This is a genomic window from Rhizobium sp. 05L429 (assembly GCF_056397645.1).
In genome coordinates, this window is the sequence record NZ_JBFTNV010000014.1 from 57326 (window position 1) to 155144 (window position 97819).

General features: G+C 61.4%; 105 protein-coding genes and 3 pseudogenes (1 of these 108 only partly in view). 56 read left to right on the top strand and 52 right to left on the bottom strand.

The window, feature by feature from the left end; genetic code table 11:
- The 11 genes from AC1DNW_RS16645 to AC1DNW_RS16695 all read left to right on the top strand — a co-directional run.
- Positions 1–124: the 3' end of an ABC transporter substrate-binding protein gene (locus AC1DNW_RS16645; protein ID WP_477853661.1), read on the top strand. 1112 nt of this gene lie to the left of the window's left edge; only the last 124 of its 1236 coding nucleotides appear in the window; its start codon lies off the left edge, out of view; its stop codon occupies positions 122–124.
- Between the two features lie 207 nt (positions 125–331).
- Positions 332–1237, top strand: coding sequence for a carbohydrate ABC transporter permease (locus AC1DNW_RS16650; protein WP_113299333.1), 906 nt, complete (start codon positions 332–334; stop codon positions 1235–1237).
- A 4-nt stretch (positions 1238–1241) separates the two neighbouring features.
- Positions 1242–2174, top strand: coding sequence for a carbohydrate ABC transporter permease (locus AC1DNW_RS16655; protein WP_113311177.1), 933 nt, complete (start codon positions 1242–1244; stop codon positions 2172–2174).
- 4 nt (positions 2175–2178) lie between these two features.
- Positions 2179–3270, top strand: a complete 1092-nt coding sequence (locus AC1DNW_RS16660; protein WP_477853663.1) for an ABC transporter ATP-binding protein — start codon at positions 2179–2181, stop codon at positions 3268–3270.
- A 125-nt stretch (positions 3271–3395) separates the two neighbouring features.
- Positions 3396–5861, top strand: a complete 2466-nt coding sequence (locus AC1DNW_RS16665; RefSeq protein WP_477853665.1) for a beta-mannosidase — start codon at positions 3396–3398, stop codon at positions 5859–5861.
- Between the two features lie 39 nt (positions 5862–5900).
- Positions 5901–6665, top strand: a complete 765-nt coding sequence (locus AC1DNW_RS16670) for a sugar phosphate isomerase/epimerase family protein (protein ID WP_477853667.1) — start codon at positions 5901–5903, stop codon at positions 6663–6665.
- Between the two features lie 8 nt (positions 6666–6673).
- Positions 6674–7807 carry a Gfo/Idh/MocA family protein gene (locus AC1DNW_RS16675; RefSeq protein WP_113311108.1) on the top strand — a complete coding sequence of 378 codons (1134 nt, stop codon included), beginning with the start codon at positions 6674–6676 and terminating at the stop codon, positions 7805–7807.
- A gap of 295 nt (positions 7808–8102) precedes the next feature.
- The gene (mgrA, locus tag AC1DNW_RS16680; RefSeq protein ID WP_113299329.1) at positions 8103–9134 is read left to right on the top strand and encodes an L-glyceraldehyde 3-phosphate reductase; all 1032 of its coding nucleotides are present in this window, start codon (positions 8103–8105) and stop codon (positions 9132–9134) included.
- Between the two features lie 91 nt (positions 9135–9225).
- The gene (locus AC1DNW_RS16685; protein ID WP_113311107.1) at positions 9226–10839 is read left to right on the top strand and encodes a glycoside hydrolase family 43 protein; all 1614 of its coding nucleotides are present in this window, start codon (positions 9226–9228) and stop codon (positions 10837–10839) included.
- 9 nt (positions 10840–10848) lie between these two features.
- The gene (locus tag AC1DNW_RS16690; RefSeq protein ID WP_113311106.1) at positions 10849–11346 is read left to right on the top strand and encodes a GNAT family N-acetyltransferase; all 498 of its coding nucleotides are present in this window, start codon (positions 10849–10851) and stop codon (positions 11344–11346) included.
- 201 nt (positions 11347–11547) lie between these two features.
- Positions 11548–11880 carry an RcnB family protein gene (locus AC1DNW_RS16695; RefSeq protein WP_113311105.1) on the top strand — a complete coding sequence of 111 codons (333 nt, stop codon included), beginning with the start codon at positions 11548–11550 and terminating at the stop codon, positions 11878–11880.
- 75 nt (positions 11881–11955) lie between these two features.
- Here AC1DNW_RS16695 and AC1DNW_RS16700 read toward each other — a convergent pair whose 3' ends face one another.
- Positions 11956–12627: a 5-formyltetrahydrofolate cyclo-ligase gene (locus AC1DNW_RS16700; protein ID WP_113311104.1), complete on the bottom strand. Its 672-nt coding sequence runs from the start codon at positions 12625–12627 to the stop codon at positions 11956–11958.
- Positions 12628–12744: 117 nt separating this feature from the next.
- Here AC1DNW_RS16700 and AC1DNW_RS16705 point away from each other — a divergent pair, with 117 nt between their 5' ends.
- Together AC1DNW_RS16705 and AC1DNW_RS16710 are read left to right on the top strand one after the other, a co-directional pair.
- Positions 12745–13641 (top strand): LysR family transcriptional regulator, encoded by an 897-nt coding sequence (locus AC1DNW_RS16705; RefSeq protein ID WP_113311103.1) that lies wholly within the window; start codon positions 12745–12747, stop codon positions 13639–13641.
- A gap of 44 nt (positions 13642–13685) precedes the next feature.
- The gene (locus AC1DNW_RS16710; protein ID WP_113311102.1) at positions 13686–14834 is read left to right on the top strand and encodes a CBS domain-containing protein; all 1149 of its coding nucleotides are present in this window, start codon (positions 13686–13688) and stop codon (positions 14832–14834) included.
- On the opposite strand, the gene AC1DNW_RS16715 is transcribed toward AC1DNW_RS16710, so the two are convergent.
- The 4 genes from AC1DNW_RS16715 to AC1DNW_RS16730 all read right to left on the bottom strand — a co-directional run bounded on the left by AC1DNW_RS16715 (position 14816) and on the right by AC1DNW_RS16730 (position 17887).
- On the bottom strand, positions 14816–15115 hold the full coding sequence (locus tag AC1DNW_RS16715) for a hypothetical protein (protein WP_477853671.1): 300 nt from the start codon (positions 15113–15115) through the stop codon (positions 14816–14818). The two genes, AC1DNW_RS16710 and AC1DNW_RS16715, sit on opposite strands and share 19 nt — an antisense overlap.
- 232 nt (positions 15116–15347) lie before the next feature.
- Positions 15348–15527, bottom strand: coding sequence for a hypothetical protein (locus AC1DNW_RS16720; protein WP_113311101.1), 180 nt, complete (start codon positions 15525–15527; stop codon positions 15348–15350).
- The gene (gene zigA / locus AC1DNW_RS16725) at positions 15524–16729 is read right to left on the bottom strand and encodes a zinc metallochaperone GTPase ZigA (RefSeq protein ID WP_113311100.1); all 1206 of its coding nucleotides are present in this window, start codon (positions 16727–16729) and stop codon (positions 15524–15526) included. The genes AC1DNW_RS16720 and zigA overlap by 4 nt, the downstream gene beginning before the upstream one ends.
- A 174-nt stretch (positions 16730–16903) precedes the next feature.
- Positions 16904–17887, bottom strand: coding sequence for a zinc ABC transporter substrate-binding protein (locus AC1DNW_RS16730; RefSeq protein WP_477853673.1), 984 nt, complete (start codon positions 17885–17887; stop codon positions 16904–16906).
- Between the two features lie 102 nt (positions 17888–17989).
- Between AC1DNW_RS16730 and AC1DNW_RS16735 the strand changes: the two genes are divergently transcribed.
- The 3 genes from AC1DNW_RS16735 to AC1DNW_RS16745 are packed head-to-tail and all read left to right on the top strand — an operon-like array spanning position 17990 to position 20131.
- Positions 17990–18928, top strand: coding sequence for a metal ABC transporter ATP-binding protein (locus AC1DNW_RS16735; protein ID WP_113311098.1), 939 nt, complete (start codon positions 17990–17992; stop codon positions 18926–18928).
- Positions 18921–19736: a zinc ABC transporter permease subunit ZnuB gene (znuB, locus tag AC1DNW_RS16740; protein ID WP_113299317.1), complete on the top strand. Its 816-nt coding sequence runs from the start codon at positions 18921–18923 to the stop codon at positions 19734–19736. The genes AC1DNW_RS16735 and znuB overlap by 8 nt, the downstream gene beginning before the upstream one ends.
- On the top strand, positions 19733–20131 hold the full coding sequence (locus AC1DNW_RS16745; RefSeq protein ID WP_113299316.1) for a Fur family transcriptional regulator: 399 nt from the start codon (positions 19733–19735) through the stop codon (positions 20129–20131). The genes znuB and AC1DNW_RS16745 overlap by 4 nt, the downstream gene beginning before the upstream one ends.
- A 33-nt stretch (positions 20132–20164) precedes the next feature.
- Here the strand turns inward: AC1DNW_RS16745 and AC1DNW_RS16750 are convergent, their stop codons facing one another.
- Positions 20165–20407 (bottom strand): hypothetical protein, encoded by a 243-nt coding sequence (locus tag AC1DNW_RS16750; protein WP_113299315.1) that lies wholly within the window; start codon positions 20405–20407, stop codon positions 20165–20167.
- A 247-nt stretch (positions 20408–20654) separates the two neighbouring features.
- On the opposite strand from AC1DNW_RS16750, the gene AC1DNW_RS16755 reads away from it, so the two are divergent.
- Positions 20655–21185 carry an SMI1/KNR4 family protein gene (locus AC1DNW_RS16755; RefSeq protein ID WP_113311097.1) on the top strand — a complete coding sequence of 177 codons (531 nt, stop codon included), beginning with the start codon at positions 20655–20657 and terminating at the stop codon, positions 21183–21185.
- A gap of 12 nt (positions 21186–21197) precedes the next feature.
- Here the strand turns inward: AC1DNW_RS16755 and AC1DNW_RS16760 are convergent, their stop codons facing one another.
- Positions 21198–21944, bottom strand: a complete 747-nt coding sequence (locus tag AC1DNW_RS16760; protein ID WP_113311096.1) for an aminoglycoside phosphotransferase family protein — start codon at positions 21942–21944, stop codon at positions 21198–21200.
- A 201-nt stretch (positions 21945–22145) separates the two neighbouring features.
- Between AC1DNW_RS16760 and AC1DNW_RS16765 the strand changes: the two genes are divergently transcribed.
- Entirely contained in the window at positions 22146–22886 is a 741-nt protein-coding gene (locus AC1DNW_RS16765) for a gamma-glutamylcyclotransferase (protein ID WP_477853676.1), read from the top strand.
- Between the two features lie 60 nt (positions 22887–22946).
- On the opposite strand, the gene AC1DNW_RS16770 is transcribed toward AC1DNW_RS16765, so the two are convergent.
- Positions 22947–23978 (bottom strand): aldo/keto reductase, encoded by a 1032-nt coding sequence (locus AC1DNW_RS16770; RefSeq protein WP_477853677.1) that lies wholly within the window; start codon positions 23976–23978, stop codon positions 22947–22949.
- A 203-nt stretch (positions 23979–24181) separates the two neighbouring features.
- On the opposite strand from AC1DNW_RS16770, the gene AC1DNW_RS16775 reads away from it, so the two are divergent.
- Entirely contained in the window at positions 24182–24802 is a 621-nt protein-coding gene (locus AC1DNW_RS16775; RefSeq protein WP_113299384.1) for a TetR/AcrR family transcriptional regulator, read from the top strand.
- A gap of 19 nt (positions 24803–24821) precedes the next feature.
- Here the strand turns inward: AC1DNW_RS16775 and AC1DNW_RS16780 are convergent, their stop codons facing one another.
- The 4 genes from AC1DNW_RS16780 to AC1DNW_RS16795 form a co-directional block, all read right to left on the bottom strand.
- Positions 24822–25787, bottom strand: coding sequence for a DMT family transporter (locus tag AC1DNW_RS16780; protein WP_113311094.1), 966 nt, complete (start codon positions 25785–25787; stop codon positions 24822–24824).
- A 73-nt stretch (positions 25788–25860) separates the two neighbouring features.
- Positions 25861–26361, bottom strand: a complete 501-nt coding sequence (locus AC1DNW_RS16785) for a DUF4405 domain-containing protein (protein WP_162748604.1) — start codon at positions 26359–26361, stop codon at positions 25861–25863.
- A 248-nt stretch (positions 26362–26609) separates the two neighbouring features.
- Entirely contained in the window at positions 26610–28094 is a 1485-nt protein-coding gene (locus tag AC1DNW_RS16790; protein ID WP_113311092.1) for a L,D-transpeptidase family protein, read from the bottom strand.
- Between the two features lie 290 nt (positions 28095–28384).
- Complete coding sequence (locus AC1DNW_RS16795; protein ID WP_113311091.1) at positions 28385–29038, bottom strand: dihydrofolate reductase family protein; 654 nt, start codon at positions 29036–29038, stop codon at positions 28385–28387.
- A gap of 162 nt (positions 29039–29200) precedes the next feature.
- Here AC1DNW_RS16795 and AC1DNW_RS16800 point away from each other — a divergent pair, with 162 nt between their 5' ends.
- Positions 29201–29959, top strand: a complete 759-nt coding sequence (locus AC1DNW_RS16800) for an alpha/beta hydrolase family protein (RefSeq protein WP_477853680.1) — start codon at positions 29201–29203, stop codon at positions 29957–29959.
- Between the two features lie 17 nt (positions 29960–29976).
- Here AC1DNW_RS16800 and AC1DNW_RS16805 read toward each other — a convergent pair whose 3' ends face one another.
- Complete coding sequence (locus AC1DNW_RS16805) at positions 29977–30603, bottom strand: TetR/AcrR family transcriptional regulator (RefSeq protein WP_477853682.1); 627 nt, start codon at positions 30601–30603, stop codon at positions 29977–29979.
- Positions 30604–30695: 92 nt separating this feature from the next.
- Between AC1DNW_RS16805 and AC1DNW_RS16810 the strand changes: the two genes are divergently transcribed.
- Together AC1DNW_RS16810 and AC1DNW_RS16815 are read left to right on the top strand one after the other, a co-directional pair.
- Entirely contained in the window at positions 30696–31352 is a 657-nt protein-coding gene (locus AC1DNW_RS16810) for an O-methyltransferase (RefSeq protein WP_477853684.1), read from the top strand.
- A 77-nt stretch (positions 31353–31429) separates the two neighbouring features.
- Positions 31430–32296, top strand: coding sequence for an SDR family oxidoreductase (locus AC1DNW_RS16815; protein ID WP_477853685.1), 867 nt, complete (start codon positions 31430–31432; stop codon positions 32294–32296).
- A 116-nt stretch (positions 32297–32412) separates the two neighbouring features.
- Here AC1DNW_RS16815 and AC1DNW_RS16820 read toward each other — a convergent pair whose 3' ends face one another.
- From AC1DNW_RS16820 to AC1DNW_RS16835, 4 genes are all read right to left on the bottom strand, one after another.
- Positions 32413–33897 (bottom strand): DHA2 family efflux MFS transporter permease subunit, encoded by a 1485-nt coding sequence (locus AC1DNW_RS16820; protein ID WP_477853687.1) that lies wholly within the window; start codon positions 33895–33897, stop codon positions 32413–32415.
- A gap of 247 nt (positions 33898–34144) precedes the next feature.
- Complete coding sequence (locus tag AC1DNW_RS16825; RefSeq protein WP_477853689.1) at positions 34145–35284, bottom strand: hypothetical protein; 1140 nt, start codon at positions 35282–35284, stop codon at positions 34145–34147.
- Positions 35285–35407: 123 nt separating this feature from the next.
- Positions 35408–35671, bottom strand: coding sequence for a DUF982 domain-containing protein (locus tag AC1DNW_RS16830; protein ID WP_113299301.1), 264 nt, complete (start codon positions 35669–35671; stop codon positions 35408–35410).
- 672 nt (positions 35672–36343) lie between these two features.
- Entirely contained in the window at positions 36344–36544 is a 201-nt protein-coding gene (locus tag AC1DNW_RS16835) for a hypothetical protein (RefSeq protein WP_113311085.1), read from the bottom strand.
- Positions 36545–36749: 205 nt separating this feature from the next.
- Between AC1DNW_RS16835 and AC1DNW_RS16840 the strand changes: the two genes are divergently transcribed.
- A complete protein-coding gene (locus AC1DNW_RS16840; RefSeq protein ID WP_477853691.1) occupies positions 36750–36923 on the top strand; it encodes a hypothetical protein in 174 nt (57 codons plus the stop codon).
- A 134-nt stretch (positions 36924–37057) separates the two neighbouring features.
- Entirely contained in the window at positions 37058–37288 is a 231-nt protein-coding gene (locus AC1DNW_RS16845) for a hypothetical protein (protein ID WP_113299298.1), read from the top strand.
- Between the two features lie 234 nt (positions 37289–37522).
- Here AC1DNW_RS16845 and AC1DNW_RS16850 read toward each other — a convergent pair whose 3' ends face one another.
- The 6 genes from AC1DNW_RS16850 to AC1DNW_RS16875 all read right to left on the bottom strand — a co-directional run bounded on the left by AC1DNW_RS16850 (position 37523) and on the right by AC1DNW_RS16875 (position 41548).
- A complete protein-coding gene (locus tag AC1DNW_RS16850; protein ID WP_477853693.1) occupies positions 37523–38158 on the bottom strand; it encodes an NrsF family protein in 636 nt (211 codons plus the stop codon).
- On the bottom strand, positions 38145–38711 hold the full coding sequence (locus AC1DNW_RS16855; protein ID WP_113311083.1) for a sigma-70 family RNA polymerase sigma factor: 567 nt from the start codon (positions 38709–38711) through the stop codon (positions 38145–38147). The genes AC1DNW_RS16850 and AC1DNW_RS16855 overlap by 14 nt, the downstream gene beginning before the upstream one ends.
- Before the next feature lie 207 nt (positions 38712–38918).
- Entirely contained in the window at positions 38919–39458 is a 540-nt protein-coding gene (locus tag AC1DNW_RS16860; protein WP_477853695.1) for a DoxX family protein, read from the bottom strand.
- Positions 39451–40272: an HvfC/BufC N-terminal domain-containing protein gene (locus AC1DNW_RS16865; protein ID WP_113311082.1), complete on the bottom strand. Its 822-nt coding sequence runs from the start codon at positions 40270–40272 to the stop codon at positions 39451–39453. Before AC1DNW_RS16865 ends, AC1DNW_RS16860 begins: the two co-directional genes overlap by 8 nt.
- Positions 40259–41185, bottom strand: coding sequence for an MNIO family bufferin maturase (bufB, locus tag AC1DNW_RS16870; RefSeq protein WP_477853698.1), 927 nt, complete (start codon positions 41183–41185; stop codon positions 40259–40261). Before bufB ends, AC1DNW_RS16865 begins: the two co-directional genes overlap by 14 nt.
- A 48-nt stretch (positions 41186–41233) precedes the next feature.
- Positions 41234–41548: a BufA1 family periplasmic bufferin-type metallophore gene (locus AC1DNW_RS16875; RefSeq protein ID WP_113299292.1), complete on the bottom strand. Its 315-nt coding sequence runs from the start codon at positions 41546–41548 to the stop codon at positions 41234–41236.
- Between the two features lie 235 nt (positions 41549–41783).
- On the opposite strand from AC1DNW_RS16875, the gene AC1DNW_RS16880 reads away from it, so the two are divergent.
- Positions 41784–42116 carry a low molecular weight protein tyrosine phosphatase family protein gene (locus AC1DNW_RS16880; RefSeq protein WP_113299383.1) on the top strand — a complete coding sequence of 111 codons (333 nt, stop codon included), beginning with the start codon at positions 41784–41786 and terminating at the stop codon, positions 42114–42116.
- Between the two features lie 74 nt (positions 42117–42190).
- On the opposite strand, the gene AC1DNW_RS16885 is transcribed toward AC1DNW_RS16880, so the two are convergent.
- The gene (locus AC1DNW_RS16885; protein ID WP_477853700.1) at positions 42191–42931 is read right to left on the bottom strand and encodes a carbon-nitrogen hydrolase family protein; all 741 of its coding nucleotides are present in this window, start codon (positions 42929–42931) and stop codon (positions 42191–42193) included.
- Positions 42932–43178: 247 nt separating this feature from the next.
- On the opposite strand from AC1DNW_RS16885, the gene AC1DNW_RS16890 reads away from it, so the two are divergent.
- Positions 43179–44084 carry a LysR family transcriptional regulator gene (locus AC1DNW_RS16890; protein WP_113299382.1) on the top strand — a complete coding sequence of 302 codons (906 nt, stop codon included), beginning with the start codon at positions 43179–43181 and terminating at the stop codon, positions 44082–44084.
- Here the strand turns inward: AC1DNW_RS16890 and AC1DNW_RS16895 are convergent.
- Positions 44073–45023 (bottom strand): alpha/beta fold hydrolase, encoded by a 951-nt coding sequence (locus AC1DNW_RS16895; RefSeq protein ID WP_477853702.1) that lies wholly within the window; start codon positions 45021–45023, stop codon positions 44073–44075. The genes AC1DNW_RS16890 and AC1DNW_RS16895 overlap by 12 nt on opposite strands.
- Positions 45024–45284: 261 nt before the next feature.
- Here AC1DNW_RS16895 and AC1DNW_RS16900 point away from each other — a divergent pair, with 261 nt between their 5' ends.
- The 3 genes from AC1DNW_RS16900 to AC1DNW_RS16910 all read left to right on the top strand — a co-directional run bounded on the left by AC1DNW_RS16900 (position 45285) and on the right by AC1DNW_RS16910 (position 47964).
- Positions 45285–45725 (top strand): VOC family protein, encoded by a 441-nt coding sequence (locus tag AC1DNW_RS16900; protein WP_113311079.1) that lies wholly within the window; start codon positions 45285–45287, stop codon positions 45723–45725.
- A gap of 117 nt (positions 45726–45842) precedes the next feature.
- Positions 45843–47123 (top strand): epoxide hydrolase family protein, encoded by a 1281-nt coding sequence (locus AC1DNW_RS16905; protein ID WP_477853704.1) that lies wholly within the window; start codon positions 45843–45845, stop codon positions 47121–47123.
- Between the two features lie 85 nt (positions 47124–47208).
- Entirely contained in the window at positions 47209–47964 is a 756-nt protein-coding gene (locus AC1DNW_RS16910) for a hypothetical protein (RefSeq protein ID WP_477853706.1), read from the top strand.
- Positions 47965–48033: 69 nt separating this feature from the next.
- On the opposite strand, the gene AC1DNW_RS16915 is transcribed toward AC1DNW_RS16910, so the two are convergent.
- Genes AC1DNW_RS16915 through AC1DNW_RS16925 form a run of 3 tightly spaced genes read right to left on the bottom strand, consistent with a single transcriptional unit; the run spans position 48034 to position 50992 of the window.
- Positions 48034–48786 carry an ABC transporter ATP-binding protein gene (locus tag AC1DNW_RS16915; RefSeq protein ID WP_113311077.1) on the bottom strand — a complete coding sequence of 251 codons (753 nt, stop codon included), beginning with the start codon at positions 48784–48786 and terminating at the stop codon, positions 48034–48036.
- Entirely contained in the window at positions 48780–49850 is a 1071-nt protein-coding gene (locus AC1DNW_RS16920; protein ID WP_113299286.1) for a FecCD family ABC transporter permease, read from the bottom strand. The genes AC1DNW_RS16915 and AC1DNW_RS16920 overlap by 7 nt, the downstream gene beginning before the upstream one ends.
- A 5-nt stretch (positions 49851–49855) precedes the next feature.
- On the bottom strand, positions 49856–50992 hold the full coding sequence (locus AC1DNW_RS16925) for an ABC transporter substrate-binding protein (RefSeq protein WP_477834526.1): 1137 nt from the start codon (positions 50990–50992) through the stop codon (positions 49856–49858).
- Between the two features lie 115 nt (positions 50993–51107).
- Between AC1DNW_RS16925 and AC1DNW_RS16930 the strand changes: the two genes are divergently transcribed.
- The 3 genes and pseudogenes from AC1DNW_RS16930 to AC1DNW_RS16940 form a co-directional block, all read left to right on the top strand.
- A complete protein-coding gene (locus AC1DNW_RS16930; protein WP_113299284.1) occupies positions 51108–51896 on the top strand; it encodes a class I SAM-dependent methyltransferase in 789 nt (262 codons plus the stop codon).
- A 382-nt stretch (positions 51897–52278) separates the two neighbouring features.
- Positions 52279–53211, top strand: coding sequence for a hypothetical protein (locus AC1DNW_RS16935; protein WP_477853708.1), 933 nt, complete (start codon positions 52279–52281; stop codon positions 53209–53211).
- Between the two features lie 24 nt (positions 53212–53235).
- Positions 53236–53412, top strand: a pseudogene (locus AC1DNW_RS16940) (SAM-dependent methyltransferase); the annotation flags it as partial.
- A 23-nt stretch (positions 53413–53435) separates the two neighbouring features.
- Here AC1DNW_RS16940 and gstA read toward each other — a convergent pair.
- The gene (gene gstA / locus AC1DNW_RS16945) at positions 53436–54071 is read right to left on the bottom strand and encodes a glutathione transferase GstA (protein WP_113311075.1); all 636 of its coding nucleotides are present in this window, start codon (positions 54069–54071) and stop codon (positions 53436–53438) included.
- Positions 54072–54195: 124 nt separating this feature from the next.
- Here gstA and AC1DNW_RS16950 point away from each other — a divergent pair, with 124 nt between their 5' ends.
- A complete protein-coding gene (locus AC1DNW_RS16950; RefSeq protein ID WP_477853709.1) occupies positions 54196–54522 on the top strand; it encodes a winged helix-turn-helix transcriptional regulator in 327 nt (108 codons plus the stop codon).
- A gap of 218 nt (positions 54523–54740) precedes the next feature.
- Here AC1DNW_RS16950 and AC1DNW_RS16955 read toward each other — a convergent pair whose 3' ends face one another.
- The 4 genes from AC1DNW_RS16955 to AC1DNW_RS16970 all read right to left on the bottom strand — a co-directional run bounded on the left by AC1DNW_RS16955 (position 54741) and on the right by AC1DNW_RS16970 (position 58203).
- Positions 54741–56600, bottom strand: coding sequence for an ABC transporter ATP-binding protein (locus AC1DNW_RS16955; protein WP_477853711.1), 1860 nt, complete (start codon positions 56598–56600; stop codon positions 54741–54743).
- A gap of 153 nt (positions 56601–56753) precedes the next feature.
- Positions 56754–57170 (bottom strand): GFA family protein, encoded by a 417-nt coding sequence (locus AC1DNW_RS16960; RefSeq protein ID WP_113311073.1) that lies wholly within the window; start codon positions 57168–57170, stop codon positions 56754–56756.
- A gap of 254 nt (positions 57171–57424) precedes the next feature.
- The gene (locus tag AC1DNW_RS16965; RefSeq protein ID WP_113311072.1) at positions 57425–57898 is read right to left on the bottom strand and encodes a VOC family protein; all 474 of its coding nucleotides are present in this window, start codon (positions 57896–57898) and stop codon (positions 57425–57427) included.
- Positions 57899–57993: 95 nt separating this feature from the next.
- Positions 57994–58203 carry a YjiS-like domain-containing protein gene (locus AC1DNW_RS16970; protein WP_113299277.1) on the bottom strand — a complete coding sequence of 70 codons (210 nt, stop codon included), beginning with the start codon at positions 58201–58203 and terminating at the stop codon, positions 57994–57996.
- Between the two features lie 99 nt (positions 58204–58302).
- On the opposite strand from AC1DNW_RS16970, the gene AC1DNW_RS16975 reads away from it, so the two are divergent.
- The gene (locus tag AC1DNW_RS16975) at positions 58303–59175 is read left to right on the top strand and encodes a LysR family transcriptional regulator (RefSeq protein WP_477853713.1); all 873 of its coding nucleotides are present in this window, start codon (positions 58303–58305) and stop codon (positions 59173–59175) included.
- Positions 59176–59194: 19 nt separating this feature from the next.
- Here the strand turns inward: AC1DNW_RS16975 and AC1DNW_RS16980 are convergent, their stop codons facing one another.
- The 3 genes from AC1DNW_RS16980 to AC1DNW_RS16990 form a co-directional block, all read right to left on the bottom strand.
- Positions 59195–60187 (bottom strand): SDR family oxidoreductase, encoded by a 993-nt coding sequence (locus tag AC1DNW_RS16980; protein ID WP_477853715.1) that lies wholly within the window; start codon positions 60185–60187, stop codon positions 59195–59197.
- Between the two features lie 117 nt (positions 60188–60304).
- Entirely contained in the window at positions 60305–62377 is a 2073-nt protein-coding gene (locus AC1DNW_RS16985; protein ID WP_477853745.1) for an ATP-binding protein, read from the bottom strand.
- Complete coding sequence (locus AC1DNW_RS16990; protein ID WP_477853717.1) at positions 62346–63854, bottom strand: ATPase domain-containing protein; 1509 nt, start codon at positions 63852–63854, stop codon at positions 62346–62348. Before AC1DNW_RS16990 ends, AC1DNW_RS16985 begins: the two co-directional genes overlap by 32 nt.
- A 169-nt stretch (positions 63855–64023) precedes the next feature.
- On the opposite strand from AC1DNW_RS16990, the gene AC1DNW_RS16995 reads away from it, so the two are divergent.
- Positions 64024–64725 (top strand): class I SAM-dependent methyltransferase, encoded by a 702-nt coding sequence (locus AC1DNW_RS16995; protein ID WP_477853719.1) that lies wholly within the window; start codon positions 64024–64026, stop codon positions 64723–64725.
- Here the strand turns inward: AC1DNW_RS16995 and AC1DNW_RS17000 are convergent.
- From AC1DNW_RS17000 to AC1DNW_RS17025, 6 genes and pseudogenes are all read right to left on the bottom strand, one after another.
- Positions 64697–65494, bottom strand: a complete 798-nt coding sequence (locus AC1DNW_RS17000; RefSeq protein ID WP_113311067.1) for an ABC transporter ATP-binding protein — start codon at positions 65492–65494, stop codon at positions 64697–64699. The two genes, AC1DNW_RS16995 and AC1DNW_RS17000, sit on opposite strands and share 29 nt — an antisense overlap.
- A gap of 8 nt (positions 65495–65502) precedes the next feature.
- Positions 65503–66537 (bottom strand): iron ABC transporter permease, encoded by a 1035-nt coding sequence (locus AC1DNW_RS17005; protein WP_113311066.1) that lies wholly within the window; start codon positions 66535–66537, stop codon positions 65503–65505.
- On the bottom strand, positions 66534–67538 hold the full coding sequence (locus AC1DNW_RS17010) for an iron ABC transporter permease (RefSeq protein ID WP_113311172.1): 1005 nt from the start codon (positions 67536–67538) through the stop codon (positions 66534–66536). The genes AC1DNW_RS17005 and AC1DNW_RS17010 overlap by 4 nt, the downstream gene beginning before the upstream one ends.
- 19 nt (positions 67539–67557) lie before the next feature.
- Positions 67558–68475 carry an ABC transporter substrate-binding protein gene (locus AC1DNW_RS17015; RefSeq protein WP_477853747.1) on the bottom strand — a complete coding sequence of 306 codons (918 nt, stop codon included), beginning with the start codon at positions 68473–68475 and terminating at the stop codon, positions 67558–67560.
- Between the two features lie 138 nt (positions 68476–68613).
- Positions 68614–69777: a M20 aminoacylase family protein gene (locus tag AC1DNW_RS17020; RefSeq protein WP_113311064.1), complete on the bottom strand. Its 1164-nt coding sequence runs from the start codon at positions 69775–69777 to the stop codon at positions 68614–68616.
- Between the two features lie 3 nt (positions 69778–69780).
- A pseudogene (locus AC1DNW_RS17025) lies at positions 69781–70281 on the bottom strand (M20/M25/M40 family metallo-hydrolase); the annotation flags it as partial.
- Here AC1DNW_RS17025 and AC1DNW_RS17030 point away from each other — a divergent pair.
- Positions 70259–70756, top strand: coding sequence for a hypothetical protein (locus tag AC1DNW_RS17030; RefSeq protein ID WP_477853750.1), 498 nt, complete (start codon positions 70259–70261; stop codon positions 70754–70756). The pseudogene AC1DNW_RS17025 and the gene AC1DNW_RS17030 overlap by 23 nt on opposite strands.
- A 104-nt stretch (positions 70757–70860) precedes the next feature.
- Complete coding sequence (locus AC1DNW_RS17035; RefSeq protein WP_477853722.1) at positions 70861–71670, top strand: pirin family protein; 810 nt, start codon at positions 70861–70863, stop codon at positions 71668–71670.
- 11 nt (positions 71671–71681) lie between these two features.
- Here AC1DNW_RS17035 and AC1DNW_RS17040 read toward each other — a convergent pair whose 3' ends face one another.
- Positions 71682–72443 (bottom strand): sulfite exporter TauE/SafE family protein, encoded by a 762-nt coding sequence (locus AC1DNW_RS17040; RefSeq protein ID WP_477853724.1) that lies wholly within the window; start codon positions 72441–72443, stop codon positions 71682–71684.
- 237 nt (positions 72444–72680) lie between these two features.
- Here AC1DNW_RS17040 and AC1DNW_RS17045 point away from each other — a divergent pair, with 237 nt between their 5' ends.
- Both AC1DNW_RS17045 and AC1DNW_RS17050 read left to right on the top strand, forming a co-directional pair.
- The gene (locus AC1DNW_RS17045; protein ID WP_113311061.1) at positions 72681–73409 is read left to right on the top strand and encodes a carbonic anhydrase; all 729 of its coding nucleotides are present in this window, start codon (positions 72681–72683) and stop codon (positions 73407–73409) included.
- A 57-nt stretch (positions 73410–73466) separates the two neighbouring features.
- Positions 73467–74273, top strand: coding sequence for a class I SAM-dependent methyltransferase (locus tag AC1DNW_RS17050; protein ID WP_113311060.1), 807 nt, complete (start codon positions 73467–73469; stop codon positions 74271–74273).
- Between the two features lie 51 nt (positions 74274–74324).
- On the opposite strand, the gene AC1DNW_RS17055 is transcribed toward AC1DNW_RS17050, so the two are convergent.
- Positions 74325–75089, bottom strand: coding sequence for a hypothetical protein (locus AC1DNW_RS17055; protein WP_477853727.1), 765 nt, complete (start codon positions 75087–75089; stop codon positions 74325–74327).
- A 192-nt stretch (positions 75090–75281) separates the two neighbouring features.
- On the bottom strand, positions 75282–76625 hold the full coding sequence (locus AC1DNW_RS17060; RefSeq protein ID WP_113311058.1) for an NAD(P)/FAD-dependent oxidoreductase: 1344 nt from the start codon (positions 76623–76625) through the stop codon (positions 75282–75284).
- 278 nt (positions 76626–76903) lie between these two features.
- Here AC1DNW_RS17060 and AC1DNW_RS17065 point away from each other — a divergent pair, with 278 nt between their 5' ends.
- The 5 genes from AC1DNW_RS17065 to AC1DNW_RS17085 all read left to right on the top strand — a co-directional run bounded on the left by AC1DNW_RS17065 (position 76904) and on the right by AC1DNW_RS17085 (position 82307).
- The gene (locus tag AC1DNW_RS17065; RefSeq protein ID WP_113299378.1) at positions 76904–77638 is read left to right on the top strand and encodes a glycosyltransferase family 25 protein; all 735 of its coding nucleotides are present in this window, start codon (positions 76904–76906) and stop codon (positions 77636–77638) included.
- A 313-nt stretch (positions 77639–77951) separates the two neighbouring features.
- Complete coding sequence (locus AC1DNW_RS17070) at positions 77952–79094, top strand: glycosyltransferase (protein ID WP_477853729.1); 1143 nt, start codon at positions 77952–77954, stop codon at positions 79092–79094.
- The gene (locus AC1DNW_RS17075; RefSeq protein WP_113311057.1) at positions 79072–80004 is read left to right on the top strand and encodes a glucosamine inositolphosphorylceramide transferase family protein; all 933 of its coding nucleotides are present in this window, start codon (positions 79072–79074) and stop codon (positions 80002–80004) included. Before AC1DNW_RS17070 ends, AC1DNW_RS17075 begins: the two co-directional genes overlap by 23 nt.
- Positions 80005–80124: 120 nt before the next feature.
- Entirely contained in the window at positions 80125–80889 is a 765-nt protein-coding gene (locus AC1DNW_RS17080) for a sugar phosphate isomerase/epimerase family protein (RefSeq protein WP_113311056.1), read from the top strand.
- Between the two features lie 170 nt (positions 80890–81059).
- The gene (locus AC1DNW_RS17085; protein WP_477853731.1) at positions 81060–82307 is read left to right on the top strand and encodes a glycosyltransferase; all 1248 of its coding nucleotides are present in this window, start codon (positions 81060–81062) and stop codon (positions 82305–82307) included.
- A 14-nt stretch (positions 82308–82321) separates the two neighbouring features.
- On the opposite strand, the gene AC1DNW_RS17090 is transcribed toward AC1DNW_RS17085, so the two are convergent.
- Positions 82322–82588: a hypothetical protein gene (locus tag AC1DNW_RS17090; RefSeq protein WP_113311054.1), complete on the bottom strand. Its 267-nt coding sequence runs from the start codon at positions 82586–82588 to the stop codon at positions 82322–82324.
- The gene (locus AC1DNW_RS17095; RefSeq protein ID WP_113299376.1) at positions 82585–82824 is read right to left on the bottom strand and encodes a hypothetical protein; all 240 of its coding nucleotides are present in this window, start codon (positions 82822–82824) and stop codon (positions 82585–82587) included. The genes AC1DNW_RS17090 and AC1DNW_RS17095 overlap by 4 nt, the downstream gene beginning before the upstream one ends.
- Positions 82825–83041: 217 nt before the next feature.
- Here AC1DNW_RS17095 and AC1DNW_RS17100 point away from each other — a divergent pair, with 217 nt between their 5' ends.
- Complete coding sequence (locus AC1DNW_RS17100) at positions 83042–83443, top strand: GFA family protein (RefSeq protein WP_477853734.1); 402 nt, start codon at positions 83042–83044, stop codon at positions 83441–83443.
- A 191-nt stretch (positions 83444–83634) separates the two neighbouring features.
- Here AC1DNW_RS17100 and AC1DNW_RS17105 read toward each other — a convergent pair whose 3' ends face one another.
- Entirely contained in the window at positions 83635–83796 is a 162-nt protein-coding gene (locus AC1DNW_RS17105) for a RagB/SusD family nutrient uptake outer membrane protein (protein ID WP_162747189.1), read from the bottom strand.
- Between the two features lie 969 nt (positions 83797–84765).
- Between AC1DNW_RS17105 and AC1DNW_RS17110 the strand changes: the two genes are divergently transcribed.
- Both AC1DNW_RS17110 and AC1DNW_RS17115 read left to right on the top strand, forming a co-directional pair.
- Complete coding sequence (locus AC1DNW_RS17110; protein ID WP_477834585.1) at positions 84766–84921, top strand: hypothetical protein; 156 nt, start codon at positions 84766–84768, stop codon at positions 84919–84921.
- Between the two features lie 79 nt (positions 84922–85000).
- A complete protein-coding gene (locus AC1DNW_RS17115; protein WP_162747188.1) occupies positions 85001–85177 on the top strand; it encodes a hypothetical protein in 177 nt (58 codons plus the stop codon).
- 209 nt (positions 85178–85386) lie between these two features.
- On the opposite strand, the gene AC1DNW_RS17120 is transcribed toward AC1DNW_RS17115, so the two are convergent.
- A complete protein-coding gene (locus AC1DNW_RS17120; RefSeq protein WP_113311052.1) occupies positions 85387–86175 on the bottom strand; it encodes a class I SAM-dependent methyltransferase in 789 nt (262 codons plus the stop codon).
- A 454-nt stretch (positions 86176–86629) separates the two neighbouring features.
- Between AC1DNW_RS17120 and AC1DNW_RS17125 the strand changes: the two genes are divergently transcribed.
- From AC1DNW_RS17125 to AC1DNW_RS17135, 3 genes are all read left to right on the top strand, one after another.
- Positions 86630–88447: a methyl-accepting chemotaxis protein gene (locus AC1DNW_RS17125; RefSeq protein ID WP_477853748.1), complete on the top strand. Its 1818-nt coding sequence runs from the start codon at positions 86630–86632 to the stop codon at positions 88445–88447.
- 187 nt (positions 88448–88634) lie between these two features.
- Positions 88635–88937: a UBP-type zinc finger domain-containing protein gene (locus AC1DNW_RS17130; protein ID WP_113299248.1), complete on the top strand. Its 303-nt coding sequence runs from the start codon at positions 88635–88637 to the stop codon at positions 88935–88937.
- Between the two features lie 8 nt (positions 88938–88945).
- On the top strand, positions 88946–90640 hold the full coding sequence (locus tag AC1DNW_RS17135; RefSeq protein ID WP_113311051.1) for an FAD-dependent oxidoreductase: 1695 nt from the start codon (positions 88946–88948) through the stop codon (positions 90638–90640).
- On the opposite strand, the gene AC1DNW_RS17140 is transcribed toward AC1DNW_RS17135, so the two are convergent.
- Complete coding sequence (locus tag AC1DNW_RS17140; RefSeq protein ID WP_477853736.1) at positions 90630–91568, bottom strand: LysR family transcriptional regulator; 939 nt, start codon at positions 91566–91568, stop codon at positions 90630–90632. The genes AC1DNW_RS17135 and AC1DNW_RS17140 overlap by 11 nt on opposite strands.
- Positions 91569–91787: 219 nt before the next feature.
- Between AC1DNW_RS17140 and AC1DNW_RS17145 the strand changes: the two genes are divergently transcribed.
- Entirely contained in the window at positions 91788–92951 is a 1164-nt protein-coding gene (locus AC1DNW_RS17145; protein ID WP_477853737.1) for a mandelate racemase/muconate lactonizing enzyme family protein, read from the top strand.
- 29 nt (positions 92952–92980) lie between these two features.
- On the opposite strand, the gene AC1DNW_RS17150 is transcribed toward AC1DNW_RS17145, so the two are convergent.
- On the bottom strand, positions 92981–93568 hold the full coding sequence (locus AC1DNW_RS17150) for a TetR/AcrR family transcriptional regulator (protein ID WP_477853739.1): 588 nt from the start codon (positions 93566–93568) through the stop codon (positions 92981–92983).
- A 136-nt stretch (positions 93569–93704) separates the two neighbouring features.
- Here AC1DNW_RS17150 and AC1DNW_RS17155 point away from each other — a divergent pair, with 136 nt between their 5' ends.
- Complete coding sequence (locus AC1DNW_RS17155; RefSeq protein WP_113311047.1) at positions 93705–94439, top strand: SDR family oxidoreductase; 735 nt, start codon at positions 93705–93707, stop codon at positions 94437–94439.
- 180 nt (positions 94440–94619) lie between these two features.
- Positions 94620–95165, top strand: coding sequence for a P-loop nucleotide/nucleoside kinase family protein (locus AC1DNW_RS17160; protein ID WP_477853740.1), 546 nt, complete (start codon positions 94620–94622; stop codon positions 95163–95165).
- A gap of 51 nt (positions 95166–95216) precedes the next feature.
- Here the strand turns inward: AC1DNW_RS17160 and AC1DNW_RS17165 are convergent.
- Positions 95217–96133 (bottom strand): annotated as a pseudogene (locus AC1DNW_RS17165) (alpha/beta fold hydrolase).
- Positions 96134–96586: 453 nt separating this feature from the next.
- On the opposite strand from AC1DNW_RS17165, the gene AC1DNW_RS17170 reads away from it, so the two are divergent.
- The 3 genes from AC1DNW_RS17170 to AC1DNW_RS17180 form a co-directional block, all read left to right on the top strand.
- Complete coding sequence (locus AC1DNW_RS17170; protein WP_113311045.1) at positions 96587–96829, top strand: hypothetical protein; 243 nt, start codon at positions 96587–96589, stop codon at positions 96827–96829.
- Positions 96830–96905: 76 nt separating this feature from the next.
- Positions 96906–97496 (top strand): DUF1003 domain-containing protein, encoded by a 591-nt coding sequence (locus AC1DNW_RS17175; RefSeq protein ID WP_477853742.1) that lies wholly within the window; start codon positions 96906–96908, stop codon positions 97494–97496.
- 16 nt (positions 97497–97512) lie between these two features.
- Positions 97513–97819, top strand: a 307-nt coding sequence (locus AC1DNW_RS17180) for a pyridoxamine 5'-phosphate oxidase family protein (protein ID WP_477853744.1), incomplete at its 3' end; no start/stop codon positions are given.

The following is a 97819-nucleotide window of genomic DNA, read 5'->3' on the forward strand; positions in this document are numbered from 1 at the left end:
GCTCGTATCGCCCGATACGAMAAAGCAGATCGAAGACCTCTTCGCCGAGTTCTTCGCCAATACCACGATGACGCCCGACGCAGCGCAGAAGCGCTTCGCCGACATCATCGCCGCCGCCGACTGATCCTCGGTCCTCAAGCCCATCAGGTCCGGTCCTGCGTGTTGCAGGGCCGGATCGCGCCGCCGGATCTCTGATCCCCTGCGGCGACGGCACGTCACACCGGCTGCGGTCGCGCCAAGACCGCATGGCGGTTGCGGCAGAGACGGGAAGGGCGGTCGTCTTCGGATGGAGCCCCGGTCACCGAAGCGACTATGCTTCAGGAGGAACTCAATGACAGGTCAAGCGAAAGCAGGCCGACCGTTTAAATTGTTTCGCAATCTGAATTCGAAGATTGCCTCTATTCCCATGATCCTCACCGCCATGGTCATCTTTCTCGGTGGCACGATCTGGACGGTGTTTTATTCCTTCACCAATTCCAAGCTCCTGCCGCGATTGAACTTCGTCGGCATAGAGCAATATCAGCGTCTCTGGGCTGCCCCGCGCTGGGTCGTGTCCATCGAGAACCTGGCGATCTACGGCATTCTGTCGCTGATCTTCAGCCTGGTCATCGGTTTCATGCTGGCGGCTCTCATGGATCAGAAGATCCGTTTCGAGAACACGTTCCGCACGATCTTCCTCTATCCTTTCGCGCTATCCTTCATCGTTACCGGTCTGGTGTGGCAGTGGATCCTCAATCCGGAATTCGGTGTCCAGGCGGTCGTGCGGTCACTGGGATGGACGAGCTTCAGTTTCGATCCGCTCTATACGTCTGAAATCGTCATCTACGGCGTGCTGATCGCCGCCCTCTGGCAGGGCACCGGCCTCGTGATGTGCCTGATGCTCGCAGGGCTTCGCGGCATCGACGAGGATATCTGGAAGGCTTCCCGTGTCGACGGCATTCCCATGTGGCGGACCTATTTCTTCATCATCATTCCGATGATGCGGCCGGTCTTCATCACCACGCTCGTCATCATCGCCAGCGGCATCGTCAAGGTCTACGATCTCGTCGTCGCCCAGACCAGCGGCGGTCCGGGCATATCGTCGGAAGTGCCGGCAAAATACGTCTACGACTACATGTTCCAGGCGCAGAATCTCGGTCAGGGCTTTGCAGCTTCGACCATGATGCTGCTGACAGTGGCAATCATCGTCATTCCCTGGGCATATCTGGAATTTGGCGGAGGGCGCAAACGTGGCTGACAAGATCGCTCTCAAGGCCGTCGATGGCGGCGGCATTCCCTTCGAGAAGAAGGCGGTTTCCGGCTCGGCCGGACCAAAGCCGCGGCCGGTCGTTTCGGGCCGCAACATCATTGTCTACGGCACGCTTTTCGTGGCCGCGGTCTATTACATGATCCCGCTTTACGTGATGGTCGTCACCTCGCTAAAGGGGATGCCGGAGATCCGGCTCGGCAACATCTTTGCGCCGCCGATAGAAATCACCTTCGAACCCTGGGTCAAGGCCTGGGCGACGGCCTGCACCGGCCTCAACTGCGACGGTCTTTCGCGCGGTTTCTGGAACTCGGTCCGCATCACCGTTCCCTCGGTCATCGTCTCCATCGCGATCGCCTCGGTCAATGGCTATGCGCTGGCGAACTGGCGCTTCAAGGGATCGGAATTCTTCTTCTCTGTTCTCATCATCGGCGCCTTCATTCCCTATCAGGTGATGATCTATCCGATCGTCATCATCCTGCGCGAAATCGGCATCTACGGGTCGCTCACGGGGCTCGTCATCGTGCATTCGATCTTCGGCATGCCGATCCTGACACTGCTCTTCCGCAACTACTTCGTGTCTCTGCCGGAGGAACTCTTCAAGGCGGCGCGCGTCGACGGGGCGGGCTTCTGGCAGATCTTCCTGCAGATCATGTTGCCGATGTCGCTGCCGATCTTCGTCGTCGCGATGATCCTGCAGGTGACCGGCATCTGGAACGACTTCCTGTTCGGCGTGGTCTTCACCCGGCCGGATACCTATCCAATGACCGTGCAGCTCAACAACATCGTCAATTCCGTCCAGGGAGTGAAGGAATACAACGTCAACATGGCGGCAACGATCCTCACGGGACTTGTACCGCTCGTCGTCTATTTCGTGTCGGGACGGCTTTTCGTCCGTGGCATCGCCGCTGGCGCAGTGAAGGGTTGATCCCATGAACATGAATGCAAGTGTTTCCATCAAGGACCTGTCGCTGAACTTCGGTGCGGTCAGCGTGCTCAAGGATCTGAACCTCGACATCAACGACGGCGAATTCCTGGTGCTGCTCGGCTCGTCCGGCTGCGGCAAGTCGACCTTGCTGAACTGCATCGCCGGGTTGCTCGACGCCTCGGAAGGGCAGATCTTCATCAAKGGCAAAAATGTCACCTGGGAAGAGCCGAAGGACCGCGGCATCGGCATGGTCTTCCAGTCCTATGCGCTTTATCCGCAGATGACCGTTGAAAAGAACCTCTCCTTCGGCCTTCGCGTCGCCAAGGTGCCGCAGGTCGAGATCGACAAGCGGGTGGCGCGTGCCTCCGAGATCCTGCAGATCCAGCCGCTTCTAAAGCGCAAGCCGGCTGAGCTTTCCGGTGGTCAGCGTCAGCGTGTGGCGATCGGTCGTGCCCTGGTGCGCGATGTCRACGTCTTCCTCTTCGACGAGCCGCTGTCGAACCTCGACGCCAAGCTGCGATCGGAACTGCGCGTCGAAATCAAGCGCCTGCACCAGTCGCTCAAGAATACCATGATCTACGTCACGCACGACCAGATCGAGGCACTGACGCTCGCCGACCGTATCGCCATCATGAAGAGCGGTATTATCCAGCAGCTCGACGATCCGACGACGATCTACAACAGGCCGCGCAATCTCTTCGTTGCCGGCTTCATCGGCTCGCCGTCGATGAACTTCCTGCGCGGCGAACTGGTCAAATMAGGCGACGGTATCGCCTTTACCGCCAACGGCGTGAATTTCTCGCTTGCCGCTTATGATGGGTACGAGAAGCTGCAGCCGGGCCGCAAGGTGGTGCTCGGCGTTCGCCCCGAACACATCAAGGTCAACGAGAATGCCGGTGGCGAAGAGCATGACGCCACCGTCGATATCGAGGAACCGATGGGCGCGGACAATCTTCTGTGGCTGAAACATGCCGGTCACACGATGTCGGTACGCATCAACGGTGCGCGCCGCTTCAGCGTCGGCAGCAAGGTCAAGCTCAGCTTCGACATGTCGCTCGCCTCGGTCTTCGATGCCGAAAGCGAGTTGCGCCTCTAGAAAGTTCTGCGGGCGGTGCCGAAAACGGCGCCGCCCGGTCCTCCAATCGGCCGTCAGGCCAGCCAAATTCGGCCGCGGTCCGGCTTGTCCGGCATTCCCAGGAGCGGCCCGATCAGGATAAGACTATGACATCCTTGCCGAAGAACGGTTTCAACATCGAGCTTTCGGGTTCGTGGCAGCTTGCCTCCGCCGATGGCCAGATCCGCAGCGTCATCACGCTGCCGGGTGACGTACACACGGCGCTTCACAGCGCGGGGCTGATCCCCGATCCCTATTTCGGCCGCAACGAGGAGAAGGTGCAGTGGGTTGCCCAGCGCGAATGGGTGGTCGAGCGCAGCTTCACGCTTCCTGATGCCGAGGGCGACTGGTATCTCGACATCGACTATCTCGACACGGTCGCAAGCGTTCATGTCAACGGCTTCCTGGCGCTCGAGGCCGATAACAGCTTCCGGCGCTACCGGCCGGATGTTTCCAGCATGCTGAAGAAGGGCGAAAACACGATCCGCATCGTTTTTGCCTCCAACGTCGCTGTCGGTGCTGCGCGGCAGAAGCAGCAGCCCTTTTACATTCCCTATAGCACGGGCAACTCGCCGATTCCTGACGGCAACATGCTGCGCAAGCCGCAGTGCCATTTCGGCTGGGACTGGAATATCGCCATTGCTCCGCTCGGCCTTTACGGCACGATCGCACTGAAGAAGCTGGAGACGGCGCGCATCGAGCATGTGCTGACGCGCCAGACGCATAATGCCGATGGCTCCGTCGAGCTGCAGGTCACGGCGTCGCTGTTTGCCAGGGATCCGGGCATCGCTCAGATCTATTTCGATCTCGACGGCGAGCGCGTGCGGCTCGATGTCGGCGTCAATGCCGGTGAGACCCACGTCAACCATGTCTTCCAGATCGACAATCCGCGCCTCTGGTGGCCGTCCGGCAGCGGCGAGCAGGCGCTCTACACGCTTTCGGTCGAACTGCCCTCGGAGAGTGTGACGAAGCAGATCGGCCTTCGCACCATCGAGCTCATCACCACGCCTGATGCCGCCGGCAGCCGTTTCGCCTTCAAGGTCAATGGCCGTGAAATCTTCTGCCGCGGCGCCAACTGGATCCCGGCCGATGCGCTTTTCTCGCTGTCCTCTGAGGAGAAGACCGAGGACCTGCTGGTCTCGGCCAAGGCCGCCAACATGAACATGATCCGTGTCTGGGGCGGCGGCTTCTACGAGCACGACTGGTTCTATGACATCTGCGACCGGCTCGGCCTGATGGTCTGGCAGGACTTCATGTTTGCCTGCAACCTCTATCCCTCGACCGAGGATTTCCTCGAGAATGTCGCGGTCGAAGTGGATTACCAGGTCCGCCGGCTCTCCTCGCATGCTTCGATCGCACTCTGGTGCGGCGACAACGAGCTCGTCGGCGCGCTCACCTGGTTCGAGGAGTCCCGTAGGGATCGTGACCGCTATCTCGTCTCCTACGATCGCCTGAACCGCACGATCGAACAGGCGGTGAAGAAGGCGATGCCCGGCGCCCTCTGGTGGCCGTCGAGCCCGGCTTCCGGTTATCTCGATTTCGGCGATGCCTGGCATGCCGATGGTTCCGGCGACATGCATTACTGGTCGGTCTGGCACGAGAACAAGTCGTTCGATAATTACCGCTCGGTGCGGCCGCGCTTCTGCTCGGAATTCGGCTTCCAGTCCTATACGTCGCTGCCTGTCATCAAGACCTATGCTGATGCCAAGGACATGAACGTGGCGTCGCCCGTCATGGAGCTGCATCAGAAGAATGCCGGCGGCAACGAGCGCATTGCCGGCACGATGTTCCGCTACTTCCGCTTCCCCAAGGATTTCCCGAATTTCGTTTATCTCAGCCAGATCCAGCAGGGTCTGGCGATCAAGACGGCGGTGGAATACTGGCGCTCGCTGAAGCCCCATTGCATGGGCACGATCTACTGGCAGCTCAACGACACCTGGCCGGTCGCTTCCTGGTCGAGCCTCGATTACGGCGGCCGCTGGAAGGCGATGCACTATCTCGTCAAGCGCTTCTTCCAGCCGGTGGCAGTGGCGGCAATCCCCTCTGACGACGGCAAGTCGATCCGCTTCTCGCTGGTCAACGACACGCTTGCCGATGTCAGCGTCGATCTGTCGATCTCGATCCTGACGATGAAGGGCGAGCGCAAGAACCTTAGGAATGTGCAGGCCATGTGCGCGCCCGATGCGGCCTGCACTGCCGCGACGCTCGACATGTCCGAGATCCCCGAGGGCACGCTGCTCGCCTGGCGCTTCACCGCGTCCAACGGCATGGGCGGCGAGGGGCATCATGTCAACGGCACCTACAAGGCGCTGGAACTGGAGCCGGCGGGTCTTTCCGTCATCCGCGAATTCGTCGAGGAGAACGGCTCGATCGACCTTGACGTCACCGCCAATGGCCTGGCGCTCTTCGTGATGATCGAGACTGACACCGATGGCAAATATTCCGACAATGCCTTCGACCTTGCGGCCGGCGAAAGCCGCCGCATCACCTTTACCCCGGCCAAGCCGCTCGAAAAGGGCGAACTGCCGGAATTCCGCTTCTATGACCTGCATTCCTGCCAGTCGGCAGATTGATCTTACGTGAGAACGGGCACGAGGCCCGAGGAGGATGACATGACCAAGCTCAGCTATCAGCTTTATAGCGCCCGCAATTTCCCGCCGCTGTCGGCGATCTTTGAAAAGCTCGGCAAGGCCGGCTATGGCGAAGTCGAAGGCTTCGGCGGCATCTATGCCGAACTCGACGAGGCGGGCCTCAAGAGCCTGCGCGCCGATCTCGACAAGAACGACCTCGTGATGGCGACCGGCCATTTCAGCCCCGACTTCCTCGAAGGCAGCGTCGAGAAGTCGCTGCAGATCGCCAAGATCCTTGGCATGGATTCCATCTATGCGCCGCACCTGATGCCCGACCAGCGCCCGACGGATGCTGCCGGCTGGCTCGCCTTCGGCAAGCGCCTGCAGGCCATGAGCAAGCCCTACAAGGATGCGGGCTATGAATTCGGCTGGCACAATCACGACTTCGAATTCGTAAAGCTCTCCGACGGTTCGCTGCCGATCGAGCGCATTTTCGAAGGCGCGCCCGACATTTCCTGGGAAGCTGACATTGCCTGGGTCGTTCGCGGCGGTGCGGACCCCTACGCCTGGGTCGAAAAGCTCGGTTCGCGCATCAGCGCCGTCCACGTCAAGGACATCGCGCCGGCTGGTGAAGCCACTGACGAAGGCGGCTGGGCCGATGTCGGCCATGGCACGATCGGCTGGGCAAAGCTGCTTCCGGCCGTCAAGTCCGGCACCAAGGCCAAGCATTTCGTCGTCGAGCACGACAATCCCAATGATATCGACCGCAACATCACGCGCTCGATCGCTTCCTTCAAGACCTACTGAGGCAGACCATGACCAAGGAACTTGGCGTCGGCATCATCGGATGCGGCAATATCTCCACCACCTACTTCTCGCTGTCACCGCTCTTCAAGGGGCTGAAGGTGCTCGCCTGCGCCGATATCAACGTGCAGGCGGCAAAGCAGCGCGCCGAAGAATACAATGTGACGGCACAGACGATCGACGAGCTTCTCGCCAATGACGAGATCGACGTCGTCGTCAACCTGACGATCCCGGATGCGCATTATCCGGTATCGAAGGCGGCCCTTGAAGCCGGCAAGCATGTCTATTCGGAAAAGCCGCTCGTGCTCTCGCTGGAGCAGGGCGAAGAGCTTCGCCGCATCGCCAAGGAGAAGGGACTTTCCGTCGGCTGCGCGCCCGATACTTTCCTCGGCGGCGCACATCAGCTTGCCCGCAAGTTCATCGATGACGGCGGCGTTGGCCGTATCACGTCGGGCGCCTGCTACGTCATGGGCCCGGGCATGGAAATGTGGCACCCGAACCCGGACTTCTTCTTCCTGCCGGGCGGCGGTCCGATCCTCGACATGGGGCCGTATTATATCGCCAACCTGATCAACCTGATCGGACCGGTGAAGCGCGTCGCCGGCATGACCTCGATGGCATCGGAAACCCGCACCATCACCAGCCAGCCGCGCAATGGCGAGTCCATCCCGGTCAAGACACCAACGACGATCCAGGCGCTGCTCGAATTCGTCTCCGGCGCCACCGTGACGCTGACGGCAAGCTGGGATGTCTGGTCGCACCGCCACGCCAATATGGAGCTCTATGGCACTGATGGTTCGCTCTACGTGCCGGACCCGAACTTCTTCGGCGGTGTCGTCGAGGCAAGCGGCCGCGACAAGGAGATCAAGGCGCTGGATGCCTGGGATCATCCCTTCGGCAAGTTCAACCAGGAAAGCCCGAACGGCCCGCGCGCCAACTACCGCACGGCCGGCCTTGCCGACATGGCCATGTCGCTAATCGACGGCCGCGATGCGCGTTGCTCGCTCGACCGCACGCTGCACGGCGTCGATATCATGACCTCGATCCTGAAGTCGGGTGCGGAAGGCCGTTTCGTCGATCTGACGACGACCTGCACGCAGCCGGCGGCGCTGGGCATCGAGGAAGCACTGGCGCTGTTGAAGTAAGCCGAGAGAGCTTTCCGGGGTCGGTACGGTCGGCTCCGGATTGCCGTGAGGCACCACGCTAACGTCGTCATCCTCGGGACAAGCCCGAGGATGACGGTGTTTGAGGGCAGGGCCTATCAAGCAACGTCAGTATGTGAAGTTGTCGAGAACATGCGCCACGCGCTTGCCGTAACGGGGCGCTTGCTCCAATAGTGCCGGCGCGCCCGACACGAGGGCCGCGACGTTATTAGCTTTCGACCGCCGCTCGGTGCGGATACGAAAGAGAAGCACTTTTTACAGGTTGAGGAGACCTCAGATGAGCTGGCAACCGGCCGAAGACCGCTATTCGAAGATGAAGTATAACCGCACGGGCCGTTCCGGCCTGAAGCTGCCGGCCGTTTCCCTCGGCCTCTGGCACAATTTCGGCGGCGACACCCCGCATGACCGCAAGGTCGACATGTGCCGCACGGCCTTCGATCTCGGCATCACCCATTTCGACCTCGCCAACAATTACGGCCCGCCTCCCGGCAGCGCCGAGACCGCTTTCGGCGAAATCCTGCGCACCGATTTTGCGGGTCTGCGTGACGAGCTCATCATCTCCTCCAAGGCCGGATACGACATGTGGCCGGGTCCCTACGGCGAGTGGGGCAGCCGCAAGTACCTGATCGCTTCCTGCGACCAAAGCCTTGAGCGCATGGGTCTCGACTATGTCGATATCTTCTATTCGCACCGTTTCGATCCGGACACCCCGCTGGAAGAAACCTGCGGCGCGCTTGACTACATCGTGCGTTCCGGCCGCGCGCTCTATGTCGGTATCTCCTCCTATAATTCGCAGCGCACCCGCGAGGCTGCGGCCATTCTCAAGGATCTGGGCACGCCCTGCCTCATCCACCAGCCGAGCTATTCCATGCTCAACCGCTGGGTCGAGGACGACAAGCTGCTCGATGCGCTCGATGAGGTCGGCATGGGCTCGATCGTCTTCTCGCCGCTTGCCCAGGGCATGCTGACGACGAAATATCTCGGCGGCATTCCCGCTGACAGCCGTGCGGCGCAGAACCACTTCCTCAAGAAGGACTTCATCCGCCCGCAGATCATCGACAATATCAGGAAACTCAACGAGATCGCCGAAAAGCGTGGCCAGACGCTGGCGCAGATGGCGATCGCCTGGGTGCTGCGGGGCGATCGCGTAACCTCGGCGCTGATCGGCGCCAGCCGATCCTCGCAGATCGTCGATTGCGTCAATGCGCTCGACAATCTCGAGTTTACGGCCGAAGAGCTGAAGCAGATCGATGTCTATGCCAAGGAGGCCGACATCAATCTCTGGGCGAAGTCCGCAGAGCTGGAATAAGTTTCACCGCCCGGGGCAAAACCCCGGGCGTTTTTCTGATATAATCTGATGTACGTGCAGCAGAAATTGTTGCTCAAAAGGAGGAGCCGCCATGATCCGCAATCCAATCCTGCCCGGATTCAATCCCGACCCGTCCATCTGCCGCGTCGGCGACGATTATTACATCGCGACGTCCACCTTCGAATGGTATCCGGGCGTGCAGATCCACCATTCGCGCGATCTGGTGAACTGGACGCTGGTGCGCCGGCCTCTCGAGCGCGCCTCGCAGCTCGACATGCGGGGCAATCCTGACAGTTGCGGCATCTGGGCGCCATGTCTTTCCTATGCCGACGGCCAGTTCTGGCTCGTCTACACCGACGTGAAGCGCTTCGACGGCAACTTCAAGGATGCGCATAACTACATCGTGACCGCGCCCACCATCGAGGGTGAGTGGTCCGAGCCTGTTTACGTCAATTCCTCGGGCTTCGACCCGTCGCTCTTCCATGACGAGGACGGCCGCAAGTGGTTCGTCAACATGCAGTGGAACCACCGGACGGAAAGCTACGGCGGCTCGCCGAAATCGCCGGCCTTCGATGGCATCCTGCTGCAGGAATGGGATGCACAGACGAAATCGCTCAAGGGGCCGATCAAGAATATCTTCGCCGGCAGCCCGCTCGGCCTCGTCGAGGGACCGCATCTCTTCCGGAAGAACGGCTGGTATTATCTGACGACGGCGGAAGGCGGCACCGGCTACGACCATGCGGTGACGATGGCGCGTTCGCGCACTATCGATGGCCCCTATGAACTGCATCCCAACCGGCACCTGATCACTTCCAAGGACCATCCGGAAGCGGTGTTGCAGCGGGCAGGGCACGGGCAATATGTCGAAACGCCGGATGGCCAAGTCTATCACACCCATCTCTGCGGCCGGCCGCTGCCGCCGAAGCGCCGCTGCACGCTGGGGCGCGAGACGGCGCTGCAGAAATGCGTCTGGCGCGAGGATGGCTGGCTCTACCTCGAAAACGGCACGACGGTCCCCGATGTAGAGGTGCCCGGCCTTGGTGGTGCTACGCGGGCGGAAAAGCCTGTTCGTAGCGGGTATAATTTCGATGGCGGTAAACTGCCCGCCGATTTTCAGTGGCTGCGCACGCCACAGCCGGAACGCATCTTCAACCTGACTGACCGCCCCGGCCATCTCAGGCTGATCGGCCGTGAAAGCGTCGGTTCCTGGTTCGAGCAGGCACTCGTCGCCCGCCGGCAGGAGCATCACAGTTTCCGTGCCGAGACGGTCGTGGAGTTTACGCCGGACACCTATCAGCAGGTGGCCGGTCTGACCCACTACTATAACCGCCACAAGTTCCATGCCGTCGTCGTGACACTGCATGAAAAGCTTGGCCGTTGCGTCACGATCTTTTCCTGCAACGGCGATTATCCGAACGGCCGCATGAGTTTCCCCGCCGAGGCCGGCGTGGCGATCCCTGCCGATGGCCGTGTGCAGCTAGCCATGGAGATCCGCGATAACGACCTGCAGTTCTTCTGGCAGACGGAAGGCAAGGGCGCGTGGCAGCCGATCGGCCCGGTTCTCGATGCCGGTGTCGTCTCCGACGAGGGCGGGCGCGGCGAGCATGGCTCGTTTACCGGCGCTTTTGCCGGCGTCTTCGCCTTCGATACGTCGGGGCGGGCAAAGACGGCCGATTTCGACTGGTTCAACTACGACGAGCTGTGAGACGGGGCGATGGCTGATATCCGCATCGAGCCAATGGCCCCAGACCATATAGAAGCCTTCCACCTGGTGCTCGATACGGTGGCTCGCGAACGCAAATATCTCAGCCTTCTCGAAGCCCGGCCGCTTGAGGAGACGCGCCAGTTCGCGCTCTCTTCGATCGCATCAGGCAATGTAAATCTCGTCGCCCTCAATGGCGGCGAGGTGATTGGCTGGTGCGATATCCGCCGGCATTTCTTTCCCTCGCATGCCCATCGCGGCTCGCTCGGCATGGGCCTGCTTCCCGGCTTTCGCGGACAGGGGCTTGGCCGTCGGCTGATCGAGGCGGCGATATCGGCGGCGCGCGAGGCCGGCATGATCCGCATCGAATTCGGCGTACATGCCGATAACGCGCGGGCGATCGGGCTCTATGAGACGGTCGGTTTCGTGAAAGAGGGGGTTAGCCGTGATGCGTTCCATGTCGATGGCGATTACAAGGACGTGATCAATATGGCGCTGATCTTGCGGTAGGTGAATGCCGTCTTCATCACGACCGATTACGCAGACGTGATTGCCGCTGCCATGATCTTGCAACGTTGCGTTAGGTCCGGGTTAAGACATTAGGAATCTGGCATAAGTACCCGATTCCATTACAAATCTTTAATTTTATTTTCAGATTTCGTTCATTTTCGCGGACGTAGTTTCGGGGCGTGTTCAACACGAGGAAACCCCATGAAAAAGATTTTCGCAGCTCTTCTTTCCGCTTCTTTCCTGCTTTCGCCGATCGTTGCATCGCAAGCCAGCGCCGCCGATCATCGTCGTCCGCCGGTTGTCGTTAAGGAGAAGGTCGTCATCCACAAAAAGGTCGACCGTCAGCATCGCTGGTCCAGGGGCTATCGCATGTCGGCTGCCGAGCGCGGCCGCTACCGCGAAGTCCGCGACTACCGCCGCTATCGCCTCGCACCGCCGCCGCGTGGCTATCACTGGGTGAAGGCCGATAACGACTACCTTCTCGTCGGCGTCGCTTCCGGCCTGATTTCCAGCATCATTGCCGGTAATCGCTGAGTTCAGGTGCACCAGAAACAGGGCGGCTTCGGCCGCCCTTTTTGTTTGGGGAGTGTGGACATGATATCCTTGTCGTCAGGCGAAGAGGCCGGCTGAGCGCTTGATCACCCCATCCTCGGTGATGACAGCATCCATCGGGATATCATGCGGCTGCGGCTTGATCGTACGGATCTGCTGTTGCGAAAATCCGATGCCGACGGCGAGCGGCCTGGGGGAGAGCGCCGCCAGCGTCCTGTCGAAATAACCGCCGCCGACGCCGAGGCGATAACAGCCGCTGCTATAGCCGACGACAGGGGCAATCACGATATCGGGTTGTCGCTCTTCGCCCTCGGTGGGGATGAGAATGCCGAGCACGCCGCGTTCCAGCTTCACGCCCGGAGTCCAGACCCGGAATGTCAGGGGCTTTGCTTTCTCTGCCACGACCGGCAGCAGGCATGTCGCACGCCCGGCGATTGCGGCCATCCAGCCACGAAGATCCGGCTCTCCCTGAAATGGCCAGTAGATGCTGACAGTTTTTCCCGTGATGACGGGACCCAGGAGCCGGTCGAGATGCGATGAGATCAGCGCCGTCTTCCGCTCCCGCTCGGCCGATTCTATTCGTTTGCGGGCGTCGATCAGCCGCATGCGCTCGCCGCGGCGCCATTCCCGCACCAGCTCCCATGGCTCCTCCAAGCCCATATAGGCGGGATCGACTTCGTGCATCAGGCATGCCGGCGAGGCATAATCGTCTGGTTCGTCTTTCTGCATCTGGCGGTCCGATCGGAAGAAGTTTTCAGTTCATGCGACGATTTTGAACGCTTCGGCGATTGCGATCATTCTCTGATTTAGAATAATAGACAAGTTCGTTCATCAAGCGAGATCGATGTGGATCTGTCTTCTCTGGAAATTTTTCTCGTCGTTGCCGAAGAGGGCAGCGTCACCCGCGCAGCCAAGAGGCTTTCGCGCGCGCCGTCCAATGTCACGACCCGCATTCAGGCTTTGGAAGGGCAGATGGATGCTGCTCTGTTCAGCCGGGACGGCAAGCGCATGACGCTGACATCAGAGGGACAGCTCTTCGTCTCCTATGCGCGACGACTGACGGCGCTTGCCGGGGAGGCACAGCTTGCCCTGAAGGGCGTCCGCCCGCAGCCGAGCTTACGTCTCGGCACGATGGAGAGCACCGCGGCGAGCCGTCTTCCGCCGGTGCTGGCGCGCTTCAACGGCCAGAACCCCGATATTGCCCTGAAGCTGACGCTCGGCGCCACGCGTGAGTTGACCAGGGCCGTTTTATCCGGCGAGCTCGATTGCGCGCTGATMGCCACACCGCAGGGCGAGCCCGGCTGGTTGTCGTCTGCGGGTTTCGACGCCGATGATCTCCATTCCGCGCGTGTCTACGAGGAAGACCTGCTGCTCGTGCTGCCGCCTCATCATGCTTCAGTCACAGCACCTCAGGATATCCGCCTTCCGGCGCTTGCTGCGCTGGAGCCCGGCTGTACCTACCGCCAGATTGCCGAGCGCTGGATCCGCGGCGGCGCCAGTCTGCCGACAGTGGAGATGACGTCCTATCACGCTATCCTTGCGCAGGTCATCGCCGGCAATGCCGTCGGCGTCATGCCGCGCTCGGTGCTCGACATGCTGCCCTGGAGAGCCGAGGTCAATGTCCACCGGCTCGGAGCCGTCGATACGCTGCTGATTTCCAGGCGGCAGCAGCGCTCCGATCCGCTGCAGGCCTTCGAGCAGATCATGCTCCTGTCGGCCCATCCGCCCTCCATGCTGCAATAGCAGCGCCTCCAACATCGCTCACAGCCTTCTTCAAAGAGTATTCCATGCGCATGCCAAATCCCGACGAGACGCCCCGCCGGTCATCCATTTCGCGGCTGTTCCATCCCATTCTTGCCGGTGCGACGCTGCGCGACCGGATGCTTGCCTGTCTCGGCGCACTCGTCTCCATTGCGCTCACCGGCCTGCTCTGCGGCGCGCTCCTCGGTGAGGGGTCGCATCTGCCGCTGATCGTGGCGCCCATGGGGGCGTCGGCCGTGCTGCTTTTCGCGGTGCCGGCGAGCCCGCTTGCGCAGCCCTGGTCGATCATCGGCGGCAACACGATCTCGGCGATCATGGGTGTTGTGGCTGCAAGCCTGATCCGTGATCCGATCATCGCGACGGGTGTCGGCGTGTCGCTGGCGATCGCCGCCATGTCCTTTACCCGCTGCCTGCATCCGCCGGGTGGGGCGGCGGCACTGACGGCGGTGCTCGGCGGTCCTGTCGTTGCCAGCTGGGGCATGCTCTTTCCCTTCGTGCCCGTCGCCCTGAACTCCTGCCTGCTGGTGGCGCTCGGCCTCGTCTTTCACAAGCTGTCGCGGCACAATTACCCGCATGTGGTGGCCGCACCCGTCAATACGCACCTGACGGCAGACCGCCCCCCGGCGGAGCGCGCCGGTTTCCAGGAAGAGGATATCGATGCGGCACTCGCCAAGCTCAACGAGACTTTCGATATCGACCGCGCCGATCTGGCCCGGCTCCTGCGTCAGGTAGAGTTCGAGGCGGTAGCCCGCTCCAACGCGGAGATCCGCTGCGCCGATATAATGTCGCGCGATGTGATTGCGATCGATGCGGATGCTACGGTCGAGCAGGCGCGGTGGCTGCTGCTCAACCACAATATCCGGACATTGCCGGTGCGCGATGAGGCCGGAAAGCTGATCGGGACGGTGGGCCTTCGGGAGCTTGCGGTCGCCTCGGGTTCGGTGGAGCGGCTGGTCTCACCGGCAACGACGGCGCGTGCTGGCGATGTGGCGATGGCTTTGCTGCCGGATCTGACGGATGGGCGCGCCCATGCCGTCATTATCGTCGATGAGGCGAGGCGTATTGTCGGGCTGATTTCGCAGACGGATCTGCTGAGCGCTGTTGCGCGGGCATTACCCAAGGGGGCAAGCGGACCGATGACGCGGCCTGAAGACAATCAGCGCATGCCGAGATAGGCAAGCAGGCAGGCCGCCGCAGCGGTGATGGCGAGCTTCGGCCATCTGTCATCGAAGAAGAAGGCCATTAGCGCTCCGCCTGAAAGCGTGATGGTCGCGCTCCAGAATGTCTTGTCCGAGCAGGTGAGGGCGAGTGCGGCAAGAAACACGGCGCTGGCCACCATCGTCACCGGCGCTGAAGCCCGCAGGACGTCATCTTCCACAACATAAGGAAGAATGAAGCGCCGCAGGCTGAGGGAGAGGGTGACTGCGAGCAGAAGGTCAGTCAGGATAGGTGGCATGGTGGACCCGGTGGTTTCTGCTAAAGCCGGTGCAAGCCATGTGCCAGTTGGGGAATTGTCGCGGAGCTCTGTGGCTGCCGGGGATTGGGCGGCGAAGGGCCGAGCTTCGTGCCTCCGTGCCCATTTATTGCATTCAGGGTGATGAAAAAACAATCAGAAGATAGATCTGCATCATAATTCATCTTTAGCGCTGTGGCCCTCCGGCATGCCGAAGGGCCTATGTGCGACACACCTAGTCTCGCCGTCGCGACGGCATCACGCGTTCGGTGATGAAAGCAAGAATTCCTCTCGGTTTTCGCGTCTCACCGTCGGCCTGATCTCCATAGGTCAGCGGATGCAAGCCCTGGATTGGGGGCAGGGGCTCGCATTCGATGCACAGGCATCGATAGGGTCTGATTGCCGCCGCCTTCATGCCGCCTGCCGGTTCCAGCTGATGAAGGGATCAGGCAGGTTGCGCCAGCGCTCAGGCGTGAATGTTTTGCTTTCCACCAGACATGCGTCGAGCTCCCGCGTGATCCAGGCCTCGTCCATCGGGTTGGCGCCGATGAAGACGATTTCCTGGCGGCGGTCGCCCCAGATGGGGTCGAGATAGGGGCCGATGCCGCGCATGAAGGCCGGCTCCTCCGGCCATTGTTCGCGCGGCACGGCGGACCACCAGAGGCCCATCTTGCCGGTGCGGACGAGGGCGCCGGCCTGGCTGATTTCGCCGACATGGTGCGGGCGGGTCGCCAGCCAGAAGAAGCCTTTGGCGCGCACCACACCCGGCCAGGTGCGGTCGAGGAAGGCTTGCAATTTCCCAGGATGGAAGGGGCGCCTTTCGCGGTAGACGAAGGAGCGGATGCCGTATTCCTCGGTTTCCGGCACATGGTCTTTGAAGCCATGCAGTTCCTTGTACCAGAGCGGATGGGTCTCGGCCTTGTCGATATCGAAGCTGTTGGTGCCGAGCACATCCTTCAGCGCCACCTTGCCGAAGTCGGTTTCGATGATGCGGGCATCCGGGTTGAGGCCGGTGATGATCTTTCTGGCCGCATCGCGCTGGTCTTCGCTCGCCGTGCCGATCTTGTTCAACACGACGATATCGGCGAATTCGATCTGTTCGACCAGGAGGTCGACGATGGTTCTGTTGTCACCATCGCCTGATGTTTCGCCGCGATCGGCGAGGAAATCGACGGAGGCGTAATCGGCAAGCAGGTTGGCGGCGTCKACCACGGTCACCATCGTGTCGAGGCGGGCGACATCCGAGAGGCTTCTTCCATTTTCGTCGCGGAATTCGAAGGTGGTGGCAACGGGCAGGGGCTCGGCAATGCCTGTGGATTCGATCAGCAGGTAATCGAAGCGGCCCTGGTCGGCAAGCTGGCGCACCTCCTTGAGCAGGTCGTCACGCAGCGTGCAGCAGATGCAGCCGTTGGTCATTTCCACCAGTTGCTCGTCTGTGCGAGAGAGATTGGCGCCGCCATCGCGCACAAGTGCCGCGTCGATATTCACCTCGCTCATGTCGTTGACGATGACGGCGACGCGCATGCCCTCGCGATTCCCGAGCACATGATTGAGCAGCGTGGTCTTGCCGGCGCCGAGGAAGCCCGAGAGCACGGTGACGGGAAGTCTCTTGTCCATAATATCATCCTATTATGTTATAACGTAACAAATGCACTCACAAAAAAAGGCGGAACGGGGGTGTCGCCGCCTTCTTTCGCCGCAGACCTCGCGGGAGGGCTGCAAGTCCGACGGGATGCGCTGGTAACGCCCCGTGATTGTTCAAGCAGTGCCGACGCCTTGCCGATCCTCCGCTTATGCGCTGGCGAGGCAGTTCTTCATGCTGTCGGCGATGCCACGCATGWGGGTGAAGTAGAGATCGGGGCCGGCGGGCAGGGTGGCGGCTTCCGGGTCCAGCACGCCTGATTTCGCCCTGGTGCCTTCGATGACGACATCGACGAGGCGCGGTTCGAACTGCGGCTCTGCGAAGACGCAGGTTGCGCCGAGATCGCCGACCTTCTTGTGGATCTCCGAGACGCGCTCCGCACCCGGTATGGTCTCGGGACTGACGGTGATCGAGCCGGCGACGCGGATATGGTAGCGATGCTCGAAATATTGGTAGGCATCGTGGAAGACGATGAAGGGCTTGTCCTTCACCGGCGACACGGTTGCGGCGATTTCCTTGTCGAGCGCGTCGAGCTTGTCATCCAGCTCCTTGGCATTGGCCTCGTAGGTCAGCGCATTGGCGGGGTCGGCGGCAACCAGCGTGGTGGTGATMTCGGTGGCCATCGCCTTGGCGTTGACCGGATCGAGCCAGAGATGGGTGTCGAAGGCGCCGTGGTCGTGGTCATGATCTGCTTCGGCATKATCGTGACCAGCATCAGCATGTTCATCGGCGGAAGCACTATCCTGGTCGCCGTCATCATGCGCTTCAAAGGCGCCGCCTTCGCGGAAAGGCAGCTTCACCAGACCCGGCGCATTGTCGAGCCGGGCGACGATGGCGTCGGAACCCAGCGATTCCAGCGGCTTTTCGAGGAAGGCTTCGAGGCCGGGGCCGACCCAGAAGATCACCTTGGCTGCCTGCAAAGCGCGGGCATTGGAAGGCTTCAGATTATAGGTGTGCGGAGAGGCGGCGCCATCGACGATCAGTTCCGGTTTGCCGACGCCCTGCATGATGGCCGAAACCAGCGAATGGATCGGCTTGATCGAGGTGACGACGACGGGCGCCTCAGCAGCCTGGAGGGACCCGGCAAAAAGGAAAGCCGGGATTGCGAGGGTAAGGCCCATCGCCAGTTTCATCAGCATGCTCCGCTTGAATTGCAGTTGTAATGTTATTACATCAATTGCGTTATGCTATAACGTGTGCAATAGCAGGACGCAACAGCACTTTCGGAAAAATTGATGCTCTCTCCCGCAGATAACCCCGTTGGTAACGCCGCAAGTATCCGCGCCGAACCGCTGGTTTCGCTCGACAATGTCGGCATTCGTCGCGGCGGTCGCTGGCTGGTGCGCGGTGTGGATTTCTCCGTGTCGCGCGGCGAAATCGTTACGCTGATCGGCCCGAACGGCTCCGGCAAGTCGACCAGCGCCAAGGCTGCGATCGGCGTTTTGAAGCCGGATGAGGGCAGGGTGACGAAAAAGACCGGCCTCAAGGTCGGCTATGTACCGCAGAAGCTTGCGGTGGACTGGACGCTGCCGCTTTCGGTGCGCCGGCTGATGACGCTGACCGGGCCTCTGCCCGAGGCCGATATCATGGTGGCACTCGAAGCATCAGGCATGGCGCATATGCTGGATGCACAGGTACAGCATCTCTCGGGCGGCGAATTCCAGCGGGCGCTGATGGCACGCGCCATTGCCCGCAAGCCCGATCTTCTCGTTCTCGACGAGCCCGTGCAGGGTGTGGATTTCGCCGGCGAGATCGCGCTTTACGAACTTATCAAGTCGATCCGCAATACCACCGGCTGCGGTATCCTGCTGATCTCGCACGACCTGCATGTCGTCATGGCGGAGACGGATACCGTCATCTGCCTCAACGGCCATGTCTGCTGCCGCGGCACGCCGCAGGCGGTGAGCCAGAGCCCGGAATATGTGCGCCTCTTCGGCAGCCGCGCGGCGCCGACGCTTGCAGTCTACAGCCATCACCACGACCATACGCATCTGCCCGACGGGCGCGTTCTGCATGAGGACGGTTCGGTAACGGACCATTGCCACCCTGACGATGGCCATCATCATGAGCACGGGCATGACCATGCTCACGACCATCACGACGGGCATGCGCATGCCGAGGCCCATGCTCACGCCCATTCCCACTCCCAAAGCGGGGAGGGCCGCCATGCTTGACGATTTCTTCGTGCGCGCAATCCTGGCTGGCGTCGGTCTGGCGCTGACAACAGGGCCGCTGGGCTGCTTCATCATCTGGCGGCGCATGGCCTATTTTGGCGATACGATTGCCCATTCGGCGCTGCTTGGCGTCGCACTGTCGCTGCTCTTCGATTTCAACCTGACACTGGCCGTCTTCGTCGTCGCCGCTGCCGTCTCGATCCTGCTGCTCCTCCTGCAGAAGCGTCAGGCGCTGTCGGCCGATGCGCTGCTCGGCATTCTCTCACATGCGACGCTGGCGATCGGCCTCGTCATGGTCGCCTTCATGTCCTGGGTGCGCATCGATCTCATCGCCTTCCTGTTCGGCGATATCCTGGCAGTCTCGACCACGGATATCGCGATGATCTGGGGCGGCGGCATTCTGGTGCTAGTGGCGATCGCCTGGCTGTGGCGGCCGTTGCTTGCAGCCACCGTCAATCCGGAACTGGCGGAGGCCGAGGGCCTGCAGCCGGAGCGGGCGCGGCTGTTCTTCATGCTACTGATGGCCGTCGTCATCGCCATTGCCATGAAGATCGTCGGCATCATGCTGATCACCTCGCTGCTGATCATTCCGGCGGCAGCGGCGCGGCGCTTCTCCTCGACGCCAGAACGGATGGCGGTTCTCGCCTCGCTGATCGGCGCAGTCGCAGTCGTCGGCGGGCTCTTTGGCTCGCTGACTTATGACACGCCATCCGGGCCGTCGATTGTCGTCGCCGCTCTCATTCTCTTCATTCTGAGCCTGCTTCCCGCCTGGCGCGGGCGCAGGGACCTGCAAGGACAAGGCTCATGAACGCACCTCAACTCACCCGCAACCAGTCACTCGTTTTCGATGTGCTCGAAAAGGCCGAGGGACCGCTCAGCGCCTATACGATCCTCGACAAGCTGCGCGACCAGGGTTTCCGCGCGCCTCTGCAGGTTTACCGGGCGCTGGAAAAGCTGCTCGAATTCGGCGTGGTGCATCGGCTCGAGAGCATCAACTCCTTCGTCGCCTGCGCCCATCCCGGCGAGGACTGCCACAGCCATGGCATCGTCGCTTTCGCGATCTGCGAAAGCTGCGGCCAGGTGATCGAGTTCCACGACCATGAGGTGGATCACCGCCTGATGGGCTGGGTGCGCAGCCAAAAATTCAAGCCGGCGAAGACGACGATCGAAATCCGCGGCACCTGCGAGGCCTGTGCTGCGTGAACCGACAGCAACAGCAGGGCATTTGGCCTTTGCTTAGTGGACTGTCCCTTCGTCGGGGCGGCTAAATCGGGCCTGTCCGACCATCTTGATCGCTTCGGCGATGCGGTTTGCGACTTCGTCCGGATCGCCGGAAATGGTCTCGTAATTCTGCAGCAGGTCGGCAAGGTTTTCCATCGCCTGCGAGAGGCTGCCACCTTGCCGGCTGGCGAACGGTGAGGAAAGATGGAGCGTGTCGCTGAGCTTATGCAGCAGCTGCTCGATCTCGTCCCTCGTCATTTCATCGATTCCCTTTGTCTTGGACACGACCGCACCAACGATTCTAGAGGCCGACTGAAATGCAATTGCTAATCACTTGCATTAGCAAAGCATAATTGAGAATTATTCGCAACTGAATACGAATATTTCGAAACTGAAATCAGCAGTCCTGTCAGATCGGGCGTCTGAACGGGCAGGGGCTTTGCAACACGCCTTCCCGCCTTATCTCCCATGCCGTCTACAACGGCATGAGGAGGCCGGACGCGGAATGGATGTCGCCAATGCAGCAATCTACCGTTTTCTCGAAGCGCCGGATGAATGGGGAAGGCCGGAGGAGCCGGTAACACCGCAGGAGGTCGAGGGCTTCGAACATTCAGAGGGTGTGGCGTTGCCGGATGCGCTCAAACAATACTGGCAGCGCTACGGCGGGCGGCAGTTCAACAGCAAAACGGTCTTCAGCTTCCAGACGAAAGCCACGTTCCCGAACGGCAAGCGAAAGAGGGTGGATGTCGGCGTGGTTGCCGATCCACGCACCATGATCGAAGCGCGGCAGCGCTACATGGACCCGCTCTATGGAAATTCCGGTCCGCGGCTGCCCGCGGCACTCTACCCGCTCACCTTCGACGCCGGCTACGGGCATTGCCTGCTGGACCTCAATGCGCACAGCTATGGCCGCATTCTCTACATCGTCATAAAGGCGAAGACCTTCGGCGATCGGGGCTATGGGTGGGAACAGATCGGCCACGTCGCGGATGATTTCGAGACATTCCTCACCGGCCTGACTCCAAGTCGTCTGTGAGGGGCATCCAGCCTATGCTTCCGAGGGAGCGAGTGCTGCAAGATGTAGCAGATCCTCGTTTTCCTCGGGCACATCCTCCGCAAGTCGGGCGGCGGCGATGACCGGCAGCCAGGTGAAGATTTCGTCCGGTGTCAGTTCGGCCGCCTTCGCATAGGTGACGACATAGGCTTCGGCGATCGCCGGAAGCACACGACGCATCAGGAGATAGGTGCGGCAGACATCGGCGGCCGGATTGCCGCTGCAGGCGTCCAGCCAGTCGACGATCATGGCGTCGTCGCCGGAGCCCAGGATATTCCAGGGATGGAAGTCGCCGTGGCAGACCCTGTCGTCATCTGGCAGGGCGGCAAGCGCCAGAAGCAACCGGTCGCGCAGGTCCGGTGTTAGAGGTTCGGCGCGCTCGATATTTGCCGACAGTCTTGATTTCAATGAGGGAAGGCCGGTGCCGGGCTCGCGGTGCAGGCACTGGTGGAGTGCTGCCATCTCCTTGATGGCTGACAGCGGCGGCTCCGGCAACATCTCGTCGGCAAGGCTTCTGCCGATTGCGCGATCCATCAGCAGGCCCCAGCGCCCATGATAGTCGCCGACGACGTGGACCCTGGGCGCGGGCAGGGAGAGCCGTTCGACGATCGCCAGATTGGCGGCCTCGCGGAAGGCCGGGGCCTTCGGGCGGCCGGGCCTGTAGAGCTTCAGGGCCAGCCTGCCATGTTCATAGACTTCCGCTTCCTTACCGGCGCCGAGCAGACGGCCAATTTCGCTCATGTCGGGCTCCCATTTCCTAGGGTGTGTTTCAAACGATGTGGTGCTCATTTCCGTGGCGGAAAGAGGGATGATGATGCGTCGATTGTTGCGGCTGCGGAGACACTGTGTCTGCGCTGGCAGGCTTTATCCGGCGCGCTAGCCGTGGATGATGGCGGCGAAACAGGGCCATTGCTGATATGCATGGCCGAGAATGGGGGCGTCATGACCATCAACAATAGAAGCTCAGATGCGATCGCCTGCTGTGGCGAGGAAATCCTGTCGCGCGAGCTGCTGCTGAGCGGCACATTCGCAAACCTGATTGCCGGGGAGGCGCCGTCGCTCAAACTTCTCAGCGACGAGGAGCGACAGGCATCTCTCGCATCGATACTTGCGGAGCGGCCGGCGGGCGATGTCTGGATTTTCGCCTATGGTTCGCTGATCTGGAATCCGATCATTCTCAGCGTCGAAAGCCGGAAAGCCCGTATCGAAGGCTGGCGCCGCTCCTTTTGCCTTGCCACAACGTCCGGGCGGGGTTCGCCCGACAATCCAGGTCTCGTGCTCGGCCTTGATGCGGGCGGAKCCTGCGATGGCGTCGCGCTKCGGCTGCAGGAAGAGGATCTTCTGCACGAACTCGAGCTGCTGTGGCGGCGGGAGATGGTGGCCGAGGCCTATATTCCTCGGTGGGTCGACCTTCTCGATGAAGGGGGTATCCGCTTTGGAAGCGGCATCACTTTCACCATGAACCCGCTCGCAAATACCTATGCCGGCGGGCTTTCCCGCGAGGCGACTATTCAACGGCTTGCGACGGCTTCGGGCAGCATCGGCAGTTCGGCCGACTATCTGTTTCGCACGCGTGAGGGCTTGAGGGCGCTCGATATGTGGGACGAGTTTCTGGACGAGCTCGCCATCGAGGTGGAGGAAGCGCAGCGCAGGCTGCAGCAATTGCCTGCCGACGAGCGTTGATCCGCCGTCGTGCCGAAGGCTCCGCTGGCATAGCGGAGCCTTCGGAGGCTGCTTTGTCGATCAAGCGGCGGCGCGTTCGGCGGGCGGACGGCGGCGCAAGCTCGCGGTCTGGATCGCCGGGGTCTTGTAGTTGGCTTCCAGCGGACCGGTTTCGGTGCCGGATGGTACGATTGCGTCGATGGCATCGAGCAGTTCGTCGCTCAGACGGACTTGCGCGCCGGCCAGGAGATCATCGAGCTGTTCCATGGTGCGCGGCCCAAGGATCGCCGATGTGACACCCGGGTGGGCGATGACGAAGGCAAGCGCCATATGGGTGAGCGAGATGCCGGCACCTTCCGCGAGCGGGATGAGCTGCTCGACGGCATCGAGGCTGTTTTCATTCGACATCTGCTTGGGGAAATAGGCAACGCGGGTGCTGTCCGGCTGGGCAGCGCCACGGCGGTAACGGCCGGTGAGCATGCCCATGGCAAGCGGGCTCCAGACCAGCGCACCCATGCCGTAACGTTMGAGCGTCGGCAGGACCTCACGTTCGATGCCGCGATGCAGGATGGAGTAGGGCGGTTGCTCGGTGCGGAAGCGGGCGAGGCCACGCTTTTCGGCCACCCATTGTGCCTCGACGATATCGGAGGCGGGGAAGGTGGAGGAGCCGATGGCGCGGATCTTGCCTTCGCGCATCAGGTCGGTCAGGGCCGAAAGCGTTTCCTCTATATCGGTATCGGGGGCGGGGCGGTGCATCTGGAAGAGGTCGATATAATTGGTCTGCAGGCGGCGYAGCGAATCTTCGACGGCGCGGTAGATCCAGCGGCGCGAGCTGCCCTGCTGGTTCGGATCCTGGCCCATCGGGATGAAGCATTTGGTGGCGAGCACGATGTTGTCGCGCCGGCCTTTCAGCGCCTTGCCGACGATCTCCTCGGATTCGCCATGGCTATACATGTCGGCGGTATCGATGAAGTTGATGCCGGTATCGAGTGCCTTGTGAATGATGCGGATGGAATCGTCGTGATCGGCATTGCCGATGGCGCCGAACATCATGGCGCCAAGGCAATAGGGGCTGACCTTGATGCCGGTGCGGCCAAGGGGACGGTATTGCATCTTCGTTTCCTCTTTTAATCTGAGCTGCCCGTGAGGGCAGGCTTGAACCTGCGCTGCCCGCGAGGGCAGGTTTTGAATCTGTCAAAAGCCCTGACGGACAGGCTTTGCTGTTGGCAAAGTCCTGGCAAACAGGGTATAAGGGCGCATCCGGAACGCGGTTCCGTTTATACGGAACAATGTTCCGTTTTGCAAGAGGTGTTGATGTGACTGACGGGACGGACAGCCCGGGCGAGGCGCGCGAGGCTGATAGCGGCCATGAAAGGCCGGTGCGCGCGGATGCGCGGCGCAACCTCGATCTGCTGCTGAAAGCTGCCCTGGCGGTGTTTGCGACCTCGGGCGTGGATGCGCCGGTGCGTGAGATTGCGGAAAAGGCGGGCGTGGGCGTCGGCACTGTCTATCGCCATTTTCCGCAGCGCTCGGATCTCATCAAGGCGGTCATGCGCAACGAGGTGGATGCCTGCGCCGATGCGGCAGTGACGCTTGCCGCCGAGCATGAGCCCGGCGAGGCGCTCTCGCTGTGGATGCAGCGTTTTGCTGATTTCATCATGGCCAAGCGCGGCCTTGCTGCAGCACTGCATTCCGGCGACCCGGCCTATCAGGCGCTGCCGGTCTATTTCGATCAGCGCATGATCCCGGCATTGCAGGGCCTGCTGGATAGAGCCGTTGCAGCGGGAGCAGCGCGCGGCGATGTCGAGGCGAGCGAACTCATCCGCGCCGGCGCACAGCTTTCCAATCTCGGGCAGGGGGATGATCCGGCCAAGACCCGGCGGATGATTGCGCTGCTGGTGGATGGGCTGCGTTATGGGGCTGACGTGAAGGGCTGAGGTTTCTTTGCCCGCCGCGTTAGGCGGCTGCGGTCTTCGCCTTCGGTTTCAGCAGGATGATCAGCAACAGCCCGGCGATGATGAGGGCCGCACCTTCGAGGTGATAGGTCTGCAGCTTCTCGCCGAGGATCAGGTAGGCGAGTACGGCGATGAAGATCGTCTGGACGTAGAGGAGCACGCCGGCGCGGGCGGCTCCAAGAGCCTCGATGCTGCGATTGAAGAGATAATACATGAGCGCGCCGCCAGGGATCGCGACATAGGCGAGCGCTATGAGGCCGCTCGTATTCAGCGTCGTGCGTTCGTCGGAGGCGAGTTCGTAGAGATAGAAGGGCAGTGCGGTCAGCGCAGCGGCGCCGAGCAGCAGGACGAGCAGGGCAAGGCGGTTCAGATCGAATTTCGCCCGGCGCAGCAGCACGGTGTAGAGGCTGAAGCAGAAGGCGCCGGCGACGATCCAGAGTTCGCCGGGATTGAGGTCGAGGCGCAGAAGTGCTGCCGGACTGCCCTTGACGATGATGACGACGATACCGAGGAAGGCGAGGATCGAGCCGGCCACCTGCCAGCTTCCCATCGGCTCTGCCAGCATCAGGCGGGCGAGGATCATGGTGATGATCGGGATCAGCGCGATGATGATGCCGGCCGTGGTGGCATCGGCATGTTCGAGGCCGACAAAGATCAGGCCCTGACAGACGGCCAGTCCCATGCCGCCGATGAAAAGCAGTTCCAGGCCGCGCGCCCGGACCAGCGCTAGCATCTCGGAAAAATGGTGGCGCACGATCGGCAGCAGGATCGCGAAGGCGATGAGCACGCGCCAGAAGCAGAGCGCCCAGGGCGGCATTTCCGTCGAGACCCATTTGGCGGCGATATAGATGCCGGCCGACAGGAGCCAGCAGAGCACGCCCACGGAATAGGCCCCTGCAAGCGAACCGCCTGCCGCCTGTTCCGTCCCGACAGTATCACGATGGACTGCCAAGACATGTATCGCCATCGGCTAGTTATGCCACAGTTTCCGGGCGCCGCACAGGTGAGGTTACCGTCGCAATAAGCGGTAAGATCAAGGCCTATCCATCGACGCCGAAGATGATTGCGAGCGCGCGGTTCTCATCGATGTCGTGCAGGCGGGCGAGGTCTGCGACGGATTGATGTGCCTCGGCCTCTATGCCCTTTTCCCGGAGCTTTGCGATGAGCTCTGCATATGACTGCCCGGTGACATCAGCAAGAGCCGAGAGCGGGGCATAGATCAGCGCCTGTTCGATCGGCCGCTCCAGCTGCGGCCCGGTGATCTGCCCCCAGCTGAAGACGGAGGCGATAAGCACGATCATGAAAACGGCAATGCTGTAGCGGCCCCATCGTGCCTTCAGATGCGACTTGAAGGGCTTGATGTTCGCGACGATGTGACCGATGGCGCCTGCCACGAAGAACCAGGAAAACCATTGGTGAACGACGGTCATCAGGCCTCGTTCCCACTCGAAGAACATCATGACGCCCGTACCTGCCATTAGCAGGAAGGAGCCGATCGTCAGCGGTGTCGCCCAACTGCGTGTCGTGAGCCTAGCGGCCATCGGAGCCACTCCGGATGATCGTGTCGACCGGCCTGATCGCCAGGCGCGGTTCTGCCGCGCCGGCACCGCACATCCGTGCGCCGGTTGAGATTTCCTGTGCCATATCCGCTCCATTGTGTGTATAATGCACATATATCAGGAGCGGAAAACGCCGTCAACAAATATGTGTAAAGCGCACATATCTGGTGGCTGCGGAAGACCGATAGACAGGGCGATGGAGGATGCGGGGCTGCATAGCCCCGGCCGATTTACGATCGAGCGCGGCTTGCGGTCGTCGCCGAAATCGCCGTCAGCGTTTCCGCATCGCGGCCATAGATGTCGTCGAAATAGTGGATGACGCCATCGTCGGTCGGCCATGCGGTGAAATAGGAGACATAGACCGGAACCTGTTCCGGAACCGGCATATCCTTCTTGGCGCCGTCCGCGATCTGCTGATCGACGAACTCGACCGAGGTTTTCAGGACTGCGGCTGCCATCGCCTTCGGGTTTTCCAGGCGCACACAGCCATGGCTGAACATGCGGTCCTGCGAGGCGAATTTACCGCGGGCGGGGGTGTCGTGCATGTAGATGTCGTGCGAATTCGGGAAGAGGATCTTCAACTGGCCGAGCGCATTGTCCGCTCCGGGCGGCTGGACGACGCCGATATTTTCGAGCGGCTGCGACCAGTCGACCTTGGCGGACGGCATCGTCTTGCCCTTGACCGAGACCACATAGCCTTCCTTGTCCAGATAAGCGGGGTCGCGCTTCAGGTGCGGCAGCATCTCGTTGCGGATGATCGATTGCGGCACGCCCCAGTCGGGGTTGAATTGGACCGTCTTGATCGAGGCGTCGAAGAAATTCGTCTGGTGGTCCTGCTGGCCGATCACGGCCTTCATCGACAGCGTCAGCGTGCTGTTTTCATAATAGTAGGCCATGTAGGCCGGCTGGTTGATGAAAACATATCGCTCCGGGAATTCCTGCGGCAGCCAGCGCATTTCCTCCATTGCCACGATCACCTTGTTGATGTTGGCGGCGCTATCGCCGCCCTGGCCTGAGGTGCGCAGGTAGTGCAGCTCGGCGGCGAGCTGGGCGAATTTCGGGTTGCTCGGCAGCAGGCGGTCGAAGACCACCATCAGATCAGGCGTGGCCGAGAGCTGGGCGATCGTGCCCTTCAGATCGACCGGCTTGCGCTTGAAATCATAATAGTTCGACAGCTTGTTGGGATCGATGCGGCCCCGGAAATTGTCCTGAAGGAACATCAGCATCTTGGCCGAGAGGGAGACTTCGAACTCGGACAGCGACTTCGCATCCGATCTCTGAGGAGGGGCAACGGCATAGTCGCCGGCATTCAATCCCCAGTCGTCGGCCTGTTTCAGAAGGCTGAGCGCCTGTGCTGCCTTGGGGGTAGGCCCCCTGCCATCGATCCAGATGAGCTTTGCCTTCGGCTGGGCGTAATAGGCTTCGATCGCATCGGCGATGTCATTGTTCATCGAGACCGACAGTCCGCCCATTTCGTTCAACACCTTGGCCTGATTGCCGCTGGCGGAATCAAAGAGCGCAGACAGCGAGGAGCTCGTATCCTGCCTGGAAATATGGGCCGGCCGGCGGGCGGGGACCGTGTAGCCGATTCTTGGGCTGGCCTGTGTGACCGGCGGTGCCGGCTGCGGCTCGGCGCGCACGGCAATTGCACTTCCCGAGAGCACCAGCAGGCCGGCAAGCGGTGCGATCCAGCGGGAAGATGTTCTCAGTGGCATTCTGATGTCCTCGAAACCTGATAAAAAATACTGTCGCGGCGCGTATTCAGTCCGCATGGGCAGCCCGTCCAGGGTGAAGCCTGACTAGAACGCCAACATTCGGGCAGAAGATGGGCGTAGAGCGTTTCTGGCAAGCCCATAGAGAACAGAAGCCGTTGGAAGGAAATCACTTTTTCGGCAGCACCGAGCGGCCTGGATACCGGGCAGGCAGCGGCATCATTATGATGGCGGCGGAATCGGCATAAGCTTGGGTCCCGCCGCCGGAGGCCGCGGCGACCATGACAGCACGGCTATTGCCAGTTCCGGCGGCGTTCGAGCTCGGCCTCGGACGGTTGATCAGACACGAACGAGCCTGCCTGGACTTCGCCGTTCCGCTCATAGGTCGCGACGATGACGCCGGTGCTCGACACCGCCGATCTCGTGAGCTTGAGGGCGCCAGGTGCCGCGCCGCCGCCCTCGAACAGCCGTTTGCCCTTGCCGAGAAGCAGCGGGAAGGTCAGCACCGTCATTTCGTCGATCAGGTCGTTGGCAAGCAGGGTCTGGATGAGATTGCCCGATCCCTGGATCAGCAGGTCCGGCCCGTTCTCCTGCTTGATTTTTTGTAGTGCCGCGATGACGTCAGGTCCGAGCGCCTGCGAATTCTGCCAGGTGAGGGCTTCAGGCCGGTGCGTCGCGACATATTTGGTTGCGGGATTGAAGGCGTCGGCGATCGAATCTTTCTGATAGGGCCAGTAGGCGGCGAAGATGTCGTAGGTCTTGCGGCCGAGCAGCAGCGCAAAGGGCTTTGCGAAGAGCACGCCGATCACGCCGCCCAGCGCGTCGTCCCAGCAGTGGAATACCCAGCCGCCGAACCTGAAACCGTTGACGGGATCCTCTTCAGGGCCGCCGGGTGCCTGCATGACACCGTCGAGGCTGACGAATGTCGAGGCGATGATCTTTCTCATGGATGCTTCTCCTCTTGGTGATCCTGCTAGTAGGGCCGGATCTCGGCCTAAGGACGAAGAAGGGAACATCGCACCGACAAATTCCGCAGAAATTTATAGGAGACTTGCCTGTCCGCACATGCGAGTTTCATTGCGCGTTATTGCTGGAACTCGAGGGTGAAAATGCCTGATGTGACACGACATCTCATCGACAGAGGCGACGGGGCAAGTGTGGAGCTTTTTCAAGCTCAGCCTGACAGCAAAACGCCTGCAGGAGCCATCCTGTTCGTCCACGGCAATCAGGGCGGCCGTCTCATTGGCGCGAAAGAGGCCGTCGATACCGGTACGCTGCTCCGGTTCTGTGCCGGTTTGAATATCACCGCGGCGGCAGTCTCGCAGCCGGGCTTCGGGGCTTCTGATGGACCGGCGGATTTCTGTGGTCCGAACACCCAGCGGGCGATCATGGCCGCACTCTCCTTCCTGCGGGAGCAGCCTTGCGTCGACCCTGGCCGCATCCTTCTCTATGGCAACAGCCGGGGAGCGGTCGCCTCGGCCATGGTCGCAGCCCAGGTTCCCGATCTCAGAGCCGTCATTCTGCGCAGCGGTATCTACGATCTCAAAGCTGCCTATGAGGCCAGTTGGGAAGGTTTGCGGCGGGCGATCGAGCAGGAAGCGGGCCTGTCGAGCGAAGCCTTCCTGGCCCGCTCGGCCCTGCATCACGCACCGAAAATCCGGGCGGAAACCTTGCTGCTGCACGGAAGGCTCGATGAGCGTGCTCCCGTTGTCCAGGCCGAACGGTTCTCGGATGCGCTGTCGGATGCCGGAGTGCCGGTCATGCTCCACGTCTTCGAATGCGGGCACCACATTCCCCGGGAATATGCGCAGGCGGCGCAGCGCTCCTTTCTGCAAAGGATGTTCGATCCGGTTGTGACATATCATTAAGCCGGTGAGCGGCTCGCTCAGCMCAGGCTGCGGAGGTAGGCGCAGAACATGTCGGCCATGGCGTCTGCGAAGGCCGAGATCTCGCTCTCGTTGTGCGCTGTTTCCGAAAATTCCTTTCCGACCGTGCTCATCGTCGTCGTGACCAGGTCTCCGGCCATGGTGCGGATTGCGTCCGATGCATCGGGCAGCGCTTCCCGCATGAACTGCTCGACAATGGGGTCGCCGGCCTGCCGTGCCTCCTGGGCTTCGGGGGCGTCGCGATAGAGAGGTGCCGCGTCGTTCAGCGCCACACGGACGGCGGCTTCCTCGCATTCTGAGCGAATGAAGGTGTGGACGAGCGATCGTAGCCGGTCGAGGGGCGGGCGGGCGGTGTCGTTCAAGACTTCGCCCAGCAAATGGGAGGTCTGCCGCCATTCGTCGCTCTGGAGCCGGAACAGGATGGCCGCCTTGTTGGGGAAATATTGATAGAGCGAGCCGACGCTGACGCCGGCTCTTTCAGCCACCCTGGCGGTCGTGAAACGCTGTGCGCCTTCCTGCGCCAAAACCTGAACAGCAGCTTGCAGAATGGTGTTTACGAGCTCATTAGAGCGCGCCTGTCTGGGCGATTTTCTCGAAGAAATTCCGTGACTTGGGCGATCGGCCATCGAGGTGTTCCGCAAATGCGATTAGCGAATGCGACGGATTATTCGTATTTTCATTTCGAAAGCAAGCCATCTCGACATGAAGGATTTCTCTGATGAACACCCTCGCAAGCGCACCGCTCGCGCCGCTTCTCGATCAACTGTTTGCCGAGGCCGACAAAGCCACCAGCCCGGCCATGGCTGCGCTCTCCCGCGACGAGCGGGAACGGCTCATGCACAGCAAGACCGAATATCTCGATTTCTACGGACGCATGAAGGACCTGTGGCTGCCGGTTTCCCGCCAGACGGGAGAGCTGCTCTACATGCTGGCGCGCAGCACCGATGCCAGGACCATCGTGGAGTTCGGTACGTCCTTCGGCCTTTCGACGCTTTATCTTGCAGCGGCCCTCCGCGACAATGGCGGCGGGCGGCTGATCAGCAGCGAATTCGAGGTTTCGAAGGTTGCGCGGGCTCGCCAGAACCTCGTCGAAGGCGGCCTTGCCGATCTCGTCGAAATCCGGGAAGGCGATGCGCTCAAGACATTGAGCACCGATCTTCCTGACAATATCGACCTGCTTCTGCTTGACGGAGCGAAGTCGCTTTATCCTGAGGTTCTGGCATTGGTCGAAGGCCGGCTTCGGCCCGGTGCGCTCGTGATCGCCGACGATGCCGATTACTGCCCCCAATATCTGGATCATGTCCGTTCGCCCGCAGGTGGATACATGTCCACGCCGTTTGCCGACGACATCGAGCTGTCGATGCGCGTGGCCTGACTTCGACTACTTCCCGCACAACACCCTAACGTCAACACGGGCTGCCCGATGGGGTGCCCGCAATGGAGATCGCAGCAATGCACATATTMGTAACGGGCGCGACCGGCTGGGTCGGCACCGCCATCGTCGAGGAACTGGTCCGCGCCGGTCACAAGGTCAGCGGGCTTGTCCGTTCGATCGAAAAAGCCAAGGCCATTGCGGTCATCGGCGCAAGACTCGTTCCGGGATCGCTGGATGATCTCGACCTTCTCGGCGAGACGGCCGCCAAGGCTGATGCAGTGATCCATACCGCCTTCAACCATGACTTCTCGAAGTTTCTCGACAATGCCGCACAGGACGAGCGCGCGATCCATGCGCTCGGAAGCGCGCTTGCCGGATCGGATCGTCCGCTCATCGTCACATCAGGCCTGCTGGGCTTTCCGCTCGGTGCAACGGAAGCGGATCTGCCAAACCCGGCATCTCCTCGCAAATCGGAAGTTGCCGCCCGCACACTTGCCGGGCAGGGGATACGCGCGGCCACGGTGCGTCTTGCCCCGAGCGTACACGGTATCGGTGACTATGGTTTCGTCCCGATCCTCGTGCGCATCGCCCGAGAGACCGGCGTATCCGCCTATCCGGATGACGGAAGGAATTGCTGGTCGGGCGTGCACCGGCTGGATGCCGCACGCCTCTATCGGCTGGCGCTCGAAAGCGGGGTGACCGAAGCCGCCTATCATGCCGTCGCCGACGAGGCAGTGCCGTTCCGAGAGATCGCCGAGGTGATCGGACGCCAGCTCGGCCTGCCGGTGGAGTCTCGCCCCCGCGAACATTTCGGCTGGTTTGCCAATATGGCGGCGACGAACATGGCGGCCTCCAGCGCCCATACACGCTGGTTGCTCGGCTGGCAGCCGACGTGCCGAGGCCTGATCGATGATCTCGATCAGCCCGGCTATTACGCGCGCTAGAGGATTTCCGTTTTCTCCGAACTAAGGAAACCCTCTATCTGTTTGTTTTCACATAATTTCCGGCACAAATCCGCCGGACAATTTTGCCGGAATTGCTCCAGCTTCGGTGAATGATTTCAGTGGCCGCCCATCGGCTGCCCCTCAGGCTGGCCGGGCGGGCGGCGGACGTAAAAGGATGCCACCACGGCCGCCAGCGAAATCAGCGCGCCGACGAAGAAGGCGGATTGCATGCCGCCGACGGTTGCCGTAGCGGCATCTGTCTCACCTTGAGTCAGGATGCCGGCGCGCCAGGTCATGATGGCGACGTAGAGCGTGGTGCCGGCGGCACCGGCGACCTGCTGGGTGGTGCCGATGATGGCGCTGCCGTGGGAATAGAGTTTCGGCGGCAGGGAGCCGAGGCTGACGGTGAAGAGCGGCGTGAACATCAGGGCAAGGCCGATGCTGAGGACGATGTGGATGGCGAGCACCACCCAGACCGGGGTCGTCGTGGAGATGAAGGTCAGGCTCCACATCACGCCGCTAAACAGTATGGCGCCGGGGATGACGAGGCGGGCAGGCCCATAGCGGTCGAAAAGGCGGCCGACGAAGGGGGCACAGAGGCCCATGATCAGCCCGCCGGGCAGAAGCAGCAGACCGGTCGTGAGTGTCGTCTGGCCGAGCACCGAGAGCAGATAGATCGGCAGCAGGATAAAGACGCCGAACATCGACATCATCAGGATCGCCATCATGCCCGCGGCAATGGTGAAGGTCGTCGTCTGCAGGGTGCGCAGGTCGAGCAGCGCCTTTTCGTATTTCTGAAGATGGATCTGCCGCCAGATGAAGATGGCGATGACGGCGGCGCCAGCGACGAGCATCACGCGGGGATCGAGAGGTGTCACGCCGGCTTCGGGGGCACCGAGTTCGCTGACGCCGAAGACGAAACTGCCGAAGCCGATCGCCGAGAGCACGACAGAAAGGATATCGAGCGGCGCCTTTGATGGGACGGTAACGTTCTCGATTTTCGAGGCGCCGAGGGCAAGGGCGGCCAGCGCGATCGGCAGCACCAGCAGGAAGAGCCAGCGCCAGTCGAGCGAGGAGAGGATGAGGCCTGATATCGTCGGGCCGATCGCCGGCGCCACTGAAATGACGATCGAGATATTGCCCATCGTCTTGCCGCGCGAATGCGGTGGCACGAGGTTCATGATCGTGGTCATCAGGAGCGGCATCATGATCGCCGTGCCGGATGCCTGGACGATGCGGCCGATGAGCAGTACCTGGAAACCGGGCGCGAGAGCGGAAACCAGCGTGCCGGCGGAAAAGAGCGACATGGCGAGAATGAAGACCGGCCGCGTGTTCAGCCGCTGCAGCAGATAGCCGGTAACGGGGATGACGACGGCCATGGTCAGCATGAAGGCCGAGGTCAGCCACTGGGCGGAGCTCGCCGGAATCTTCAGATCCGTCATCAGATGCGGGATCGCCACACCCATGATGGTTTCGTTGAGGATGACCACGAAGGCGGAGACGAGCAGCAGGCCGATCACCAGCCTGTTGCGGGCGCTATGGTCCTCGACCGGCAATTCGGCCTGTTCTTCGATCTCTGAAAGCAAGGGTTCACTGGTCATGGCGTTCCTATATCCATATCTGAAAGAAGGAGTTCTGCCTTAAGACGAAAGTGCCGGGCTAATTGCGACACCGGGTATGCGTATTTCCTATGTCTTTATGCTGTCGCTGGGATGCAAGGCGATTTGTAGCGGGCGCATGGAAATTGGGTGTGTTTATGAGGGAAGAGGCTGCTTTGTTGGCTTTTTACAACGCAGCAATAGGGGATATCCCGCGGCACGACGTAAAAGACGACATCCCGCATCGGCATCACTGCGCCGCGGGCAATCCCCATTCTTCCAGCGAAAATGCTTCGGCTGGCAAGCGCATCTCCGAGAGAGCGACAGGGCGGCGGCGGAATGATGTGGCCGTGTAAGGGAAAGCCAGATTCATCCCGCTGATATCAAGCTTGAGCGGCAGCCCGTCGCCTGTGAGGCACTCGCTGTTTCCGGCATCGTCAACTCCCGGCATCAGATCAAACCATTCGCAGGTCTCGCCGAGGATGGTTTCGCTCTTGCCGAGCGAGACCTTTCCGGTTGTCTCATCGAATTTGAGAGAGGCAGAGCCATCGGCTGCCGGACGTCCGGCCGTGAGCCTGCGATAGCTGCCAGACTGCTGATAGGAAATGCCCTGAGCCTCGTCGAGTATGTTCCAGATCTTGATGCGAACAGAGCCTCCACGGTCCCGCTTTTCCCAAAAGTGCCAGGGATAATGCCGCAGCAAGCGGATCGTCGAGCCGCCGACGCTTTCCAGCGCGATGTCGAAATCGGGCTGGGAAGGATCGGTACTGTGGCTGCGGATCGGTCTCAGCCAGAATTCCGGGGTCAGGATCTCCGATGGCGGGTAGATCTCTTCGGGAGCGACGGTGCGGCGGTCCAGTCTGGCGAGGCGGGTGTGATAGATCGGCGCGTCGTTCGGCGTCAGCAGCTTTGTTTCGATAACAATGCCGTCGTCGGTGATGCAGTTCTGCTCGCGCGCAATGAACGTTCCTGATGAGGGCGGGTTGCTCGCCGTTTCGCGCCACATGCAGTTTTCGCCGGCGACGTTTGAAACCTCGGCGAGCGCCTGAGGCGTTTCGGCTTTCGCGGTGTCCGGTTTGCGGTAGAGAAGAAGAAGCTCCAGGAAGGTCACCTCGCCATCCGCCTGCCTGCTCCAGCGCAGGACGGGGCTGTCCCTGTCCGGTCCGAAGCCGATGCTGGCCCGGTCGTCGCGCAGCGTCTCGCTCAGAAACATGCCGTCGTGATGGATAATGGTGACAGTCGGATCAACCGGCTTGCCGTCCTTGTCGAGCGCCTGCATGACGGCGACGTAATCCGGCTGGATCGGGGCGGCATTGAGATCCGACTGCGCGACTGCGACCTCCGCGAGGGCCATGCAGGCGATTGCGCCGATGATTGCTGCTGTCTTCATTGCTTCTCGGATGTTTCAGCCTGCGCGCATCATCGCGCCGCCGGCAGCAGATGACGGTTTTTCCGAGAAAATCAATGCGGTCTGTGCCTTTTGCCTCAATGGACGCCCATCAATGGACGCCCATCAATGAACGATGGTCAACGCGGCGATACCAGCCTCGTCTGCGGCGCGCAAAAACGCCTCCCGGAATTGTTCCGGGGCAACGTCTCCACAGATGGCGTCGATGCAGGCTTTGACGGCGATCATATATTCCTCGCCATCATCGAAAGGCCAGTCCCGGATCAGCAGGTATGCGGCATCGCCGAGCGTACGCACGACAGTGTGCGTCTCCCGACCGCGCAAAACCAAGCCGACCGGCGCGAATGCCGATGACGTGTTCCAGCTCATTGTCCTCGACCCCTCAAGGCACGGAGATTGAGACCCTCGAACACACTATACGCGTGAATTATGAAATTCGGAATTGCGGAATGCGTGAATGTTGATCACGTGACTTATTTGCCGCGGCAAAAGAAAGGGCGCTCCACGACTCATGTCGGAGCGCCCTGTGGCTGCGTCGGCTTCAGGTGCGGCGGAGGCCGACGGCAGGCCTGATCAGAAGACTGCATTTGGAACGAAATGGCAACGCCCGGCACCGGACCTGCGCCCGCATGCGGCCTCTGATCCACAGTGTTTCCACAGCTTATCCACAGGCGCGGTCCGATCTCCCCCAACGCTTTCAACGACATATGTCTGAAAGCGATCGGGCTGCTCCAGATGGGTGATGTTACCGCCCGATGACACCGGGAATATCTTCCGGGCAACTGCCCCTAAAGGCCACAATGCCCGGCTATTGTGGCCCTCCCTCCTTGAGCGCTGGGCGGCGGACGCTCGGAGGTGGGAGGCGGCAGGCGTGCATGAGGGCCTGCCGCCTTCATCGACCTATTCCAGCAAATCGGGGGTCCAGGGGGAATGCGAAGGTAAGCCGGGGCTCACGTCGTCGCAAATAAAAAGGACCCGCTCACTTGGAGCGGGCCTCAGGGGTGCCCGGAGTCGGACGGGCATCGGCAAAAAAACGGTCGATCAGATAAAGGCCGCGGCATCGACGGTCCAGGCGTCCGACATCCTCGACGTCGCAAAGGTGCCGTCGTTTGAGGGACGGGCGTGCTGACGGACGGCAGCGTCGAGCAGGGCGGCAAAGGCTGCCAGGCTGATCTTGTCGGCGCGAAGCATCTGGCGGATCAGCGGATCTTTCAGCATTTCCGATGGGGTCATCTCGTGCATGGTTATCCTCCAGTGACTGGTTTTCCGACGCTTGCGGCATCTTAAATCCCTATTGCTATGAATGCATGTCGCGGCGATGGCGAAAAGACGGCAATCGAGGTTCATTCGGGCTAGCTCCAATGTGGCATTGGCCTGCCATTTTATCGGATGCTACCGTAGCGGCTGGAAATGAGCCGCAGCGGAGGATGGGCATATGGAAGCAAGAATGTTCGATGAGATCATGGTGGGACTGGCCGCGCTTGAGGCCGAGATTGCCGCGATCAATGCCCGTCCCCTGCCGCTCCTGGATTTGAAGTATGCGCAGGCTCAACTGAAAGCCAGGCCCCCGAAGGTTCGCAAGCGTCTCGGCAAGACGAGAACCACGAAACCGAACGCGTGACGACGGCTTTGGCAACGCAATTTTGACCATGAACGGACTTTCTGACGTTCACTCACATTTTGCTGATTGCATGTGTACGGGAAAGCCGCTTTTCTTGACCTCCGCACCTCTAATTCAGAGATATCCTGACCGCTATGAACCGCTACGATATCGAGCGTCGGACCGACGACGACTGGACTGTGATCGACCGACTGACGGGTGCACCCGTGCCGCATCTGCCGCAAAAAGTGGGAAGCAGACTTGAAGCCCAGGCGCTTGCCGATTTCCGCAACCGGCTGGCCATCCCGCAACAGGAGCGCATTCGCTCCCGCCTCGATACGCTGCGGCTCGCCTGGCAGGCGCTGACGGGAAAGCGGACGCGTTAAAGCGTGTCGCAATCGCTACCGGCGGCCGAGGCACAAAAAGGCCCGCCGAAGCGGGCCAAATTATTGGGAAATAACAGGCCGGATCGCACGACGCGCCTTGTGGTGCATGGTTCTATCAGATGAAGCGCGCAGTACAGTCCGCATGCCAGACTGAGGTCGACGCCAAAAGTTCCCGGCGCTGATGACTATTTCTGCGGCTGTCTCGCTGGCTCGGCTGATGTCGAAGTCGCGCCGTCACCAGCGAAGGATCTTTCGGCCCAGCAGGAAGCCGGCTGCCGTCGCGACCAGGATGCCGATCGAATACCATGTCGCCAGAAACAGCGGGCTGTCGTCGGGGCAGTGCCAGGCATAGATGGCGGCTGCAATGCCGCCGGCGGCAAGGCCTGCCACCGCGCCGGCCGTGCCCGGATTTTCCGGAGCACCCTGGCGGATCGAATAGAGGATGGCGGCAAGCGGGGCGATTGAAAGGGTCGGCACGAAGAACAGGCAGAAGGCCGAGAAATGGCCCTCCATACGGCTCCCCCAGTCCGCCTGCGGCACGACGAAGAATTCGGTGACGATGCCGATGACGAGGACCGCCAGTGGCAGCACAAGCGCCATCGCCGCGGAGCGTAGCGAGAGCCCCGGTTTACCGATCCGGAAGGCGAGGCGTGTGGCGGTGACGGCGAGCAGAAGGGTGATGCCGAGTTTGAAGAGAACGCGCGGGGTCTCGATCATGTCGGCCATGTTTCTGCGGATGCCGATGGTCGAGATGAGCAGGACGGCGGAGATCACAACGCCGATCACGAGCGCGATCAGGAAGACGCGGCCGAAGCGGAGGCGGACGCGCGCATCCTTTGCCAGCATGTTGATCAGGTCATCCGTTTTCACGCGTGTTGCTCCGATAGAGGGCCGCCAATCCTTTGAGCGCCCTGTGCAGCGCCACTCGCACGGCGCCTTCCGTCATCTGTAGTCTCTCGGCCGTTTCCCTGATACCGGCGCCGCCGAGCGAGATCGACCGGACGATTTCGCGCTGCGGGTCGCGCAGACCGTCCAGCATGCGGTCGACATCGATGCGATCGGCTCCGTCTTCCTGATGGTCGGCCTCCAGCGTTTCCATCACATCCTCGATCGGCACGCTGACATGGCGGCCACGCCGGCGCAGGCTGTCGATCAGCTTATTGCGCACGATGGTCGACAGCCACGGGCCGATCGGCCGGGATGTATCCCAGGTCGCGCGCTTCAGGTGAACTGCCAGCAGCACTTCCTGCACCACGTCCTCCACCTCGCTCGGCGGGGCACCGAACTGGTCGCAGCGCCTGCGCGCGATAGACCGGAGGTAGGGTGTGACGGCCTTCAGGAAACGGTCATAGGCCGTTGCGTCGCCGGCCATTGCCGCGCGCATCCAGGCCGCCCATTCCTCTTCGCGGGCCGAATATTTCATCCGCTACTCACCTCTACGCACGGGGCCACGTGTTTGTTACCGTCATCCTGAAAATTTTGATGACKCGGCACGTGAGGCAGAGCCGGCGTCGGCGCCTATTGAGCGCATCGGCGGGCAATCGGCAAGAGCAGTGCGGCAACAAAGCGCAAAAGCCGCCCGGCTCGAAGAGCTGGGCGGTTGGCTGGAGCGGAGGGTCGTATCGACAGGTCAGCGATGGGCAGCGCCTGCGATGCGCGCGATCAGATGGTCGAGCGACAGGCGGCCTGGCCCGTAGCGCATTATGGCAAGTGCCATCGCCGCCCAGGTGATGTGGATCGGCCAGCCATCGGGCACTGTCAGTTCGACGATGCAGGTCATGAAGAGCAGGCCGAGACCGGCAAAGCGGGTGGCGAGGCCGAGCACGAGCAGGGTCGGGAAGATGATCTCGCCGCAGCCGGAGAGAAAGGCCATGACGGCAGGTGCCGGGAAGGGGTAAGGCCCGCCCGGCAGGTGCAGCATGAATTCCTGGCTGAAGAGATCGATCGCCGTATCGTTCAGCTGCAGGAAGCMATCCCATTTCAGAATGCCGGAGCGCCAGAAGGGAACAGCGAGCGCCAGACGGATGACGGCCTGGACAAGATCGGGCTGGGCGACGGCTCGGACAAGTCCGTCAGCCGTCGCCACAAGCCTCGCCAGCGGGGAGAGAGCGCCGTTGCGAGGCCCGTTATGAGGCCCATTGCGAGAAAGCGAGTCAAGCATATCAGACATCGGAAATCTCCAGTTCGATAGCGGAAAAGGCTCTGATATTGGAAAAGGCATGGGCCTCAATCATCTCGCCGATGGCGGCAGAGAGATCGAAAGCAGGCCAGGCATCGAGGCCTGCCGCGACGGCGGCCGCAAGGCATTCGCCCGATAGGAGCGCGTTGAAAAAGGCGGCTCCGCCTGGCGGCAGAAGACGCACGGTCACCTCGTCGTCGATGCGCGTGATCAGCCCGTCTTCCGGGCGATCCTCGACGCGGCCGACCGGTTCTGAGCCGCGGTTCATGGCGAAAATGGTGACGGCGGGATGAACCGATGAAAGCATCCGCGTTGCCGGATGCGGCCGGAATGTCACCGCGCCCAGATCCTCCTGCGGCACGGCCGCGAGCGCGGCGGCGCTCAGCGCCGGTGCATCGGCGGCGTGATAGGCATCCAGCCAGGCGCGCTCGATGCGCGCCACATCCGACAGCCAGGGCATGTCGGCCGCATATTCGTAGTGGTCGATGAAATCAGGGAAGTCCCGGCCATATTCGAAGAGCAGCCGCGAGGCGGGCGGTGTTTCGCGCACATGAAAGCGAGCCATGGCGCGGAAGAAATCCGTCCCGGTGATGCGCTCGACCGCTGGAAAGATTGATGACAGCGCCGCAATCAGGCTGACGGCGACATTGTTGCGGTAGACATCGTAGCGTTTCTCCGCCCGCTTGCCGCGCGGGCCGGTGACCAGATCAGGCGCCGGGGCATCAGGGGAAAGCAGGGCGGCCGAGAACTGGCCGGCGAAATCGGGTGTGCACCGGCGCATGGGCACTATGTCAGCCGAGCGCATGGGAGGTCTCCCGGTCGTGAGCGTGCCGATCGAGGATTGCCTGCGCGGCCAGCGCTTCGGCGCGCAGTACCGGCCAGTCGGGGATCCTGCTGTCCCATTCGATGAGCGTCGGGATCGGCCCGCATCTGGCAATGACGATCTCATAGAGCTGCCAGACGGCATCGGCGACCGGTCCGCCATGACTGTCGATCAAGAGAAGCTCGCCCTCGTCATCCTCCTGTTCGGCATGGCCGGCGAGGTGGATCTCGCCGACTTTGGCGAGCGGAAAGTCGCGCAGATATTCCAGCGCCGAAAAGCCGTGATTGGTGGCGGAGACGAAGACATTGTTGATGTCGAGCAGCAGGCCGCAGCCGGTGCGCCGCGATATCTCGCGAATGAAATCCGTCTCGCTCATCGCCGATTCCGCAAAGAGCACGTAGGTGGAGGGGTTTTCCAGCAGGATCGGCCGGCCGATGGCATTCTGCATCTCATCGACGTGATCGCAGACATGGGCAAGCGTCCGAGCCGTATAGGGCAGCGGCAGCAGGTCGTTCAGGTAGGTATCGACATGCGTCGACCAGGCAAGATGTTCGGAGACCAGCGCCGGCTCGTAACGGTCGACGAGGGCCTTGAAGCGCTGCAAATGCTCCTGGTCGAGCGGCTGCGGGCCGCCGAGCGACATGCAGACGCCATGCAGCGAGACCGGGTGGTCGCGGCGCACGCGTTCCAGTATGCGATGCGGCGGGCCGCCGGCGCCCATGTAATTCTCGGCGTGGATTTCGAAGAAGCCCTGCGGGCCGGTCTCCGCGGCAATGGCTGCAAGATGCTCCGGCTTGAAGCTGGTGCCGGCCTGGCCGGCTACGGGAAGTGTCGGAAAGCGGAGGGGGCTTTCCGTCGCCATGGGAAGGTTGGTTGTCACGGTGACGTTGGCCATGTTTGCCTCCGCTTTCCTGATTTGGTTTTATGCTCTGGTTTCGGGTGCTTAGATGTCGCGCGTCAGCGGCTTCAGCGAACCATGACGATCGCCCGGCAGATCAAGCGAGGCGCAGGTGCCGCCCTGGACGAATTTCCACGAGTTGCCCTGGAAGTCCTTCACCGAAGTGCCCTGGCATGTCGTGCCCGGGCCGCCAGCGCAATCGTTCTGGCCCTTCAGGGCGACGCCGTAGCACTTCTCCTTGTGGGCAGCGGTCGCAGCCGCGGCCTCGGCCTTTGTCAGCGGGGCAGCACTTGCCATCGTGGCGAGTGCTGAGGTGATTGCGCCGGCAAGAAGGGCGGTGCTGATGGAAGTCTTCAACATTGATAGTCTCCGTTGCTCGTAATGCCCCTGTTTCAGCGGGGCACGTCGGGGTATTCGCAAGGAGAGGGCTGGTTGTTACAGGCGGGGAGGTAACGAACGCGTGATGGCGTTTGGGCGMGCGGAGGCGGCCTTTCCCGCGCTATTCCGGCAACGGAATCTGCTTTGCCGGGCGCGATGATGGTGCTTATGCTGGTGCAATCATGCGTTCGATCCTACTTTGCGGACAGGCTTCGATATGTCGATCAAACCTCGAAACGTGCTGTTCGTGTGCAGCCAGAACAAGCTGAGAAGCCCGACCGCCGAGCAGGTGTTTTCCGTGCGCGAGGACATCGAGGTATCGTCGGCAGGAACGAATAATGATGCCTGCAATCCGCTCGATGCGGAACAGGTGGAGTGGGCCGACATCATCTTCGTGATGGAGAAGGCGCATCGCGCCAAACTCACCCGCAAATTCCGCAAGTCGCTGAATGGCAAGCGCATTATCTGCCTCGACATTCCCGATGATTACGAGTTCATGGATCCGATGCTGGTCAGCCTTCTGGAGCGCAAGGTTCCGAGGTATTTGTGAACGCGTTGCGCCGGCAAGGCGCATTGGTGTGAAGTATATTCCGCTTGAGGTCGGCACCAATTCTGCTGTGGCGACTACAGTTCGCCGGCGATATCGAAGATCAGCAGGCCGGGAGATTCGAGGGGGAGTTGGGCTTCCACTTCGCCCGCCGGGTTCAATACCGCCGTCGGCCCCCACGAAATGCGCCCATCGCGTTCTCCTGTCACGTCGGCGGATATGAGCCAAAGTCCGGTTTCCCGGCAGCGCTCGCCTCTGGCGGCATTGTGCATGTCCCGGAATTTCTCGGCATTGGCGCGCGGCATCATATTGTTGGCGCAGCAGACGAGGAGGGATGCGCCTGTGAGTGCGACCTTGCGGGCGGCCTMGGAAAAACCAGTGTCGTAGCAGATGTTGATGCCGAACCGCAGGYCATCGATCGTGAAGACAGGCGTCTCGGAGCCAGGCTGGAAGAACCTTTCTCCCTTGAGCAGATGCGCCTTGCGATATCGGCCGATCAGCTTGCCCTTTTCAATGACGACCGCAGTGTTGAACAACGCTTCGCCTTGCACCTCGATCATGCCCATGACGATCATGGGGCCGGCATCTGCGAGCCTGCTCATGACGGTTGCGAATGCCTGAGATCCGAGATCCATCGCAGCTCGTCGTGCCGCTTCGTATTCCGTCAGGTAGCCCTGCAGAAAACCTTCCGGAAAGCAGAGGAGGCGGGCGCCTTCCGCTTCGGCCTTACGGATCATGTGGAGCGCGCATGTCAGGGCGGCCTCGACATTTTCGCGATATTCCAGGGTTTGGGCGGCGGCGATGCGGACGGTTTTCATTCAGGGTTCCGGTTGCTCTCGCTATTATCCGTAGCCGAGCAGATGAACATTCGTCCACCACGATCATCCATGATCGCCTCGTCGAAATAAACACCGGCCCCGCCACAGAGCCGGCCAGGCCGAGGGGGATCGTTTCCGGGGAACGGGTGAAGCTGATGACTTGGCCGCGATGGACATGGATCATCTATCGGTCAGAGTTTCGAAGGTTTAAGATTCTCCGCGGAAAAGCGGGATGAAGGCGGCAGGGATGGATCGGCTGGATGCCATGCGCGTGTTGCTTGCCGTTGTCGATGCCGGCAGTTTGTCGGCGGGCAGCAAGCGGCTGAATGCGCCGTTGCCGAGCGTCAGCCGCAAGGTCGCGGAGCTGGAGCGGCTGCTTGGCGCCAGCCTCATCATCCGCACCAGCCGGAACCTGCAGCTGACCGATGCCGGGCGCGACTATGTCGAGGCTGCCCGCAAGATCATTGCTGACATGGAGGAGGCGGAGCGGCGAGCTTCCGGCGAATACCAGCGGCCGAGGGGAATGCTGACGATCACCATGCCGGTGGAGTTCGGCAATCGCTATGTGCTGCCGATCGCGCTTGGCTTTCTGGCGGAGCATCCCGARGTTTCCCTGAACATGCTGTCGCTCGATCGCACCGTGCATCTCGTCAGCGAGCAGGTGGATATCGCCATCCGGCTGGGCGCGCTGGCGGACAGCTCTCTCTATGCGGTGAAGGTTGCCGAATTCCGGATTCTGACCTGCGCGAGCCCCGATTATCTCAAGCGCTGCGGATCTCCGCAGCATCCGGGCGAACTGGCCGATCATGACGGGATCATCTTCAACAGCAGGACTTTCTTCTGGACCTTCGATATCGATGGCCGGCCGTTCGAAGTGGTCCCGCGCCGTCGCATCGAGGTCAATACGGCGGCGAACTGCGTTGCCGCCGCCGTTGGTGGGGCGGGCATCGCGCGGCTCTTCGACTACCAGATCCCCGACGAGCTTGTATCGGGTGCTCTGGTGCCTGTTCTCGGTGACTATGCGGGAGCGCCGCAGCCGATCCATATCGTCTATCCGCGGCAGGGCTTTCTGGCGCTCAAGGTGCGCTCCTTCATTGACTGGACGCTGCCCCGGCTGCGGGAGGCCTGTCGCAGTTACTGCTCAATCGAGTGAAGCGCGGACCTCCGCGACGACGCGTTCCGGCGCCTGCAGATGCGGATAGTGACCGATGCCGGGCAGTATATCGAGCGTGGCGCCGATCCTGCCTGACAATTCCAGGCCCATCCGCTTGTCGATATAGATGTCCTTTTCGCCCCAGACGATCTTCACCGGCGTCGTGAGCCTGCCGAGGTTAGCCTCGAGGAAATCCTGATCCCGCGTGAATTTCGAATAGTAGTGGTAGAAGGCATCGGCGGGGGTGAGGGTGCCGTGGCTCCAGCCGCGGATCATGTCTTCCTTCACGTCCGCGGCAAGATCGAACTGCTTATCGTCAGGCAGGCCGCGCCTGTAGGTGTTTTCGAGGATCTCGTCGCTCGTCTGGTTCATATAGGCGCGGGTTCTGGAAGCCGCGGGCTCCKTCTTCAGGTTCTGCAGGCTCTCATACATGTAATCAGGCCGGTTGAAGGGGGCGAAATCGCTGACGATGATGCGCCGTGCGATATCGGGTTCATCGAGGGCGAGAAGCAGCGCGGGCAGGGCGCCTATATCGGCGGCATAGATCGTCAGCTTCGATCGGTCGATGCCGGCCGTGTCGATATAGGCCTTCAGCACATCGGCATAATCACGCGGTGAATAGGAGAAGTTTTCGGCTGATGGCCTTGAGGACTTGCCGTAACCCGGCCAGTCAAAGGCATGCACCTCGAATTCGTCGCCGAGCGCGGCTGCGATATTGCTCCAGACGGCGGAGGTTTCGGGAAAGCCGTGCAGGAAGAGCACGGTGCCTTTCGGTGCTGGATTGTGCACGACGAGCCGCCGCAGGGTGATATCCCCGCCGATGGTGATGGTGCCGGTTTCAGGCTTTGCGGCTTCAGTCGTGCCGGCGCTTACCGGTGTAAGCGTGGTGCCCGTGATTGCGGCGGCGACGAGCAGTGTTCCAAGTGAGGATGTCAGCATGTCTGTTGTCCTTCCTCTCTGACGGCCGTGTCTGCTGTGGAGCCTGATGGCCGCGATCGGGGTGAATTCTCGACGATAGAATCGTGCATCGCGCCTGCCGTCGGTAGAGGGCAGTCATGAGAGTCTGCCTCTCACTTTCCCTCAGTACCGGGCGATCGGCACGCGCCGTACATCATCTCCATCCGCGGTGCCGGGGAATGGCCCGCGTTCAACGCAGGCAGCAGGCCGAGACCGTGCTGCCCCATGAAAGGACGATGAAACATGAACGATATGACCGTAAATCTGAAAATCGCCCAGCCCGAAAGGGTGCGCGGCCTGCCGGGGCATTCGACCGTCGGTACCGGCAATCTCGAGGCTGCGGGCGAATTCTACGACAAGCTCATGGCCGTCTTCGGCATCGGCCGTTTTCTGGTGCAGCCCGGCCGGGCGGTCTACTACGGCGAACGCACGCTGGAATTCGGCGTGGTGAAGCCCTTCGACGGCAGGCCGGCGAGTGTCGGCAATGGCGGCATGGTGGCCTTCGAGGCACGTTCCCGCGCAAAGGTGCGCGAGGCCTATGCAACGGCGCTGCGGGCCGGCGGCTCGGATGAGGGCGCGCCGGGGCCGCGGGGGGAGAATGGCGACGGCCCCTACTGCGCCTATTTCCGCGACCCCGAGGGTAACAAGTTCCTGGTCTATCGCGCCGGGCCGGACGAGGTCTGACAATCGCATCGGGTGGATTTCAGGCGCATAGTGTTCCGCGTCTGAAATGCGCCTGCGAATCTTCCGATGGAAAGGATGCATGTCATGATATCAGGACAAACAATCGAGAGACTAAGGATGTCACGGCGTTCGCTGTTGTTTGCGGGCACGGCAGCGGGGCTGACGGCGATGCTTTCGTCGCCTGCGGCTGCGGCCGATCCCGTCGATGCAGGCGCGCTCGGCGGCGAGATCCGCCCATTTCGGTCCGAGGTTCCAGAGGCCGCACTTGCCGATCTCCGGCGGCGGCTTGCGACCACGCGCTGGCCTGATGGAGAGACCGTGCGCGACCGATCCCAGGGTGTGCAGCCCGAGAGGCTGAAGGCGCTGGTGGACGAGTGGCAGTCTTCCTACGACTGGCGCAAGGCTGAGGCGAAGCTGAACGCTTTTCCGCAATTCGTGACCGGGATCGACGGAGTGGATATCCATTTCATCCATGTGCGATCGCGCCACGAGAATGCCCTGCCGCTGATCATGACGCATGGCTGGCCGGGATCGGTGTTCGAGCTGCTTGACGTGATCGGCCCGCTGACCGACCCGACCGCGCATGGCGGTGCGGCTGACGATGCATTCCATCTGGTGATCCCCTCGATCCCCGGATTCGGCTTTTCCGGCAAGCCTGCGGAAACGGGCTGGAACCCGCGGCGCATTGCGGCTGCCTGGGATGTGCTGATGAAACGCCTTGGTTATACCAGCTATGTCTCGCAGGGCGGCGATTGGGGCGCGATCATCAGCGATGCGCTGGGGCGGCAGGCGCCCGAGGGGCTGCTCGGTATCCATGTGAATAGGGTCGAGCGCGCCACGACCTTTCCGCCGGATGCAGCACAGGCGCTGATGAGCGGGGCGCCGGCGCCCGGCAGCCTGTCGCCGGAAGAGAAGGTCGTCTTCCAAGAGGCACGGGATTTCCTCAACAATGGTTTCGGCTATGCGGCGATCATGGGAACCCGTCCGGAAACGATCGGCTACGCGCTTGCGGATTCTCCCGTGGGGCTGGCGGCCTGGCTCTATGACAAGATCGCCGACTGGGTGTTTGCCCGCGGCGATCCCGAACAGGCGCTCGGCAAGGATGCCATTCTCGACAATATCACGCTCTACTGGCTGACCAATACCGGGCCTTCGAGCGGGCGCATCTATTGGGAGAATGTCGCCGCCGGCGCGAAGCTGGAACCCGTCAAGGTTCCGGTCGCCGTCACGGTCTTTCCAGGCGAGGTCTACAGGCCGCCGCGGCAATGGCTCACGAAAGCCTATCCGCAGCTCGTCTACTACAATGTGGCTGCAAAAGGCGGTCATTTCGCCGCCTGGGAGGAGCCTGATCTCTTCGCCGAGGAGGTCCGGGCCGCGTTCAGGACGTTGCGCTCATAAGGAGATCCGACTTCCGGAGATAAGAGCGGAACATCGAGCTTGTTCGTCCGTTTGCGGAGAGGAAAGACCTCGAGGAGGAATCCCAATGAGCAATCTCTATAACGACGGCGCCCCCGAATTCTCAGGGGGCGACGGCCACAGCACGCTGACCGCTTTCTTCGACAGCCGTAACGATGCCGAGAGCGCGATCGACCGGCTGAAGAATTTGGGTGTCACCGATATCAGAATGATGCCGGGATACGAAGCCGATGGCGACAAGGCCGGCGTTGCCGGCGACGACCGTGGTGGGTTCTGGTCGAAGCTGGAGGACTGGCTGTTTCCCGATGAGGACCGCTCGGTCTATGCCGAAGGCCTGCGCCGCGGCGGCTTTCTGGTCTCCGTCGGAGTTGACGATGCGACCTACGGTATCGCCCACGACATTCTCGACGACGAAGGCTGCATCGACATGGACGAGCGCGCGGACCTCTGGCGGGCGGAGGGCTGGGATATCAGCAAGTCGAACGAGGCCCTCGCAGCATCGCGATATGATGCAAGCCGGGCTCGTGACGATGACGCCGAGCGTGCCCGGCAGGCGAGTGCTGTGCAGGACGATATCTTTGCAGCCGATGTGGCCGGCGTAGCGCAGCCGATCGGGCGTCGAGGCGATCCAGCCTCGCCCGGAGCTCGTGCCGAGGATCTCGATGAAGGGGCCCCGCTCGATCAGGAACTGCGCGACGACATCCTGCCGACCGGACACCACCGCACCGTCGAAGAATCAAAGGAGCGTGCGGAGCGCGAGCTTCGGCAGGCGCAGGACGTCGACGGGATGCGGCAGGACCAGACCTTGCCGCGCGGGCGATAAGAGTTTGGTGCCGATGGCATTTTGAAACGGAAAGGCGCGTCGCTTTACGGCGCGCCCTTTTTGATGCTGTCAATGCGCCGTGCCGTCGACGATGACGTGGTCGTGATCCCTCGAGCATTTCTCGATGCGGGCGTGGATCTTGTAGACCTCGCGCAGCATGTCGACGGTGACCACATCGCGTGGCTCGCCGCAGGCACGCATGCGGCCGTTCTGGATGACCAGGACCTTGTCGGCAAAGCGCAGCGCCTGATTGAGATCGTGGATGGCGATCAGCACGAGCATGCCGCGCTTGCGGGCCTGGCGCTGCATGAAATCGAGCACTTCCACCTGCCGGTGAAGATCGAGCGCGCTGGTCGGTTCGTCCATCAGCATGATCTCGGGCTCGCGCACCAGCGCCTGGGCGATGGAGACGAGCTGGCGCTGGCCGCCGGAGAGTGCACCGAGATCACGGAAGGCAATCGCCTCGATGTTCAGCGCCCTCATGATGTCGTCGATCAGCCTGAGATCCTGGTCGCTGACGCCCCAGGACTGGCCCTGCTTGCGGGCCAGCAGGATTGATTCATAGACCGTCAGCACCGCATTGGCCGAGGTATCCTGCGGCATGTAGCTGATGGCGTTCCTGCTCTTTGCGCCTTCGACCAGCACCTTTCCCGGCCCTTTCAAGAGGCCGGTGATGCGCTTGAAGAGCGTCGACTTGCCGGCCGCATTCGGGCCGATGACGGCGACGACTTCACCCGATTTCAGCTTCGGCGTCGATACGTCTTCGACGAAGAGCTTGCGGCCGTGATAGGCGCCGACCGATTGCAGCTGAAGCGCTACCATGAGCGGCTCCTGTTCGAGAGAATGAGCGAGAAGAAGAAGGGTACGCCGACCAGCGCCGTGATGATGCCGATCGGGAAGACGACGCCCGGAATGATAGACTTCGAGACGATCGAGGTGACCGACAGCAGCAATGCGCCTGACAGAATCGAGCCCGGCAGGAAGAAGCGCTGGTCTTCGCCGAGGATCATGCGGGCGATATGCGGGCCGACGAGGCCGACGAAGCCGATCGTGCCGACGAAGCTGACGGGAACGGCGGCCAGCAGCGAGATGATCAGCATCGTTTCCAGCCGGATGCGACGCACATTGACGCCGAAGCTTGCCGCCTTGTCCTCGCCGAGGCGGATCGCCGTCAGCGCCCAGGCATGGCGGGCAAAGAGGGGCAGGGCGAAGAGCAGCACCGCAAGCGTGATCCAGATCTTCGGCCAGGTGGCCTTGGTAAGGCTGCCCATGGTCCAGAAGACGACGGCCGACAGCGCCTGTTCGGAGGCGAGATATTGCAGGAAGGCGAGGGCCGCATTGAAGGTGAAGACCAGCGCGATGCCGAGCAGCACGACGGTCTGCACCGAAACGCCGCGCGCCTGCGAGATGAAATGGATGAAGAGTGTCGCGACCAGCGCCATGATGAAGGCATTGACCGGGACCAGCAGGCCGGCGGCAACCGGCAGGATCGGCACGCTGGTGACGATGGCGAGCGCGGCGCCGAAGCTTGCGGCGGCTGAAATGCCAAGCGTGAAGGGGCTGGCCAGCGGATTGGCAAGGATCGTCTGCATCTGCGCACCGGCAACCGAGAGCGAGGCGCCGACGACGATCGCCATGACGGCGACGGGCATGCGGATATCCCAGACGACGGCGCGGATCTGCGCCGAGACGGAGTCGGGGTCGAGGAGGGCGGCCACCACCTCGTCGAGGCCGTAACGCGCCGGCCCCCAGGCGAGATCGATGGCGAAGGACAGGCAGAGCGCTGCCGTCATGGCAAAGAGGATCATCAGCTTGCGGCGGGCGAGGGCGCGATAACGCGCCCTGCCTTCCTCAGCTTCGATCGGCATGGCGGCGATCTCTGCCATGGTGCTTACTTTCCGGCCTTGGCGTCGACCCAGTAACCCGGCTGATAGGCGACCGGCAGAAACTTCTCGTGGAATTCCTTGAAGGTCGCATCCGGGTCGAGATCGGCAAAGAGATCCGGGTGGAACCACTTGGCCATCTGCTGCACGGCGACGAACTGGTAGGGGCTCGTGTAGAACTGGTGCCAGATCGCGTGAACATTGCCATCGGCAACCGCCTTGGAACCGGTGAAGGCCGGGTTCTGGACCAGGGCATCCAGCGCCTTGCGGCTGTCGTCGATGGTGGCGGCAGCGGCCGGGCCGACATTGACGAAATCCTTGGCGTCCTTGGTCTGGCTCCAGTTCGAGCCGGTGACGACGACGACGTCTGGATTGGAGGCGACGACCTGTTCGGCATTGATCGAGCCGGTATAGCCCGGCAGGAAATCAGAGCCGAGATTGTGGCCACCGGCCCAATCCACCATCAGGCCGAAATTGTCCGGGCCGAAGGTGCCGCAGCACTCCACGAGGCCGGCGGCGCGATACATGAAGACGTTGGGCTTCTTGGGGTTGGCTTCCTTCAGCTTGTCGGTGACGCGTGCCATCTGCTGCTTCCAGTAGGCGGCGACGGCTTGCGCACGGTCTTCATGGCCGAAGAGCTTGCCGAGGATCTCCAGGCTCGGCTCGGTATTGGCAAGGATGTGCTCACGGAAATCGATATAGACGATCTTCACGCCGATCTTGTTCAGCATGTCCTCGAGCTTGACCTCGTCTGCGGCCTTCTTGTTGCCGATCGGCAGCAGCAAGAGGTCGGGGTGGAGCGCCACGACCGTCTCGGTCTGCAGCGTGCCATCCGTCAGGTTGCCGAGGAAGGGCAGGTCCTTACCCCTCGGGAATTTCTCGACATAGGCGTTGAAGCCATCCTTGTCTGTTGTCCACAGGTCGTTGCGCCAGCCGACGATCTTGGCGAAGGGATCGTCCTTCTCGATCGGGGCGACGGCATAGAGCATGCGGCCTTCGCCGAGAATCACGCGTTCGACCGGCTTGTCGAAGGTGACTTCGCGGCCGGCCACATCCTTGATGGTGAAGGAATCGGCCAAAGCCTGGAGCGGCAGCAGGGCTACAACTGCAACTGCGGATAGTCTAAGAAAATTCGTAATATTCAACTGGAAACTCCCCCGGTCCTTGGTAATGTCCTGAGGCATAGAAAAACTGACTTTTGGAATCAAGTTTTATGTTTTAGAGCATTTCCAAAGTAAGTTCGGCGCCGGGGTGCAGATGATGAATACGATGAACACAAATTACTCCATTCGCGATGAAATCCGGGACTTCTGGTCGGAACGCGCAGCGACGTTCGACGAGAGTGTCGGTCACGAAATCTTTTCCGAAGCTGAAAGAAAAGGCTGGCAACGGCTGATCCGCAAGCATCTCGGCGAGGGGCAGGGGCGTGCGGCGCTCGATCTGGCCTGCGGCACGGCGGTGATTTCCCATCTCATGCATGGAGCAGGCTTCAAGGTGACCGGGCTCGACTGGTCGGATGCGATGCTGGCGCAGGCGCGCGCCAAGGCGAAGAAGCGCGGCACCGATATCCGCTTCGTCTCTGGCGACGCGGAAAACACCATGGAGGCAAAGGCGAGCTACGACGTGATCACCAACCGGCATCTCGTCTGGACGCTGGTCGATCCGCCCTCGGCCTTCCGTGAATGGTTCTCCGTGCTGAAGCCCGGCGGCAAGGTGCTGATCGTCGACGGCAACATGGGCAAGGAAACCTGGGTGAAGGGTCTGCAGAAATTCTGGACGAAGCTGACCGGCAAGGCGCCGGCGAGCCACATGAAGCCCGAAATGATGGCCCGCCATCAGGCCATCCGCGCGCGCGTCCATTTCTCCGAGCAGATGCCGGCTGAGGCGATCGTCGAGCTGCTGCGGCAGGCCGGCTTCGACAATATCGTCGTCGACCGCAAGCTCTCCGACATTCACTGGGCGCAGGCGCGCAAGATGCCCTTCCTGCGCGGGCTGGAGCGCATGGTGCAGGATCGTTTTGCGATCTGTGCGACGAAGCCGGTGGCTTAAGCCTTCACGAGCCCTTCGGCCCGAAGCGCCTTTTGAACCGACGGGCGGGATTGCACCCGCTCCTACCTGGCCTGCCGGTTCGACGGGCTCTGCGGGCTTGCCTCGGAAGAGGCAAGGCGACGGTGCGGCATTTCGATCAGCCATGCTACAAAATCGCTCCCGATCGGATGGATGGCTATATTTTGCAATTCTATTTTAAGGGACATAGTGCAGCAGGAGATGGCCGACTGCTGGCGCAAGAAGCTGGCGATGTCGATATGCCCCGCGTGCAGGAAAGGTGCAGTGGAAACTTGCGAGCGCGACGGCATAACCAATGCCGTGAGGGCAAGCGTAGGTCGCTCAGCCGTAGCTTGCCCAATTCAAACCTGCCTGGAGAGATCCGTTGACTTCGATATCAACCGCAATGCGCTCCGCCACTGACGCAGCGAAGGTTTTGACCGTCGAAGCCATTGTGGAAAATCGCCTCTACCCGCTCGCCTTGAAGGATGCTGCGCTGAAGCTTCTTGCCATGCACGATGCCGCGCCGCGTATCGTCCGCTATACCGCAGATATGAAACGATGGCTGCTGACGCAGTCAATTCTGGCTTTCCATTTTCAGCGTGTCACGTCGCCGTCTCATCCGGGCCTTACGGCCGCCAACCTGAACGCCTTCATCGCTAACAGAAAGGTTGCCAGCAAGAACACGGCGTTCGCGCATCTTGCAGAGATGCGCAATTACGGTCTCCTAGTCGATACCGGTGAAAGCGGGGACAGGCGCATTCGCCAGCTTAGAATTTCCGAGACTGCCGAAACCTTGATACGCGAATGGTTCAACGAACATCTGAAATCACTCGACATGCTCGATCAAGGCACGCGGCTCTCACGATCATCGGCCGATCGGCGCTTGCTCTGGTATGCGCAGCCGAGAATGGCCCAGAGCCTCTTTCACGATCCAGACTGGACCAGCCCTCCGCAGACGGTGGAAACTTTCGTTCGAACTGGTTCGGGCAGCAACATCCTGCACGACCTGATGTCTCGATTGGCGCCGGAAAAGGAGCTGGAAACGCGCATGCCTATCGGTCCTTTGCGCATCGGAGAATTCTTCAAGCGCTACGCCATCTCGCGAACCCACGCGCGGCGCCTTTTCGAGCGTGCCCATGTGCTTGAGGCTGGTGGATGGCACCTCTCCGGTGACAGCGGTGATTTCTGGCTTTCAGCCGAGCTGATCCTTGACTATCGACATTGGCAGGCGGTCAAGTTTGCCGCGATCGACGAGGCGTTCGAGTGGGCCTGTTATCAGGTGCCCGAGCCGACTGGCCGGCAACGAGCAGATTGAGCTCGTGGCGTGGTCGCAATTCGCGGCGGCAAGGTGCTGATCGTCGGCGGCAACATGGGCAAGGATAGCTGGGGTAAAGGTCTGCAGAATGTCTGGATGAAGCTGACCGCCGAGGCGCCGCCCAGCCACATGAAGCCCGAGATGATGGCCCGCCATCAGGCCATCCGCTCGCGCGCTCAGTTCTCCGAGCAGATGCCGGCGATCTGTGCCACCAAGCCGCTCGCTTAAACCTTCACGAGCCCTTCTGCCCGAAGCGCCTTTTGAACCGACGGGCGAGATTGCACCCGCTCGTACCAGGCCTGCAGGTTCGACAGGCCGTCAAAATGGATGTCGGCCCTGTAGTAGGAGGCGAGCCAGGGCGCTTGTCCCCAGCCGGTGAGTGCGAAAAGATAGGCGTCGGCAACGGTGAAGGTATCGCCCGATATATAGGGGCGGGTGGCGAGTTCGGCGTCGATATGGGCGTAACGCTTCTCGAGCTTCGGTCTGGCCGTTTCGACATAGGGGCCGGCAAGCCGCGCATAGAGCAGCGGAATGAAGCCCTTGTGGATTTCCGAGGACAGGAAGTTCAGCCATTGCTGCAGCCTGTAGCGCTCCATCGTGCCATTGGCCGGCGCCAGGCCGAGTTCAGGTTTCAGGTCGGCAAGGTACTGGACGATCGCCGGACCCTCGGTGAGAACCGCGCCGCCATCGAGTTCTAGGGCGGGAACATAACCAAGCGGGTTGACCGCCTCGAAATCCTCACCGTCGCTGAACCTGTGCGTCTTGTTGTCGACAGGCACGAGCTCGACATCGATGCCGAGCTCGTTGAGCACGATGTGCGGCGAGAGCGAGCAAGCGGCTGGCATATAATATAATTTCACGAGTTTTCCTTTTCGATTGCCACCAGGATTCTGGTTCGTTGCCAATCTAGAAAGGGTGGGATATTTTTTGAAGAAGGCAGTATATTGTGGTGTAGGTACATATTTTATACCGGGAGAATTCCGCATGAAGGAAAGCATCACCAACTGCACCGTCGAGGAGGCGATGCGGCTGCTCGGCGGCCKATGGCGGTTGCTGATCGTCTATTTCTTGCTCGATGGTCCCAGGCGCTTCAACKAGCTGCGCCGCTGCGTGCCGGGTATTTCGCAGCGCATGCTGACGCTGGATCTGCGGGCGTTGGAACAGGCGGGGCTGATCAGGCGCACGGTGTTTGCGACGGTGCCGGTGACGGTCGAGTATCAGCTGACCGAGGATGGGAAGCGGCTCGTTCCGGTGGTGAAGGTGATGCAGGAGTTTGGGACGTGGCTGCTGGAGCGGGAGGCGGCTTCATAACGGTCTTGGTCTCGGTCGTTCTTGCCAAGGCGAGTATCCGCTGGCGCGTGTGGCCCGCTCATCCGCCCTTCAGGCGCCTTCTCCCCAAGGGGAGAAGGGATATGCCGTACCGTTTCCACGCTCTCGAAGGCGTCGTGCGGCAAGTCCCCTCTACCCAGCGGGGAGAGGGCTAGGGTGAGGGGGCCACACGCTCCAGCTTTTCTGCTGGAAGGAGGCAGTTATTCGGCCTCGATCTCCTCCGGAATAAACCCACCCGTCTGCCGCCTCCAGAGCCGCGCGAACAGTCCGTCGCCTTCGATCAACTCCTCCGGCCGGCCTTCCTCGATGATGCGGCCGTGATCGAGCACGACGATGCGGTCCATGCTCGATATGGTCGACAGGCGGTGGGCGATGGCGATGACGGTTTTGCCTTCCATCACGAGATCGAGCCGTTCCTGGATGGCGGCTTCGGATTCGCTGTCCAGCGCCGAGGTTGCCTCGTCGAGCACCAGTATCGGCGCGTTCTTCAAGAGCACGCGGGCGATCGCCACGCGCTGGCGCTGGCCGCCCGAGAGCTTGATGCCGCGGTCGCCGACAAAGGCTTCGTAGCCCTTGCGGCCTTCGCTATCGGCAAGATCGGCGATGAAGACATCGGCGCTCGCCATTTTCGCGACGGCCTCGATCTCCTCCCTCGCGGCTTCCGGCCGGCCGTAGCGGATGTTGTCGCCGACCGAGCGATGCAGCAGCGCGACATCCTGGGCGATGACGCCGATGGCGCGGCGCAGGCTGGATTGGGTCACCGTGCGGATATCCTGGCCGTCGATAAGGATCGCGCCATTCTCGATGTCGTAGAAGCGCAGAATCAGGTTGGCGAGTGTCGTCTTGCCGGCACCCGACAGGCCGACGAGGCCGACCTTTTCGCCGGGCCGGACCGTCAGCGACAGATCGTCGATGACGGACCTGCCGGATTTGTAGGCGAAGCGGACATGTTCGAAACGGATTTCGCCTGATGTCACCGCAAGCTCTTTCGCATCCGGCCGGTCGGTGATGGTGGGCGGCGTCGTCATGACGGGCATGGCATCCTTGATCGTGCCGATCGCCTGGAAGATCTGCGAACCCATCTGCAGGAATGTAAACGTGTGACCGGACAGGCGGGTCAGAACATAAACGGCACCGGTGAATTCGCCGATCGTGACGAAGCCGTCGACGAGCCCTGTAAAGCCGATCGACAGAATGGCCAACCAGTGCATCATGTTGAGGACGACAACGATGAGCTCCGCGGTCCGGTAGATGCGCTGTTCGCTTTGCTGCGCCTTGATCGCCTTGCCGATGATGCCGCGGATGGCGCCAGCCTCGCTGTCTTCGGCAGCGAATTGCTTCACCATCTGCATATTGGCGTAGAGATCGGTGATGGCCCCGGAAATCAGGCTGCGGCGCTTGGCGGAGAGGCGTGCGCGCTCGGTGAAAACAGGAGCCAGCCTGACGGCGAACAGGACGTWGAGCGTGATCCAGATGATGGTCGGCAGGGCGAGTTGCCAGGATAACGCGCTCAGAAGGATGACGGAGCCCACCATCTGCATCACGAAGCGCGGGATGGACTGGAAAGCCGAGATGACCTGCTGCTGGACGGCGGAAGCCACCTGCTGCAGGCGCGAGGCGACCTGGCCGGCATAGAGATCGTGGAAAAAGGCGAGGTCCTGGCGCTCCACGGCCCTGTGGCCCTGCCACTGGATGGCGGCAGGCATGCCGATGCCGAGCGTGTGCGAGGTCAGCGTGTTGACGAGGAAGGAGGCGACCGGAATGGCGGGGAAGAGCATCAGACCGAGAAGGGTCAGCAGCCGCCAGTCGTTTTGCAGGAAAGCGCGGGCGCCCTGTTGCGTCACGCCGTCGACGATGACCGACAACCCCCAGACGATCGTCAGATTCATGGCCTCGATCGCCATGGTGGAAAGGGCCACCGCAATCAGCACGCCGCGAAACATCGAGATGAAGTGCAGAAGCACAGTCACAGGTCCCTTGGACGGCAGAGGCCGGTAAGGGATATCGAGCGGTTGGATCAGGCGTTCGAAGGGGCGGTAGATCGCATCTGAAATCGACATAATCGACGTGAAGCCTCTTGGGTCTGACATCGGAGAAGGGCGGGCGTATCACGCGACGCAGGCCGCATGGAATCATCTTCCGGCTGCAATCTCAATTAGAAATTTTGGAAAAGTGTGGGCGGAGGGAAGTGTGTTACCTYCGGAAGCCACGCCTCAACGCGACTGCGCAACGCTRCCTTGCTGGAAGTGCTCGCCGGCAGCGTCGATCTCGACCCAACAATGTTTCGACCGCTCGAAGATCGATTTGGCGGGCGCCGGGAACTGGCTGGCGTCGGTTAGCGCTCCCAGCGCCACGCCGATCATGGAGGGCAGGTTCTCGGCCTTCCAATAGACCGACGAGCCGCAGTTCGGGCAGAAATGGGAATGCACCTTTCCTCCGCTTGCCGCATCGCGCGTGTATTGCTTGTCCGTTCCGGAGATAGTGACGGCTTCGACCGGGTAGAAGGCACCGGTGCCGAAGGGGGCGCCTGTTCGTCTCTGGCATTCGATGCAGTGACAGGCGATCACCGCACCTGGTTTATCCGGCAGCGTCAAGGTGAGCGCGCCGCAGCTGCATCGGGCGTTGACCATCGGGATACTCCTGTTTCCTGAGGGGATTGAAAGTCGGGATTTTTGGGAAGATGCCGGGTATGCGCCGGGCTGAATTCGGTCAGCATGAAAAGGCGGCAGGCGCCATCCGTGAGCGGAAGGATCAAGCTGGAATAGGCAGACTGTATTCGAAGCGCGTTACGCTCGCAAAGCCGATGCCTGTGGAACAGGCCCGGCTGTTGTTCGAGGGATCGGACCGGTCAACTGCCCTGGCGTCGCGATCTGTTGCAGTTGCCTCAGCCGCGGCGGGCCGCTTCGATGGCGGCGACGTCGATCTTGCGCATGGTCATCATCGCGTCGAAAGCGCGCTTTGCCTCGGCTCCGCCTGCCTGCATCGCTTCCATCAGTACGCGCGGGGTGATCTGCCAGGAGACGCCCCATTTGTCCTTGCACCAGCCGCACTCGCTTTCCTGGCCGCCATTGCCGACGATGGCGTTCCAGTAGCGGTCGGTCTCTTCCTGATTTTCCGTCGAGATCTGGAAGGAGAAAGCCTCGCTGTGCTTGATCGACGGGCCGCCATTCAGGCCGATGCAGGGGATGCCGGCAACCGTGAAGTGGACGACCAGCACGTCTCCCTGTTGGCCGGCCGGATAATCTCCGGGCGCGCGGTGGATAGCGTCGACCGTGGTGTCCGGAAAGGTCTCGGCATAGAAGCGGGCGGCTTCCTCGGCGTGCCTGTCATACCAGACGCAGATGGTGTTCTTGTTCATTGCGCGGTCCTTTGCTGTTTTCTCCCTGATGGCAGTGACATAAGAGGCAAACGGGTTTTCTCCAGCCCAGGCACGTTATTTAAAGCCAGCGGCGGCTATCCCCAAAACCATGATTTGTTGACCTCGGTTCTCGCCTCGGAAGGGCTGACGCCGATATCGCGAAGCTGATCGTCGGACAGGCATGAAAGTACCAGCCGCTCGCGGCGCTTGCTGAAATAGAGATTGAGGTGCTTCAGGCAGCGCCGCGCAATGCTGCCGCTTGGGGCGCGATCCATTGTCGTTGGCAATTCCACATCGGTCGTCATCGAGCATCTCCAGCATTCGTCTTGGATGCCTCAAAATGCACTGGCGCGTTCCCGTGAGGAAGCTTATGGTTTTAATGCAATCCATAAGGAATTCTTTTGATGCTGAATCTGGACCAGCTTGCCGCCTTCGTCAGCGTCGTCGATCTCGGCAGCTTTACCGCCGCCGCCGAGAAGGCTGGGCTGACGCAGCCTGCCGTCAGCCTGCAGGTCAAGCTTCTTGAGCAAAGGATGGGGGTGCGGCTGATCGAGCGCGTCGGCCGCCGGGCGCAGCCATCGGCTGCGKGTGTCGAACTGCTGGCCCATGCGCGCCGGATTCTCGGTGAATGCGCGGCGGCCGAGGAAGCGATGGCGCCCTATAGGGAAGGGGCCGTGGGCCGCGTGCGGATCGGCAGCGGCGGCACGGCCTCGATCCATCTGTTGCCGCGGGCGATCGCTGCTGCGAAGAAGCGCATGCCGGGCCTGGAAATCCTGGTGCGTGTCGGTAATACCGATGAGATGGTGCGCGATCTCGAAACCAACGCCCTCGATATCGCCGTCGTCACGCTGCCGGTGTCCGGCCGCTCCATCGAGATCGAGCCCTTCTACGAGGACGAGCTTGTCGCGGTGGCGCCCAAAGGCAGTGTCATGCCGGAGGGCGGGCCGACGCCTGATTTCTTCAAGGACAAGATCATGATGCTCTATGACGGCGGCAATACGCGGCTGGCGACCGACGGATGGTTCGAGGCCGCCGGCATCAGGAGCCAGCCGACAATGGAGTTCGGCAGCGTCGAGGCGATCAAGGAACTGATCGCCGCAGGGCTCGGATGGTCGGTACTGCCGGGGCTTGCCTTGAAGCGCGACCGGGCCCGGTTCGTGACGTCACCCGTTCGGCCGCCGCTGGTGCGCCAGCTCGGCATGGTCATCCGGCGCGACAAACATCTGACGCGGGGACTGCGCGAGGTCATGAAGTGCCTGCGTGCGGCTGAGGCGTAACGGGCTGTTGCCTAAGCTGTCATGCGGCGGCGCCGAGGGCGCTTTGTTCGGCACAGATGCGATCGACCAGAGCATCGAACTCGCCTTTCGGAGGACGGGCTTTGGCGAAACGCTGCTTGAGGTGCATGATCGGCTCGGCCAGGATTTCATCCAGGCTTTCGGCGCAGKTGAAGTCGCCGGCGACGCTCTTGACCTTGGAATTATCGAAAATCGCCGTCCAGGCCTTGTCGCCGGTCAGCGGGCCGATCCATTCCGGATTGTACCTGACKAGCGTGTCTGTCGGCACATGGACGATCTTTGCCTCGACGCCCAGCAACCTTGCGATCGCCTTCTGGATATCGTCCCAGATGTGGGCGTGGTCGTTGGTGATGTGGAAGATATCGCGTAGCGCCTTCTGCTTGCCGAACAGGCCGACGAAGGGCACGGCGAAATCGACCGAGCGGGTCAGCGTCCAGGGCGTATGACCATCACCGGCGACAATGGTCGGCTCGCCGTCCAGCATGCGCCGCGCCATGACATCGCTGTCGCCCATCATGATCGGCAGGCCGGTGCGAACGGTGTGGCTGGGGCGGACGATCGTCCAGGCGAGATTGTCGGACTTCTTCAGCAGCTCCTCGCAGGCGATCTTTGCCTGGCTGTAGGGCCAGTAGGGATTTATCGCCGGTGTCTTCTCTTCTGATATCACATAGTGGCGTGCCGGCTTTTCATAGACCGAGGCCGACGAGATGAAGATGTACTGGCCGCAATGGCCCGAGAAGATATCGATATCGCGGGCGATCTGATCCGGTGTGAAGGCAATGAACTGGGTGACGACATCGTAATTGGCCTTGGCAAGATCCGCATAGGCCGATGATCCGAGCTCGCCAACGATGGAGGTCACGCCCGCGGGCAGCGGATCGCCCCTCAGGCCGCGGTTAAACACGCTGACTTCATGGCCTTGAGCCACGGCGCGCTCGACGCAGGGATAGGAAATCTGGCCGGTGCCGCCGATGAAAAGGATCTTCAAAGCCATGAGGGGATCTCCGTGTCGGATGAGGCAGGATTATCGATAATCTTCATAGCGCGAAAGAGAGGGGCCGTCTTCTGCAAAATCGCGGCCGCCTGTTATGACGCAGCAGGCGTGAATGTGTCAGTGAGCGACCATCAGCTTGCCGATCTCCTGTGCCAGTTGATCCTGGGTGTAGGGCTTTCCGAGCTTGGCGACGTCAAGGTCCAGTCCGGCCGGGAGTTCGGCATATCCTGATGCAATGAGGATCGGCAAGCCGGGGGCTATCGTGCGGGCGGCTTTGGCGAGGTCTCCGCCGGTCATGCCGGGCATGGAATAATCGGTGATCATCAGATCGAAGCCCGCGCCGTTGCCGAGGCACTCGAGAGCTTCTTTCCCCGAATGGGCCTCGACCACTTCATGACCGAGATCGGTGAGCATATCGGCCGAGCTCATGGCGATCAACACGTCGTCGTCGACAAGCAATATGCGCTTCGGCCCCGAGACCCTGTCTGCGTCCACCGGCATGGCGTCCTCAGGTTCGATATGGACGCTGGCCGACGTGGAGACGGGGATCCAGAGTTCGGCCGTAGTGCCCTTGCCGGGCGTACTTTCCAGTTTCAGGTCGCCCTTCAATTGCAGGGCCAGACCATGGATCATGGAGAGCCCGAGGCCCGTTCCCTTTCCGAGCTCCTTTGTCGAAAAGAACGGCTCGATCGCCTTTTGAAGCGTCTCCTTGTCCATGCCGGAACCCTCGTCGGCGACGGTCAGGACGACGTAGCTTCCGGCGGCGAGTTCGTCGGTCGGCGCAATCTGCTCCGCCTGCTTCAGCGCGATGTGGATCGCGCCTCCGTCGGGCATTGCGTCGCGGGCATTGACGGCGAGATTGAGCAGGGCCAGTTCGATCTGGTTGGCGTCGGCCGACACGAGAGGAAGATTATCGGGAACCGTGGTTTCGATCAGGATGGTGGAGCCGACGGAGCGCTTCAGGAGGTCCGTCATGCCGAGTACGAGGGAGCGCATATCGACCGGGTCGATGTGCAGGTCCTGTCGCCGCGCAAAGGCAAGCAGTCTCTGGGTGAGGGAAGCGCCGCGCTTTGCCCCCTGCAGGGCGCCGTCGATCAGGCGAGTGGCCCTGATATCGTTTCCGACATATTTGCGCAACAGTTCGAGATTGCCGAGGACGGCCATCAGGAGATTGTTGAAGTCGTGCGCCACGCCGCCTGTGAGCTGGCCGATCGCCTCCATTTTCTGGGCCTGGCGAAGCTGCTCTTCGGCGCGCTCGCGCTGGGTGACTTCCGCCATCACGTTGGCATGGGCCTGCTCCAGCTCGCGCGTGCGCTCGGCGACCTTTTCCTCCAGTATTTCATTGAGCTGCCGCTGGTGCTCCTCTGCCTTCAGCCGCGCCGTGATGTCGGCGGAGACACCCACCATCTTCATCGCCTTGCCGGAGCGATCCTTGTAGAGCTGCGCGTGGATTTCAGCCCAGTGAACGGAACCATCGCTCCAGATAGTCCGGTATTCGATGGAATAGTCCGCGCCGGTTTCGATGGTCCTGCTCACGGCGGCCTGCATGCGCTTCCGGTCTTCGGGATGAACCGCGCTCAGCAGATCCCTGTAGGTAAATGGGTCTTCGGGACGGCGGCCGAAAATAGCCTTGCAGGTGGACGAGGTCGTCAACGCGTCCGACGCGAGATCGAGCTCCCAGGCGCCGAGCCGCCCGGCTTCGAGCGCCGTCTGCAGCCGGCGCTCGCCTTCATCGAGGGCCTCGATGCGCGTGCGCGCATCGTACTGCCGCCGGCGTCCGCGCATGGCCGAGCGGGCAACGCTGATGAAGGTGGTTGCGTGGAACGGACGTTCGACGAAGCTGACATTGCCAAGGACCTCGGACAGCCTGGCGGCTGCGGGATTGCGCTCGGGACCGCCGCCTCTGTTTGTCAGGATGATGAAGGGCAGGTCGGACCAGCTTGGCTRCTGTTCGATCCAGGCGGAGATGGCGCGCAGATCGGCGGAACGCAACGCTTCCTCAGTGACGACGGCAAAAGCGACGTCGTCATCAAGGGTTTCGACGAAGGAGGATAGATCGGTCGTCGCTTTTGGTTGTACGCCTGCTTCCTGCAGGAGTGACGCTGCAATCTGCGCATCACGCCCGATGGGAGCGAGGATCAGGCCGATGGCATTGCTTTTAGGAATTGTCGCCGTCCTCGTCTGAGGTATGAAGGAGCGGCTGTCTTTCGCCGACGAATGTCGGAACGCCGCGAAGCACGCCCTGGAAACCGGAAAGCGGGCCGCCAAGCTTCAACCCTTCATGGGTGATGCGGAATTCTCTGATCGTGTCTTCATGCATGCCGGTACGCTTCTTGATGACGGAAACGGCGCGGCGCACTTTGCCAAGGGCCTCGAAATAGCGCAGCAGGATCACGCTATCGGCGAGATAGGTGACATCGACGGGTGATTTCATGTCGCCGACGAGGCCATGCTGGGCAACCGTGAGGAAAGTATTGGCGCCCTGGCGGTTCAGGTATTGGAGAAGCTCATGCATATGCAGGATGAGCGCGTTTTCCTCCGGCATCGATGCCTGATAGCCGTTGATGCTGTCGATGACGACGGTTTTGGCATCGTAGCCGGCGACCCGGTCCCTGACGCGTTGCGCAAACTCTCCAGGCGACAGCTCGGCCGCATCCAGTTGCTCGATATGGATCAGCCCGTCGTCGTGCATCTTCTCGAGATCGATGCCCATCGATTTCGTGCGCGAAAACAGCAGCCCAAGCTCTTCATCGAAGATAAAAATGGCCGCCTTTTCGCCGCGCTCGACCGCCGCGACGACGAATTGCAGCGTAAACAGGCTCTTGCCTGTGCCCGCAGGGCCAATCAGCAGCGTATTGGAACCTCGCTCGATCCCGCCGCCAAGCAGATCATCCAACGCCTTGATGCCGCTCGAGAGGGTCGTGCGATCAAATTCGGTCTTGTGCTCGATCGCGCGCAATCGAGGAAACACCGCGACTCCGCCGGTCTTGATAAGGAAGTCGTGGTATCCGCCGCGGAACGTCTGGCCGCGATATTTGAGGACCCRGAGCCGCCGTCGTTCCGAACCGTAATCGGGCGCAAGCTGTTCCAGATGGATCACGCCATGCACGACGCTGTGAACGGTCTTGTCGAGATTGTCTGACGTCATATCATCGAGCAGCAGGACGGTCGCATCCGAGCGTGAGAAGAAATGCTTCAGCGCAAGGATCTGTCGACGATAACGCAGCGAGCTTTGCGCCAGCAGCCGGATTTCCGAAAGGCTGTCGATCACTACTCTCTGCGGTTTTACCCGTTCGAAGGCCTCGAAGATCAGCTTGGTCGTCTCGCCCAGTTCGAGATCCGATGAATAGAGCAGGCTCTGCTGCTGATCGGCATCGAGCAGGCTTTCGGGCGGCACGAGCTCGAAGATTTCTATAGCGTCGCCGAGTTCCATTCCGTGCGAGGCGGCACTGTCGCGCAACTCTTCTTCGCTTTCGGAAAGACTTATATAAAGGCAGCGCTCACCGAGATCGGCGCCTTCAAGCAAAAATTGCAGGGCAATCGTGGTTTTTCCGGTGCCGGGCGAACCTTCCAACAGGAATACATGACGACGTGTAAAACCGCCGAACAATACATCGTCCAGTCCTTCGACTCCGGTCTGTGCCTTCTTGTTCAAAACTTGGTCCATACTGTCTCCTAAATCAGTCAAGGAATTAGGGCAGGAGGTTTGAGGAACAAGACTGCTGATGACGTTAGTGCGAAACGTCATTCGAGCCGGAGTGGGAAGCAACTGACCTTTTCACACCGTCTTCGCCGCTTTATGAACTTCCCATTCGAATGAACGCGTCGGAGAAACAATGAGCAATGATGCCCGCAAAACCATAACCACCTGGTATGTCGATCCCGACGCAKAAGACCGGATGGCGGATGGGCATGCGCCGATCTGGCGACACCTCATCGACATCATCACCGAGCGCGACCTTTCGGAAAAAAGCGTCCTGGATTTCGGCTGCAATCAGGGCGGTCTGCTACGGCACCTCTATGCCATCCGGCCGTTTCGCAAGGCGCTGGGCATTGATATCGCCGAGCAATCAGTCGCCAAGGCCGAAACGCTCAAGGGCAACCTGCCTGTGCAGCATGCGGTCGGCGGAACACTCGACGGATGGGTGGAGGAGTTCGATCTGGCGATCAGCCACGAGGTCATCTATCTCGTCGAGGACATCGATGCACACGCTGCCGATATCTGGAAGTCGCTGAAGCCGGGCGGCGTCTATTATGCGGTGACCGGATGCCATACCGACAATCCACTTTGGCCGAAATGGCGTGAGCTTGTCGCCAAGCGGACGAACACGGTGGTGCAGGATCGCTCGATCACCGACTACGGACGCGCATTTACGAAGGCAGGCTTCCAGGTTTCCGGCAGGAAGCTGGAATATGACGGTTTCATCCCCTTCGTCGAGGATGGCTGGACACCCGATTTTGCCGATGCGCTGGATTATTACACCCAGACCAAGATCGTCTTCCGGCTCGTCAAGCGCCCGGACGGGCAAACCGCGTAAGCTCGACGTCGAAATGCGGCGGCTTGTCGGGATCGACCTCGACGAACCGCCCTTTGACCCGGAACGTTTTTTCGATCAGGCCGCTTTCTGCGAGCGCTCTTGGCTCACCATCGAAACGCAATTCTCCCCGCTCGAGAAGTGAAATGCGGTCGCTGACGGCGATGGCCTGGTTGATGTCGTGGATTGCCATGACGATCGTGACGCCCTTTTCCCGGCTGAGGCGGTGGATGAGATCGAGGATCTCGACCTGATAGCCGATGTCGAGGAAGGAGGTCGGTTCATCGAGGAGCAGGATGCCGGCTTCCTGCGCAAGGGCCGCCGATATCCATGCCCGCTGGCGCTCGCCTCCGGACAATTCCCGCAGCGCCCTGTCCGCCAGGCTCGTAAGGCCGGTACTGTCCAGCGCCCATTCGATGGCTTTTTCGTCCTTGCCGTCATAAGAGCGAAACAGGCCGACATGGGAAAACCGGCCCTGACGCACGAGCTGTGCAATGGTCATTTCGTCAGGGGCCGAGGGTTGCTGCGGCAGGAAGGCAAGCTTCCTGGCGATGGCGCGCCGTGACATCGAAGCGACGGACACATCCTCGATCGCAGCAGATCCTTCCGCCGGTTTGATCAGCCCGGCGAGCGCCTGCAGCGCCGTGCTCTTGCCTGAGCCATTGGGGCCGATCAGCGCACGGATTTCGCCTTTTTCCATGGATAGCCGAAACCCGCTGAGCGCCTTTCGGCGACCATAGAGAACGGATAGTTGCGAACAGCTCAGCGGCATGGGCGATCTCAAGGAACTTTGCGGAGAAGGGCAAGAAGAACGGGCACCCCGAGGAGTGCAGTGACCACGCCGATCGGGATCTCTTCGGCGTGCCCGACGAGGCGGCCAACGAGATCGCCGAGCGTGACGAGAACCGCGCCGAGAACGATCGTCAGGGGAATGACCAGCGGGAAGTGGCGTCCGGCCAGGAAGCGGGCGAGGTGGGGCACGACAAGCCCGATGAAGATGATCGGGCCGACTGCGCCGACCGCGCTTGCCGCAAGGATGCAGGACACCAGAAGCACCAGGGAGAATTGCCTGCGGTAAGAAAGACCGAAGGAGGCGGCGACCGAGGCATCCAGCTGCAGCAGGACCAATGGGCGATAGATGAAGGGCAGGACGGCAAGGCCTGCTATCGTGAACGGCAGGAGAAAGACCGCGTGATCCCAGGTGCGGGCATAGAGACTGCCTGAGAGCCATTCGAGGATGATTTCTATCCGCGCCGAGCCCCAGCCCGCGATCAATCCAATGGCGAGTGCATGCAGAACCGCTCCGATCGCAATGCCGCAGAGGGTGATCCGGAGAGGGCTGAGATCGAGCCGGAAGGCCAGCAGATAAATGATCCCGCCTGCCGCCAGACCGCCTGCCAGGCCTGCCGTCGGCAGCCATGCGATCGGCAGTTCGGCGAGCGTGTTCGAGCCCGGGTTGAAGATATAGACGGTAAACAGCAGGAATATCGTCACCGTCAGCGTCGCACCTTGCGAGACACCCATCAGGGAAGGGTCGGCAAGAGGGTTCCGGGTGATGGTTTGCAGCAGGAGGCCTGCGACGGCGAACTGAATGCCCGCCAATATGCCGGTGACGATCCTCGGCAGGCGGATATCGATGATGATCGAACGGGCTTCCGGGGATCCGTGCCCGGTCAGGGCGGCGACGATATCTGCGGCAGGAATATCCACCACGCCCAGAAAGACCGCGGCGGCAAGAGACAGGACGACGAGCGCAAGGCCTGACGGCAGCAGCCAGGCGGTCGATCGCGTCTGTGTCGGGGACGCCATCGTCATGCGCTGTCCCGCTGGAAGTCGAGGCGGCCGCGCTGGATCAGGTAGACGAAGACCGGCCCGCCAAGGAGCGCGGTAATGATGCCGACCGGCAATTCCTTGGGAATGGCGATCGTTCGGGCAACCAGATCCGCACAGGTGACGATGAATGCTCCTGTTGCCGCCGTGAGAGCGATCTCCCAGACCGCGCCCTGGGGCTTGAGAAGACGAGCGATGTGCGGCGCGGCAAGTCCGACGAAGGCGACCGGGCCGGCCACCGGGGCGACGCCGGCCACGGGACAAATGGCGAGGATCAGCAGAACGGGCTTCCAGACATCGAGCTGCAGGCCCATGGCCGCGGCCGCGTGCTCGCTCAGCGCAAACATTGCGATGACCCGGTGCAGCAACAGTGCTCCGATGACGCCGATGCCGATCCATGGGAGCATATGGATGAGGTGCGACCATGTGCGGCCCTGGAAGCCTCCTGATAACCAGAAGAGAAGGGCGGTCGACTGCGGGCCCGCGAGCAGCAGGACATAGATCGTGATGGCGCCAAGGAAGAGCGAAACGCTGACGCCGCCAAGCGCCAGGTGCAGGGGGCGTCCGTTGCCGCCTCTGGCTACCCAGAAGGTGACCGAAGCAGCAGTGAGCCCGCCGGCGAGGCCAATGAAGGGGTAGTAAGCGGACGAGACCCAGGGCAGGAGAACGAAGCTTCCGACGATCGGCGCGACAGCGCCGGCAGTGACGCCGGTGATGCCGGGATCGGCGAGCGGATTGCGCGTCAACGACTGCAGAAGATAGCCCGACACGGCAAGACCTGCGCCCGCGACGGCCGCCGCAAGGCTGCGCGGCAATCTCAAGGTCCAGACGAGGATCGACTCGATCTTTGCGTCAGGGGCAAAGAGCACGCGCAGCACGGTATCGAAGGAGAGCATCTTAGCGCCCGGCAGCAAGCCCAGCAGGACAATCGACAGTGTCGCGGCGACGACGAACCCAATGGCAACAGAGGATTTGCGAGCGTTCATCGTCGTCGCGATCAATTCGTTATTTCTGTGCTTCGGCCGGAATGATCTTGGCGGCTTCCGCTCGCACGTCCACTGCCGGGAATACCTCCGGATAGAGGTAGTGAGCCGCTTCGCGCAGCACGACCTCGCGGGCGATGGGGCCGTTCGTTTCGACCCACTGGTCGCCGACATAGAAAACCCGGTTGTTCTTCACGGCAGTCAATTCCTGCCAGATCGGGTTGTTTTCATGCGGCCGGTCGGGACCTGAATCGTAGATGAAGAGCACTTCCGGGTCCTTCTCCAGCATGGTTTCCAGGCTGAGATCGATGCCGAACTCACCGCCCGGCGTCATGTTGCCGGCGATATTGTCGCCTCCGATGGCTGCCAGGATCGAGGCGGAGGTATTTTCGGTGTGGAATGCAAACGGTGTTTCACCACCCCACATGATCGCGAAACGCGGATGGACATCCTTCGGGGCCTTGGCGGCATAGTCCGCGAGATGTTCCCGGAATTCCTTGTTCAATTGAACGCCGCGCGCCGGATTGCCGAGGATTTTCGAAAGCTCGGCGATCTCGCGGTCGCTCCCGTCAAGCAGTTCCATATTGTAGGCGACATAGGGGGCGATCTTTTCAAGCTGCGGCGCGTTGCCCACTGTGTAGCGACGGATAGCGACGATCAGGTCGGGCTTTGCTTCGGACAGAAGTTCGAGATTGGGTTTTGCCCGCTGGCCGATCTGCTTCATGCCGGCAGTCAGGCCGAGGAGGAAGTCCGGCTCGCGCCCTTTTGTCATGTATGTGCTGGCCACGGGCTTGATGCCGAGAGCAAGGGCGACATCATCTGCGAAATAGGAAATCGCTGCGATCCGCTTGGGCTGGACGGGAACCTCGACCGTGACGCCGCGGTCGTCGGTTACCGAGAAGGTCTTACCATCCTCGGCGAACACGGGGGCGCTCACCATCACGGACAAGAGGCTGATGAGAGTTGCAAATTTACGGACGTTGGGCACCATTGCGTATCCTCCACAGACTAGGCGAAGTCGCTTTAGGCGTTAAAGAGGAGTTCGGCAATCCACTTTTAATCCGATGCCCACAATTCGTTATTTCCGGTCAGCGTGTGGAAGGCGACGGCGGACGATGCTCGTATGGAACTTCGCACCGTAGAGAAGGCCATCGTCGTTGAAATCGAAGGTCGGGTTGTGCAGGGGCGCGGAGTCTCTGCCATTGCCGAGAAAGACGAAGCAGCCGGGGATGGTATCGAGGAAGCGGGCGAAATCCTCCGATGCCGTCATCGGCTCTTTTCGGATTTCGATGCTGTCGGGCTCGAAGACGTCGCGGGCGGCTGCGAAGGCCTCTTCAGTAAGGGCGGGGTCGTTGAGCAGGGGAACGAATTCCCTGGTGTAGGTGACTTCTACGGAGAGGTTGTAAGTGAGCGCCGTGCCTGCTGCGATCACCCGCATCTGCTTTTCGATTTCGGCGCTGACTTCGGGGTGGAAGCTCCTTGCGTCGCCGAGGATACGGGCGAGGCCGGGCAGGGCATTGCGGGTGCCGTCGGTCAGCAGTTCGGTGACGGAGACGACGCCGACATCTGTCGGGTCGAGGCGGCGGGATACGATGGTCTGCAGGTTCAGGACAAGTGCGCAGGCGGCGACCAGCACTTCGTTTGTCGCGTGCGGGCGGGCGGCGTGGCCGCCGGTGCCGCGCAGGACGATCTCGAAATTATCTTCCGCCGACATGAAGGCGCCGGAGCGGGTCTGGAAATGACCGACGGGGAGGCCCGGCATATTGTGAAGCCCATAGATCTCATCGAAAGGAAAGCGCTCGAAAATGCCGTCCTCGATCATCGCCAGCGCGCCCTTGCCCCATTCTTCGGCGGGCTGAAAGATGAAGCGCACCGTGCCGTCAAAGCCGTTGTCTTCGGCAAGCATCCTGGCGGCGCCGAGCAGCATGGCGGTGTGGCCGTCATGGCCGCAGGCGTGCATGACGCCGGGGTTGCCTGAGGCATAGGGCAGGCTTGATTGTTCCGGAATGCGCAGGGCGTCCATGTCGGCTCTGAGCGCAATCGAGCGGTTGCCGCTGCCGCGCTTCAGCGTGCCGACGACGCCGGTGCCGCCGACACCTTCCGCGACATCGTCGAGCCCGAATTCGCGCAGCTTCCCGGCGACGAAGGCGGAGGTCCGCCTTTCCTCGAAGCCGAATTCCGGGTGGGCGTGGAGATGGCGGCGCCATTGCCGCATGTCGGAGACCAGTCGATCGAGATCCATCGGCTATTCCTCTAGCGTCAACTTGCTCGTCACATCGAGCAGGATGTCGGCGCCGGCGATGATATCATCATCGGCAGTGAATTCCCTGGGGTTGTGGCTGATGCCACCCCGGCTCGGCGCGAAGATCATCGCTGCAGGCGCAATGCGGGCGATCATCTGCGCATCATGGCCGGCGCCTGATGTCATGCGCCGGCAGGGAAGCGCACGCGCCTTGGCTGCCGTTTCGATTTCGGTGACAATGCGCTCGTCGAATGTGACCGGCTCGAAGCGGGCCAGCCGCTCTACCGTAACGGTCACGTCCTCTTCTGCGGAGAGCATTTCGAGGAAGCGGGCAAGGGCTGCCTCTTCCTCTCTCAGCCTCGCCTCGTCGGGATCGCGCAGATCGACGGTGAAGATCGCTTTCGAGGTAATAACCGTTCTCGATGAAATCATCGATCGCTTCGTCAGCGGATTTTCCGCCGATGCCATCGCTGCGCATGCCATGGAAAAGCTCGCCATCGGTGTACATGATCGCGCCTGCATGTTTGCCTTCGGTGATTTCGACGAGGGTGGAGAAGTCGCCGCCGAGGCCGATGACATGTGCGAAGGCGGTGAAGCCGTAGTCGTGGAAATCCATGTCCGGGGCGAGTTCCTCGAGATCGAAATACGGATGCCCGTTGCCGATGCCAAACAGCGTATTGATGTCCGAGAGAACGAAGGCATCGCTCTGCGCCTCTGCGGGCAGCGTGGCGATGGTGGTGTGGGGAATGTGATAGTCGAGGCCGTTTTCCCGCATCAGGAAATCGCGATAGCCTTCGGACAGACTGATCTCGTGGCGCGTTTCGAATGCCGCGAGCCGCGCTTCATCCGCGCCGCCATAGCGGGCTGCGACGAGAGGGGACTTCGCAAATCTGGCGAGCGCGTCAGGGCGCCGGAACGGGATTGTGTTGTCATTGCTCACGATGGGTTTCCTTGTTGCGCGTACGGCGCAGGCATTTAAGGCCGGGGCGGGACAGGTCAATGGCAGGCCGCTTGATTGACCTCTGATGGGATCGGGGCGCTAATGGGCCGGTATCGTCACTGCTTGCAGGCAAGGAGGATGCGATGCTGCTCAAGGCGGAACGAACCTTCGTCGTGCGCGACATGGGAGGGTTCGTCGTGCATATCAACATGCCCGGATGGGTAAAGCCGAAACCTGGGGATCACGGGCATGGGCCGCTGGCGATGGTGGTCGAAACCGTCCTGCATCCGGGCCGGCTGGTTGCCATGCACGAGCACCGCAACGATGAGATCATCTCCTGGGTGCCTGATGGCGTGATGCGCCATGAAGACAGGGCGCGCGGCCGGCTGGTTTGCGACAGCGGGCATCTGATGGTGATGAATGCCGGGCGCAGCTTCTGGCATTCCGAGGAGACGCTGGCCTCCGATCCGCCGTTGCGCATGCTGCAGATCCTGGTGCGACCCGATGCGGTCGATCTCGAACCCKGCATCCAGCATGGGGTGATGCCTGACAGCGCGCCCAATCGCTGGCGGCACCTTGTCKGGCCGGAAGGGGGCGATGCGCCTTTCTTCGTTCGCAACAGGATCGATTTCTTCGACATCCGGCTGGAGGCCGGCGTGCGGGTGGACTTCCCGTTTAAGCAGGGGTGCGACCTCTATTTCTATGTGTTCAGCGGCGCGGTTCGCGCCGGCGGGCAGKCATTTGGTGAAGGCGAGCAAGGGCTGCTGCTGTCCGAGGAGATATTGGCCGCAGAGGCGACGAGCGCCTGCGTGATGGTGGCCTTCCTGCTGGATCCCCGAGCGCCTGTGACGCGGCAGGGGACGATTGCCGACCACAGGAAAATCCCGCCGCCGATCGTGATCCGTCTTCTCAAACGGTGGCAAGGGTTGAAGCGGCTGTGGCGGCCGAGATGAAGGAGAGGGGCTCAGCTCCAATATTTGACAGCATAGACGACGGTCATGGCTGTCCCGGTGACGATGACGAACCAGCGGACCACGCCTGCCGGCAGCACGCGCACAAGATAACCGCCGAGATAGCCGCCTGCGAGCGCACCTGACAGCATCGTTAACGTCTCGGGCCAGTGGACGGCGCCTTCAGCGATGAAGATGACGATGGCGGCCATGCTGACCGAGGTCGCGAGCAGATTTTTCAGCGCCTTGACGCGGCGGATGTCGTTGGGATCGGCAATCGAGAGAACTGCCGTCAGGATGACGCCGAGGCCGGCGCCGAAGAAGCCGCCATAGATCGACGAGAGGCCCAGCACGGAAAGGCCGAGACCGCGCGACGGCTCGGCATCGCCGCGTCTCGCGTCCGCCCAGGCGGCGATGCGGGGCGAGAAGAGGAAGAGCAGGGTGGCGATGCCGATCAGGGCTGGAACGGGGAGAACGAAGAGCCGCTCGGGCAAGGCGAGCAGCAGGAGCGCGCCGACGGCGCCGCCGATGAGGCAGACGACAACGGAAGCACCGAGCTTCCCGTCAAGCGGCAGCACCTTGCGGCGATCGGCGAGGACGGCGAGCAGATGGCCCGGCACGATCGCCACCGCATTCGAGGCATTGGCGGTCACCGGCGGCAGGCCGGCGGCAAGCATGGCGGGGAAAGTGAGCAGCGTGGCGCCGCCGGCGAGCGCATTGATCACCCCGCCGGCTATGCCTGATACAAACAGCAACAGGATGATGCCTGGTGTCATTGGCTTGCCCCATCTCCCCGACGTGTCTTTCGATGCATCAGGTGCCGGTGGGAGGACAAGCCATCGATGGCCTCAAGGTGTTCGCGTCGCGAAATATTCCGGGAAATGGGGCGTGCGATGCGCGGGCAAAGACCGGTTCGCACCTCACCCGTTTGGGCGACTTGCGCAAGGCGGGCGCTCGCGTTGCCATGTGGGAACAGGGCTCGGGTTGGGCATTGTCGATTTTGGGAGGGGAAAATGCACGGTTTTATGCAGCATCCCGGCGTGGCTTGCGGCTGCGGTGGTTGTCCTGATGCAACAGCGGACCAGGGACGGCGCCGCTTCCTGTGCAGCGCGTTGGGAGGTGCTGCGCTGGCGGCTGCCGTCTCATCCGCCGAGCCGGCATCGGCACAGAGCACAATGGCGCCCGATGATGCGCTGAAGGCGATGATGGATGGAAACAGGCGCTTCATCGACGGGCGTCTCCAGTCTCTCAATGAAGACCTTTCCATCCTCAAGGCGAAGACGGCGGAGAAGCAGGAGCCTTTCGCGGCGGTGCTCTCCTGCGCCGATTCACGCGTGCCGGTGGAGTTCGTCTTCGATCAGAGCATCGGCCAGCTCTTCGTGGTGCGTGTCGCGGGCAATATCGCCACGCCCGAGATCATCGCCAGCCTCGAATATGGCGTTGCCGTTCTTGGCGCCCGGCTTCTGATGGTGCTCGGCCACAGCAATTGCGGTGCGGTGAAGGCGACCATCGACGGCAAGGCCGTGCCCGGCCAGATCGGTGCCCTCTATGCGCCGATCTGGCCGGCGGTGAATGCGGCTGGGAACGATCTCGACGCGGCCATCGATGCGAATGCCAGTATGCAGGCAACGCTGATCAGCCGAAGCTCGACCGTCATTGGAGGGGCCACCAGGGAAGGGAAACTCAAGGTCGTCGCGGCGCGCTATGATATCGCCAGCGGTGCGGTGTCGCTGCTTGGTTAACGGGTGCGCTTTCCTGCCGAATGGGATAGGTCTACGCCGATCAGCGCGGAGATCGTCATGTCCGGTGATACCCTTGCCCGTTCATTTGGCCGGGAAGCCTTTGGACTTAGCCCCGAAAACTATCAGTTAGCCCGGCCACCTTATCCGCCGGCGGTGTGGGATCTCCTGCGGCAGCGGGCCGGACTGCGATCCGGTGTCGCGATACTGGAAATCGGAGCGGGAACCGGGCTTGCCACCGAACATCTTCTGGATCACGAGCCGCGCCGGCTTCTGGCCGTCGAGCCGGACGGGAGGCTTGCGGAATTCCTTCGCGCCCGGCTGCATCGCTCCGAGCTGGAGGTGATCGAGCGACCCTTCGAAGAGGTGAACGAGGCGCCGCAATCCTACGATCTGGTGGTCAGCGCGACGGCATTTCATTGGCTTGATGCCGTTCCGGCGCTGCGGCGTATCCATGCGCTGCTTCGCGATGGCGGTGCTGTGGCGCTGATCTGGAACGTCTTTGGCGACAATATCAGGCCCGACCCCTTTCACGAGGCGAGCGCGCATCTCTTTGCCGGGCATCGCCCAAGCCCGTCCGGCGGAGGGACGACGCTGACGCCTCACGGGCTCGATAGCGAGGCCCGGCTCAAGGATTTTGAGGAGGCCTCGTTTCAGTGCGAGCCGCCTGTCATGTTCGAGTGGACGCTGACGCTCGATCCGCCTGCGGTGCGGCGACTTTACGCGACCTATTCGAATGTCGTGGCATTGGAAGCGGAGAAGCGCGATGAGCTGCTGAATGCGTTGGAAGAACTGGCAAGGGCCGATTTTGGCGGTGTCGTCACCAGGAATATGACGACGTCGGTTTTCATCGCGAGGCGGAGGTAGGGCTGAAGCGTCCTCGACTGCAAGGCCGAGGGAAGACAGGCAGGCGCGCTGCTACTCGGTGCCGAGCCTGCCGAATTGGCCGGGCTTGCGCTTGACCGCCACGCGAGGCGGCGTCGCGACGCGGTAGGCGGGAGGGCCGAAACCGCCGCTCGGGATGAATGCAAGAATGAGGAGCGCACCGTAAAAGAACACGGCAATGCCCTGGATCGCGACCGCCGGAAGCGGGATGGCGATGAACTTCGGGAGAAATACCGGCGCGAGAAATGCCCACAGCAGGTATTGTGGCCAACCGATGTCGCGCAGGCGGCTCGACACAATGTAAAGAAGTCCGATGATAGTGACCGCAGTCATCGCGATTGCCGCGAGGATGTAGAGCATTTCGAACGTGGATCGCCGTGCAACGAGGCTTGCCGTTTCCTTGTCGGTCGAGCCGCCGCCCATCATCATCTGCGTGGCGCCTACCACCGTGGTTGCGCGCAGCTTCGCCATCTCCTMTGACGTCGGCCTCCGGCCGGAGGCCGCCATCTTCTTGATCATTTCCTCCTGCCCTTTGAACATCAACGGCATGGGCCTGCCGTTGATGGCTTGGCCATTGGTGTTCTGGCCTGTGACGGTCCTGGCATTGACGGCTTGGCTGGCAGCTGGCGACGAGCCGGCCTTGGCGGGACGTGGAGCCATCAACTKGCGGGCTGCCTCATCCTGCTGGGAGATCATAAAGTGCTCTATCGGATCTTTGGCGAAATCGAAGCCGAACATCATGATGAGCAGGATGGCATAAGCARTTCGCCCCAAGCGGGATTGGCCGAAAATCGTCATTACGCTGAAGCCTTGCAAACGCGAAGATGCGAGGGAATATACCCGTGAGGGTTGAAGAACGATCTAAGGCCGTGATTAAAATCTTATGTACGTCCGTCTTCAACCCATTGCGCTGACTAGCGGGTATGGAAACTCCCGGACAATTCTGGCGCACCGCCGCAGTCCATGATGGCGCGCAGGCTTCGCGTCGGCTCAGATCGCCGGCCCCGGCCGGATGCGGCTGCCGTCGCTGAAGCGCGAGAGCCGGAAGCGGTGGAGATCGTGGCCGGGAGCGTTGCCCTGTATCAGGTCGGAGACCACGCGGCCGATGCCTGGGCCGATGCCGAAGCCGTGGCCGCTCATGCCTGTGGCGACTAAGAGGCCGGTAATGGCCTGCACGCGGTCGACGATCGGCACGATGTCGGGCATGGCGTCGATCATGCCGGCCCAGGTCGTCTTCAGGCGCACGGTTTCGAATTGCGGGAAGAGGCGCTGGAAATTGCGGCTGATCGCATCGAGGCTGGATTGTTCGGGAGCGGGGTTGAGGACGCGCATCCGCTCGAAGGGGCTCTCGGCATCCGCTGTCCAGTTGCGCGGGGTCGACCAGCTGTCCGGGAAGCCTTCGGGGGCTGCGGGCGAATAGCGGGTGCCGAAGGGGTGGGCCATGAGCGCCGGCATATATTTCGTGGCGTGGCGGAATGCGTCCGGGCCGAGATAGAGGCGGTGGCTTGCCGGCGCCAGCGTGTAGCCGCCGTCCTGCCTGCGGCGGAAGGCGACATCGGCTCCGGCTGCGGCACCGGCGTGAATTTCAGCCAGAGGTTCGGTTGCGGCGACGGTGGCGCGGACAGCAAGCTGCGGAATGGAGACGCCGTGGTTTCTGAGGAAAAGCGACGACCAGGCTCCGCCGGCGACGAGTACTGTCGAGGTCTCGATGCGGCCGGCCTCGGTCCATACACCGCTCACTTTGCCGGCCGATATATCGAGGGTTCGCGCCGCGCAGTTTTCGATGATCGTCACGCCGAGCCTTGCGGCGAGCCGGGCAAGCGCGGGGACGGCGAGCCACGGTTCGGCGCGCAGGTCCGAGGGTGTCGTCATCGATCCCGCAAATTTGCGGGACATGCCTTTGAAGAGGGAGGCCGTCTGGCCGCTGTCGAGCAGGCGGGTGTCGAGGTCGTAGGTGTTCGCGAGCTTCATGAAGGTTCCGAAGCCGGCCATCTGCTTGTCGGAGTTGGCGAGATAGGTAACGCCGGTCTCGGTAAGGCCGATATCCTCGCCGCATTCTGCCGCGAGCTCCTTCCACAGGCGGCAGGCCTCGATGACGATGGGCAGCTCGTCGCCATCGCGGCCCTGCTTGCGGATCCAGCCCCAGTTGCGCGAGGATTGCTCTGCGGCGATGCGTCCCTTCTCGATGAGCGTCACGGAGATGTTGCGCTTGGCCAGAAACAGCGCCGTCGTCACACCGATGACGCCGCCGCCGATAATGACGACGTCGGAGGTTTTCGGAAGCGGGCCATGATGCTGGATGGGATCGTTTAAGGAGAAGGGGAAGGCGAGCAAGCTGGGCGTCCTGAAGGGCTGATCGACAGGTGAGATTGCTAGAGACTCTCGGCCGGCAATTCAAGCCGATGTCATCGACGTGCGCGCTTTGCTGACCCCATGATGCGGGTTGCCTCCTGGCCGAATAAGCGAAATTCGTCGCTGACGTTGCCGCAATGCCGGAACGGCAGGTTGCACAACTGGCGGGGGAAGTGCTAGGCGAGCATTTTTGATGGAAAGCGTAATCCCGATGCAGGACGCCCCGTGGCGGCCTCGAGCAGCAGAACCTTGGTTGGACGATGAGCATCAATATTTATGTGATCAATCTGGACCGGTCCACGGATCGGTGGAATGCTCTCTCCGATCAGGCCAGATCCTTGCAGTTCGACCTTGTTCGCATTGCCGGCGTCGATGGGCGAGAGGTTGCCGCGGATCAGCGCGTGGCCTGTGATGAGCGCGCCTTCCAGCGCAACAATGGCCGGACCATGCTGCCGGGCGAATATGGCTGCTACCGAAGCCACCTGAAGGTGCTCTCGGCCTTTCTGGAAACGGGTGAAGCCGCCTGCATCATCGTCGAGGACGATGTCATTTTGTCTGCCGATCTCGTTGCGCGCGCCGAGGCCGCGCTCGCGGCGATTCCCGGCGCCGATGTGATTAAGCTCTTGAATCACCGCACCGTCGGCTTCAGGCCTGTCGCCACCTCGGCGGCGGGCGATGAGATCGGCCGGGCGACGCATGGTCCTCAAGGGTCGGCCGCCTGCTATGCGGTGACGCGGATGGGCGCCCTGAAGCTCCTCAAGCAGATCGCCGTCATGCGGTTTCCCTGGGATATCGAATTGGAGCGGGGCTGGGCATCCCGAGCGCGGATCTATACGACCCGTCGGAATGTGGCCGATGTGAAAGAGGGCGGCTCGAATATCGGCACACGATCCGTCTACAGGGAAACCAAATTTCCCTGGTGGAGGCGGTTGCCGACCTATGCGATCCGCATCGCCGAGACGGTCCGCAGAATCAACTACGCATTGAAAAAATAAAGTGCCGGACCGAAGGTCGGGTGTGAGGCGGCGGCTTTGGTATTGTCCGCACAGTTTGTCTCAAGACTTTTTTTGGCACTTTAGCAGGCTGTTTCATCGCTGTTTCAGTCATGCATAATACTGCCGCAATTTTTTCAGAGCTACTTCAGCAAGTTACCCCAAAAATGGTTGTTCTGTGGCGTAAAAGCTTACGATTCTGTATGCTTAGCCAGTCTTGTCGGTAATGCTTCCGCAATGTAGATCATCGCCAGAAGCTATCGAGCAGTGTTCGGCAAACATCTCAACTCGATCGGCCATCGGTMTGAGGTGTATCTTGAGCGCTCGAAATGATTTCGTGGGTGAGTTGCACCCGCGTACCTATACGGCTGCCGATCCGGTAGCATCTCCCAAGTTGAAAATTCTGCATGTCTTGTTCTCCTCCAGAGTTGCGGGATCGGAACGATACTGCGTTGACCTCGCCAATGGGCAGGCTGCTCTTGGGCACGAGGTGCACGTTGCCGGGCGATACGGCTCGCCGATGGCGGGGTTGCTTTCCGAGAAGGTTATTTTCCACGGATTTTCGATGCCGTTCCTGCGCGGTCTCAGGATCAGGTGGCTGGCTGGGCGAACAGGGATCGAGATCGCCCATGGGCATCTCAGCCATGGCTGCAAGGCGCTTGCCGCAGCGCCCGACAGCGTCGCCCGGATCGCGACCCTGCATGTCGGCTACAAAGCCAAACAGCATGCCCGTCTCGACGGGGTGATCTGCGTCAATGCCGCCCAGTCGACGCGGCTTGGCAAATATGACGGCCAGTCGGCGCTGATTTCCAACTGGCTGCCCGACGTCAAGTCCGCCGAGAGCATCGACCTGCGTGCGCAGTTGAATTTGCCGCGCGAAACACGGCTTGTCGGCAGCGTCGGACGCCTGCATCTCAGCAAGGGATATGACGTGCTGGTGTCGGCCTTCCGGAAGGCGGCACCCGCCAATGCCGCTCTTGTCATCGTCGGCGAGGGGCCGCATCGCGCCGCACTGGAAAAGCTTGCCAAGGGCGACAGCCGTATCCATCTGCTCGGCCATTGCAACAATGTTCCGGGGTTCCTGCGCAATCTCGATCTCTTCGTCTCGCCGTCCCGCGAAGAATCGGCGGGGCTTGCCATTCTCGAAGCCATGCATGAGGGGTTGCCGATCATCGCGACAGCCGCCGAAGGGCCGTCGGAATATCTGCGCGAGCATCCGGTGACGCTGGTCGCACCCGGCTCGATCGAGCAGCTTTCCGAGGCGCTCGGCGATGTGATGCGGGAAGAATCCGTTGTCCGCCTGTCGCGCGTAGGCTACGACTTGGCTCCCTTCTCTCGTTCGGCAGGTATCGCCAATGTTCTCGATTTCTATTCCCGGGTTGCCCGCGGAGCGGCAGTCCAGACTGCACCCGACATCGATCAGCCGCGGTTGATCTATGCGTCTGAAGCCCAAGAGTGATTTCTGGCAGGTCGGCATCGTCCCGGCACCTGCCGAGGCGCTGCTCGATGCCGAGACTTTGGCGGATTGTTCTGATCGTATCACATGGCTGCCCGATCCCGGCCCCTGGCGATATCTCGCAGACCCTTTTGCCGTGAAGCGCGGCGACAGCCTGCACGTCTTCGTGGAGGCCTATGACTACCACACCAAGCATGGCTTCATCGAGCGCCATGAACTGGTGGGGCCGAACCTGCAATGGCGCGGCAAGGCGGTGGCGCTCACCAGGCCTTTTCATCTCTCCTATCCCTTCCTGATCGAGCAGGATGGCGAGGTGCTGATGATGCCGGAAAGCCATAAGGCGGGGGAGGTCGCACTGTACCGTGCCCGCTCGTTTCCCGATGGCTGGGTGCGGGAAACGGTGCTGCTGGCCGGTGTGCCGGCTGCCGAGGCCTGTCTCATCGAGCATCAGGGCAAGTGGTGGATGTTCTACACGCTTGTCGGGGCCGGCGCGCGAGACCAGCGCGAGCTGCATATCGCTTTTGCCGATCGGCTGACCGGCCCGTGGAAAACCCATCCGCAAAATCCGGTTCTGGTGGATCGCTCCGGCGCCCGGCCGGGCGGCACGCCCTTTATCGGTGCTGACGGCCAGATCATCCTGCCGGTTCAGGATTGCAGTGTCAGCTATGGCGGCGGCCTGCGCTTCCTGCGCTTCAGCCTGCTCAGCGAAACGCATGTGACCTGCACGCACCTGCCGGCGCAGTTGACGGGCGATCTCGCCACTGCCGATTACCCCGATGGCCTCCACACATTTTCCGCCTGCGGAGACCTGACGCTGATCGATGTGAAGCGTATCGACAGATCCGTCGGCCGCCATATCGTCAATCTCAAACGCAAGCTGCTGCCGAAGCCAGCCTTGTCCGCAGTGGGGTGATATCGGCCGCTTTTGCCCTCGCAATCTGCGCCGACACAGGCGAAACTGTCCTCGGATTCGATACGGAGGAACGGTCGGGATGCCTTGCCGGCGAGGGCGACAATGGTCTGGAGAGCGGCGATGACGAAACCGATGCTTTCGCTGCAGCTCTTTTCGATGCGCGGCCTTGGAGATCTCGGCACGCAGCTCGAAAAGGCGGCTTCTGCCGGTTATGGCGCGGTCGAGCCGCTCGAGGGGCATCTGCGCGATGTCGATAGCCTGCAGGCCGGGCTTGTCAGGAACGGGCTGGTGGCACCATCGGCCCATGTCGGGCTGGAGGCGCTGCGCAGCGAGCGGCGGCGGTTTGTCGAGGCCTGCCAGCAGTGCGGCATCGGGCAGCTCTTCGTGCCGCATCCGGCGCCATTGGTGGCGAAGGAAACGAAAGCCGCATGGCAGCGGATCGGCCATGAGCTCGGCGCGCTCTCGGAACAGATGAAGGCCGATGGCATCGCGCTCGGCTATCACAACAAGACGGCGGGCTTCGAGCGCACCATCGGCGGGCGCTACGGCTTCGAGCTGATGTTTGAGGCAGCCAGAGGTAGCCCGCTTACCTGGCAGGCGGATATTGCGTGGCTCGCGCGCGCCCAGCCCAATGCCATCGAATGGATCAGGCGTTATGCCGGCGTGCTGGTCTCGGTGCATGTGAAGGATCAGGCGCCCGATGACATGGATCCGGACGAGGACGGCTGGGCAAATGTCGGCTCCGGCGTGCTGCTCTGGCCATCTCTCTGGCGGGCGGCGATGGCGAGCGGCGCCCGGCTTTTCGTCGTCGAGCACGACAATCCGCGACTGCCCTTCGAATTTGCGGCGCGCAGCTATGCCTATCTCAGCCGGTTCCTGACGTAGGATCGCAGGGCTGCCTTTGCCGTTTATCGCGCGAAATGAGGGGGAAGAAGCCGGCAGGGTGCGATCACACTCCCTGCTATGCCTTTAGATATGGCGCAGGGGGGACTTGCGGCAAGACCCAGGTCGAGGCGTAGAACGCGTATCCTGATCAACAGCATCGGGAGAAGAGCATGCGTGTATTGCTTTCCACATACGGGTCGCGGGGCGATGTGCAGCCGCTGGCGGCGCTGGCAGTGGCTTTGAGGACAACAGGCGCAGACGCGATCGTGTGTGCGCCGCMGGATGCGGAATTTGCAGCCTTGCTGGAGCGCTTCGGCGTGCCGCTGGCGCCGGCCAATGCGCCGGTGCGACAGTGGGTCAGCGAGGTGATGAAGAGGAGCGCGGCGGGCAACACGCGGGAGCGTTCCGCCGAAGGCATTTCCGAACGGGCGGCCGCGATCATGGCAGCACAGGTCGAAGCCCTCTCGGCGGCGGCGGAAGGCTGCGATCTGATTGTCGCTGCAGGCCTGTTTCCTTCGATGGCGGCGGCGCGGCTGGTGGCTGACCGGGCTGGCATCCGCTATTTCGGCGCCGCCTTCTGCCCGATTTTCCTGCCATCGGAGCATCATAAGCCGCATGCTTTTCCGGGCCGGCCGCATCCGCCTGGGGTGACGGATGTCAGGGCGCTCTGGGATTACGATATCGAAACCAAGAATGTGATGTTCGGTGGGGCCTTCAATCGTCTGCGCGCCTCGATGGGCCTTTATCCGGTTAAGAATGTCCGCGATCCCGTCCTGACCAGACGGCCCTTGCTTGCCGCCGACCCGGTGCTCGGGCCTTTGCTCAAGACGGATCTGGTCGATGCGGTGCAGACGGGCGCGTGGATGCTTGATGACGACCGGCCGCTGCCATCGGCACTGGAAGCCTTTCTCGATGCCGGCGAGCCACCCGTCTATGTCGGTTTCGGCAGCATGCCGATGCATGCGTTAAGGGATGCCGCCAGCCTGATCGTTGCTGCTATCCGTCAGCAGGGGCGGCGGGCGGTGCTGTCGCAAGGCTGGGCCGGCCTGGTGTCCGATGATGGCGGAAGCGATTGTTTCGTCGTCGACGAGGCCAATCATCAGGCGCTCTTTCCGCGGGTTGCGGCCATCGTCCATCATGGCGGGGCAGGCACGACGGCAGCGGCGGCCCGAGCCGGCGTGCCGCAGGTCGTCGTGGCGCAGATAGCCGATCAGCCCTACTGGGCATCCCGCGTTGCAGCGCTCGGCATCGGCGTGGCGCATGAGGGGGCAACGCCGACGCTTCAGAGTTTTTCCAGTGCACTTTCAGCAGCGCTGCAGCCGGAAATGCGCCAGCGCGCCTCGGCCCTTGCCCCTGAGATTCGCACCGACGGGGCAATGGTGGCGGCGCGGCTGTTGCTTGCGGAGGCCGGCACGTAGAGCGGGGATCGCAGTCAATCGCGCGGCAGCCTGCCGAGCAGCAGCTGGTTTCCCGAGCGATTGCCGCAGCCGTTGCATTTCAGGCGAGGACCGATCCTGGCAAGGGTTATATCCTTGCCGGAACGGTAGGCGAGCTCGCGCCGGTCGATCATCGTTTCGTGCTGGCAGGCCGGGCATCGCGCGTGGATGACATACCATTGCGGCAGGGTGGAGAGCGTCTCCCTGTCGATCTCGACCACCTCGTGGCCGGCGACGAGATCGACGCTGCGGCGGTGTTTCATCTGCGTTCAAAAAGAGGGCGGTCGAAAGATGGCCGCCAGCCGCGCACCATGCCCCTGCTTATCGCGCCCTCGGCCAGAGCAAGCTGGCTGCGCAGGTGGCGGCAGTCCTGCAGAAGCGTGGCGATGGCCGCCTTGGCATCCTCGTCGTGCCAGGAGAGAACGGCCTCGACCTCCCAGCTCAGGTCTTCGTTTTCAGTCACATCACTATCAGTTTTGGGAGCCAATTGCGGACGCATCTTCTCATTCTCCTTGCAGAGCATTTCAGTTTCATATTGTCGGGATGGCGGCCGAGACGCCAAGGATGTTCTTATTATGTTCTCATTTCGGTGGGAGTCAAGGGCGGCGATCGAGCCCTGAGCGCGGGGAGGAGCATCGGCTCGGGCGCCGTTTGCGGATATCACGGGATTGGGGCAGGATACGCTATCTGAACAAGCAGGATGGAACGGTGCGCTGATGCTGATCGGCTCATGTCATTGCGGCAAGGCGGGCTGGACGCTGGAAGGCGATCCGGGCTCGATCACCGCATGCAACTGCACGCTCTGCCGGCGTTATGGGGCGCTCTGGGCCTATGATTACGAGCGCGGGCGTATCTCCATGAAGGGCGAGACCGGCTCCTATACGCGGACCGGCCCGGAGACGTCGTCGCTGGAAATATTGTTCTGCCCGACCTGCGCCTGTGTTTTGAGCTGGCGTGGCCTGAGGCTCAACAAGGATGGGCGCCGGCGCATGGCGGTCAACTTGCGGCTCGCGCCGCCGGACCGCGTTTCCGACCTGCCGATCGATCATTTCGACGGGCTGGAGACGTTCGAGGACCTTCCTTCCAAGGGGCGGTGCGTGCGCGACCTCTGGTTCTGACGGGATAGTCCGCAAATGCGGGAAGCCACGACTTACCATGACGAAGGTCACAACCAGTCGCACTTACGAAAGCCTGTCGCAATCTTTCAGATTGATCGCAGATCTGCCGCACAGTTGAGCGACATGCTTGAGCGCCGCAGCCGTTTTCCCCATCTCAGGAAGGGCGGGGTGATCTCGTTGTCGTTCGTCGCTTATGTCAGCGTGATGAGCCCGGCACCCAGGACAACCGTGATCAGCGCAACCCAGGGCCAACCCATCGGCCGCCGTTGCTGCGGCCGCTTGCCCTGAAAGCCAAACTCGCGACGATCTTCCACGAATCTGGAAAAGACATCGTCGTCTTCTACATGTGCCATCAAACCCTCCCGACCGATGTGGCGAGCCGAAGCGTTGCGTGATGTGCAAGCCCGCGCCACAAGGTCACCGGAATGCTACCTCGTGAACCGGCGATGGCAATTCATTCAATAGTTGTAACCCGATGACCCTATCATCATCCGATGGGCAAACGGCCGCTGCCGGCCGACAGGTTCGGTCGGCGGCGGATACACGTCCGCCTGCATTCTTGACAGTCCCTGGCACCATTACTGAGGAAGAACGACGGTGACCTCGGTGTCGATCCTGGTTGATGTAACCGTTATGAGCCCGGCGCCCAAAACAACCGCGACAACCGCAAGAAACTGCCAGTTTATCGACCGCCGTCGCTGCGGCGGCCGGTCGCCCCGAAAGCCGAGCTCGCGGCGCTCCTCCACGAATCTGGAAAAGACTTCATCTTCATCCCAACGTGTCATCATACCCCTCCCGAGCCGCGACCACCTTAGAGCATTCTAATATGCATACTAAAAGAGATATGACGCCAGGGCTTTAGTCCGGAGTGGTTAACGATCAGATCTTTACGGCTATTTCTCCCTCATCCGATAGGAGWAGCCGCCGCGGCCAGCCAAAGCCTGTCGGCCGGACATGACAGAAAAGATGGGCGCCGGCACAGGGCGGCCGATTTGCGGCAGGCGCCGCCGGATCCGGTTTTCGACCCGCCATTTCGACGGGCTGGATACGATGACGATCCTTCTTCCAAGTGCCGGTGCATGCGCGATCGCTGGTTCTGACGGGAAGGTGACGTCGCCAGAGGTAGGCAGAAGTATAATTCTTTTTATACCTCATGATTTCACCCATTCGGGTTATTATGTCACTTTTTATGTTGTGATAGCTTCAGTAATAACACGGTTAATTTTGCGATAAAGCTAAGATCCCGAGATTAAGTTCTGGGTGTGCATAAAGATTAGTTTTGGATCTTTGGCGCCGTTAAACGCTAGTCCCGAAGGGAAGTCATGAGGATTTACTTCTATTTCATCGCTTTTCAACTCAGTGTGCTGATGTGGGGTGGCGCCTACTATAGTGTTCGGGAAATCTATCAGAGCCTGAATGCTTCCCAGTCGCTTGATATTTCCTTCGTTTCACATGAGGGTCGCGGCGACCCGAACTAACACACGATCACGATAACCCCATCCCAGGTGCGGCGACCTGGATCGCCCCCCAACGTAGAAACCCGAAAACACCACCACCGTGAAATCGCTGCATTCCCTCCTGATCGTCTATCTTGGCCCGCCGCTGTTTGCAGCCGCGGCTCTTCTGCTCATCGTGTCGTGGTTCAGTGATGCGCAGTCCGACCCAAGAACGAATGCAGCGACCGGCGTGCGAAAGGGCGGCAGGATCGGCAGCCAGAGCGAGACGTTTCGGTGATTGCGTAACCCGCCATCATCAGCGGGAGATATAAGAAGGGCCACCAAGTGGGGCCTGGCGACCCTTCTCCTGCTGGTAGGTGCAGCATCCAGCGAGGGCAAAATACAAGCGGTGGATGTTTCCGATAGTGACCGCGGTCACAATGCGACAATTTATTCTCGCGGAAGCTGAGGGATGCTGGTCCGCCACCAGATGACAGGGCATCCCCCCTAGGGGCGCTCTGCCATGACGAGCAGGAGGAATGCGGCGAGGTCGCGCCAGCGGGCAAAACGCTTGTCTTCGCAAGCTTGCGCGCTCGGTTGTGGCTCACCGATCCTGCCGATGCGGAATCCGGCCGCGACAATGCCATTCAGATATTCGCTCATTATGCGCGGGAAGCGGGGGACGGCGAAGGGCTGAACGATCTCGTCCGCCGGGCGGCTGCCGAACCGCCATTCTTCGGTGAAAGTGCTGCGGTCGAAATAGCGCGAGACGCAGAGCGCTGTCGCAATGCCGGCCTCGTTCTTTTGCCAGGCGAGGCCCGGCGTGATGAAGCAGGGATGCAGCACGCTGAAGGCGAGGAAGCCGCCGGGGCGGACGAGGCGATAGGCCTCCCGCATGGCGGCATCGAAATCCGGGCCATCCATTAGCGCCATGGTGGAGATGACGGCGTCGAAAGAGCCGTCGGGGAAGCCGGTATCGGTGCTGTAGGAGGAGACCTTGTAGGTGATGCCGAGGGGATGCTTCTCTTCGGCGTTCCGCGCATGACCGATCATCCGCTCGGAGAGATCGATGCCGGTCATGCGTGCGCCCATTTCGGCGAAGCGGCGGGTGTTCGTTCCTTCGCCACAGCCGAAATCGATCACATCGAGGCCGGCAAGCGGCGGCAGGAAATCGATGAAGGCGGGGAAGGTGAAGAGCTCGCGGTAGGCGTCGTAGCCGTTGCGTACGTCATGCGTCCATTGATCGGCATTGCCATTCCATCGCGCGGCCACGCTCTGTAACACGTCGTCGGTCATCGTGCCTCCCGTTGTCTGTTCGATTCGTGCTGCGGGAGGATAGGATGGTTTGCCGTCCTGGCAATGACGGCCGGTCGAACATTCCGGCGGGGCCGAGGCAAGGGAGACGATCCCAGCCTGTCGGCAGGGTTGCGCGCGAATGCGGAAAGCGGCCCTCGGCCAGGCGGGGTTCTTCTTAAGACGTCGGGGCCTGCCGAGCGGCTTTATTATGGGATGGCCCACTCTTCGGGGGATATCGAGTATGATTGACCTTCTTTGAAGAAAGAGAGCCAATTCTCCGACGATATCCGTGCCCGCCATAGGGAAGAATAGTTGTAGCGTTGTCGGCGTCAAAGATAACGGCTCTTTTGATACTATTTCTTTACCATAAAATATTAGAGTTCATGGAATGTGCTCGGTCAGAAGGCAGGCCGAGTGTCTAAACGCGGGCGTGCCGCTTTTCCAGGGATCGATGATGAAGCTCACCATTGCAAGAAATCTCGCCGCTGTGGGCATCGCCGTCTCCGTCGGCATGTTCGCTTCCTTCGCGCTGCAACAGACCGCACTCGAACGGCTCAAGGTCAACGGACCGATCTACGAGCAGATCGTCTATGGCAAAGACCTGATTGCCGACATCCTCCCGCCGCCGCTCTTCGTCGTCGAATCCTACATGCTGTCGCATGAGGCCAACGACTTTCCCGATCTGATCGATGCCAATCTCGCCAAGATCGCTACTTTGAAGGCAGCCTATGAGGATCGCCGCGGCTATTGGCAGACAACGCGCCTGCCGCAGCCGCTCAAGGACGAGCTCAACAAGGAAGTGCTGGCCAAGGGCGACCTCTTCTGGAAGGTGATGGAAGAGGACGTCATCCCGGCACTCAAGACCAGGCAGGCCGGCGCCGCAGCCGAGCCGATGGTCAAGCTCAGGACCGCCTTCCACGAACATCAGGATGCGGTCGAAAAGCTCGTGGTCAATTCCGATACCTATCTCAAGGGGCAGGAGAAGAATGCTGCCGATGAGATCATGACATGGACCTCGGCGGCTGCAGTGGCTTCACTTGCGTCCTTCCTGCTGCTGCTCGCCGGGCTCTATTTCTTCCGCCGCCGCGCCGTCCTGCCGATCGATGGCATGAGGCGTTATATGAGCGGCCTTGCCAATGGCGACTTCTCCGAAGACGTGCCCTATGCAGAGCGCAGCGATGAGATCGGCCAGATGGCGCAAGCCGTTGTCGTCTTCCGCACCAATTCCCTTGAGCGCCGCGAAGCGCACCTGCGCGAGGCGGGGGCCAAGGAAGCCGAAGTCACCCGCGAACGCCAGTTGGCCTCCGAGCGCGTTGCCGAGGAAGCCGCGCGTGACGAGGTGATCCATTCACTCACCCGCGGGCTCGATGAACTGTCGCGCGGCAATCTCGGCTTCCACATCGATACCAGGTTCTCATCCGCCTACGAACAGCTCCGCGCCGCCTTCAATTCCAGTGTCGACACGCTGTCCAGTTCGATCGACGCCGTCTCCGGCGCGACAAGCACATTGCGCCATTCTTCACATGATATCGCCGGCGCCATGGAGGCGCTGTCGAAGCGCACCGAGCAGCAGGCAGCAACCATCGAAGAGACATCGGCCGCACTCACCGAGATCACCGCCGCCGTCGGCAATTCCTCGTCGCAATCGGGCGAGGCAAGCCGGATGACGAGCGAGACCAGCAAGGCTGCGCTGCAATGCACCGACCTGATGCGCKAGGCAATCGCGGCAATGCAGCGGATCGAGGGTTCGTCGGACCAGATCGGCTCGATCATCAACGTCATCGACGACATCGCCTTCCAGACCAACCTTTTGGCGCTCAATGCCGGTGTCGAAGCAGCCCGCGCGGGCGAAGCCGGCAAGGGGTTTGCCGTCGTGGCACAGGAAGTGCGCGAACTTGCTTCCCGCTCGGCCAATGCCGCCAAGGAGATCAAGGTTCTGGTCTCGACATCTTCGGACCAGGTCGGCTCGGGGGTGGCGCTGGTCAACCGCACTGGCGAAGCGCTCTCCCATATCGAAACCAGGGTGCAGCATGTCGGCCAGTTGATCCAGGCCGTGGTCACTTCCCTGAACGAGCAGTCCTCGGCGATCGGCGAGATCAACAGCTCGGTCCATGCGATGGACGAGGTGACCCAGCGCAATTCCGCCATGGCGGCGGAAACCAACTTGGCCTGCAAGGGACTGAACGAGCAGGTCCTGGCGCTCGAAGAGATTGTTTCGCGCTTCCGGATCGCCGCTGCGCGGCCTGATGTAACGGCATCCCGCGCCGCCTGAGCCGCGCAAGGATTTCCGGACCAAGCCATCCTTGGCGACCACCGCCGACCTGCCACTTGGAATTTTCTCCAGAATGAGCCGGTCGGCGAGGAGACGATTTTATCCTTGCGTATAGGATACAGAGAACCGTTTCGTGATCTATGTTTCCCGCCAGGGACATAGACTTCAATTGCCACCGGAGGTTCAGATGTCAGAATGTAAGCATGTTGCGGCCGTTCGATCCGTCGAGCCGAGGACGCTTGGTTGCGAGGAATGCCTGGAGGACGGACAGGAGTGGGTCCATCTTCGACTTTGCCGCGAATGCGGCCATGTCGGATGCTGCGATCAATCCATCGGAAAGCATGCGACTGCGCATTTCCACGCCACGGGACATCCCATTATCGAAGGGTACGATCCGCCGGAAGGCTGGGGCTGGTGCTATCTCGACGAGACGATGGTGGAACTGCCCGATCAGACACCGCAGCGCGGCCCGATCCCGCGCTTTTATTGAGCGTCGACATGACCGACAACCTCGAATCCCGCCGATACCAGATGTTTCCGGTGCTGAGCGCCGAGCAGATCCGCCTGGCGACGCGCTTTGCCAGCAGTGGCCCACATACCTTTGCCCCCGGCGAGGTCGTGTCTGAGATCGGTGACCGGAATTCGCCCGCACGGCTGATCCTTTCCGGTCGTCTGGATGTCTTCAGGCATGACGGGCTGTCGATGCCGGAAGCCTTGATCACCGGTCACGGCAAAGGACAGTTTTCGGGAGAGGTCAGTCAGCTCTCCGGAAGGCCGGCACTTGCAGGTGCGCGTGCGGGTCCGGAAGGATGTGTGGCACTGGCATTCGACGCGGCGCATCTGAAGGCTCTGATCATCGGCTCGGCCGATATCGGTGAGATCATCATGCGCGCCTACATCCTGCGGCGCGTGGAACTCATCAGCTTCGGGGGCTCCGGCTCTATCCTGATCGGTCATCCAGGAGCGCGCGATCTCGTTCGCCTTCAGGGCTTTCTGTCCCGCAGCGGCTATCCGCATATCGTTCTCGACGCGGCGTCGGATCACGAAGGCCAGGCCCTGGTGGAGAGGCTCGGAATTCTGCCTGACGATCTGCCGCTCATGGTCTGCCCCAATGGCACGGTGCTCAAACATCCGACGGATGCCGAGGCCGCCTGCTGCCTTGGCATCATGCCGGAACTCGATCCGGCCACCCTCTATGACGTGGCGATCGTCGGAGCGGGGCCTTCAGGGTTGGCTGCAGCCGTCTATGCCGCTTCCGAAGGGCTCAGCGTCATCGTGATCGATGCGCGGGAGATCGGCGGGCAGGCCGGGAGTTCTTCCCGCATCGAAAACTATCTCGGCTTCCCGACCGGAATTTCTGGTCAGGCGCTTGCGGGCCGCGCCTTCAATCAGGCGCTCAAGTTCGGCGCGGAGATCGCCCTGCCGCTTGATGTCAATGAACTGGTGCCGGCCCCCGCAGGCAAACGCGGAACCGACCCGATGGTGTTGCGGGTCGGGGGAGACAGGCAGGTCAAGGCGCGAACCGTCGTCATCGCCTCAGGCGCGCGATACCGCAGGCCCGACATTCCCGACATCTCACGCTTCGAGGGTGCCGGCATCTCCTATTGGGCATCGGCGATCGAAGCGAAGCTCTGCGAAAACGACGATATCGCCCTGGTGGGCGGCGGCAACTCGGCTGGCCAGGCGGTCGCCTTCCTGGCGCCGCGGGTGCGGCGTCTGCATCTGGTGATACGCCGAAGCCTGCGGGAGACGATGTCCGCATACCTCATAGACCGCATAGCCGCGCTGTCGAACGTGGAGATGCATGTGGGATGCGAGTTGACGTCGCTGGCCGAAGATCCGCATGGCCGTCTGGCGGCGACGCTTACGAATTTCGAAAAACAGTCCCGCAAGAACTACGATCTTCGCCGCGTCTTCATGTTCATCGGCGCCGATCCGAATACCGACTGGATCAAGTGCCGCATCAAGACCGATGACAAGGGCTTCATCCGGACCGGCACGGCATTCGGTCCCGATGTCGAAGAGGAGCTGGGAAGGCGATCCCTGCAACTGGAAACCAGCCTGCCGAACGTCTTTGCGATCGGCGATGTCCGGGCCGGTTCGACGAAGCGCGTTGCCGCGGCGGTCGGCGAAGGAGCCGCTGTCGTCAGCGACATTCACGCCGCGCTGAGGCAGGCTTCGCTCATGAAATAACGCCGCCCTTCGCAGTCGGCATTGCAGCCGCGGCGCTTTGGACGAGGCTCCAGAAGCTCTCGGCAATCTCGGTCATGCGCGCTCGCGGTCTTATCAGGACGATCTTGACGTCGACGGCCCAATCGGACGATCCGGCTGATATGAGCCTTCCGGCCGGCCCCATCTCGTCCGCCGCCAGGCTCTCCGGTATCCAGGCGACGCCCTTTCCCTCGACGGCAAGCGCTTTCAGCGCCATTGCGAGATGTGAGGTGAAGACTGTCGAGAGATGCGGCTGACCTGTGCCGGCCGAGAGGGCCGATGACAGGATCCGGCCCATGCCTGATGTCTCTTCGAAGGCGAGATGCGGGAGCGGGCGATCCGTTGGCTGCGAAATGGCGTGGAGCGCGTGACCATGCCTGTCCCGGCCGCTGACGGGGATCAGGCGATCCGTTGCAAGCTCCACATGCCTGTAGGCGTTCCTGTCGAGACGGATCCTGCTGTTCTGGTGGTCGTGGCAGAGCAGGAACTGCGCGCGGCCTTCCGTCATGATCCGCTCGCACTCGTTCATATTGTCCGAGAGCAGGCGGATGGGCATCGTCGATGCTTCGTGGCCCAATCCTTGAATCCAGCCGGGGAAGAWGATGAAGGACAGGGCATGGGTCGCGGCGAAGGTCACCGTCGATGTCGCCGCACGCATCTGCTCGAGATCACGGCTGACGCGCTCCAGCCGCGCCACGATGTCGTTTGCCGCCTCGAGCACAGCCTCGCCGGCAGGGGTCAGCTTCAACCTGTGCGTCGAGCGATCGACAAGTTCGGAGCCACACCAGTCCTCGAGGGATTTGATGCGGCGCCCGAAAGCCGGCTGCGTGATGTGGCGCTTTTCTGCCGCTCTCGAAAAGTTCAGCGTTTCGGCGAGAGCCCGGAGGTCGGCGAGCCAGGCAGTTTCCACGATGCTTCATCCGTTTCTGCGATGCTTGCGGAGCATTGACAGAACGAGATAGCTGCGGGGATTTCAAGTCAATTCATAGTTATTTGCGCAGAACGGAAAATTTACGGTGCCGATCCGGCATTGAAAGAGCCCGGATCGGCACTGGACGCGGAGGGCGGATTCTTCATACGACATGAACATGTGAGGGCAATAACCCTTCGATCCGGAATGGAGATTGCAATGCGTATCATCGATGTCTGCGAAGTGACGAAGCCGATCGCTTCGCCGATCCGCAACGCCTATATCGACTTCAGCAAGATGACGGCGAGCCTGGTGGCCGTCGTTACCGATGTTGTCAGGGATGGTCGCCGCGTGGTCGGCTACGGTTTCAATTCCAATGGCCGATACGGGCAGGGCGGTCTCATCCGCGAGCGCTTCAAGGATCGTATTCTCGAGGCCGCGCCTGATAGCCTCGTGAACGATGCCGGCACCAATCTCGACCCACACCGGATCTGGGCGGCGATGATGAAGAACGAGAAGCCCGGCGGTCATGGCGAGCGCTCGGTCGCCGTCGGCACGATCGACATGGCGGTCTGGGATGCCGTGGCCAAGATCGAAGGCAAGCCGCTGTTCCGGCTGCTGGCAGACATGAAGGGCAGGGAGGCCGATCCGAGAGTCTTCGTCTATGCCGCCGGCGGCTATTACTATCCCGGCAAGGACAACAGCGCCTTGCGCAGGGAGATGCGCGGCTATCTCGATCGCGGCTACAMCGTGGTCAAGATGAAGATCGGCGGTGCTTCGATCGATGAAGATCGCGGCCGCATCGAATCCGTGCTGGAGGAGATCGGMTCGCAGGCACGGCTTGCCGTCGATGCGAACGGCCGCTTCGATCTGGAGACCGGTATCGCCTATGCCAAGATGCTGCGCGACTATCCACTCTTCTGGTACGAGGAAATCGGCGATCCCTTGGATTATGCGCTGCAGGCGGCGATCTCCGAATTCTACGATGCGCCGATGGCGACAGGCGAGAACCTCTTCTCGCATCAGGATGCCCGCAACCTGCTGCGTTATGGCGGCATGCGCGCCGACCGCGATTACCTGCAATTCGACTGCGCACTGTCCTACGGTCTTGTCGAATATCTTCGCACGCTCGAGGTGCTGCGCCAGTTCGGCTGGTCGCCATCGCGCTGTATTCCGCATGGCGGCCACCAGATGTCGCTCAACATCGCGGCCGGCCTCGGCCTTGGCGGCAATGAGAGCTATCCGGATCTCTTCCAGCCCTATGGCGGATTCCCTGATGGGGTAAGGGTTGTCGACGGCCACATCACCATGCCGGAACTGCCCGGCATCGGCTTCGAGGGCAAGTCGGATCTTATAAAGGTCATGCGGGAACTGGCGGAGTAAAAGGGCAGGCGGGTGATTGCCTGACGAGGCTAAGCTTCCGACGGCGGAATCTTCGCGGCATCCAGATAGGTGCAGAACATCAGCGTCAGTTGCGTCCGCAATCCGCCGTCGATCAGCAGTTCCGACATGTCCCGCTCGAAGACGTTGCGGACGGTGCCGCAGAGCACGTTCAGCATCATCACGTTGACGGTGGAGAGATTGGCGAACTTCGCGTCCGAGGCGGTGGCGAACATGGCTTCGCTTGATCTTTCGATGCGTTGCGACATTGCTTCGACAATTTCGGCGACATCCACCTCGGCGGCGGCGCGATAAAGGGCGATCGTGACGTCGCGGCGCTCGATCTTCACCTCGATATAGGTGCTGACGAGCGCATCGGCCATCTGCGCATAGAGCGCGCCGCGATGGGCCTGGCAGGMCGCTTCCACGCGGTCGGCCAGCATCGTCAGATAGCGCTCGTTGACGGCGTGGAAGAGAGCCTGCTTGTTCGGAAAATACTGGTAGAGGGAGYCGACGGAGACACCGGCTCTTTCCGCGACACGGGTCGTCGTCAGCTCACCCGGCCCGTCCGACATCAAAACCTGAATCGTCGCTTCGAAAATTGCCTCGACGGTGTTCACCGACCGCGCCTGACGCGGTGATTTGCGGGCATTTGCAGCTGATGTCTGGGCGGAAACCATATGCGAATTCAAAACCTGAAGAATCCTTCTTATTTTCAATCTGCTCGCAACGAACGGGATTTTCAAGGATCTTTAGATGACAGACAGCTCCAGCCGCATCGCGCTCGTGACCGGCGCGAACAAGGGTATCGGATATGAAATCGCCAGACAGCTCGCCCAGGCCGGCGTGACTGTTCTGCTCGGCGCGCGTGACGCGGAGCGTGGGCGATCGGCGGCAGACGAACTGGCTTCGCAGGGACTTAATGTGTCGTTCATCCGGATCGATGTCTGCGACACCGGGAGCATCGCTGCCGCCGCTGCCGAGATCGATGCCGGGCATGGCCGCCTCGATATTCTCGTCAACAATGCCGGCATTGCCGACTACACCGACGGCGCTCCCGGCAAGGCTTCGCTGGAGGCTGTGCGCCGCGAGCTGGAGACCAATTTCATCGGCGCGCTCGCGGTGACGCAGGCGATGCTGCCGCTCTTGCGCAGGGCCGGGGCAGGGCGCATCGTCAACATGACCAGCAGCCTCGGCTCCCTGACGCTGAACGGCGATCCAAGCTGGCCGTTCTATGGCGTTCGCCTTATCGGCTACAATGCCTCGAAGGCGGCGCTGAACATGCTGACGGTCCAGCTCAATGCCGAGCTCAGCGATACCGGGATCACCGCCGTATCGGCTTGCCCCGGCCTCGTGGCTACTGACCTCAGCGGCCATCGCGGCGATCGCACGCCATCGGAGGCTGCGGCTTTTCCGGTGCGAATGGCGTTGCTTCAAGGGCACGACCTCAAAGGCATTTGCCAGAGCGAGCAGGGCGCTATCCCCTGGTGATGGCCTTCTCATTGGCAATTGACGGAAAACGTGTCCGCCACTGACGCATTGTGTGAGCAAGTTCAGAGGGATAGAAATGCGTACATAGGCGATGGCCGGCTCTCGTCAGTCGAGGCGTGAGGCACAAGATCAAACGCGGAGGTTCCGTCGCCGATCAGGATCGCAGGAGGCGAGTTTCGGATGGTGATGTCTTATCGGCAGGCAGTGGCTGCCGCCGAAGATCTGGTACGAACCGAGYCGCGGATCGTGTTCATGATGTGCGGGTTGGCAGGTTCCGGCAAGACGACCTTTGCACAGAGGCTGGAGGCGCTCGGATGTGAGCGTTTCTCGATCGACGAAGAGGTCTGGCGGCATGACGGGCGTTTTGGCGTCGATTATCCGGAGGCCGCCTATGCCGATCTGCAGGCCGCCGCGGAGACGCGGCTGAAGCTCCGACTTGAAGACCAGCTCATGCGCGGCACGAAGGCAGTGATCGATTTTGCCTTCTGGAATGCGGCGGCTCGCACCCGCTACCGTGGGCTTGTCGAAGCCCGTGATCACCGGTGCTGCATCATTTATCTTCTGGTGGAGGAAGCGATTTTGCGCGGCCGTTTGAGAGAACGCTCAGCACGACGTGATGCAAATGCCGCGTTTCCGATAACGGACGACCTGCTCGCGAAATATGTTCAAGGCTTCGATATTCCGAGCGAAGAAGAGGCATGGATCGTGCAGGCGACATTCGATTGAGAAAGTTTCCCTGCGAGGGCGCGACCAAAGTCGCGCCCTCGCAGGGAAATGTCAGGCGTCGATCGCGGCCGCGGCACTGGCGATAAAGTCTGCGACCGCTTCGGGCTGCGACAGCATGGGGACGTGGCCGCTTTGCAGGACAAGCGTCTCGCCCTTCATGTGCGCGGCGGAAACGCGTTCTACGGCCGGCGGGATGGTTTCGTCTTTGGCCGCAACGAGGTACCAGGAGGGCTTGGAAGCCATGCGGCCCGGCTGATCTTGGCGCCAAAGCAGGCGACGGCGAGCGGGCTCGGGGTGGCATAAACGATATCGGCTTCGGTTACCGGCAGGTCCTGAACGAAGTGCTTGCGCACGCCATCATGCGTCAGCGCCACATAGCCTTCGCCATAAGGTTTGATCTCGGCGGCGCCGGGTGCGGGTTCATAGTCCTTCCACCAGTCATTGAAGGACTGACCGGTATCGGGTGCGCCGGCTGCGATATAGACGAGACCCTTGACCTGCTGATGATTGCCCGCCTCGGTAATGACGGCGCCGCCCCAGGAGTGGCCGACGAGCAGAACGGGACCCTCCTGCATTTCAATTACGCGATGGGCTGCCTTCACGTCATCCGCAAGCGAGCTGAGCGGATTTTGAACTGCGATTGCCTTCAGCCCGCGCGCTGCAAGCAAAGGGATGACCTTCACCCAGCAAGAGCCGTCGGCGAAAGCACCATGCACGAGAACGACTGTCTTTATGGTCATGACATTCTTCCTTCCTGTGATTTTCTGGCCTGTGAGTTTCTGGGGGCAATGTTCCGGTTCAGTTTTCTGGTTCAGTCTGGGGAATGGATAGACGCGCCGTGCGATATGCATGAGACGAATGCAGGCAGCGGATGATCTTGTCGCCAACGTTTGCACGGCGTGCCGGTAGCGACAGCAACGGATATTGCTCAGCCGATGCCATAAGCAATAGGGATGCAGAGACGCCATTGGCGGCCTGCCTGTCTGCGATAGCTCTAGCGGCCATGAAAGTCCAACACACGTCAACCCAATTCCAGGTGGCGGGCTTCATTGTGTTTTTCGTCGAAGATAACAGGCGCTGTAACGTAGAATTGTTGCGCGGTCTCCGGAGCGTGCAGAGACAAAAGGAAGATTGTTCGTATAATGTGACGCGATTTTCTTCGCTATTTTATTTTCTGATTTTAGAAAAGTCTCTAATTTCGATATATAATATTTATTTTGTGAGAATAATCGAAAAACGTGCTATGATTTGTTTTTCTATGTATGAATTTGACTTTCGGCCGGCACCCATCGAACAGGCGGGAAACCTGCTGCATAAGCGCGGATCATAACGTTCGTGCCGTCGAGCTCCCAGGGGGCAATGGCCGCAAAGAACAGCGTCTCGGCCAGGCGCGGATAACGAAAATGATTGGCGAGATAGATATGCAATCGGCAGGATATGGAAAAAAGGATCTGAGGTTCGCAAGGCTCCACGCCGTGAAGGCGGAGCAGCGCATCACCGGCCAGGAAATCGTCGTTAAAAGGCTGCGGCTGACGGGGAGGCCGCTGGATGTCGAAAATGCGCTGTTGGGCAGGCTCTACGATCGCAAGAGACGCGTTATCTACCACTTGAAGCGTATCGAAGATTTCCTCGATGTGACATCGCAATCCGAAGTGACACCGTAATCTGGGATCAATGCCGGCGGCTGACGGCCATATGTCGTGGTCCGGTGCCGGCCGGTGCATTTGACGGGAGAATATCATGTCGGCCGGCACTGTTGCTGAAATCTCCGACGAGGCAATCGGTTCCGGCGCGAACAGGTACCTCGGGAAGCCTTTCGAGCTCTTAACCGAGCGCGAACGGGCAGTCTTCCGGCGACTGATCTCCCGGCACGCGATTGCCCATGATTCCAATCAGTCCTTCGATGCAAAGCTGACACCGTCGCAGCGGCTGGCCGACAAGGTGGCGGAATTCGGCGGTTCGTGGACCTTCATCATCCTCTTCGGGATCGCCCTTGCAGTATGGGTCGCCGGTAACCTGCTGGCCGCAACGCGCTCTTTCGATCCCTATCCCTTCATATTCCTCAATCTCATCCTTTCCATGCTGGCAGCCGTGCAGGMGCCGGTCATCATGATGAGCCAGAATAGGCATGCCGCCAAAGACCGGGTCGATGCCGCGCACGACTACGAGGTCAATTTGAAGGCTGAGATCGAAATCATGGCGCTGCATGACAAGCTCGACGAGCTTAGAAATACCGATTTGAAATCGCTCGTCGCCCAGCAGCAGGAGCAGATCGCGCTTCTGGCGAAATTGATGCTCGGCCCGCCGGGTCAGCAACGGCAAGACCTTTAAAGTACCGGAGGCTAGCATGCAGCTGCGAGAAATGACCGATAATGCCTGCATCGAGTTTCTGGCGAGCCACATGTTTGGCCATCTCGGGTGCAGCGGTGAGCAATATCCCTATATCGTTCCCATTCACTACGCCTATGAAGGACGCCAGCTGTTCATGTTTTCCATGCCCGGCCTGAAGATCGACCGTCTCAGGGCAAACCCCCTGGCCAGTTTCCACGCCGAAGAGCTCGGCCAGGACAGAAAGTGGAAAAGCGTCCTCGTTCACGGTCGTTTCGAGGAGCTGACGGATACGCCCGCGCGCCGAGATGAACGCATCCATGCAT

Excerpts from the sequence above, each read along its gene's own strand:
- AC1DNW_RS16715 (WP_477853671.1), bottom strand. The coding sequence starts at position 15,115 with ATGCCACCTATCCTGACTGACCTTCTGCTCGCAGTCACCCTCTCCCTC.
- AC1DNW_RS17155 (WP_113311047.1), top strand. The coding sequence starts at position 93,705 with ATGACAGACAGCTCCAGCCGCATCGCGCTCGTGACCGGCGCGAACAAG.
- AC1DNW_RS17130 (WP_113299248.1), top strand. The coding sequence starts at position 88,635 with ATGTCAGAATGTAAGCATGTTGCGGCCGTTCGATCCGTCGAGCCGAGG.
- AC1DNW_RS17020 (WP_113311064.1), bottom strand. The coding sequence starts at position 69,777 with ATGGATCTCGATCGACTGGTCTCCGACATGCGGCAATGGCGCCGCCAT.
- AC1DNW_RS16855 (WP_113311083.1), bottom strand. The coding sequence starts at position 38,711 with ATGAAATATTCGGCCCGCGAAGAGGAATGGGCGGCCTGGATGCGCGCG.
- AC1DNW_RS16905 (WP_477853704.1), top strand. The coding sequence starts at position 45,843 with ATGTCACGGCGTTCGCTGTTGTTTGCGGGCACGGCAGCGGGGCTGACG.
- AC1DNW_RS16710 (WP_113311102.1), top strand. The coding sequence starts at position 13,686 with ATGCGCATGCCAAATCCCGACGAGACGCCCCGCCGGTCATCCATTTCG.
- AC1DNW_RS16700 (WP_113311104.1), bottom strand. The coding sequence starts at position 12,627 with ATGCAGAAAGACGAACCAGACGATTATGCCTCGCCGGCATGCCTGATG.
- AC1DNW_RS17080 (WP_113311056.1), top strand. The coding sequence starts at position 80,125 with ATGACGAAACCGATGCTTTCGCTGCAGCTCTTTTCGATGCGCGGCCTT.
- AC1DNW_RS16690 (WP_113311106.1), top strand. The coding sequence starts at position 10,849 with ATGGCTGATATCCGCATCGAGCCAATGGCCCCAGACCATATAGAAGCC.
- AC1DNW_RS16865 (WP_113311082.1), bottom strand. The coding sequence starts at position 40,272 with ATGCGCTCGGCTGACATAGTGCCCATGCGCCGGTGCACACCCGATTTC.
- AC1DNW_RS16970 (WP_113299277.1), bottom strand. The coding sequence starts at position 58,203 with ATGACGACCGATGTGGAATTGCCAACGACAATGGATCGCGCCCCAAGC.
- AC1DNW_RS16695 (WP_113311105.1), top strand. The coding sequence starts at position 11,548 with ATGAAAAAGATTTTCGCAGCTCTTCTTTCCGCTTCTTTCCTGCTTTCG.
- AC1DNW_RS16720 (WP_113311101.1), bottom strand. The coding sequence starts at position 15,527 with ATGAAGGCGGCGGCAATCAGACCCTATCGATGCCTGTGCATCGAATGC.
- AC1DNW_RS16785 (WP_162748604.1), bottom strand. The coding sequence starts at position 26,361 with ATGGCCGCTAGGCTCACGACACGCAGTTGGGCGACACCGCTGACGATC.
- AC1DNW_RS16820 (WP_477853687.1), bottom strand. The coding sequence starts at position 33,897 with ATGACCAGTGAACCCTTGCTTTCAGAGATCGAAGAACAGGCCGAATTG.
- AC1DNW_RS17015 (WP_477853747.1), bottom strand. The coding sequence starts at position 68,475 with ATGGTGAGCGCCCCCGTGTTCGCCGAGGATGGTAAGACCTTCTCGGTA.
- mgrA (WP_113299329.1), top strand. The coding sequence starts at position 8,103 with ATGAGCTGGCAACCGGCCGAAGACCGCTATTCGAAGATGAAGTATAAC.
- AC1DNW_RS16825 (WP_477853689.1), bottom strand. The coding sequence starts at position 35,284 with ATGAAGACAGCAGCAATCATCGGCGCAATCGCCTGCATGGCCCTCGCG.
- AC1DNW_RS17010 (WP_113311172.1), bottom strand. The coding sequence starts at position 67,538 with ATGAACGCTCGCAAATCCTCTGTTGCCATTGGGTTCGTCGTCGCCGCG.
- AC1DNW_RS16675 (WP_113311108.1), top strand. The coding sequence starts at position 6,674 with ATGACCAAGGAACTTGGCGTCGGCATCATCGGATGCGGCAATATCTCC.
- AC1DNW_RS16845 (WP_113299298.1), top strand. The coding sequence starts at position 37,058 with ATGAACCGCTACGATATCGAGCGTCGGACCGACGACGACTGGACTGTG.
- AC1DNW_RS16735 (WP_113311098.1), top strand. The coding sequence starts at position 17,990 with ATGCTCTCTCCCGCAGATAACCCCGTTGGTAACGCCGCAAGTATCCGC.
- AC1DNW_RS17005 (WP_113311066.1), bottom strand. The coding sequence starts at position 66,537 with ATGACGATGGCGTCCCCGACACAGACGCGATCGACCGCCTGGCTGCTG.
- AC1DNW_RS16795 (WP_113311091.1), bottom strand. The coding sequence starts at position 29,038 with ATGAGAAAGATCATCGCCTCGACATTCGTCAGCCTCGACGGTGTCATG.
- AC1DNW_RS17105 (WP_162747189.1), bottom strand. The coding sequence starts at position 83,796 with ATGGCACATGTAGAAGACGACGATGTCTTTTCCAGATTCGTGGAAGAT.
- znuB (WP_113299317.1), top strand. The coding sequence starts at position 18,921 with ATGCTTGACGATTTCTTCGTGCGCGCAATCCTGGCTGGCGTCGGTCTG.
- AC1DNW_RS16800 (WP_477853680.1), top strand. The coding sequence starts at position 29,201 with ATGCCTGATGTGACACGACATCTCATCGACAGAGGCGACGGGGCAAGT.
- AC1DNW_RS16665 (WP_477853665.1), top strand. The coding sequence starts at position 3,396 with ATGACATCCTTGCCGAAGAACGGTTTCAACATCGAGCTTTCGGGTTCG.
- AC1DNW_RS16880 (WP_113299383.1), top strand. The coding sequence starts at position 41,784 with ATGTCGATCAAACCTCGAAACGTGCTGTTCGTGTGCAGCCAGAACAAG.
- AC1DNW_RS16790 (WP_113311092.1), bottom strand. The coding sequence starts at position 28,094 with ATGCCACTGAGAACATCTTCCCGCTGGATCGCACCGCTTGCCGGCCTG.
- AC1DNW_RS17090 (WP_113311054.1), bottom strand. The coding sequence starts at position 82,588 with ATGAAACACCGCCGCAGCGTCGATCTCGTCGCCGGCCACGAGGTGGTC.
- AC1DNW_RS17040 (WP_477853724.1), bottom strand. The coding sequence starts at position 72,443 with ATGACACCAGGCATCATCCTGTTGCTGTTTGTATCAGGCATAGCCGGC.
- AC1DNW_RS16965 (WP_113311072.1), bottom strand. The coding sequence starts at position 57,898 with ATGAACAAGAACACCATCTGCGTCTGGTATGACAGGCACGCCGAGGAA.
- AC1DNW_RS17000 (WP_113311067.1), bottom strand. The coding sequence starts at position 65,494 with ATGCCGCTGAGCTGTTCGCAACTATCCGTTCTCTATGGTCGCCGAAAG.
- AC1DNW_RS16745 (WP_113299316.1), top strand. The coding sequence starts at position 19,733 with ATGAACGCACCTCAACTCACCCGCAACCAGTCACTCGTTTTCGATGTG.
- bufB (WP_477853698.1), bottom strand. The coding sequence starts at position 41,185 with ATGGCCAACGTCACCGTGACAACCAACCTTCCCATGGCGACGGAAAGC.
- AC1DNW_RS17075 (WP_113311057.1), top strand. The coding sequence starts at position 79,072 with ATGCGTCTGAAGCCCAAGAGTGATTTCTGGCAGGTCGGCATCGTCCCG.
- AC1DNW_RS17095 (WP_113299376.1), bottom strand. The coding sequence starts at position 82,824 with ATGCGTCCGCAATTGGCTCCCAAAACTGATAGTGATGTGACTGAAAAC.
- AC1DNW_RS16875 (WP_113299292.1), bottom strand. The coding sequence starts at position 41,548 with ATGTTGAAGACTTCCATCAGCACCGCCCTTCTTGCCGGCGCAATCACC.
- AC1DNW_RS17030 (WP_477853750.1), top strand. The coding sequence starts at position 70,259 with ATGGAAAAGCTCGCCATCGGTGTACATGATCGCGCCTGCATGTTTGCC.
- AC1DNW_RS17120 (WP_113311052.1), bottom strand. The coding sequence starts at position 86,175 with ATGACCGACGACGTGTTACAGAGCGTGGCCGCGCGATGGAATGGCAAT.
- AC1DNW_RS17110 (WP_477834585.1), top strand. The coding sequence starts at position 84,766 with ATGAGGATTTACTTCTATTTCATCGCTTTTCAACTCAGTGTGCTGATG.
- AC1DNW_RS16915 (WP_113311077.1), bottom strand. The coding sequence starts at position 48,786 with ATGGTAGCGCTTCAGCTGCAATCGGTCGGCGCCTATCACGGCCGCAAG.
- AC1DNW_RS16750 (WP_113299315.1), bottom strand. The coding sequence starts at position 20,407 with ATGACGAGGGACGAGATCGAGCAGCTGCTGCATAAGCTCAGCGACACG.
- AC1DNW_RS16755 (WP_113311097.1), top strand. The coding sequence starts at position 20,655 with ATGGATGTCGCCAATGCAGCAATCTACCGTTTTCTCGAAGCGCCGGAT.
- AC1DNW_RS16835 (WP_113311085.1), bottom strand. The coding sequence starts at position 36,544 with ATGCACGAGATGACCCCATCGGAAATGCTGAAAGATCCGCTGATCCGC.
- AC1DNW_RS16685 (WP_113311107.1), top strand. The coding sequence starts at position 9,226 with ATGATCCGCAATCCAATCCTGCCCGGATTCAATCCCGACCCGTCCATC.
- AC1DNW_RS16650 (WP_113299333.1), top strand. The coding sequence starts at position 332 with ATGACAGGTCAAGCGAAAGCAGGCCGACCGTTTAAATTGTTTCGCAAT.
- AC1DNW_RS16920 (WP_113299286.1), bottom strand. The coding sequence starts at position 49,850 with ATGGCAGAGATCGCCGCCATGCCGATCGAAGCTGAGGAAGGCAGGGCG.
- AC1DNW_RS17065 (WP_113299378.1), top strand. The coding sequence starts at position 76,904 with ATGAGCATCAATATTTATGTGATCAATCTGGACCGGTCCACGGATCGG.
- AC1DNW_RS17135 (WP_113311051.1), top strand. The coding sequence starts at position 88,946 with ATGACCGACAACCTCGAATCCCGCCGATACCAGATGTTTCCGGTGCTG.
- AC1DNW_RS17045 (WP_113311061.1), top strand. The coding sequence starts at position 72,681 with ATGCACGGTTTTATGCAGCATCCCGGCGTGGCTTGCGGCTGCGGTGGT.
- AC1DNW_RS16830 (WP_113299301.1), bottom strand. The coding sequence starts at position 35,671 with ATGAGCTGGAACACGTCATCGGCATTCGCGCCGGTCGGCTTGGTTTTG.
- AC1DNW_RS16900 (WP_113311079.1), top strand. The coding sequence starts at position 45,285 with ATGAACGATATGACCGTAAATCTGAAAATCGCCCAGCCCGAAAGGGTG.
- AC1DNW_RS16910 (WP_477853706.1), top strand. The coding sequence starts at position 47,209 with ATGAGCAATCTCTATAACGACGGCGCCCCCGAATTCTCAGGGGGCGAC.
- AC1DNW_RS16840 (WP_477853691.1), top strand. The coding sequence starts at position 36,750 with ATGTTCGATGAGATCATGGTGGGACTGGCCGCGCTTGAGGCCGAGATT.
- AC1DNW_RS16930 (WP_113299284.1), top strand. The coding sequence starts at position 51,108 with ATGAATACGATGAACACAAATTACTCCATTCGCGATGAAATCCGGGAC.
- AC1DNW_RS16670 (WP_477853667.1), top strand. The coding sequence starts at position 5,901 with ATGACCAAGCTCAGCTATCAGCTTTATAGCGCCCGCAATTTCCCGCCG.
- AC1DNW_RS17050 (WP_113311060.1), top strand. The coding sequence starts at position 73,467 with ATGTCCGGTGATACCCTTGCCCGTTCATTTGGCCGGGAAGCCTTTGGA.
- AC1DNW_RS17170 (WP_113311045.1), top strand. The coding sequence starts at position 96,587 with ATGCAATCGGCAGGATATGGAAAAAAGGATCTGAGGTTCGCAAGGCTC.
- AC1DNW_RS16810 (WP_477853684.1), top strand. The coding sequence starts at position 30,696 with ATGAACACCCTCGCAAGCGCACCGCTCGCGCCGCTTCTCGATCAACTG.
- AC1DNW_RS16760 (WP_113311096.1), bottom strand. The coding sequence starts at position 21,944 with ATGAGCGAAATTGGCCGTCTGCTCGGCGCCGGTAAGGAAGCGGAAGTC.
- AC1DNW_RS17100 (WP_477853734.1), top strand. The coding sequence starts at position 83,042 with ATGCTGATCGGCTCATGTCATTGCGGCAAGGCGGGCTGGACGCTGGAA.
- AC1DNW_RS16780 (WP_113311094.1), bottom strand. The coding sequence starts at position 25,787 with ATGGCGATACATGTCTTGGCAGTCCATCGTGATACTGTCGGGACGGAA.